Consider the following 115,343-nt stretch of genomic DNA (forward strand, 5'->3'; position numbering starts at 1 on the left):
CTTGGGTAATGAGAACTGATAACGACATATCTAAAGTACCAAACAGAAATGAGTGGCAGTTTTTAGGCCTTAATCGCTGTTTGGGTATTGCCGGACAAATTAAATTACTAAACATAGATCATGAGCCAAATGCAATTGAAACAATTGAGGGTGGTCAATGGGACTATGTGTCAAATATAGTTAACCCTAAAGGCATATTTCTCTCGATAGTTGACCTCGAGAATGATTTAGTTGGTGAGCTAACCGATGAAATTGTCAACGCGTTAAAAAAAGACAATGCTGACGATGCCATAAATTACTTACAGAGGAAGAAAGCCCTTAGAATGTCAGAACTTCTTCAATCAATAAAAAACGACTTAATAAAATTGGACGGGAAAGAACTGGCTAAGCCTTTAATAAAGTTGTTAGAGGTAACTAATGCCTAATTTGATGCTAACAGGAGAGCAGTTATCAGCGGTTAATTATGAGGGAAGCATAGTTATAACAGCATGCCCTGGCAGTGGAAAAACTACAGTTGTAAAGGAAAAAATTAAGCAAGTTACATCTACACTGCCGTCTCACAAAGGAATAATCGCAATAACCTTTACAAAGAAAGCAAGCTCAGAGCTTAAAAAAAGGTGTAACGAGAATGCTCACGATACTAAAAATAGTTTTTTCGGCACAATAGATAGCTTTTGCCTGAACGAGTTGATCATACCATTCTTGGGTCGAATTTGGGGGAACAAGCCTTCAAACTGTAAGGTTGTAAAGAAGCTCGCTGAGCCAGAAAAGTATTTTCTTGCCGAACAATATACGTCTCCTACAACTCAAGACATACAGGTTGACGGAGGTTTCAAGGAGCTATATGGAGAAGGTATTTTATGGATGCAAAGCTTCGCAGCTTTATCTGTTTTGATTTTAGAGCAATCAGAAGCAGCTCGACGATACATAAAAGCACGTTATTCTAATGTTTATATGGATGAATACCAAGATTCTTCCTATGCTCAACATGAACTTTTCAAAAAGCTTTATGATTTAGGGTTAATTGCTACAGCTGTTGGAGATGTAAATCAGTCTATTTATGGGTTCAGAGGAAGCAGACCGGAACTATTATTAGAGCTAGCCAAAGCCGATAACTTTGAACATTTTGAATTAACTGCAAACCACCGTTGTCACCCTTCAATAGTAAACTACGCTTCACGAGTATTAAATCCAAACTTTCAAGCTACCGATTGTGAGGGTGATATTCAAGTTTATCGTAAAGAAATAGACGGAAACTTGAGCAATGCTGCAGAGCTGATATCAAATTGGATTAAGGACTGGGTGGTAAATAGCGATATTAAAGAATGTGAAATAGGAATATTAGCTAAAAAGGATGTTTCTTTAGATGTGTTTTCTTCAGGGTTAAAGCTAGATTATCGGCTGTATAGAGATACTCCACTGAATAAAATAGGTTCTGAATGCGCCGATATATATTCAAGTTTATTGGCGTTAAAATTTGGGGCTATATCAACTGTGCAAGAAATAATAGATATTTATCAATCATTGTTCAAACCAAAGTTAATTTTGGAGCAAAGAGCAATATTAAACGAAGTCCGTAATGCACAAAACTTGCAGAGTTTTTTCGGAAAAGCTGAATGTTTCTTAGAAACGCTGGGGGTTGAATCCACTGAACAAGAGATAAACGCTTTAGAGCTAATTTGGAATAACGAATCATTAATTAAGTTGTTTAAGCCTATAACTGAGAATGAACTACAATTAATGACCCTACATAAAGCTAAAGGTTTAGAGTTCAAAATTGTGTTTCATCTGGATATGGAAGAGTGGTCGTTTCCTCATAGAATACCTGGGCAAAACTTTGATGACATAAATTACCCCAACCTACAGGAAGATAAAAATCTTCACTATGTTGGAATCACTAGGGCAAAATTACGTTGTTATCTAATCCATGTGTCACTTAGATTAAACAGACACAGAGCTTTTGGGAACTCTCGTAGATCTTATTTTTTGCGTCTTCCAGAGCTTGAAGGACTCTATCAATAAAAGATCATTTTAAACATCGTAAGCCGCTAACTGCGGCTCACATCCTCTCCCTAATCTCTCTCTCAATTTCCTCCTTGCTCTTTCTATCTCTCTCAATAAGCGGGAAGACGATTCGAATCTTGGTACCTTTGCGCGACGACTTAAGCTTAAACTTGGTTTTGTATGACTTGGCTACATCGCTCATTTTGTATAGGCCTTCGCCAAAGTGGAGGCGAGAACGTAGCGGTATGCCAATGCCGTCGTCTTCTATGTTTACGTGAATTTTACCTCTAAGCTTGTGCACGAATACGTTAACCTCAGAGCCTTCTGAGTGATGCACAGCGTTATGAAGGCCGTGATAAACAACGGCGTAAATGTCGCGTTCTAGCTGCGGGTCTAGCTTTACGTTGCCAATCACAGTTTCAAAGTTAACTTTAATTTTAGCCTGTAAGCTAGACTGCATTTGAAGTAAGTCTAAGCCAGCAAGTAACCTTTGCTCACCAAGGTAAGGGCCATTATTAACTATGGGCGCTACCAGCTCAGATATTTTATCTAGCTTAACTAAGCCCTCAGTAAACATAGTGTCGTCGCTGGAGCTAATGAGTACTTTAGCTTGCTCATTTAACATGGCTATTCGGCCAACGTTACTGCTTTGGCGTTTGTATTCATTTTGGCGGTAAACTCGTCTGAATGATTGAATCCAAAAGTAGGTATAAAACGCTATCGCTGCCACCACAAACACCGCAATTGCAAAGTAAACACTGATTGCCTTTGGCGAGTTATACCATTCAGAGCGCACTTTAAATTCATATGATGTAGGTTCGCTTACTGTGTTACCCAGTACTTGGCGGAATTGAATTTTATAGCTATTTGGCCTTAAGCCGTTTAAGTGCAGCTCGGCGCTATTAATAGGACGCCATTCACTGCCATTAAATTGATATTCAAACTGTACACCTTCATTATTTGCGTACTGAAGGTTTGAAACCGACACAACCATCCATTCGCTGTTTTCAATTTCGAGCGCATCATCTTTGAAATGAATACCGCTCGGAGTTTGTATAAAGCTCACTACGGGCGGCGCTAATTCGTGAAACTGTGTTTCGGTCAATTCTATAAATGCTTTGTCGCTAATCGCGATAAACTGGTCATCTACAATTCGTAAGCTGCCAACAATAAAGGAGTGGTTTTGCGTTTCTCTAATAAGCCTTGTAGCGTTGTATTCGCTACTAAACACATGTATTCCGTTATTGGTTAATAAGTACAGTTTGTCTCTCGCTTCTACTATTTCTCGAATATGCGAAGGCGAGGGGATCTTTGTCCATTCGTTGTTGTTTCTAACTAACAGCCCATCACCATATGTAGACATATACAATTGGCCGTTTAACTCTGCCGCGTCGGTGACTTTATGGTTGCCCTGGTACATCTGTGACACCGCGTTATTGCCTACGACTTTATCCAGGCCTGCTGCAGTACTTATGTATATATCGCTATCAATCTGTGTAACGTTGAGGATCTCTTTACTGATCAAAACAGAATTTATCGCATTAAAATCTTCATACTCAAGCTTCGCGTTGAGGCCAACAATCGCGTCATCATTAGTCGCCAAATAGAGCTTTTCATCAATCACGGATGAATTTAAAACGTAGCCTGCATATATCTTGTCTACCGTTTTAAGCTCTGGAGATACCGCAAACGAGCCAATACTAGTAGATACAATCAACTTTCCTGCAAAGTAAGAAAACGCAGTAACTTCAAACTCTTTTCCTTGGCCAATCGCATCATTTACCCAAATTACAGGTTCTTCATCTACGTAGATGCCTTTTGTACTGCCAATCCACCAGCTTTTACCCACGCGCTCAATTAGGTTGTAAGCAGAGCCAAGCCTTAATGGAGTGGTACGGCTGCTGCCTTCAACAACCCCAAATTCGTTGATGTTTAAACCCCAAAGTTGCTGGCTCTTATCAGCAAAAAGTGAAAGGTAAGATTTACTCGTTGAGCTAATGTCTGATCTGGTTTTTTCTAACGTAGAAAGCGCTACTTCGTTTACTGTGTCACGGTCTGTGTAGTAAACAAAATAAGGGGGAACGTAAGTTAAATTACTCGCGTTAGAAATATTATCGTTTACTAGGGTAGTGTCTTGAAGGTGTGAATAATACCCTAGGTGATCATTGGCAAAGTAAACAGCACCGTGTGGGGTGGCTTCTAAGTTACCTTTATTTACTTGCTTTGGTACTACGTTTTCAGCGTCTACTCGTTTTATGTGGTACAAGCCATCATTGGCTAATGCATATACACTTTCGTATCCAGTATCAATATCAAGGATATGCTCCTTGCCAGATAACCTAACTGAAAACGTGCCTGTCACTAGGTCGTACTCAGTGATTCGGTTACGTTCTTGCGCAAATAATGAATCTTTGGTGATCTCGATGTTAGTCGCAGTCGTTTCTGCAAACTTTTCAGAGTTAAGCGTTTTAAGATCAATCGACCAAACCTGCCCAGATGTATATAAAACATAGGCTACGTCGGTTTTGCTGATCTCAATGTCATTAGCCAGCCCTTTAGGTAAATCTGAAAATTCACTTAAGTTTAAAATATGCTGACCATCGTATCTCAACAACCCTTTATGAGATGGAAAGTAAATAAAGTTATTGCTGTCTTGAGCTACGCTGCTTAAATGCTCTAAATCCAACGCGCAGGCTAAGCCACTTTGCATTGCTAGCGCTGCAATTATTGTCCTTGCTGGTAACATCGCTAAGAATTCCTTCCTGCTAAGGGGTGAACCTTCACCCCATAAATGCGTTATTGAACCTGTTGAGAATTATGGTTTCTTACACCACAACCAGCCAATACTACAGGTATTTGCGGTTTAGTTTCTGATGCTTGGTCCAAACTATTTGTTTCACTTATACTAACACGTGATAACAAATTGTTAAGTTTATTCGCTTTATTTGGTTTCCAATTGATGTCTTGCTCTCGTGGAGCGAGGATAAATAGGTAAGTTGGTTTGCGTGGGTCCGAGGCATTTTGCTTGGTTTGCCAGGTATCCATAACCGCTTGGCCAGCGGCTTCGCCGTAAAGGTGGGTGTATGCAGCGGCAATTAACTTAGCGCCAGAGTCGCTCATTACCATAACAGCGGTGTTTTGATAGTCGCTACCACAATCAAACGACACATCAACATTGAGTGTGCTGCCATCGGGTAGTAACAAATCGGTATTCATGTGCTGTACACGCGCTCTGTCTGGTAATGGTTCTAGTGCGAGAGAGGGGGCAGACAGCAATCCAAACGCGAGCATTGCTGTGGCAAGTTTTGTTTTAATCATAATCTATCCTTTAAAAGGCCATATAGAGCGCTCCTTCCGCAATGGTTTTAACCATGACTTCGTTAAAGTTATGCTCAAATGTTTTTTCGATTAACATTGGCCTTAACTTTTTACGGATCAGAAGTTCACGCTCTGCATCCAAGTTTTTAGGGTAAAGTAAATCATCTATTATCTGTTCAACAAGCGCGATTGCAGCTAGTGCATCTTCAGCACTATTTCTGCTTACTTCTTCACTCTTTGTTGGTTCTTTTTCTTCCGTAGAGCTACTGCCAGATGCTTGGTCTACTTCAATGCCAAACACCTCATCCAAGGAAATCTTATAGTGAATACAGCCGTTTACTATTGGTCCATAAGGCAAAGTACCTTTCTTTCTGGCCATAGCAACACCACTATGCGACAAACCTAACTTTTCAGAAAGTGCTCGATTACTCTTAACGCCAAGCTCTTTTCTCAAGCGTTCGATCACAAGATCAATCTCTGACTCTGAGATACTATCGATAACCATAGTTTACAGTCAATACCTTTCAATAATAAAAAACAAAATAACTTTCCAGTTGACAGTAAGCATATTTGCCACTAGCTTAATATACGAACACTGACAAACATAGTTACCAACATTAATTTACAACACAGGTAAATCTAACATGACTTACACAACAATGTCATATGAAGACATAAAGAAAGAACTATCAAACAAAGACATACAGATTGAAGATATCGCAAAGGCAAAACAAGTCACCAATTCACACGTTGCTAATGTTGCAAAAGGTGCTGTTCAATCTTTCGTTATCGCTGAAGCTATCTGCTTAGCATTAAACAAGAAACGAACAGAAGTCTTTGGCAACAAATACCTCACCAAGCCAAAACGAGGCCCAAAAGATCGGTCACATAGGCGCTCGCAAATTATAAAAGCTATTCAGGCTGGAAAGCCTGTGCCTGACCCAAGCATGAACCTCTAGAACTACCAAGTCTAGGTTAATTTAAGGAGATTTTTACCATGTCTGAGAACCAACATTCCATGAACATTTTAGAGAGTGAGATCCCACCCGATTGCGAAATACTCCATCACTTTAGTCAATGCGTTAATGCATGTATGCGCAGGTGTGGTTTTACTCGTCAAGGTTTAGCGCGGCGTATGAATGAGGCTTTAAAGGTAGAAGTTGTGGAAATAGACGAAGGCAAGCTTAATAAATGGTTTGCACCAAGCCAACCTACATCAATGCCAATTCAGTACCTACCAGCTTTATGTTGGGCTATTAAAAGTGTTGAACCCGCCAATATTTTACTTATGCCATTAATGTATAGCGCTTCGGACGAACGCGCCAAAAAACTGCAAGAAGCCTCAGAATGTGAGATGCAAATGCGCGAACTGCAAGACAAGCGCGAATCCATTCTCGAATCAGTCAAAATCAAAACCTAATTTCGGAGCTTAAAACCATGCCTATCAAAGACCAAGATCTGCCTGAAATCCGGAGTTTGTTATGAGTTCTGACTTAGTTTGCCCTGAATCAGCAGAAGAGATCGAGTACCAAATAGGTAAGCTTGAATCTGTTTTGTATGTCGAACTACCAGCGACAATTGATGAGTGCATGGACCAAGTCGCGTTTTTAGCGAACAGGCAGTTCACAGATGCCGCAAAAATGGGCGTACTGTTGCTTTGGCTAAAGTCACAAACAGAACATGGGCGTTTTAACTCTTTATTGCACGAAAAAAGCATCCATAGGCGAACTGCTAGCAGGGCTATGGCGATAGCGAAAATGCTAAAAGCTTTGCCCAAAAGCAAAGTGGACAAATTGTCCATTTTGAATTTGAACACACACCAACTTAACGAACTTACTAAAGTGCCAATCGAAACGCTCAAAGAGCTCGACGATGAAGACTATGAAGTACTGGCCGAGACGTCGGGTAACGCCATTAAGCAGCAAGTTGCTGATTTGATGAAAGAGCGAGACGACCTACAAATAGCAGCGGCTCAAGCCATTAATGACTTACAGCACGAAAAGCTACGTAAGGTCCCACAAGTACGTTTTGACATGCATGTTTTTATTAGTGAGATACGTAAAGACGCCATTTGTAATACCGAGCTATTAAATGAAGCGCTCGTAAACACCATTACACAGATCACGCAATTGTGTGACAACCGCCAATTGGACTTAGATTCGCGCGTAAGTGCTGCACAAGTACTGCATCACACGTGGGCTGCAATCTACACCCAAATAGGCACCGCGCTTGAACGTTTAAGTGGCGAGTTTGCTGGGCACATTGAAGGCATAGAGCACCTACCGAAATTTACCAAAGCTGAGTGGCAATACGTGGAAACAGAGCGTAACCGGCTGCTCGAACAGTTTTTACTCAACAAGCAAAGCAAGGAGATTAAGTAATGCATCCTGCTGTGATTAGATTTAACAACTTACCAGCGATTGTGAGCCAAAGTGCATGGTCAGAGGCCAGCGACAAAGCACGCAAAACAGCGCAAAACCGCACTGCACTGGTAAAACATTGGCTCTCTAGTGGCTTAAGTGTTGATAAGGCAAGAACAGCACTTATTGAGTCATTAAATAGTGGGCTGGTAACACCTGCCATACACCAAGCTGTGACCGACCTTGGCAAAGTGCCAACACGTGCAACAGCCTTTAATTGGGTTAATGCCTATAAACTTGAAGGCGTTGAAGGGTTACTACCTAAACACAAAGGCCGCATGCCCGCGCAGCCTAAATGGGCAGCAAAAGCGTTAGAACTTTACCACTGTATAAACTCGCCCAGTTTTGCATTGGTTGCCGAAGATTTAAAAAAGCTCGGTTTTGATGCTACGGCAAGCCAAGTCAGGCGTTTTATTAATAGTATGCCGCACGAACTTGGCCCGCAAAGCCCTTACCGTATGGGCGCAAAGCTTTACCGCGAAAAGCACAAAGACTTTATTATTCGCTCGACTGAGCATATTGCTCCTGGCTTTATTTATAACGGCGACGGCCACCAAGTTGATGTGTATGTGGCACACCCAAAAACAGGCAAGGCATGGCGCTTTGAGTTAACCGCGTTTCAAGATGTTGCGAGCCGCTGCATTGTGGGGTGGGAGATTAGCGAGTCTGAAAATGCCATTGCCACCATGACGGCGTTAACGCGTGCGATTCAAACTCATCAGCACATTCCTAGCATGTTGTATGTCGATAACGGCAGTGGTTATAGGTCAAAAATGATGTCTGATGACTGCTGTGGTGTTTATGCCCAGTTTGATATTGAAGTCATTTTTGCCATACCAGGTAATGCCCGCGCAAAGTGGATAGAACGCTTTTTTAAACATATGGAAGAGCACGTGGGTAAACGCTTTGAAAGTTACTGTGGCCCAGACCACAACGAGCGCGAAAAGCTAAAACTGCTTAACGATGTTAAAAAAGGCAAGCGCGAGCTGCCATCTTTAGACCAATGGATAGCCGAGTTTAAAGCGTTTTTAGACCATTACCACAACAGCCCACACCCTGAAATAAAGGGCAAAACCCGCTTGCAAGTATGGGAAGAAGGGCTTATTCAAGAGCAGCCCGCCATAGCCGACTTTGTGGTCCTGCCAAGAACCAAAGTTAAAGTGGCCCGTGGCCAAATCAAACTACACAAACGCGTTTATACCGCTGACTACTTATTTCAATTTAATGGCAAAGAGCTGGTTGCAGGTTATGACTTGCACGACGACACCTACCTTGTGCTGTATGAGCAAACTGGCGAGTTCATTATGAATTGCCGCATTAAAAATAAGGTCGAGGCATTGCCAACAAGCCGAATTGAAGAAGCCGACCTTAAACGATTGCAAGGCCAAGAAAAGAGAATTCAAAACCAGCTTTCTGAAAAGCGTGCAAGAGCCGATCAAAAACGTGTGATTGACGTAGCCGCCGTTGAAGAACTGGCCGCAGACGTTGACGCCATTCCTGACATTGAACCTGAAGTATTAAACATGGACCTCTCTGACTTTGAGGTTGAACACTTTGAAGCCGCCCAGGCCAATTATCAAATAGATTTAGGAGACCTTCATGAGTAAATTCACGAGCCATTACAGCGACGAGCAACAAATTCAAGTAAAGCTAATAAACCAAGAAATTGAATTTTACGCCCTTGGCCCAGAAGACTATTGCTTGGGCTATGACTTGAACCAAGTCAACGCGGTACTGACTGGCAAATCGCCAATTAATCCTAAAAAGCTATTGGGAGTTTTGTGGGCGCACTTTTTTGGCGACTTTGACCCCAAAGAATTTAGCACTGAGAGCGGCTTTTCGGATTGCTACAACGCCAATGACAAGTTACTTGTCGCGCGTATTAAAAAGCGCATGACCGATGAAGACATCGTAAACCAAGGGGTTAACAGCACTTATATTGCTAAAAAGATTAATAAGTCGGCCTCGACCATTAGCCAGTTGCTCTCTGGTAAGTATGCGGCAAGCCCAACTAAATACTTACATGACATATATGCCATAGTCGCACCTGCTGGCACCGATGCTGCTGACGACCATGATACAGACGAAAGGCAGGTTATCACCATTCGATACGGTGAAGTACCGTTTGTGCCAACAAGCGTTGCTAAGGTGATTGCACTCGCGTGTGAGCATGCCAGAGCTAGAAGGCGCTTTTCTGTGGTCGCAGGCCAAGCTGGTATTGGAAAAAGCAAAGGTTTGGAGCGCTACTGTGAAGAAAACCCGCTGGCAATACTGATTGTTGGCAGTGAACAAACAACCAGTAAACAAGTGATTGAGTCACTGTGTATCTCTTTAGGTTTGCCCAGAAAGCCAAGTGTCGCTAAAAACATCGAGAACATTGTTAGAACTATCGAGAACACAGAGCGCATCATCCTGTTAGACGAGGCCGACAAGTGTAAGCCAAGTGCGTTAGACCCGCTTAGGACCATTTCGGATGCTGCAAAGGTGGGGGTGTGTTTGATTGGAAACATCCAGTTAGTCGATAAGTTACAAACCAATGAGCGTTACGAGTTAATTTCGTCTCGTGTGTGCTTTTGGCCAAAACCCATTGGTGAAGTGCCAATTGAAGATATCAAAAACCTATTTAACGAGTTAACCCAAGGCACAGTGCCGCTTGAGTCTGATGATGAACAATGGTGGCAGTGGTTGCATAAAAGGGTAGAGGGAAACTCAAGGCTCCTAGTCGAAAACCTGCTCCCTCACATCCTGAGTCACAGCCGGAAAAACCCAAACAAAAAGTTAGACAAGCTCTTGGTGAACTCAATCTTCGCCAATGTACTGAATCAACAAGCTGTATAAAACAACGAGCCTAGCTGCAACTGGGCTCATTAATTAAGGAAAACACCATGTTAAGAGTAAAGATATATCACCATACCTTTGGCGGTCATTTTGTATTAAACGACACGCTAACCGACCAACACATGCTAAGTGTTTTAGCCACAGAGGACCCAAGCGGGACCATTTTAGATGGCGTAAACGGCAATGTGCCTGCGGCGTTTTGTATTTTCCTAGGGCAAAGGTTATATCAGTGTAAGCAGATAGCCAAGGTTAATTTAACGGTAAGTTTTACCAAAGAATTTACCAACCGTTTTGGGCACATAGCGACTTTATGCATTGATGACACTAAACCTTGGGACTTTGATATTGAGGAATTTGCGGTATTTCCAGAGCACCATGTAGAGCGCGTGGAGAAAGCAGCATGAACCCGATGATTAAAGCAATAAAAACTGCGCAACGGGCGGCAGGCATTGACCAGGTATGCCATGTAAAAAACGTGAAGCAAATTAGTGGCGGGCTGACCAATAGCTGTACGGGGCTGACTCAAAACCAGCAACGAGCACTACTCAAGCGTTATCAGCAAATGGTCCCTAAGCAAGAAATGCCAAAGCAGCTCAAACTGATTTATAGCCTTTGGGGCCAGTTGGCCCGTGCAGGAAAAGTGAAACAAGACTCAAAACAAGCATGTGATGCCTTTTGTGAGAAGTTTTGTGACGGTAAGCGCCTATATAATGCCGAAGGTCACTGGCAAGCAGTGACTGAGATTTTAAAACAGTGGTTAAATCGTAAGGAGACGAATCATGCCTAAAGGCGAATCAATTGTTATCAACCCAGACAGGCCGCTTTTTGAAGAAGCGCAATACGACAACTTACCGCCGAGTATTCAGCGTATTGATAAGCTTAGGACCAAATGGGATGAAACAAGAGAAATGCAAGCTGCATCAAATGAGTTCAGCATTGAGTGGCTCCTAGAGGAATTAGACGATGGCTGAGCCTGAACTAGATGTGTCTTTGCTACCACATGGGCTTAGATTATTTGTCGTAACTATGGGGCTGGATGATGCAGTAAAAGCCTTAAGTGAAGAGCAGGGCAACTTGTTTTTTATTCCCGATAAGCCAACGCCTAATCACGAATTTTGTAAGCGGTTTAGCGTTGATATGGCAAGGGCGTTATCTAACCATGCAGGTAGTACTTACCAAATACCAAAGTTGGACAAGATTTTAATCCAGCTAAGAAACATCAAGATAAGACAGGAGTTTAAAAAGGGCGTTTCAGTCCAAAATTTAGTAAGACGCTATAAGTTGACCAGACAAATGATCAACTTAATAGTGACCTCCGAAGCCGATGGCGCACCGATTTTAGTTGGCGATGCGCATAAGCAGATGGAGTTGAAGTTGTAGGTGTGTGATCAGCCTTCGTTGTTAGGTGTGGGGGCTGGTTTCTTTGATTCTTGAATATGGCGTATCAGATTTTATTTTCGCTAAGGAAAAAATGTTCCAAAGCAAACTCCCCCTAACTCATTTTTGGACATAAACGCGTTAGAGGTGAAGGGCAGCTGTGTGCCAGAAGCGGTAGTTCTTAACGCCACAAACACTAAAACCAACGCATGGTAAAAATGCCACGTGTTGCGAGTAACTCTTCAACAGTTTGTTATGTAATTCTTTCTAGCGCATTTACGTAATAAAAATATTTAAAGCCTTTGCTAATGTACGTCTTATTACTTAAGTCCTTAACACCAGCGACTATATCGACATTTGTTTTCATTGCATCAGATGTATTACAGTATTTATCGAGTTTACTGAAACTTAATATCTCTAGCAAAGAATCTGTAAAAACAGCTACTTCACATGATTCACCAGGGTTAAGAGGAGACGGTAAACTATCTAACCCTAGCCAATCTATTTTTCCTTGATAAGAAACTGTCTTATTATCCAATGCGGCGAAAAAGAACGATTCCGCTTTAAGAATTACAGAAGAGCCACCAATATTTGTAACCCTAATTTTAATGAGCTCATCATAATCTTCTGAGCATAATTCGTCACGAAATTGACTGGTATCACCGATACAAATTTCAACAACACACTTAGCCCTTCTTTCATATCGAGTTAGAGCAAAAGTCATTACACTTATGATAAAGCCTAAGACACCAGCAATTTTTGCTATCGAATCTAAATCCATAGAAAATCTCTATACTAATGAATTACATAACGCTTGCCTAACCGGCGTGAAATAGCAGGCTGAAATTAGCGACGAAGGAGCGCAAGCCTGCTTTTTTTCGTCCTTTGTGGCCAAAGCGTTTGTTATGTTTCATTTTATTGCGCGGGCTAGATTTCCAATAGCTAAGCCTAACTCTCGTGCTGTAATGAATAACATTTTTGTAAAGGGCGGCATCTCTTCAATAGCATCATCTAAAGTTGGCTCTCTACGACTAGCAGTACTTAATATTTCTTTAAGCTGATTTACGTTAGGGTCGGCATCTATTTCTTCGTTAAGTGCACCTAACTTCTGAGATACTTCTTTCAATTTCTCAATATTTTCGTTTAAGTGAGTGTTCGTGGAGATTTCTTCAATTATTTTCTTTTCATGATGAGAGTACTGCTCTTTCAAGAACAAAGCTAAGCTAGCTTTTTTAACTAGCAATTCCATTTCTTTCTTTTGTACCGCTAAGTCATCAAGCTCTTCTTTTGTTTTTTCTCTGGTTTTTTCTAAATTACTCAGCTCTTCTGTGGTTTTTGCTATAGATCTGAGTGAATCCATCTCAATTTCTTGAAGATCAGTTTTGGTTAAAGCTGGCTTTGTAAATGCAAACAGGCCGACAACAGACGCCAAACCACCAACAATACCTGCATACGAAAAGTAAACCTCTTTATCAAAGACATCAAAATGTACGGCAATCCAGCCGCCCACAAAATATACGATACATAATAGAATTAAAATTGCAGATAATCGTCTCACTCTGGCTCCTTATGAAACATAACAATTTAATATCGACCCAATGGGTTGTTTTTCTGACACTAGTTGGATCATTTAACTGACTGGTCCAGTTTTAACATAAATAATAACATGTTGCTATATATCACCATTTTATGGTCATAGTGATTTCCCAAATATATAAACACGAACCATTTGGTCGTCTCCATAACTGCAGGGCAAGTTGCTAGTTAGGGAGCTGAAAAGCAACGCTCTCAAATAACGAGGGTTGCGGCAGCCAAATTTTTGCTTTAGCCTAATATATCGGCTTTACTTCAAAGCGCCGTAAAACATTTTACACCTAATTTCTCACCTCTAATTTGCCAAACTAGCCATGTGATCAACCACATGTGGAAATGGCATGGAAAAACTAAAACAACAACTCATTGGCCATGAAGGATACGAGCATACTGTTTATGTTTGCCCTGGTGGCTACCAATCGATAGGCGTTGGCAGAAACCTTGAACATAGAGGGCTGACTGACGACGAAATCAACTACCTACTTAACAACGATATTGCCGATTTTACTGCCCAAGTAGAAAAGCACATCGATACCTCAAAATGTAACCCCGCCCGCAAAGCGGTTCTGATAAACATGGCCTTTAATCTTGGCATTCATGGCTTGCTGGCTTTTAAAAAAACCATCGCCGCCGTAGAACACGGTGATTGGGATAAAGCTGCAATTGAAATGTTCGATAGCCGCTGGGCTGTGCAAGTAGGCGAACGCGCTGAACAGTTAACTGAGCAGATGAAGACTGGGGAATGGTATGACGCCTGAACAAGAGAATCAGCTGTTCCAGTCTATCGGCCAGATACAAGCTACTCAAACCTCTATATTGAACGAAGTTAGACAGATTAAAACAGACCTCAATGCCCGCGTAGATAAACTTGAAACACGTGTTGAGAAAATCGAAGACAAGGTAACGCACAACCGAATTAAAATTGCATCGATGGGTGGTGGCGCTGGGTTAGTCGTAGCCATAGCGGCTGAAGCGTTAAAACTCGGTGGGGGCTCTTGATGGCGCACCCAGAAGATAAAAAGAATGCGGTGCGGCACAGCTATGTGAGTGAACTTTTAGCCTTATCGGTTGCTGCGATTAAACACACCGTTGCAGACAGCACAGCGAGGCGCTGGAAAAGTGAGGCCAAAGCAGCGGGTGATGACTGGGACTTAGCCCGTGCAGCTGCACGCAAAGCAACAGGCCCTGCGGGTGAATTTACCCAAGACTTTATTGAAGAGTTTACCATTCAAACTAACGCGACCTTTGAGCTAATCAAACAAGACGAAGGGCTATCTATTGATGGCCGTATTAAAGCCCTTAATCAACTCAGTGATACATACACAAAAATCATGAAGCTCAGCGGCGGTAATAAGTCTATTGAAAAGCGTGCAGTTGCTGCCGATGTACTTAAAAAGCTAGCAAGCTTTGTATCTAAATATCACCCTGATTATGCGCAGCAATTGGTAGAGATTTTGACCGCGTTTGGTCCTCAACTTAGTAGCATGTTGGACGACTAATGGCTGATATTAGCAACAAAGAGTTTTTAGAAGAACTAGAGCAAATTACAGCTGCGCTACGAATTGATATTGAAGCTAAGCAGCGCGATATTGACCCAAGCCCCGAAGCCATTTTAGAGCGAAGACAGCGCGTATTAGGCGGCGATTTTGAGTTCTTCGTTTATACGTATTTTCCCCACCATATGTGGTTGGATGAAGGCCAAACGCCCAGTGAATTCCAACAGTATTTTATGGACTGGTTTCCTGAAGCCATTGCGTTAGAAAACGGTTGGAAAAACTGGTTTGTAGCGCCCAGAGGCGAAGGGAAATCAACACTTGGCGTTAAACTCGCACCTGTTTATGTAGCCGTATTGGCGTTACTTCAAGACGAAACAGTATGCAACGAACTAGGTCTTATAAAGCCTGAGCTCTTTATAGATTACGCCATTTTGTTTGGCGCTGAAGCCAAAATGCCCGCTAAAACACTAGAGGTGGTTAAAACCGAACTGCTAAACAATGGTAACTTAATGCTCGACTTTCCCGAGGTTTGCCAAACATCTCCGGTTTGGAAAATTGGTGAGTTTGTTACTGCACAAGGCGTTCGCTTTGAGAGCCGTGGTGCTGATCAGTCTGTTAGGGGGGCATTCCATGGCGCAAGCCGCCCTAAGTTATTGCTGGCCGATGATATCATCACCGATAAAGAAGCACGCTCAGCAACAGAAAGGGATAGCCGTTGGGCATTTCTTGAAGCCGCTGTACAGTACTTAGGCCCACCAGATGGCTCGGTTAAATTCTTAGGCGTTAACACCGTACTCAATAGCGACGACCCCATCTCTCGTGCTGAGCATGCACCTGGCCATTTAGTTCATAGATTTAAGGCCATTTCACAGTTTCCAGAAAGAATGGATTTATGGGAGCAATGCCGTGAGCTCATGCTTTACAAAGACAAAGAGTTTGAGAAAAAAACAGCAGCCAAAGGTCGAGCTGTTTCTAAGGAAGAAAAGCCCAGCTTTAAGTTTTGGATTAAGAACAAAAGGCAAATGTCTAAAGCCGCAAAAACCAGCTGGCCAAGCGTTCGGTCTTTGTATGACCTTATGGTGATGTGGGCATCCAATAAACGTGAATTTAATCGAGAGATGCAAGGCATTGCCAAGTCGGACGAAGAACAGATCTTTTATCGGTTTGATACTTGGGTAAACCGCTTAAACCTATGGACACCCTATGGTGCATGTGACCCAAGCATGGGCAAAACGGCCAGCGCCGATCCAAGCGCTTTGCTTGTAGGTTTTTGGGCCAAAGGTTTAGGTCAATTACACCTAGAATATGAAAGCCGAAAAGTACGCGGCCCCAGTCGGCTTTTAAAAGATTTGATTAAACTACAAGTTGAATACAACTGTTTAGTATGGGGCTTTGAAAACAATAACGCCTTTGATTTTATGCGCCAAACCTACATCAAAGATGCATTGGACCAAGGCGTTGCACTGCCGCTTAGAGGTATTACGGCCACCGTACCACAAGAAGAACGCATCGAGGGGTTAGAGCCCTTTGTGATCAACGAACCTGCACAGATTCTTTTTCATACTCGGCGCACGCGATTACTTATGGATGAATTAGAAAGCTGGCCCGAGAAACAGAGCAACCACCATTACGATTTAAGCTGTGCACTCACGCTGTTGTGGATGGTAGCCAGTACCGGTGCGGGCGGTATTCCCAAGGTAAGAAGCAAAAAAGTAACCAAATCAATAGGGGGCTATCATGTCTAAACCCCACCTTTCATACAAAGGATATCGCGCACTACAAAAAGCCTTCAGCATGAGCAAAACAGACCCAGCTTTATGGGCCATGATGCGTGAACTACCTAATCCAGATCCTATACTGCGCAAGGCTGGTAAAAGCTCGCTAATATATGACGAGATTGCTCGTGATGCTCATGTAATTGGCGAACTGCGCAGTTTGCGCTCTGGTATGTTCGCATTTAATGCGGAACTTGTGCCAGGCGGTGATGATAGCGCTAGCATGAAAAGCTTTGAGAATGCAAAAAATTTGATGGCCGCAAACCCTGCTAAAAATACACAGTGGATGGACATCGATTGGCACAACTACAGCGCGATTTTACATGGCTTTGCGGTCACGCATTTAGGCAAGTTTGAGAAAAGCGACAATGCCTGGGTACCTAGTACGATTGAGCAATGGCCAACGGGGCGCTTTGCTTTTAATTCAGATCACGAGCTCCTAGTTAAAACCCGCGAAAACCCCGAAGGCGAACCCATAAATGAAGACCGCTGGACATGTGTTAGGCATATGCCAGAGGCCAAAAACCCATATGGTATTGCGCTTTTAAGTAGCTGCTTTTGGCCTTGGATGTTTAAGCACGGTGGCTTTAAGTTTTTTGTACAGTTGTGTGAGCGCTTTGGTGTGCCTTTTCCCGTTGGGAAATATCCCATAGGCACACAAGACGATAAAATTGGTGAGCTGCTGGAAGGCTTAGCGAAGTTAATAACTGAAGGTATTGCCGTCATACCAGATGACGCGAGTTTAGACATTATCGAAAGCAAAATGTCAGGTGAGCCAGTCCAGTTGCAGCTTATCAACCTATGTAACTCGGAAATGAGTAAAGCCCTCACATCACAAACGCTTGCCACAGAGCAAAAAGCCGGTGCGCGCGCAGCCAGTGAGACACACGCTAAACGCGCAGGTGAAAACCAACGCGCTGATAGGGCGCTTGTGTCTGGCTATCGAAATCAACTACTCGAAACCATCCATAAAGTGAATTTTGATGGGGGTGAACCACCTAAATATGTCTGGCGAGACAAGAAAGAGATCAACCTAGAAACGGTTAACGTCATTCGTGAATCAGCCAAAATGGTGCCTGTTTCGGAAGACTACGTTTACAAGACATTGGGCATTCCAAAGCCTCAAAAAGGCGAAGAACTGTTAGAAATAAAAGACGACGGCCAAGGCATTGCTAGCGCACCAAAGCAAGACTTTTCGAGTGACAAACAGGGCGCTGACATCCCTAATTTTGATGAGTTTGACCAGGCAACTGACGCCGAAATAAAGAAGATTTTTGAGTTTGCTAAACAAGCAAACAACCTCGACGAACTAAAACAAAACATCCTCAATGAGTTCCCAAATATATCTAACTCAGCCTTAGCAGAAGTTGCCACAAAGGCCCTTGAATTAGAGGTTTTACAAGGAATGAATGAGGCGAATCAACAGGAGATTTAACCGTATGAATGCAATACCCGAAGGCTTTTTAAAAGATGGTAAAGGCAACTTAGTTGCACTCGTGAACGTGAAGCAAACTGACCTAATAAAGGACGAATTTGTAAAAAAAGCCATAACTCTTGCAGAGAAACAGCAACAAGAGCTCGCCGATTTTAAGCACCAACAAATGGAAGAAGCAGACGATTTTTTAGAGCTGCTAGCACAGGAACATGGCGTGAATTTAGGTGGCAAAAAAGGCAATTTAACACTGCGTTCTTTTGACCATTCGTTGTCGGTGAAAATACAAATTCAGGAGCGAATTGAACTGGGTCCTGAGCTACAAATCGCCAAAGAAATGATAGATAAATGCATCAGTGATTGGACCGAAGGCGGCAATCAAAATATCAAAGCTATCGTCAACAAAGTGTTCTCTACTGACAAGCAAGGCACCATCAATCCGCAGCGTATTTTGGGTTTACGTAAGTTAGAAATTCAAGACGAATCGGGGAAATGGCAAAAAGCGATGGACATCATTGCTGAGTCTGTAACCACCATAGATAGCAGTCGATTTATCCGGTTTTATAAGCGGGATGAGCAGGGCGCTGATCAAGCAATTTCTTTGGATATCGCTAAGTTGTGAGATAAAAATGACTGTAGAATTTATTCCTAAAAATAATGATTGCTTTAACTTTGGAGCGCCTAATCAAACTGTTTTCGCGCTATTTAAAATAAAAGAAATAGCAGAGATACTTAATTACCCCCCTCCAACGAACGACCCCATTTTTGCAACTGCTAAACAAGCTAGAGCTATTGCGGCTTTTATGGAAACTTGCGAGCTTGATTGGAGACCAGAGATCAAGAAAATGTATATCAATTTCATTCTAAAGTGCGAAGGGTTTGAGACGTATTAAAAGCAAGGAAATGTAAATGCCAATTTCAAAAGATTTATGGGAAACCATTAGAAACCATCTGGCCGGGACATATCCGAGCGTGGAGTTTAGATTGGGTGAAGATAAGATAAGCATCACTAGGGAGCCTAAAAGCGAATCCCAGACAATTTTATGTGTCTACATTAATGGGTTAATTAAAGCTAGCTGGATGCAGTTGGAAAGTGACAAGCCAGCGTGTGTCGAGAAAGTTTGGAAAACACGACAGTTCGCTATCTTTAAAGCGAAAGACATTAGGAGAATAGAAAAAACATTTGGCAAAAGAGAAGCTAAAAAGATATACCCAAATCTACATGGGCGAGGGACATATTTTAGCCCTTATTTTACTAAGTCAAGTGTCCTTGTAAGGCAGTTCCAAAAAATAAAAGAACTTGAGTTAGTGTCAATCAATCATGACTCATACGAAGACTTCATGAAATATGCCTAGTCTAGATCCCCAATATGGCCAACTCGTAAAGTTCGACGAGGCCATTTCACATCTTCAATCAAAAGTTCAAATACCCACTGAGTCGTATAAAGATTTACTTGGCCACATACACGCCCGCGGATTTACCGTTGCTGGAGCAACCAAAACAGAATTGTTAAACGACTTATATAGAGCTGTACTTGCTGCGAATGACAATGGCGAGACAATCACTGAGTTTAGAGCGCGCTTTGATAAAGCGGTTTCAAAACATGGTTGGTCTTACAATGGAAAACGCGGTTGGCGTACGCAGGTTATTTATCAAAACAATAAAAACACCGCGCGGGCAGCTGGCCGATGGCAACAGCAGGAACGTGTAAAACATCGTAGACCGTATCTTTTATATTTAACAGCAGGTGACTCGCGAGTAAGACCGCAACATAACGCGTGGAATTACATACTTTTACCAATTGAACATAATTTCTGGCACACGCATTATCCGCCTAACGGTTGGAACTGCAGGTGTAAAGTAGTGAGCTTGAGTGATGCCGACATCAAACGCATGGGGTTAACTGCTACACCAGATTCAGCGCTTAAGAATTATCAAAAACCATTTACTGAAGTTGACCCAGCAACAGGTGAAGAACTGGAGCGCTTGCCAGGTATTGATCTCGGTTGGGATTACAATCCAGGTCTTGCATGGTTAGGCGCAGACAAAGCTACAGGCCAGATGTTAGCTAAACTCGATCACCAAATTAGAGAAGTTGCCACACCGAGTTTTAATAACGCTATTAATGAAGGCCAAAGTTATTTTAAATCTCAAGTCGCGACGATTGCGGCTAAGCAGTCACTTGGCAAACCTGAGTCTGGAACAAAATTGACGCTAGGGCACTTGCATCCAAATTTATTTAAAACCGTTTTGGATATCGCGCCCGAAACTAAAAGCACTTTGGTTGTCATTGATGAAGCCATGATAAAAACGGCAATTCAATTAATTGGCTTTGAACAAACCACACAGTTAATGAAGCTAATCCAAACACACGCCGAATCCACTTTTAACCAAAGTGTTTTGCAGTATGTGGTAAACGGAATTTTGCTCACCATTGAGATAGGCCCAGACATGAATCGAGTTGTTGCGCTTAAACAAGTTGATGTTTAAAGCGTATTTAAAGTCTATTTAAAGGGCGTTTAAACGTTTTTAAAAATGGCGATTATTAGTCTAATTCTAAACGTATTGTGAGCAGGAATGAGCGCAGAATGATATGGAATGAGCGGGTTTTGTCTAAAAACAAATGTATTTTTGGTTTTTGGGATTTTGGCTCGAAAATTTATTAGGTCCAGTACTTATGGGGCTTTCAGAGGAATCGAAAGTTGAATTTCAAAGTTTGGTTAATTCTAGAAATGAACGACCCCTTACAACTGGTAATCACTAAGTCGATTTGATAATAAATGTGAGAACAATAATAAAGAGATAACTACCTATGGATAGGCATCCCAATGACTCACAGTTAAATGGGTGGTAGTGAATACTTAGATGATCGCAACGTGTGTGGCACCACGACGGCAATAATAGGGACTTAAATCTAAGTATAAAACATGCCTTTTTTGATCTTCTTAATAAATAGAGCTCCGAGGTTGCTTAATTATGAAATTAATTAGTTGTTTAATCTTTTTGCTAGCCTTTGCGTCAGGTTGTGTGGCAAACGATACATATCTGCGTACGGCTTCCAATCACGATAAAAATAAGGCAGAAGGCGCAATCTTGGTCAAAGAGGTCGTTTTTGAAAGCCAGGGCGTAAAATTAACAGGAAACGTATATCAGCCGAAAAATGCGCATGCAGCAGTTGTGCTAGTACATGGATCTGATCCCGTGCCACGAATGACAACATTAGCAACGTTGTTAGCCGAGAATGGTTTACTGGTTTTGACGTATGACAAACGCGGGGTAGGAGAGTCTGGTGGTATTTATGTTGGGCCTTCCGTGGGCACCAACAATATCAGTGTTGATAACTTAACGCTTCTGGCAAAAGACGCAAGTGCGGCGATCAACATTATTCATCAATATGATAAGCAATTGCCCATTGGTCTTGTTGGTGCAAGCCAAGCTGGCTGGATTATCCCAATGACCGCGCACAAAAATCCGTTAGTAGACTTTATGGTGCTTTTTAGTAGTCCTACAATCACCACGTTAGAACAACTTAGATTTCAGTTCTACACCAATGGTAGAGAAGATTTTTGGGACAATCATACTGATGAGATGGCACGAGCACATACTGAAAATGATCCTGACAAATACCAATTTACAGCCACAGATCCGAAAGACTCCTTAAATGCCTTATCAATACCTGGCCTTTGGCTGTTTGGAGAAAAAGACATACAGGTTCCAGTCAAAATGTGTATGGAGCAAATTAATACACTAAAAGCTCAGGGCAAACCTTATGAATATGTTTTATTCTCATCGTTAGGACACAATACTAATAAACAGGAACCCATAGACATTGCATTACATTGGATTCAACAACAAACTCATCGCCATTAATCTGCGGCTGCTTAAGTGGGCATCTGCGATTTAAAACTTGAACACTCAGTATCTCTAAAATCTATTGATGGATACAACCTACATTATGTCCGATACTGATTAGTATTGGACATTGCATGGCGTTTAAAGCTGCCTTATGTTGAGGAGATTAGGGTCAACACTTTGATACTTTTGATATATACACAATTTAACATAACGTAAATTATGGGATGTTATTATACATTTGCATGGTATTAAGTATATATACGATAATCTCCTCGATTCTGGCGATAAGGTGTTACAGACATTGCTGTCATGTCCGCACTTAACGATATTGGCTAGCACTCACGCACTAGCCACATATTATTTAGTTAATTTATTCGATACACGTCTAAGTCATCAAAATGGATTTCACTATCAACTTGCCACTTTGTTGAGTACAAGTAGATTTGTACAACATGCCCTGCGGTATTTGGCACTGTAAACTCTAAAGTTATCGGCGCCCAATCTCTGCTGTTAGTCACTACTTGGGCAATCGATTGCTTACTCGTTGCGTCATAAACCATTACGCGGCCATTTGCATCTCCAGAGAATACTCTAGCCATTGACTCTAATCTGTATGTTGCACCCGGTTCATAGTCAAAAACTTTTTGGGCAACTTGCCACCCGTAAGTTGGTTTATTCCTTACCGTTAACCCCTGTGAACCACTAAAAGCACTGTTCGGGCTCAGAAATACGGTATCAGGCGTTGACTGCCAATGTCTCCAGCCTTCGGGTAATGCATTGGCTAACACCACATCAAATGGTTGTTGATACACTTTATAACCTTTTATAAGCTGCGCAATTGCCCCCATATAATATCGTTGGCCGACACCTTGTATTGCCTCATATATAGGCGTTAATTTATCTTCTGAGTCATGATAAATACTGGGTTTAAATTCTGCTAATTGCATCCACCACCTCAAAGACGTTAGAGATTCAGAGGCATAGCACTTATTGACATGCATACTAAAATTGTCACAGTGAGAAATCATAAAATCCGCAGTATTTGCGAAGTAAGTCATTTCCGCTTTATTAAATCCAACGCCTGCTTTATAACTACTCACCGCTGCGGCAACATCCAAATTTCCGTGACTAGTATCTTCTGTACCTGTCCAGTTGAATCCATCGCTAATTGTGTCTTTGTCTGTAAGTATGCTCCAGTAGCTCCATTCATATTTATTTTTTTGCAAACCTGCATTTGTTTGATAGTGCCCCAGTGCTAAACTACTTTTAAACGCGTTTATTAACGCTTGCGCCATATATTTGTGATGCGGATCACTGCCTTCGATTTGAGCGAGTTCTGCATAAGTGCGCTGTAACGCTAGATATTGGTTATGGGGTAAAGACTGTCCGGGCTTACGGCTAGACGAATCGTCTGCAAATAAATAAACTAGGTGGCCACTTAATGTACTGTACAAGTCTTTTTCCCATTTAGGGAAAGTATGATTAATCAAAAAGTCATAGTAGTTATCTGATGCGTGGCTAAATTGCGAACCCAACCGCCCTGTCCTAGCCAGTTTAATGAATTTCGCCATAGGTGCTGTGATCATGCCATCATGTACGAGGTATTCTCTCCATGACTTAACCCGAATATTGTCAAAATGCACAGTACAATTTTTGCGATAATCCGATGCATACAGCCTAACTTGAACATCATTTTTTGGTTTCGACGGCGTAATAAAGTCAGCAATGTAATACTGATAACTCTGGGAATCGATGTACTTATTCAGTAGTACTTTTCTATCTGTAAAATCATAAACTTGAACTAGACCCCGAACACCTGCGTCGCAATTCTCAATCTTCGCATGAAAATTAATTTGGTATTTACTGTTTGGATCGAAATTCGAATCGGGTTTGTATGGGTTGGTTAAAGGTGATTGCAGAACATGCCAGCGATTTGTTTGTGGTGCTGTTTTAACCGTAAAGGCTGCGGTGCTTTTTCCATCTTCTACTTTATCAGCGGTATTCCTATATGCTGTGGCCGAAGTTGACTGCCAGCGTTTCCAATTCGCTGGCAATGTGCTGTCTTGCGAGTCAGCTAATTCTGCACCGAAATTTTGAATTGCATCGATGGAATAGACCCATTCGCCCCATCCATCATATCCATCTTTGCCCATACCAGTATTGTCTTTTGCAAGGGCCAATGTTTTATCGACACGAGAAACAAACACATCTAAGTATTTCTGATTTTTTGTGCCCAAGTACATTTCGATCAGTGCATCTAAGTAGTAGGCTTCTGCCCAAGCTAAATTACTTGAACGACTGAAACTATCTGGGTACTGGGCCTGATATTGTTCACTGATTAAGTCAAATTTATCGGCCCATTCACTTTGGGTGTATTGCGCATTTGCGTTACATGCACCGAGTAGCAAGATCGATAGTGACGCTTTTTTTACTATCTGCTTCATAAAGTATCCTTTTATTAATGGTTATATTTCAACCGATTATATTACCTTAAAGTGAATACTTTAAAAGCGGCACGCCAATTTTGAGCGCATAGCCCAGTTATCGCCTTGGACGCAGCTTGAATTGGAGGTAGCGAATGCCTTGATATTAAGCGTCATCTTCATGTTAACGATCCCATCAACCTGTTTAGCCTACTCCCCATTCCCGCTCTCACTCAAAAATAACTGTGCCTTGGGCGCTTCATAAAAGTCGCTGATAGGCGTGTTAAACAGTCGATTTGCTAAAAATTGATGAAAGTCGACAACAACCTTTTCCATCGTAACCAGTTTTCCGCCTCGGGCCCGAGTTGAAGCCATGCCTCGCTGAACACGCTCGCAAATAGCTTTATCCTCAGCAAAAAATGCATCGACAAAAGCTTTTTCCGCCTTATCTTCAGTACTGACCTTCACATTTGAAATGCCTGCTGATCGAACGATACACCGCTCGCTATCTACCGGCAAAACTTGAATCCATGATAGACTCTCAGAGGTAAGTATCCCTACAAACGATGGAGGAATTGATATTAAAACATAGTTATCAAATACTTTTGGATAACTTCCTCTGAACCACTTGGTGAGCGAGCTTGAGGTGTCTTTCATCTCTCCTCCTGTCAAGGCCCATTCGGCGTAGCCTGCAATGTCAAAAGCTTGTCTGGTTGGGGTGACGGTTTCAAGCGTCGCCTTGTGTACTTTGAATAAGTGATAACTTTCCATGGCATTTTCCATAGCAAGTTTCCAATTTGCATCCCAGTGTTCAAGCTTATCCGAACGATAGCCATGTTCAAATTTAGCTAGTTCGAAGTGGTGTATGTAATCATCAATACCTTCAAGGCGATTTAACAGCGAATTAGTTGGCTCACCAAGGTGAATAAACAGCATGCCGTGCCAACTTTCAAGATGAAATTGCAAGAGGCAATGGGCCTGTTTATCGATATTCACATTGCCCGTAAATGGCGCACCTTTGAAAGTCCCTTCATCTGAGTATGTCCAAGCATGATATGGACAAACGATGTTTTTCTCCACATTACCGAAGCCTTCATCGAGTAACATAGTCCCTCGATGACGACACACGTTTGACAGCGCGCGGACAGCACCATCTTGACCTCGGAGAATCACAATGGGCTCACCGGCTAATGTAAAGGCAAAATAGTCTCCTGTGTGATTTATTTCTTGTTCGCTGACAATGAAGACCCATTCGTTTTTGAATATTTTCTCCATTTCAAGATCATGGATATCTTCATCTTTATACACCGCAAAAGGCAACGAGTAGGCTTCCTCAATCGGAGCCTGAGCCACGTTTGCGTACTCAGCCATGAGTGGCGATGAATGCTTAGTCATATTTTTTACCTGCTGGTCCACTTTATATTTTATAACTCGCTGATTTTTTTTACTTTAAACATTTTACTTAGTACAGTGTTTAAAGGGCATCACCATTTAAAATACCGTCTAAATTATTGTCTAATGCAGCTTGCCACCCCTTACCCGGCAGGGTGCAAGTAAACGTTAAACTATTTCCTTGCTGCGACCCGATAGTCAATAATTGCTCTGCGGTAATACGGTTTTCAAATGCTCTATCGCTTCTGTAGTTTTTTTCAGTATGGTCAAAAAGGTATCCTCGGGTCTGATTGTCCACAACTCCCAACACAATCAGATCACATTCTGTGACCCGCCCTCCCAAGAGCTTTGAGACAAATGGCGTACTTGCTCTTTGTTCAAACAGCAAAATTCTCGGTTTGACTGTGTCTAATGTGTGTTCTGTAAGTGTAATTTGTTGACCTACAATGGGGGCTAAATCATTATCAAATTCCATCATGTAATCGACTAAGCCCTGCCGTGTTCTCTCATCAGGAATGCCTATTTCCCCAACATTAAAATGACAGCCATATCTTTCATCGGCACCCTCTGGACAACCTTGTTCGCCATTGTCGAATACCCCGCCTTTGAGAAAGTTTAGCAGTTGATCCGTTGCGCCATCATGCAAGAAACCAAAGCCACGGATTTGATCTCCTTGATGTGTTTTGGTGTGGGAAGGTAAAAAGCCCTCACGATCGGGTAAACCGAACATACCAACACGTGTATACAAATTTCTTAATTGCGGCACTTTCAAAATTTGAATTTCTCCCCCATGTGCGATTTCCCCACGGCTTCCATAAAACCCTTGCGCATGATCAACACCATGGCAGCCTGCACAATTAACGCCATCCACATTATCGCCATTTAATGAAGTGTCTTGCGCCGCGCCATCAGAGCGCCGCTCACCATGAAAGAACTGTTCACCCACAAGCGCAGAAGATGACAATGAATTGTCTAAATTTCTGATTGGATTCGGTGGTAACGCGACTTTAAGCATAAAATCGGCAAACTTATCCATATCTTGCTCCAATTGCTTAACGTCGACCGACTTTGCTTCCGCCTCTACGGACTTTGGCAATACAATATCAAGACCCATTAACCCTTCGAAGGCAACAATAAAGTTTTTAAAAGATGTGCGTTCATCTAAAGTTTGGGCAATATCATCACCAAAGTATCCAATTGAGCGGTCACCCCGCCAATGCATATGACCATGATGCTGCATGCCTCTTAAAGTTTGTGTCCCCATCGGGCCTTTCATTGATGCAAAGCTACGCTCATCACCATTGCCGTTGATGATTTCCAGAAGCTGGCAACTTTCTTCGTCAGGACCCACTAACAAACACCCTAACTCCGATAAGTTTTGGGTTGGAAACGGTTGCGGGTTTTTTTCATTTTTTGCGTCGGGGTTACCAAGGTTCCAACTTAGGTGGTCTGTATCACCAAAAATATGGCAGCTAGCGCATGAAGACTCGCCATTTGACGAAGAGCGATTGGCATCATAAAGCATATGCCTACCTGCCATAAAGTCTTTTGGTTCAAGTGTCGGCATGGCGATTCGCTGACGTTCATCACCCGTTGTCAAACTTATATTGACAAGGCTATTATCGAATCGTGTAAAAACGTATAAAGAATTTTGATTTTCATTCAGCAAAATACCCGTTGGACCGCCATCGACAGACAAGTACTGCTCACTCGCGATTTTTGGATCAAACTCTTTACCTTCATTGTCCCAATACTGCTCACTAGTTAATTCATTCGTATCCAAGACGGCCACTTTATTAGAGCCTATGACGGCACTGTACAATCGCTTGCCATCAGCACTAACTTCAAGCTGCAACGGTGTGGACAAGCTATGCTGCTTGATTAACTCATTCCCTTTTAAATCTTCGTAATCTATATGCCTATTCAGGTGTCTAGGGAACACAGAGCCAGTTAACGGATTGATAACTGAAATACGGCTTTTTGCGATATTACCTTGCACAGTAGAACCGGTAAATTCTCCTGCCCCCTCAAACCGACTCGCATTATTTGCATCAGTATTGGATACAAACAAATCACCCGTAGTTGGGCTAACTGCAATATTAAACAAGGTCGTCCCTACATGCTTAAAGCTTGTGATAGCCTGATGCGTATTTGCATCAATCGCAAAAACGTCGTGATCCGGTAAGTGAAAACGTATGCCATTGGAAAAGTTACGCCCTTTTGTATCTTGCCACTGTCCAGAGCGACGGTCATACTGCACAATCATACTTGTCCAAGGTTGATATTCACCTTCAGCATTTGTGCCTGGTGCAGTTCGACCGCCTGGAAGGTAGCCATCAGCGAGTCCCTTAGGTGATCTCACTTCATCCAATACTTTACAAGGTACAGCCCCGTACTCATCGTCTTCGAATCCAGGGCACATGACGGCTTCATGCACAGCAGTCGTTTGATTGCCAGAATGAAGTACAGCGGCATACACTGTTTCTTCATCCAAAGAAACCGCTAGACCTCTCAAAGTGTCGCCAAACATCGAGATAACTTCTAGAGGCTTTCCGCCAAGGTTCTGGCCTAACGCTCTAGTATCAAAAACCCAAACATCAGCACGCCCTATTCCAGGTGTATCTAACATAGGATCTCCTGCGCCTTTTACCTTTGCTAAGACTGGGTTTAATCGCTGCTGACCTCGGTGAGCAGTTGAAATGAACGCTTTGTTCTTTGCAAAAACGATGTCTCTTGGCTCATCACCAACCAATAGCGTACGCACAACACGTGCGGGTGAAAATGATAAATCGACAATACTTACTGAGTCAGATAGGTGGTTTACAACCCATGCCTGCTCATTGATAACCGCCACTGAAACAGGCTCTAATCCAACATGCACACTCTGCAAGCGTGTAACAATACCGTTATCTCCAATAGAGAATATCTCTAGCGTATTGTTGGAAGTGTTCGTCATCAACAGTTTTTTGCCGTCTGGCGTTTTTGCTAATGGCCTAACCGGGGCCGACTCAAAACCTACATAGTCCGATTCTCTTGCTGGAGGCTCGACCTTCACTGGTACCTCAGGTACCGACGGCGCCTCTGGCACAATCGGGGCGACGGGTACTATGGGGATAATCGGCGTGTGAGCACCGGCGTTGTCCAACTTACTATTTCCTCCGCAGCTAGCCAAAATCACCATATACAACAGGCCCATGAACTTGTTGTTCTTAACTCTTACCACTTTTACACCTTTATATTTTCACACTGACAATTTACAGACTAGATCAGATGCATGTAAATTGTCAATTTGAAAATCTAAGATATCAACCCGAAAATTTTTGTACCTTTATACTGCTTTCTGCGCAATAATAAACAGAAGGCAACTAAGGTTAGGGTCTAAAAATGCATTCGCAAAGATTGGATAAATCTGGCATGTAAATTTATAAGGAGTGTGACTTATCAATAATACGCCTTATATTGTCACGTTGAAAATATATAGATAAGATAGTACGCTTGGTTACATAAAAATACCTATGCCTATCGTACGACGCTACGGTAGCAGGCGATGTTGTAGTATCCCTATTAAGCTGAAGTAGGCTAGCCATTTAGTCAGTATTGATGGTTTACCTTAAATGAACTGTGCGATCAGGATTGTTTAAATATCGATCACTACATAGCCAGAGTAGATATATAAGCGGATAAAAGATAGATTATAAAAAAGTACAAGTAACTTACATTTGAAAAAGTATTATTGGTTTTTTATCTATTCAGCACAAATAAAAATGACCTTTTTTTGTATACTTTTTAATACAAACCTGAGTTAGTTCCTATTTAAGATCTATTTTTATTCTGAGGGAAACATGTATATTCACACATTTACGTTACGCATTATAGGAACTAATACAGTGCAATACCTAATAAAGGTAAATTAAAAAATGACACAGCATAAAGCCAATATTAGGCCCATTTTAATGACTTATAAGCGCGTAATTTCAGCTTTTATCGACATTTTTAGCCATATACCCGCTATTACTCTTGATTAAGTCTAAATTCGTAAAAAACACCAACATGTAAATTAAATGTAACTTATAAAAAGTCATTATTATCTAATTTGTGTATATACATCAGGCTTGTTATGAGCCACTCTCTCTTACAAAAAAGGAAGTGAGATGACAAACGTCTGCTTTTAGAAGTATGCTACTGGCGAGCATCGTGCGCGTTATGCGTTACAAACAATGAACCAGTGCTTAAGTAGTGTATTAAAATTTTCAACAGTGTGTGTTTTGTATTTACGCAGCGAGTAATCACTGCTTCCTAATGAAAGTTAACCCAAACATAACACCGCATACCGTGGACACGTTGCTTTGGCGCAAAAGTGATAATTCGCATGAGTTGTTAAGAAATGACGTGCATCATCGGTATTATTGCACACGACAGACAGTGAGGGTTACTCAGACCCTAAGAATAGCCTGTGCTGGCATTGGCTACTATAGAATGGAAAAGGGCAGGCTTATGTCGTCGTGTATACATAGCGCTGCTAAGAGTGTGTGTAAGTTAGATTGAAAACGCCTAGCTTGTTTGCAATCTAGGCGTTTTTATTATTTACCCCGTGATGATACGAAGCATTCTCCTCAGTGGCTCGGCAGCCCCCCACAGTAGCTGATCACCCACTGTGAATGCACTAATGTATTTGTCGCCCATAGAAAGCTTTCTAATTCGCCCTATCGGAATATGCAATGAGCCTGTGACATTGACAGGTGAAAGCTCTAGCTCTGTTATTTCACGCTCATTTGGAATAACTTTTACCCATTCGTTATGTTCATCAAGGATCTTTTCAATTTCAGCAACGTCAATATTTTCACGTAGCTTAATCGTCAAAGCTTGTGAATGGCATCGCATTGCACCCACTCTGACACATAATCCATCTACTGGAATAGGCTGCTTAGTCGAGCCTAAAATTTTATTTGCTTCAACTTCTGCTTTCCATTCCTCTTTGCTTTGACCTGATTCAAGTGGGACATCAATCCAAGGAATAAGGCTGCCAGCTAGTGGCACACCAAATTGGTCTTTTGGCAACGAATCTGATTTAAGTTTGTCAGCCACAAGCTTGTCAATTTCTAAAATCGCAGAAGACGGGTTTTCTAATTGGGTTTTTACGCTAGCATGGATCTCGCCCATTTGAGAAATAAGCTCACGCATATTACGCGCACCCGCACCGGAAGCAGCTTGGTAAGTCATTGGACTAACCCATTCGATCAAGTCTTTTTCGAACAATCCGCCTAGCGCTAACAACATTAAAGAAACGGTACAGTTACCGCCAACAAAGGTCTTCACGCCTTGCTCTAGACCTTGTTGAATCACATCTTTATTCACTGGGTCCAAAACAATAATACTGTCTGCAGACATTCGTAAGGCAGACGCTGCGTCGATCCAATAGCCTTCCCAGCCAGCATCACGCAACGGTTGATACACCTCTCTGGTATAATCTCCTCCATGACAAGACACGATGATGTCCATTTTTTGTAAAGATGGAATATCAAAAGCACTACTAAGTGGTTTCGCTTGTCCACCATACGTAGGACCTGGTTGTCCAGCTTGCGATGTTGTAAAGAAATGCGCATTAAGATGAGAGAAATCATTCTCAGCTACCATACGCTCCATAAGAACAGAGCCGACCATGCCGCGCCAACCAATAAATCCAACGTTATTCATTACATTACCCTTATTTTATTTAAAATTCTCATTGCGTGAGGGGTACGTCTAGACGTCTAAAGTAGCAAAATATATCCACCAGCTCTAGTACTTTTTGTAGCAATTTTAAAATCATTTAACTCTGGATGCGGTGGGGTACACGGATACAGAAAAGCTACCCAGTCCGCATCGGCAATCACAACCCCTTGATCTCATTGTGGTAACCCGTCGAGTTTGCCGGTAACGCTTGAATGGCGTCATATTTGACCGCAATCCAGCAACCAAACAAACGAACGACCACAATGTGGAATAAACACAAATAACTGGGCGTGATTAGCCTTGCAACGACTTAATAAGGTATGGGATTTTTGATATTAAAAAACCCCGCAAATAGCGGGGTTTGGATACAACATGTAAAGGTTGCGTCCGAGCCTGATGCTGCGCATCAAACTAGAACTCTGGGCAGAAGAAATGTTTATTTTATGTTAACAAGACTTCTAAAAATGGTCAGGATATGCGATAACCCTTTTGTGGTAGCTATTATGAGTCACTTTAATACTCTTTTCAAGTAAAATTCTTTCAGAAAATTGATCTAGGTTATAAAAAAAATCTAAATTTAATATATGTTTACGCTTACGTAAATGTCATATTTTTCATGTGAAAGTCATTAAATTTATTAAGATTTATTTTACGTCACTTACACTGACGATTGACTCACCATTATATTTAAAAAATATTTAAATAATTATACTAGTGACAGTTGTGAATAATTAATTAATAATACTTTTAAAATAAAAAAGCCGCAATTATGCGGCTTTTTGTTAGCTGATGTATTCAACAATTAGAACTCTATTGCAAAGTCTAAGCTGACTTGCTGTGCTGTTTCTTTTTGACGAATAAGGACATCGTTTTGCTCTACTTCAAAATCTTGGTCTAACAGGTTCTTCACCTTGAACGTCACTGTCGTGCTAAACGTTGGATAATAACTATATACCAAGTCTAATGAGTTAATTGGTTGCTCATACGCATCATCAAAGCCGTTAACACCTGCCGCTAAAATACGGTCGCCAAAAACATTGTAAATGACAGATGCTTGATGATTGCCATCATGCGAGTCATAGTTTAACTGTAAATTGGCAACATACTCTGAATGACCTGTCATACGACGTTTGAGGTTAGTTAAATCACCCCGTGCGCTTTCCAATATCTCTACCTCTGAATCACTCATCGTTAAGTTACCAGACGTAAAGAATGCACCGCCGAGGAAGTCTGAAGAAAGCTCTACAAGCCACTCCGCCTCTATACCGTAAACGTATGCAGAATCGGCGTTTTCAAATTCCAGTGTAAATCGACCATCACGCTCATTTAGCTGCGCTTCAATGGGTTTGTCGATATCTTTATAGAACGCACCAACCGAGAAGTTGTCTCCACTTTCGAAATAGAACTCAACGCGGACATCAAAGTTATCTAGATTACTTGATACAAGCGTTGGGTTACCCAAAGTTCTATAGTCTGTGAGTGGATCTTGATATTGAACAGGTGTCAATTCTCGTAGATCTGGTCTTACGATGGTCTGACCCCAACCTGCACGAATTTGATACGTTGGTTGGCTATAAGTCATTGATAACGAGCCAAACGTGTCATCTTGCATGACTGTCGCTTTTTGGATTGCTTCAGCACTTAGTTTATTTTGCAATAACGCTGGGTCAAAAGCTGAACGAGAATACGCAAGCGCAACCTGTCTGAAGTCTTCATATCTCAAACCACCAGACACTCGCCAATCATTTGCAAAGACGTAATCGAAACTACCGTAATAAGCATCAATTTTCTGAGCAGCGATGTAATCGTCTGCATTAGGCTCTTGGAACTGAATTTCAACCTCAGTACTATCAACGCGAGCATCATCTCTGAAGTAGCTACCAATACCTAGTGCTTCATTTCTGTTCGTGGCAAGGGTCAACTCTTCAGTAGGACCAAAGCGATATTTGAAGAAGTCAGTACGGTACTCACGTGTTTTATCAACAAAATAACCGCCACCTTTTAATTCGATTTCAGATGAATCAAAATAGAATGCTTTGGATAAGTTCCAACCAAAATTTTCCACTTTGTCTTCCATGTCAACAAAGCGATATAAGAATGGATCACCACCCAGCGCACCACTGGTGTAAGTCTCTGTGTAAACACCATCTGTATAGCGATCTCTCGCCGTGATCTCTAATTCACTTGGAATATTTGTTGTCGCGGTGGAATCAGTATAGTGCCAATCAAAACCAACGCCTTTAATGAAGTCGTACTCGATATTATGCGTACCGCGGAACTGAAGCACTTCTAGTTCACGTTCTTCAAATGAAGTTAAGTTTTTACGTTGAATTTCACCACTTGCGATGCTCAATGATTTCGAAGGCTCTTGGTAAAGCGATACGGATGCTTCGTCCTCGGTGTCTTTCAACTTCATATAACTTGCATTCAGGTCATGGCCGTCTAGCTTATAACCAAGGTTAAATGATGTATTGAGCTTTACATTCTTCTTAGTAGACTCTTTGTCATTTCTAGATGAGTAACATGCTAAGTCTGACTTACCACACTCTTCTGTCTTTACTTCTGTTGAAGACAGTACAGCGGTGAAGCCTTTACTGTGACTCCACTCATGATCGTAAGCAGCAGAGATTAAGAACCCTAAAGAACCACCTAAACCAAATACATCATCAAAACGGTCACCGTAGACAAGCTTACCGCCTACGTCTGGGTCTAGGCTTTTTTCTACCATACCAAAATCACGATGTAGTGACTTTGTTAGAGTTTTATTGATTGCTATCGCCTCGTCTTGAGAGATATCGGTGCCGCGCTCTTTAGACTCTACTGAACGAATGTTAAGAACAGAAATGTCGGAAATACCATTGACGTAACGATTGAGCGCATTAGTCATTGCAGTTGGCATTGCTCTTAGCCCGTCATCTTCACCAAGCCAATCATCATCACTGCCGTTATAAACAAAGCCTTTATCATTGGTATTTTTATGTGCAACACCGACTTCAATTTTGATTACGCGATCACTAGGAATGCTCTTAGTTCTGATATTGACATCACCACCACCGAATGCCGCTGGCATGTCGGGCGAATACGCCTTTTGAACTGCAAGAGACTCAATGATACTTGAAGGAAATATATCTAGCGGTATTACATTACGTGTTAAATCTGGGCTTGGGACCTGAGCACCATTTAAACGAACACTTGAGTAACGCTCACCAAGACCACGCACATAAATAAACTTGTCGTTGACCAAACTTAGGCCAGTGACACGACGCAGCGCCGCAGCAGCATCACTATCACCAGTTCTAGAGATTTGCTCAGAACCCATGATATCGGCAACAAACGCTTGGTTTTTACGCTCTTCAATAACCGCACTCGCACTGCCTTTTAGACGGCTGCCGACAGCAACCACTTCTTCAATTTCTTGAGCAGTCTCTTCTGCCATTACACTTGCAGACAAAGGGCTCAAAAGAGAAAGCAAAGAAATGGTTATCAAATTTGTTTTGAACACTTTGATTGGTTTCATTTGTAATTCCTCTAAACCAAATATTTATTCACAAAGGGCGCTTTAAAGCGCCCATTAACTGTTTATTGGATATGGCTTAGATTATTGAGTACGTTTTACTGACTCAGCTACGAATTTAGCCCATTCAGTGTCTGTTTCGTCTTCACCTAATGCACCAATGTAAGCCACGTCAGTGAAGAAAGCGTTATCTTCGCTTAATTTAGAAGACTCTACCGCTACGTTGTTACCATCTTTGTCTTTGATAGTACCGTTAGTAGTTGTCATGTTAGCGCCAAGTACGTTTTCGAAGTTTACGAAACCGATTAGCTGGTTGCCGCCACCTGTGAACCACTGAGCAATGTCAAAGTTTGCTAGGTTGCCTTCAAGTGCTGTGTGAATGTCTTCGAAATCTTTCGCACATGCAAAGATTGAGTTATGGAATTTAATGTCACCTGCTACTGCGTTTGCGTGTACGCCAGCTGAGCTAGATGCATCTTTTTCGTTGTATAGGTCAAAACATGCTGCGCCGTCTTCTGTACCTTTACTTACGAAAAGCATATTGTGAAGCTGTGCTTTACCCCACTCTTTCATTTCCATGCCAGCACCGTGGCCACGAGGACCTTTTATACCGTTGCTTACAACAGTTGCATTAGCAATTGTTGGGTTTGAACCTGAAGTCGCGCGGTCAGAACCTTCTGCAGACGTTGGGTCTTTTTTGCCACCGTCCGTTTCAAAACCGTGGTTACCTTGGTTTAGCGTTTGTACTAGGATGAACTGGCCGTTACCTTTCCAACCTGTATCCCAGTCAATACCGTCATCAGCGGTATCTGTTACAACGATGTGTTTGATATTAACCTGTCCACCAAATAGTTCGATGCCATCATCATACCCTTGGTGAATGTGTACATACTCAACGGTTGTGCCAGAACCAACCGCATTTAGTGTGATTGAGTTAAGCTCATCACCTTCAACACCGTTACCTGCGAACTTAACAACGACGTGCTTTAACGTGCCGCTGTCATCTGTGTCGTCATTACCACCGTAGTATGAAACAACACCTTCAGCTGCAATGTTACACATACCCGTTTCAGCTTCAGTTTTAGAACACTCTACAGTCGTTGCCATGCCGTTGATCTGGATACCACCCCAGTCCTGCATCGCTGGTGTCGTTGAATCATCTTCGTCGATTTCAAAGATTGAAGTAAATGTAATTGGCTTATCTACTTCACCTACTGCGTGAATATTTGAACCACGTGCAACACGTACAAAGCTATCAGCTTTTGTGAACGCAATTGTCGCGCCCGCTTCAATTGTTAATGTAGGCCCATCAAGGTCAATTGAACCGCCTTTTGAAGTATCAACATCTGAACCAATGAACAAAGCGCCTTCGAAAATGTGCGCGCCATTGTCTGGCAGTGCCTTAATAAGGAAAGAAGCGCTAATCTCTTTTTCATCACTTGCAAATGCTTGAGAGTATTTACAGTTTTTACCGTCTTGCTCGCCCGAGAAAACCGTACCATCTACTGTGTAAGTCGCACAATCTAATGTAACAACTTTGTCGTTATCATTATTGTTATCATTACCTGGGTTAGTGATATTTTCTACAGAGTTATCAACTCGGTTATCATTTGTAGTTGGGTTAACGTTAATATCACCGCCACCACAGCCAGCAAGTACAAGAGCAGAAGAAATTAAGCTTACTTTAAATAAACCAGAAAGGTTCATGTTGGTCTCCAAAGAATATAGTTGTTATAACCGTATTTATTTATTGGATCTAGGTTAGATTTAACGTGTTACAGATGGGTTACAGATTTTATAATTTAAAATGACAAAGACAGCTTTAATTAATTTCTTAATAATTATTTAAAAAATAAAAGCCGCCCGAAGGCAGCTTTGGTGTTGCGAATATAAAATTGTTTTTATTATAAAGTTGCTTGCTTTAAACTTTCATCATGCAACTTTTCCTTTTGGACATATTTAATCCACTGGCGCGCGAGTTTTGCTGACTTTTTGTGCTTTTCCGCTTGCTCAAAAGCCAATATTGAAGCATCAAAATTCTTCATATTATATTGCGCCATTCCAAGTGCAACATATGCATTGGACTCGAAACTCAAACTTCCTTTATCAAGTGCTGCCCTGGCAGCATCAGCGGCGTCATCATAATTCTCCATATTGATGTAAACCTCTGCAAGACGTTGCTGGAAGTTACCATGCTCAACCAGTTTGTCGGCTGCTTCGAAGAACTCAATTGACTTCTGGTCGTCCTTAGCTTGGACATATGCTTCTGCTATAAATGATAAGTTCTTGGCCGAGCTGTCTATAATATTAGAATCAATGCCAGATTTTAACGTTTGTGCAGCTTTAAAAGGTAAACCATTGTAAAGATATACTTGAGACAACTGTAATATCTCAGTTTTAGTTTTTATAAAACCTCGTTGTTTTGCAGTTTCTAATATGGCCAGTTGTTTTGATTCTTCGCCAACTTCGCCATACATACCACCTAGCTGAATCCAATACTGGGGCTTATCAAAAAGCTTGACCATTTTTTCAATAGTTTTTATTACATTATTAGGCTGATTCAGAGAGTAATATAACGCCCTTTGCAATACCAACCAGTTTTCTTTTGGTATCTCACCATTTGACTCAGCCAATTCTATTGCGCTATTTATATTCCGCAAAGCCTCTTTATAGTCTTTATTCTGATATAAAGCCTGTGCTTTTAATGTATAAAAATTACTCTTAACTGGTTGAGTATTGAGTTTTTTCCACTCATCTAAATATTCTACTGTTTTTGCATAATCGCCGTTGGCCATTGCCAACTGCGCCAGACTAAAGGTTGTTGAGAGTTTCAATGATTCTGGTATCGCTTCCTCTGCAACTACCTTCTCAAATGATGCGATAGCATTGGAAAGATCATTCTCGTTGTAGTAGATAAAACCATAGAAGTTATGCATCATTGCTACTTCATAAGAATTCATACTCGACGCGCGATCTTTGATTGAATCTAAAACCTCTAGCCCTTCTTGAACATTGCCTTCGTCAGCTAACTTTTGCGCTCTTGCCAATTGGCTGTACACTTTCTCACGAAGCGCGGGGACGCGCTTTGTTTTGGTCTCTGCATAGGCAGTCGATATAGAAACATCAGGTACAAGTGACGTGAGCGTGACAGCAGCATTAACAGCTACGGCACTGACACTCAGCACTAGTAAATTTTTAATCACTTTCATAATTCAAGCTCCTAAATTCCACTAACCGTTGATTTGGAATGAAATTTTATTTTGAACGCCTGCGACCTCTACCGCTTCACCATTCACAACTCGAGGTTTATACTTAAATTTAAGCGCAGCTTCCATTGCAGCCCTGTCGAAGATATTTTCAGGTTCAGCTTGCACAACCTTGGGGTCACGCACGGTGCCCTGTTTAGTTACTACAAACTCAACAATGACAAACCCTTCGATACCTCTGGACAACGCTCTTCTTGGGTAAACGGGTGCCACTTTAACGATAGGCAGGTATTCACCATCACTCGATTCCAGTGCCAAACCACCCGCTAAATCTACATCAGCATCCACGTTGGCTGAAAAATCAAAGCTCGACGCGCCGGCATCCAAATTATTAGCTTGCATTTGAGGCGCATCCATTGGTGGAGGTGGCTCTTTCGGTGTAGGTGGCTTCTCCGGCTTTCGTTCCTTTTTCTGGACTGTTTCTTCTTTCTTCAATCTCACAAAATCGAGCACTTTCCCTTTCACAGGTTCGGTCGCTGTTCCTTCGCCACCAGTGATAAGCGCTTGCATACCCAGAAATAGAAAGAAAGTAACAACGCCAGCAATCAATAACGCAACAATATATCGCATCGTCTTACCTTAAGATTCTTGAGCGGCGATTGACACATCAAACGCACCAGCTGCTCTTGACGCATCCATAACCTTGATTAATATCTCTGTTGTGGCTTTTTTATCTGCCTGAATAACGACGCTACCTTGCGGATTCTCTGCTTTTAAACGTTCAATATTAGCCTGTACGGCTCTTATATCGATTTGACGTTTGTTGATCCAGATTTCACCTTTATCTGAAATTGCGACTAAGATATTTGCTCTTTGCTTTTTAACAGCCGTGGCAGCTTCAGGGCGGTTTACGTCTATACCAGCTTCTTTTACAAACGAAGCAGTTACGATAAAGAAGATGAGCATGATAAATACAACGTCCAGCATGGGCGTCATGTTAATTTCTTCGGTTTCTTCTTCTTGAAAAACTTTTGCTAATGGAGCTCTCATTTTTACCTCAAATTCTTTAGTGATCTAACAGCAGCTTGTCTTCTAATAGCTCAACTTCACGTTTCGCTTTTCTTTGCAAGTAGGTCGACGCAAATACACCCGAAAGTGCTGCGACCATGCCTGCCATTGTGGGAATCGTTGCTTTAGATACGCCAGCAGCCATTGAACGTGCACTGCCAGAGCCTGTTATTGCCATTACATTAAATACTTCAATCATGCCGGTTACGGTACCAAGTAGCCCTAGTAGAGGGCATAGGGCTACCATAACGTTGATAAAAGGTAAGTTGTTATTTAGCTCGATGCCGGCTTTTGAAATCATTGACTGGCGTATCTGCTCCGCATTCCAACTATTTCTTTCACTGCGACCTTGCCAACCTGCAACAATTTGCTTTTTATAACTGCGGTACTTCCCAAAGAAATACATGAAGCGTTCCAAGATAAGTAGCCACATTGCAAATGTAACCGCTCCGATGACCAGGAGAACCTGGCCACCCGTATCGAGGAACTCTTGTAGAGCAGTTATCGCATCTACTAAAAGTACCATTGATTACGCTCCTTTCTCGCTGCGCTCAGCGATGATTCCCGCGCTTTGCTCTTGTAGAATCAGTAGTAGGTTGCGAGAGCGAGTATTTAGGATTGTGTATAGGAACACCGTCGGAATTGCCACAACAAGGCCGAGCACTGTGGTAACAAGCGCTGTTGAGATACCACCAGCCATTAATTTAGGGTCGCCAGTACCAAATAAGGTAATTGCTTGGAAAGTGTTAATCATACCCGTTACGGTACCAAGTAGACCAAGTAGCGGCGCAACAACAGAGATGATCTTAATTAGTGTCAGATTTCGCGTAATTTTTGGCATCTCTCTCAAGATTGCTTCACTTAATTTCAATTCTAACGTGTCATATGCAACATCAGGATACTGGTCTTTCACTTTCATTACGCGACCAAGTGGGTTGTCTTCCTTGGCAACTTTGTCTTTTAATTGACGCTTGATCTTGGCACCCATGATCATCAGAGATACAAAACGTTCTAGCGCAATTAATAATGCCAGTGCACCTACCGCTAAAATCACGTAGCCAACGACACCACCTTGTTCAACTTGCTCTTTGGTATTTGGCGCTTGAACCAAAAGACCTAAAATGGAGCCCCCAGTTGGGTCTAACGCAAAATCAACTTTACCAGCGTTTGCACTTTGTAATTCATCTGCACTGTGCTGGAAACGTGCAACCGGTTGACGAGTCAATTCTGAAATCGTATTTGTTTCCGAGCTATAATTTAGGTACTTGCCATCGGCAATAAGGTTAAATGCACCAACACGTAATACTTCTTTACTTACTTTAGCCCCCCCATTGACAATAACTTCTGACGTATATCGAGAAACTTTACCTTGCTCTGTCATTTCACGTTGCAATTCAAACCAGACTTTTTCGATATCTTCAATGGATGCCAGTTTAGACGTTGACCCCATTTTTTTAGCCATTTCATCCATCACGTCACTGCGATTAGGATACTCTGCAGACACAACCGATGTTCTGAATTTAGAGCTTGCGTCACCTGATGCCTGTTGAAGCACACCAAATAACTCTTTAAGAGAACCCATACGCTTTGACAAAGTATCACTGAGGTTGCCCAATTTTATTTCATTTTCTTCGAATTGAGTTTCCATGCGTTCAGACCGATTCAATTGTGCGTTACGGTCTGCCGTCAATTCATTTAGCATTCTGACTTGCTGACTTTCCTGCGCTCTGAATTGCGCTTCACGGGCTTTATTTTGCTGAGTTTGGGCTGCTTGGCCTGATTCTAACGTTTTAAGAAGTTCGTCCAAATCCATTGCGTTTTGCGCAAAAGCCGAACTGGATAGAGCGAATGCTGAAACGAACAGTGCTTTGCGGCTGAATGATTTTAAAAAGCTCATTAGTAATACCTCTTATTGAGCAGCTTGGATTGGAAGAGTGAGCATATCTGGTGCAAGTTGCTTACGCGCAATGCGAACACCTTTGTTGATTTGGCTAATATTGGTATTTGGCAAAGCTTCAAACTGCTTCGTGTCTTTATTCCAACTACCAGCTTTTGCTGAGTCTTTAGTTACGTATAACAGTTCAAGGCGACCAATACGTAACATATCTACTTCGCGCTCCTGACCTTCAACATCTATTAGGGTCGTATAAGCTTCAATGGTACGGCCGTACTCTACCTCAACCTGGTATGCTTCCAATACACGTCTAAACTTTTCACTTGATGTAATATCAGCACGCTCCATCATTGATTTTAAATTTGCAATGCGATTTGCACGTTCGTCTTGTAAAAAAGGAACATCTAATGCAAAAAATTGCTCTAACCCCGTAATCATACGAAGCATAAGCGGCGTAATTTGACGTTCAATAACCGACACTTGGTCCATTGAAGCATTAATTGCGGCCATTTCCTCAAGCTGGTTTTTGATTTGCTTATCTAATTGGCTGTTATATACAACAAGGCCTTCGATTTCCTTGTTAAGCGTTCTGAATTGCTGCAGACGAGACTGCATGTTATCTGAGATCGCATCGATCTTATTTTGAGAAGTTAGCGCTGATTTATTGATTGCAGAGCTAGAGTCTATTACTTGATTGAGATCGTTTGCTTGCGCACTGCTTGCTACTGCAAACGCGCCCGCTAAAAGCAATTGGTTAACGCACTTCATCTCACACACCTTTTATAATATTTGCTTGTTCCAATTTTGAAGTGTGTGCAGTTTAAATATGAAAAATGACAACCGTGTTGCGCGTTCAATACAGTAATGTGACAGGTGTAATATTATTTTAAAGGTAGGTTTGTTCGGTATTATAAAATATTAAAAAGGGCTGCGTTATTGCAGCCCTTTGTTTATTTATACTTTAAATTTATTCATCATATTTTCAAGTTCATCAAATTGCAATTTTAGCGATTTGCATTCTTGGAGTGTTTGCTGCAGGCTGGCACTGCCTTGCACACACAAATCACTGATACCATGAATGTCACTATCCAGTGATTGAATCACCGTGTTTTGCTCTTGGGTTGCATTGGCAACCGCATCATTCATCCCATCAATTGATTCGATAGCGTGAGAAACCTCTTGCATTTTTGTGCCTGCAGACTGTGCTTTTTCAGCACTGGCACTTGAGTCCTCAATACTCAGCTTCATAACAGACACCGCAGAGGCAGATCCTTGTTGTAATTCCGCGATGGTATTTTCAATTTCTTGTGTGGATTCTTGGGTTCGTTGTGCTAACTGCCTCACTTCGTCCGCAACAACCGCAAAGCCCCTGCCCGCTTCACCGGCTCTAGCAGCTTCGATAGCCGCGTTCAGCGCCAGTAAGTTAGTTTGTTCACTGACCCCTTTTATGACTTCTAAGACCTGACCAATACTCGCAGTCAATCTATCTAAACCATCGACGGTTGACTGCGCCTCTTGCATTTTTGAGCTTAGCGCACCAATTTCTTCTATGTTGGAGTTCAATGCTTGCTGACTTTCATCAGAAAGTGTATTTGCGCCTGTAGCTAGGTCAGATGCATGTTTCGCGTTATTAGAAATCTCAATTGCACTTGAGGACAGCTCATTAATTGCCGTCGCGACATTATCAGTTCGCTTAGTTTGTTCAGTGTAAATATCTAGTGCTTCTTGAGTTTGGCTCTGCAGCCCTTCCATTACCTGCTCAAGGGCAAACGTGGTTTCTTTTACTGTCGCAATACTCTGATGGATCTTCTCAACAAACAAATTGAAATAGTTAGACAACTCGCCAAATTCATCATTATTTTCAACGACCAACCTACGCGTTAAGTCACCTTCACCTTGCGCGATATCTTTTATCGCTTCGTTAAGGTGGTTCATTGGTCTCATTAGGTATTTAAGTAGCAACTGCATCATAACCACAATGACGATAACACCTAATAACATATAGATAAGTGCCATATTTCTGAATGAAGAAATAGACGAATACGCTATCTCTTTATCAATCACAACGCCTAGGTACCATTCAACATTTTTGATCCCGTGCATTTTCACAAAAGACACTAACTTTTCTGTGCCGTCAATTTCCAGTTCAACAAATGTCTCTTGAAGTGCCAGCTTTTGCCCAAACAAGCTTTGCATGTTTTTATCATTAAGTTGTGTGTTTGGGTGACTCAAAATACGGCCTTCGCCATTTAATAAAAAGCCGTATCCAAACCCTAGAAAGTCAATTTCATTGATAATTTCGGTGATGGTGGCCATGTCAATATCGCCACCTGTGGCACCTGAAAGCTGACCATTGTGATAAATTGGGACTACTGCGGTGATGGTCAGCTCATTGGTCGTCGCATCAAGATACGGGGAAGTGAATGCAGTATCACGCTTTTGCATCGCGAGTTGATACCACGGCCGTGTTGTCGCGTCAAAATCGCTGGGTAAATTTATGGTTGGGTCATTGAGAACAAACCGGCCATTAGGCGTTCCAATAAAGGTGTTCTTGAAGTGCCCAGCATTCGCCGCTGTTTGTAGCCTTCTGCGAACTTCTTCTTCGCTGTCTGAGCGTTTGTGTCCTTCGGCGACTGATTGCACGATATCCAACCTATCATTTAGCCAGTTGGCGATATTTTGAGATACAGACTCTGATATTTCTTGTAAAACGAGTGTTAATTGTTCTTGCGTCTGCGAACGCATCAAGACGAAATTATTGACGGTGAACAGGCTCAGTACGATGACCAGAACTACCGAAGCTGCGAGAGTGATTTTGGTGGTAAATTTGAATGCGCTAAACATGCAGATCCTGTTTTATCTTATGTACTACTGACTAGGTTGTATCAAATATTAAAAGCTTTGTCCCACCTTATCGGCAGTTTTTATGTAATTATTATATTTTTATTGAATTATTTTTAATAGGCATTAAAAAAGGCAAGCAAAGCTTACCTTTTGTATAGTAAAAAAGAACTAAAATTAGAGCGTATTTTGATAATTACGCCAAGCAGCATCAAGGTTTAATTTCATAGACGTAGAAAAATGCGCCCAGCTCCACTTTTTGTCATCAAACGGGTCTAATTGGGCATTTAGTTCTACCAACAAATCGGGATGATGGTTAGTTTCTAACCAATGTAAAAAGAATGCCGTCGTCTTGTAGCCACTGTCGTAATTGCCACCTTTTTGACGATTGGACAAGTTAACATAGCCGCCTTTCATTCTAACCACATCTGCGATGCCTTCAATCACTGGGCCAATTTCTTTATAGTTGTGATCATCAAGTTGATAAGCATGTGCAATTTCGTGATAAAGAACACCGACTAATTCATTGTACAAAGCCTGTGATGAATGAGATTGCTGATACTTATTCAAATATTGAGCACTAATGTGGATCTTGGCGCCTGTGAAATCTCCTTCTTTAAAGGCAACCCCTTCCATGTCCTCAAGAATAATTTCCAACTGTGGTAATTGAGGCGCTTTGTGCGCTTCTTTATATAAAAGCCTAGCAACGTTATACGAAATCTGCTTTACCAGCTCAACATCGACATGCTGCCACACACTGACTTGCTCCTTACTGAAATAACGTATTTGCACATTGGGTAATGTGAAATCAAGCCAATCAATGTTTGCTTCAAAGTGAACTGGATTAATCTGGGTATTTATTTGCTCAGAGGCTGACGTGCTGTGAGCAGTGATGCCCACAGCAATGACAACCGCAGTGATTATTGCGTTCATCTTCATCTTATTTGTACTCTGATAATGAAGGTGGGCGCGCACTGTGACTACTTCCCCACGCTTTGTTTGGCTTGTCACCCATCACATATGTCAACTCACCGCCAGCGATGATGTCGGCGTGTGTTAAGTAGTTACGGTTGAGCGGCTTACCATTTAAGTGCACAGATTGAATGTATTTGTGAGTTTTACTTAAACCTTTGGCTGTGGTTGTAAACGTCTTTCCGTTCGCGAGCTTAAGTGTGACCTGAGGTGTTTGCGGTGCGCCAATAGCGTAAGACAAATCACCTGGCGACACAGGGTAGAAACCCATTGCTGAGAAAATGTACCAAGCCGACATTTGGCCTACGTCGTCATTACCTGCAAGTCCATCTGGTTTGTCGGAACTTAACGTATCCATGATTTGACGAATACGCTCTTGAGTACGCCAAGGCTTACCAGCGTAATTATAGAGATAAGCAATATGATGACTTGGCTCATTACCGTGCGCGTAGTTTCCAATCAAACCTGCAATGTCTTCATGTTCTTTAATCATATCAGCAGACAAAGGCGTATCAAATAAGTCATCCAAACGCTGTTCAAATGCATCATCACCGCCCATCAATTCAATTAATCCCGCAACGTCCTGCGGCACGTAGAAGCTATATTGCATGGAGTTACCTTCTGTAAATGCCCCCATATACTTTGCTTCAAAGGCATTAAACTCTTTATTCCAATTGCCTTTTGAATCTCTTCCACGCATAAAACGTGTTTCGGGATCAAATACATTCTTATAACTCATCGCGCGCGCATAATACGTCTGCGCAAGCTTTTTCTTGCCCATCGCTTCAAACATACGTGCAATAGCATAGTCGTTATACGCGTATTCAAGTGTAATAGACACGGACTCTGGTAGTACGTCCATTGGCACATAGCCGTACTTCTTGTACTCTGGGATTGCATCATAGACTGGATTATTTGCAGTGCTTTGAATTGCTTCGACCGCTAGGTCGATGTCATAATCACGAATACCTTTTAGATACGCGTCAGCAATCACAGACACAGCATGATAACCAATCATGGTCCAAGTTTCATGGGCATGGAATGACCAGATAGGCAGCATTTTTTCATAGCTTTGCTGATAATGGACAAGCATGGATTGGATCATACCAGATACACGGTCAGGATCGATGTACGTCAACAAAGGGTGTAACGCGCGGTATGTGTCCCATAGTGAGAATAGCGTGTAATGCTCGAAGTCTTTACCGTCATGAATTTCCCCGTCAACGCCGCGATATTGACCATTGACATCTTGATAAATGCTTGGGGCTTGCAACGCATGATAAAGTGCAGTGTAGAACTGCCTTTTTTCAGAGCGTGTGCCTTCTACATCAACTTTATCAAGATACTTTGCCCAATCTTGCTTTGCTTGAGCCCTTGCTTTGTCAAAATCCCAGTGCGGAATTTCTGCCTGTAAGTTTTCTAATGCATTTGAGCGGCTAACTGCTGATAAACCCACTTTCATGACTACCGGCTTTTGATCAACATTTTTGAAAGACGCGACAAATTTAACCGCTTTGCCTGCCGTCATTTTAACCGCAGTATTTTCAATTGTTGAATGTTTTTGCTTGCTATCGAGACAGTTCATACAACGATAACGCATATTATCTAAATTGATGAACTGATACTCATCAATCGGTTGCGAGAACTGGATCGCAAAATACATTTGCCTGTTTCGTGCCCAACCATTCGTTGCTCTATAAGCAACCAATGTTCTGTCATCGACTTTTCTTATGTCACTCCAAATAACTTTACTTTCAAAATTATAAATCGAACTCGTTAAGTCGAATAAAATATGGCCATCTTTTGCACTGTTGAAAGTGTATTTATGCATACCAACACGTGTAGTGGCCGTTAGCTCAGCGGTAACATCATAGTCTTGTAGTTCAACGCCGTAATACCCAGGCTCTGCCCATTCTTTATCATGTGAAAATCTTGAACGATACCCAGAATCTGGATCTTCGGCTGTACCAGCATCGAGTTTGACGTCCCCGGTAATTGGCATGACAAGTAAATCACCTAGATCTGAGTGACCCGTGCCCGAAAAATGAGTATGTGAAAAACCAACGATGGTTGTATCATCGTAATGATAACCAGCGCATCGTTTATATATTTCTGGTTGTGGTGAAACGCCACGCATGGGGTTATCTGTATCAGGACTAAGTTGTACCATACCAAACGGAACTACAGCACCGGGGAATGTGTGTCCATCTCCACCAGTACCAATAAACGTATCAACCCACTGTGTGTTTGACTCGCGCGCTTCACTTACCGCAGAAAGCCCGGTAAGTGACACCATAGCTGCGGCCCAAATTGAGCGATGCATGTGCCTCTCCTTTATTGTAAATTATACTTGGATCGTTCCAAATGGTTTTAATATACAACGTCTATGAATACGTATTCAATAGTATTGAGATAGAAATTTATAAATTTAAGACAAAAAAGGCAAGCTAACGCTTGCCTGTTTTAAGGTAAGTAGTGTTCTAGGCGACTTTGGCTTGCCATTGCTTTGACAATTTAACCACGTTCAAGCCATACCATGCGATAAATACATAGCACACCAGCGGGACGATAAAGCTTATCTGAATATTAATACTGTCAGCAACAACGCCCTGCAATAAAGGAATGATTGCGCCGCCTACAATTGCGAGGCACAACCAGCCAGACCCTTTGCTTGTCAAAGAACCTAACCCTTCAATCGCGATGGTAAAAATAGTTGGGAACATAATTGAGTTAAATAACCCGATCGCAAGCACGGCAATCATGGCGATGTTGCCCTGTGTAGACATCGTCATAACGAGCAAAGCCATTACACTAATTGCATTGAACACCAATGCCTTAGACGGTGCAATATATTTCAATGCTTGAGAACCGATGAAGCGACCGACCATAGCGCCGCCCCAGTAATAACCTAACAATTTTGCTGCGGTTGGTGCATCTAGCCCACCAATATGCTCTTCTGCGAAGTAGTTTACTATGAAACTGCCAATCGATACTTCAGCACCAACATAACAAAAAATAGCGACGACCCCCATCATAAGGTGCGGCGCTTCTTTTAAGTTATGACCCTTGGCCTTGCAATCCTGTTCCTCAGTATGCTCAGCAATGGTCGGCAGCTTCAAAAATGCAAACACCACAGCAATGATAACCAGTACACCCGCAATTACTAAGTAAGGGACTTTTACAGAATCTGCACTGGCTGCTTCGACAGCCATTGCGCCACCAGCACCAAATAGCAACATGCCGCCAGCAATTGGGCCGAGCGTAGTGCCCAGTGAATTCAGAGCTTGGGCTAAGTTTAAGCGACTAGAAGCAGTTTTAGATTCGCCAAGCGCTGCCACATATGGGTTGGCCGATACTTGCAAAATTACAATCCCAGACGCCATCACAAACAACGCAGCTAGAAAAATCCAATACTGATGCACGACAACAGCAGGGTAAAACAACAGGCAACCAAACGCAGCGACCAATAACCCAGTAATAATGCCCTTTTGATAGCCAAAGCGCTTGACCAAGTTACCCGCTGGTAAAGAGACAACGAAATAGGCAATAAAAAAACAGAATTGAATTAACATTGCCTCGGTGTAATTCAGGTCAAATACGCTTTTCAAGCGCGGTATTAAAACATCATTAAAAACGGTAATGAAGCCCCATAAAAAGAACAGGGTTGTCATTGCTGCTAGCGGAAAAAAGTAGTTTTTTTCGTTGTTCTGTATGCCTGCAACAAAAGTTTGATTCGTGTTAATTTCACTCACTCGGATTACTCCATGTTAAAGGATGTAATGATTCTACACATTGTTACAAGAAAATCACAAATGTTTTATTGGATCGTTCCATTATTTTTTTTAAGATGCTAGAGTAACCAGATAAATGAGAAAATACAGGTTGCTAAACTTTTCCATTTACGCTGTTGGTAAATCCAAAAGGCGCATTAATTGGAAAACCTCAACCGTTGTGCGATTAAAAAGTGGAGCATGATTAATGTCGCTTGATTTCAGAAATACAGACTTTTTGCAGCAACATATTGATAAAACAATGGGTTTTTATCACCCTAGGTGTATCGACAATGCGGGTGGTTTTTATCAATTTTTTAAGGACAACGGCGAAGTCTATGACGACTCAACCCGTCACCTAGTCTCGAGCACGCGATTCGTATTCAATTATGCGATGGCATACTTAAACACTACAAACCCAGCGTATTTAGAACTAGTTGAGCATGGAATTGACTATCTGGAACAGGTTCATAAGCAACCAAATGGTGGCTATGCTTGGTTGATTGAAGATGGCCAGCCTAGTGATTTAACTAACCATTGTTATGGCCTTGCATTTGTTTTACTGGCAAATGCCATGGCCTATAAGGCAGGGATCAAGTCGGTCCTCCCAACGATTGAACAAGTATGGACTTTACTAGAAAATAAGTATTATCAACCCACATTTTCTTTGTACCTAGATGAATATGATGCACAATTTGAACATGCGGATAAATATCGCGGTCAAAATGCCAATATGCATATGTGTGAAGCGATGTTAATGTGCTTTGAAGCAACCAACGATCACAAGTTTTTGAACCGCGCTTACACCCTTGCCCATACCATGACAGTTAAGCAAGCTGACCTCGCCCATGGGCTGGTATGGGAACACTATGACAGCAATTGGAAGATTGATTGGGACTACAATAAAGACAACCCTAAACACCTATTCAGGCCCTGGGGATTTCAACCAGGACACCAAACTGAGTGGACGAAGTTGCTCTTGATCCTCCACAGACATAAGCCAGAAGCTTGGATGGTAGAAAAGGCTCAATTTTTATTCGACGAAGCATTAAAGTCGGCTTGGGATGAGCAATATGGCGGCATATGCTATGGGTTTGCGCCTGATAGATCCATATGCGATGGTGATAAGTACTTTTGGGTCCAAGCAGAAAGTTTTGCGGCAGCCGCCTTACTCGCGATTGCCACAGGAGAAGACAAGTATTGGCAATGGTATGACAAAATTTGGCAATATAGCTGGCAACATATGGTCGACCATGAATATGGTGCATGGTACCGCATACTTACGCAAGATAACCGCGCTTATAGCGACGAGAAAAGCCCCGCAGGTAAGACTGACTATCATACGATGGGCGCATGCTATGAAGTACTTCGAGCATTTAAATTGCAAGAGGAAAATAAATGAGCGTAGTTTGTTTTGGTGAAGCCCTAATTGATTTTTTATCAGATGGGAAACAACCCGAGTCATTCACTAAATTTGCAGGTGGTGCTCCTGCAAATGTAGCCGTGGCGATTGCCAAACAAGGCGTCGACAGTACATTTTGTGGCATGCTTGGTAATGATATGTTCGGTCACTTTATAAACGAAGAATTGCAACAGCACAAAGTAAACACGCAGTTTGTGAAATTTACGTCACAAGCCAAAACAGCCCTTGCCTTTGTTTCTTTGGATGACGAGGGTGAACGTAGTTTTAGCTTTTACCGCCCACCAGCTGCGGACCTATTATTCAGAGCAGAAGATTTTGACCCACACATGTTCGCATTAAACAAAGTATTGCACGTGTGCTCTAACAGCTTAACCGAAAAAAATATTTATCTAACCACTGTCACGGCCATGCAGCATGCTAAATCCAATGGTTTAGTGCGAAGTTTCGATATGAATTTGCGCGAAAATCTATGGCCTTCAATGAATCATTGCTTAGAACGTATTTGGCACATTTTATCGCAATCTGAACTAGTGAAACTATCGTCTGAAGAACTGGCGTTTTTAAATAAACATGCGCACCCTGAACAAGACCAACAGAAAACCATTGACGCTATTTTGCAAACGCAAGTTAAGCTCTTGTTGATCACGGATGGGCCGAACGATATTCGATATTTTACAGACTCACTTACGGGTTACATCGCTCCCCCTAGAGTCACCGCAGTAGATACGACAGCAGGTGGAGATGCTTTTGTTGGCGGCTTGTTGTCTGAAGTGGTCCGGAGGTTATCTGAGCGTAGATTTTCAGAAATCTGTGAAAATGAAAAAGAAATCATCGACATTTTAAACTTTTCAGCAAAGTGTGGGGCCTACGCTGTAACACGTTATGGGGCATTTTCTTCTTTACCAACACAACACGACATCGCTTGACAACATCTCTTAAACTGGCTTTCTAAAGTGTGAGACAGGCTCAAGGAGGAGCCTATTTACGACCAAGTAGGCTTATAAGTATGCTAAAAATGTCTGATAAAACCAATACACCACGGGGCCACACACGACCCAACCAATTAGAAACGGTTTAAAAAACCCCATCCTTTGTGCATCTAATTCTTCAACAATAGACATGGTATCGATAGCCTTAATAGGAAACACTTTTCGATACACTTTAAATATTGTCAAGCCAATCAAAAAAGGTACTATGATGAGCGAAAAGAACAACAAGACTGCATACCAAGTCTCACCAGAAACACGTTCCATAATTACTCACAGTTAATTTGTAAAGGTTCAGAATAGAGTTTGGTTACTATAAATTCAACAAAAACATTGAAGTTACATTTATGAAGAAATTGATCCCTTGTTCCTTAATACTATTCTTAGCCAGTTGCGCAGCACCGAATAATGTGAAAAAGCTCAAAGCTGATCTAGACGTGAAATATAAGAAAACCGAGGGTTATACACATCAATTTGCCAACGTCTATAAAAGGCCTGACAGTTACCCCGTTACTTGCGAGCAAGATTGCTATCCACAAACGCAAGATATTCAATGTACATCGAATATGGAACAATGTGAATTTGTTGGCCAAAACCCGGTCGTGATAACGAACGATTCAAGCCGCTTTACTCTTCGTTGGATAGGTCACGCAAGCTTTGTGATCACGACCCCTACCAAAGAGACGATTCTGATTGATCCGGTCACCAAACAATTTGACTGGCCGGTAGATTGGGCGTTTACAAATTTAGGTGGGGGATTTTACCGTAACACGCCCGCACACATTACAGAAAATGAAATCGCAGCAGCTCAAGGCGTCGTATATTCTCACATTCATTATGATCACTTTAACAAAGCTGACATAGAAACCATTGGCACCAAAACCAAATATCTAACGCCCCTGAACTTTGCAGATTATTTCCCTGATGGTGGGTATGACATTGTTGAAATGCCTTGGTACGCTCAATACAGCCTTGGCAAAACCCAAATACATTTCGTGCCTGCGCACCACTTTAGTAACAGAATTGTCGTGCCATTTATTACCAATGATGACGACGAAACACTTTGGGGCGGCTGGCTATTCGAAAATAGCGGTAAAAAAGTATTTTTTGCGGGGGATACAGGTTATTCAAACCACTTTAAAGACATCCATAAAAAATATGGCGATATAGATATTTGTCTCATGCCTATCGCATCTTATCATCACGAAAAATATGGCAAATGGTATAGAAATGTACATTTAACACCGGAAGACGCAATCACAGCAGCTCAAGACATGCATTGTGGCGTTGTAATTCCTTGGGGTTATGGCAACGCAAGTTGGAAGATGGGTGATCATACATCTCATTCTGCACTCTTTAGATTGCTTCATATGCAAAAAGAAATGAATAGCCACATACCTTTATATATTTTAAACGAAGGCGAGCAGGTCAGCTTATAGAAAAATCACGCTAGCGACGCGTTATTACGTCGCTAGCAAGAGCAAAAAATATGCTTATTCGACTTCCCACGCTGTTAGCGCATCGCCCAACAATTCTTTTCTCCATCCTTGAAATAAGTCAGGTTTGATCATTCTCTTTCGTTGTTCTGAAGAGAGTTTCCAATTCCAACTGATAATTTGATTAATCTGCTTTTTAGACGCAATCACATCCACCGGAATACCGTGTTTTTGTGCTTCGATGGAAATCAAACCTTTGATATCTTTTGCAGCTTTTTTATATCCAGCAAAGTCGATTAAGCGCTTCACTTTTACAGGCAGTAAATCTTCTGAAATTGCTTTACCTGCTTCTATACATGCCATAATTTCTTTACCAGAACGGTTTACTTCCATAGCTTCCACTTCAGGGATATTGCGCATACTCGCCAAAGAAGACGGGCGTCGCTTAGCTATTTCAACCATATTCAGTTCTTTCAAAATGAAGTTAACCGAAATGTTTTTCTTTTCTGCTTTGTTTAATCTCCACGCCGCGAGCTCTCTGAGGACGGCCAAATCTCTGCCGCGCAGCTGCCAGACGTTTTTGATATTTAAATATAAATATTCATCTGGAGTACGAAAAGCGCGTTTTTTTGATATTAACTCGCTCTCCGAAATGACAATATCAACAAGCCCTTTCTCCTGTACTTCAGCCAAAATACGTTCAAAGCAAGGGAGCAGATAAAACACATCCGCCGCTGCGTATTCTAATTGTTTTGCCGACAGTGGTCTCTTAAGCCAGTCGGTACGAGACATGCTTTTGTCTATCTCAATATCGAGCAAATTGTTAACCATATTGGCAAACCCAACACAATTCCCCTCTCCTAACAGCTGCAACGCAAATTGAGTGTCAAATAATGGGGCTGGACAAATACCGGCAAAGTTTTGAAAAACTTCAATATCTTCCGATGGAGAGTGAATCACTTTCATTACATCAGGCGCGGTAAAAAGCGCCCAAAGCGCAGTAAAGTCGAGTTGGATTAACGGGTCTATTAAGGCCAAATGTTCGCCATCATAAACCTGAAAAAGCGCACTCTCAGGGTATAGAGTCCTACGACGCATAAACTCAGTGTCAATTGCTAATACGCTAGCACCCGAAATTAGGCCAATAAATTCATCTAATTCAGCTTGATTCTGAATAAACCGATACTGCACATTTTCTCCTTCGCTCTAGCGAAAAAAAACCGGCTTTCGCCGGTTTCTCTTATTTTAACGCCCTACGTAGTATTTTTCCGACATTCGTTTTTGGTAATTCATCTCTGAATTCAACCATTTTAGGAACTTTGTAGTTTGTTAGATTTTCACGACAATGCGCTATTATATCTTTTTCTGACAAAGATTGGTCTTTTCTAACGACAAAAACTTTTACCTGTTCGCCACTTACTTCATGGGGCACGCCAATTGCTGCAACTTCAAGTACACCATCGTGGCTCGCAATCACTTCTTCAATCTCGTTCGGGAAGACATTAAAGCCAGAAACAAGGATCATGTCTTTCTTTCTATCAACGATATAAAAGAAACCTTCATCGTCATATGTGGCAATATCCCCTGTCGCAAACCAACCATCTTGCAAACACTCAGCGGTCGCGTCAGGTCGATTATAATAACCAGCCATTACCTGAGGGCCTTTAACAAGTAACTCGCCCGGCTCACCTTTTGGTGCTTCTTCGCCATTCTCAAGTACAACTTTTAATTCAGTACTTGGGGCAGGTAAACCTATTGAACCATTATAGCCGTCAAGATCCAGTGGGCTAATCGTAACCAGTGGCGCGCACTCTGTTAAACCATAACCTTCAAGCAACCGAGATTTAGTGACCGCCTGCCAACGCTCTGCAACTGGACGCTGTACAGCCATGCCTCCACCAAGGGAAACTTTAAGATTTGAAAAATCTAAATTTGCGAAACCATCCGTGTTGAGCAGGCCATTAAATAGCGTGTTCACACCCGTAATAACCGTAAACGGGTACTTTGCTAGATCTTTAACAAATCCTGCCATATCTCGTGGGTTCGTGATCAGAATATTGTGACCACCGTACTTCATAAACGTTAGGCAATTCGCTGTCAGTGCAAAGATATGGTAAAGCGGTAGTGCTGTAATAACCACTTCTTTACCTTTGTCCAATACTTTATCTAAACAACCAGACACTTGCTCTAAATTTGCCACCATATTGCCATGTGTTAGCATTGCGCCCTTCGATACACCCGTAGTACCACCAGTGTATTGTAAAAATGCTAAATCATCTTGCGTCACTTCTGGCTTTTTGTAACTGTTTAGATCCGCAGTCATAACTTGCGCAAAAGGAATGGCATTGGGCAAGCTGTAATCTGGCACCATTTTTTTGATTTTCTTCACAACAAAGTTAACTAGGTGCTTTTTAAAGCCGCCCAACAAATCACCAATTTGTGTCAATACAATGTGTTTCACATTGGTTGATGGTAGAGCCTTTTCTAACGTACTTGCAAAATTCGCTAAAATAAAAATAGCCTTAGCTTCCGAGTCATTTAATTGATGCTCAAGCTCCCTTACCGTATACAAAGGATTGACATTAACAACCGTACACCCCGCTCTTAATACACCCAGAATCGTGATAGGTGTTTGTAGTAAATTCGGCATCATAACAGCAATTTTGTCGCCTTTACCCAATTTAAGCGTATTCTGTATGTAGCTGGCTACCGCTTTAGTAGCGTTGTCAATCTCTTGATATGTAAGCGTTTTACCCATATTAGAATATGCCGGTAACTGGGCATAATTAGTAAAACACTCATCTATTAATTCTAGCAGCGAGTTGTAGTGCTCTGGGTCAATCGTTGCCGGCATGCCTTCTGGATAGCGCTTTAACCAGATTTTTTCCACTCTTAGCTCCTGTATTCTCGTTCTTTTTTTATATTTACCTTAAAGCAAATAAGGCACTTAAACAATTGAGTAAATACTCTAAACGTTGGATATTCCCATATTTCTAGCAAAGTTACAATCAACAAGCAGCTTGCTTTTCAATATGAAACACCACCTCACGCAGTATTTGTTTTGGGTTTTCCATGTGGCAATGATGTCCACCTGCCACATCAATTACCTTAACTCTCTCAAAACACGAAAGAAATTTTCTCATATTGTCACGCATCTGAGGATACCCATGTTCGGGTAAGATAAGCATAGTGTCTACTGAAATTTTATCTAATAAACTATGCGCTTGTTCCTGATTGAAGCGCATAGTTGATGATAACTTTACCTTTGGATCAGACGTTAATGCATACCGACCCTTTTCACATTTTATGCTGCGTGACATTAAAACTTCTGCAAGGTTTTCATTAAAACCAGATACACTGGCTCGCGCTCTAATAATGCTGTTTCTATCGTCAAACCACCTTGTAGTTTGATCAGATGCCCTATCTCGATCACCAAACGCTTTTAACAAATTTTGTTTTGCACTTGCAGCGCTTTGATGTATTAAACCAATACCATCAATTAAACATAAGCTGAGTACCTTATCAGGATACAAGCTAGTTAACAAATTTGCGATCAACGCCCCCATTGAATGACCTATAAAATGCGCTTCACAGATATTTGCAATTTTCATAAACTGGAGTACATCATAAACATATTCAACAAAGTAGTAAGCCGCATCTTGTGATTTCCAGCGAGATTGCCCATGCCCTGGTAAATCAAGCAGAAACCAAGAGTAGTTTTCAATTTCGGCGTCCGTCAACTCATCCGTTAGCGGCTTAAAGCTATTCCCATTGTCTAGCCAACCATGTAGACAAATAACCGCAGTACTGCCTTTGCCAATCTGCTGCCAAGCGAAGCCTGCATCAAAATAGTCTTTCATCTCATTTTTTTTATTAATCAACATTTAAAGATATTCAACACATTCACATTTAGTTATGATCATACGCGATAAAATCAGAGCGTCTAAACAAAAAATAAAATTTGTCGTCTCACTTCAATAGTGAGATGTGTTAGGCGCCAAAATGTGCTTTTGAGCATTATCAACGCTTACAATCAAACACGGGAAATCGAAGGAAATACTATGTCACGCAAATTAACGGCTATTGCAGCAGCAATCTCCTTTTTTAGTAGTGGTCAATTGCTTGCTGCGCCAAAGAACATCATCTATATGATCGGTGATGGAATGGGTCCAGCTTACACAACTGCGTATCGATATTACAAAGACGATAAAAATACAAAAACGGTCGAGCCCACGGTGTTTGACTCAATGTTAGTTGGTATGGCTCACACGTATCCTGATGACAATACAGTCGTGACAGATAGTGCAGCAGGCGCTACGGCACTGAGCACAGCAATAAAGAGTTATAATGGCGCAATCGCGGTAGATACCCATAAAAAGCCTTTAAAAACTATGCTACAAATGGCAAAAGAGCAAGGCAAAACCACAGCACTAGTGGCGACCTCCCAAATAAATCACGCCACACCTGCAAGCTTTGCTGCTCATAATGAGTCTCGACGTAATTATGATGAGATAGCAGATGACTATATTGATGTTAAAGTTAACGACAAATTACCTGTCGATCTCTTACTCGGTGGAGGCACGCAGTACTTTATACGCGATGATAGAAATCTCGTATCTGAGTTTAAGCAATCTGGTTACCAATACATAGACCATTTAAGTGCTTTAGATTCAATCAAAGCCATTCCCGCAATCGGTTTGTTTGCCGAGAGAGGAATGCCATACGCGATTGACCAAGACCCTCACCGGTTGACACAAATGACAGAGAAAGCACTTGCTCTGCTTGATAAAGATGATAACCAGAAAGGCTTTTTCGTCATGATTGAAGGCAGTCAAATAGATTGGTGTGGACACGCCAATGATATTGCATGTGCGATGACTGAAATGGACGATTTCGCTCACTCTATCTCATTAGCGAAAGCATATGTAGATCAAAACCCGGATACGCTATTGGTTATTACCGCAGATCATTCAACAGGTGGATTAACACTCGGTGCAGATGGCGACTACCGCTGGGAAAGAGATGTTGTTGCAAATGTTAAAGCATCGGTTAAACAAATAACCAAGGTCATTAAAGACAGCAAAAACATCAAAAAAGACTGGGAGTCGCTCACTGGTTTAACGTTTAGCACTGATGTTCAAAAAGCCCTCAACGTTGCGAAAACTGAGGGAGACAAAGCCCTATACGCAGTAATAAACACATTTATCAATGAGGCAAGCTTCACAGGTTGGACAACCGGAGGACATACTGCCATCGACGTTCAAGTGTTTGCGCATGGTACAGGCAGAGAACACTTCATTGGATCTCAAAACAACACTCAGATAGCAGAAAAACTAATCTCATTTATTGAATAGTACATGATTAAGGGCCCAATTCAGTGGGCCCTTTTCAATGAATGAACTACACCTTACTGAAGTTTACTTCCAATACTCAATGATCTTTGAAACCTGTTCGCCTTTAAATTCAAACACGGTGAGGTGGCGTTCTTGCTTACCATCATGTATTTGTTGCCGCTCTACCGAAACTGCATTATGACCCGCAATCATTGAGATAATTTTATACCTATCTTGTGTGTAGGTGTAATCACCCGCTTTCAAGAATCTGACATAATTATTGTACAAATGTGTTTTTTCGTAGGTACCGCCATACGCTTCGTGAACATACTTAAAGTCACTAGTAAAATTATTGAACAGGTTATCTACATCAGAGACTTTAGAATCTTTCATCAAAATTTTATTCTGCAGGCTATTTATTTGGATCACTCTCGCTTTCAATTGTTCTGAAGGCAAGGCTTCCTGTGGCTTTGCATCAATGCAGGGGGTACACAGTAGTGTAAATATAAAAATCAATGTCGTTTTCATCAGCTTTCCATTTTTATTGTTATGGTTTGTTTCCACGTTCGGAATATACAAAGTCTCAAATACCATTTAATCACACCAACCTATCAGCTAAGTTAGTGTTCCTCAATATCTTTGGCTTTAAATTGAGTGATGATTCAATAAGTCGTATTTGTCGTAGTGCCGTTAGTTGTGAAAGATACGACGTGGGTAACCGGGCAAAACGATAACTCGAACCTAAAAACACATTCTGTGCCAAATATGCCGTCGGCAAAGTAATTATTTGCAGCTGCACAAATACAGAAGGGGACCTAGTTCAACTTTCAGTATTTTGATAAAAAACACATCATTTTATGTAATAAATGGTTAGATGAAAGGGGGTAATTAAACTATCTATTTCACCAGTACCTTTATACAAGGCCAATAACACTTACCTCTGTCGGATTTATTTTGGCCAATGCCATGGTTTTGTTCAATGCTGAATATAGTGGGCGGAATTAAATTAATTTTAATAACATTTACCAAGGGCATTAAGCTTCTGCATTATTCTCTTTTGTAATCTCCTCGCCTCCTTTTGTCATAAAAATATAAATAGCCTCTTCAACAGGCATTGCTTTAAAATATAAAAAACCTTGTACACAATCAATATGTGATTGTTTAACCAGCTTTTCTTCGTCCGCAGTTTCCACGCCTTCAGCAACAAGTTTAAAGCCCAATTTTGATATCATTTCCGAAAGGTTCGTATACAAAGAAATAGATTTAGTATTCAACTGTTCCGGTAACAAACTTCTATCTAATTTTATCGTAGAGATATTTAACTTAGATAATACTGAGAGACAAGAATACCCTGTACCAAAGTCATCCATCGCACAATCTATTTTGTTTTTCTTTAATGAATCAACAACAGACACTGTTTTATTAAAGTCTTCAATATAACTAGATTCTAAAAGTTCAACTTCCACTTGCTCAGGGAACTTTGCAAACGCTTTAATTATTCGCCTGTAACCACCACTTAAAAGATTTTTAGGCGAAATATTAAAACTGACTTTAGGGTGTAGACCCAATTTAGCAAACTGTTCTAGGTCTATCTCGAGTTGATCTATCACATAATTGTCAATGATATGCAATAAATTGTGCTGCTCTAGTGTTTCTAAGAACCACGGTCCTGAAATACTGCCATCCTTGTTCGTCAACCTAAGTAAGGCTTCAAAGCCCACCACTTTTTTACTGTAAGGGTTTATTTTTGGTTGATAAAACAATGTCAAAGCGCCCTGATTTAACGCTTCTGTGACCTCTTTTAAGCTGTGCGCATTTATTTGCTCTTTGCGCTGAGTCGCACTGTAAGAACCTTCAGCCCCCTCTTCAATCATTCTACCCGCGGTATATCGTTTCATAAGTACATCAAGCGCCTTACCTGACAAATTGTTATCACGATTTGCCTTTAAAAATGGGAAGTAAATCATCGCATTTAACAGCACAAGAAAAACTTGTAGGAATATTCCTTTTACACTTTCAGTGAGTAGCCAGCCGTTTATGAAAATGGGCGTAAACCATGGTATCTCTTCAATATACTGTATAGTCACAAAACCTGAATAAAATGCAAAATAAGCAATACTCGCATTTATCAGGGGACATAATAAAAATGGTAGTAAAATATAAGGGTTAAAAACGATAGGAAGTGCATAAATCATGACTTCGCTAATATTAAAAAGCGCCAGTGGCGATGAAATTATTGCAATACGTTTTTCATGTTGACCTTTTTTCAAAAACAACGCTGCAACAATGAGCCCCCAAATACAACCTGTCCCACCTAAAATAACAAAACCTGTAAAGAAATTATAACTAATTAAATCTGGTAATACATAATAACTGGTCAGCTCGCTTGAGACTAAAATATGATAAGTATTGTCGCCATGAACGCCAATAAACCAGAGCAAATGGGCAATTAACAGCTGCATTGACAGCTTTTCAAAAACGTTCCAATGAGGGTTTAAAGATCTTAATGTCTCTAGCGAAGATTCAGCCACTAAGTCGATATAGGGAAACAACAGCAATACTAAACTGGTTACAATAAGATAAGGTAGTATTAAATTAAGGTGCTTTCTCAAAAACAGACTTATCGAGCTGACACCAACCAAGCGGAAGACTTTAAGTCGTTCAAGATAGGAAAGAAAATAACAGCAAACCACAGGCATTAACAATGAATATAGCGCGCCCATTCGATGATTGATTGCCAATTCATTGCCTGAAATCGTGATATAGCCTGTTGTCGCAGTGAAACAAGTGAAAACCAAAATAGGGCTAGCTATTGTGTGGACTTTTAAATTCTTAGACAAATAATAACTGAATGACATCAAAGTCAAAACAGGAAATATGCCCCAGACCAAGGTGTTGAAATCTTCCAAAAACTGGTGTTCCACCCCTTTCATGGAAATATTCAACCATTGATTAATCAGTGTGATAACAGACGCAACAATGAAAAAAGGAATTAATGCAATATACCCTTCCCGCAGTGAAAGTATTACGGTATTTGAAGATATTTTAAAGGCATATTCATTAAATTTACTTAGCAACGCTTTTGTCACAATTCAGTTTTTCTTTTTACATTACCCCAATAAATCTAGAATACAATCGCTTCTTGGATTTTTTTACTGAAAATTATTCACGCAGGTTATGCGTATATGTCAACACCGATCAGTGATTGAACTTCTGCGCGTCTGACCTGATTCTGAACGGAAGAGTATGCCTGAAGTGCTTTGTTTGAATTGAAGTCTGGCTGGTCGTATATGACATCACGTTTGCTTTGCTGAAATTGCTGTGCAAGCTTGATGCCTTCGGGGGAAAATTTAATTTCGTTGGTAAGCTTTGATTCATCAGGGCGTGACTCATCCCGACTCGCAACACGTTTTGAGTCCAGCTGGTATGTATGTTGATTTTGAACTAATTGATTAATTCTCATCAGTCACGCCATAATTTGTGCCTAATTTAAGGATAGAGTCTTATTCTCTTCCTGGCAACTTTTTCCAAGTTACTGTATCTCTCACATAATGCGGTTGTGCATCTTGCGGGGCCACAGTTTCTCCCCTAGCGAATGCCTCATCGCCTAATGCCAACATAAACTCAGCGCTGGGGAGTGTAATACTTTCAATGACATTCACGGCCAACCTTTGGGCCGTGTCAGTGTAACTCTGCCACCCTGTACCTACAGCAGCAATGCCCGTGAAGTCTGCTTCAATAAGCTCAGGTTTAATGACGATTTCATCTCTTGTCGCTACGGCATAGCCCTGACTGTCTTTCGTAAAATGGCCTAAGTAAACTTCTCCCATTCTCGCATCTATCGCACTGATCACCTCACTAAAATTGTGCGTAGTAATGGCCTGTTGGGCCATTGCATGCAAGGTTGAAATACCACACAGTGCCAGATTTGCAGAATACGCAAGTCCTTGTGCGACGGAAACCCCGATACGTACACCAGTGAAGCTACCTGGACCACGGCCATAGACGATGCCGTCGAGTTCCTTCAACGTACAGTTTGCTTGATTAAGTAGCGACTCGACAAGCGGGAGGATCTTCTGGCTGTGCTGCTGTGGGCATTCTTCAAAATGCGTAAAAGTATTGCCACTAAAGTGAAGCGCAAGGCTCAATGCTTCAGTTGACGCGTCAATGGCTAGCAAATTATGTTTCATGTTTATCGATATTCTCTAAAAAGTTTAAGGCCTTATCTAAGTCTCTTGTGCGAGTCATGTCTGGTAGGCTCTTAATAAACGTTTCCCCGTATTTTCTCGTAACTAAGCGATTATCGCAAATGATCAATACACCTTTATCACTTCTATCACGAATTAATCGCCCAACGCCCTGCTTCAAGGCAATAACCGCTTGTGGTAATTGAATGTCTTCAAACGGCGCTTTGCCGCTAATTTCGGCATCTTTCATTTTTGCTTGCAGTAGCGGATCGTCCGGAGAGGCAAAGGGTAACTTGTCTATCACAACGCAGCTTAACGCATCGCCTCTTACATCCACACCTTCCCAAAAAGATGCTGTACCGAGCAAAACGGCATTCCCGTGTCTGACAAACTGTTCAAGAATGATGCGCTTTGAAGACTGGCCCTGCATAAATACGGGGTATTCTGTCGCAGTACTGATCCCTTCATAGACCAAGTGCATCACACGATAACTTGTAAAGAGTAAAAATGTCCTACCCTGCGCGGCTTTAATTACAGATTTAGCCACTTTGACCAAAGCGTGAGGCATTAACTCATCTTTAGTCTCTGGCAGGTATCTAGGCAAGCAGAGTAAAGCCTGTTTTTTATAGTCAAACGGACTATCTACAATTTTGTGATAGTCAGGCTTAAGTCCCAAACTTGAGTTGAAGTGTGTCAGGCTATTGTCCACCGACAATGTTGCAGAGGTAAATACAAAGCCCGCTTCCGTTTTTGTCACTAACTCTTGAAATCGCTTCGAGACATCTAGTGGTGTGATATGAATGGTCACAAATCGTCTTGTCGTTTCGAACCAGTAACTGTATCCCGTTTGTGTGACATCAAACGCCCTTTCCATTTGACCTTTAAAGGCCAATACGCGTTCAAACGGATGCTCAATTTTTTCACTTCTATCCAAACAAAGCTTAAGCACTTTGTATAGAAAATCAAGATTACTGATAACCCTATGCAGTGCTTCGCAAATTACTTTGTCTTGAAGCGCTTCTCGCCAATCTCCGCGCGCGCCGTCACCACCAAATACTAACCTCAGATCTGCGATACTTGTAGTCAGTTTATTGAGTGTTTTCCCCAACTGAAGCATATCTGGAATATCACTGAGATAGATAACGCGTATATCGTTTACTAAATCTTGCAATTGCTTGGTGCTGATTGTTTCACCGAAGTAGTCGCTTGCGATTTCATTGACCTGATGTGCTTCATCGAAAATATAGGTGTCTGCAGTTGGCATAAGTTCCGCGAAACCCGAATCTTTTACGGCCATATCCGCAAAAAATAAGTGATGGTTAATAACCACTAAATCCGCTTCCATCGCTTTCAAACGCGCTTTTCTTATATAACACTCAGAAAAATCGGGGCACTCTTTACCTAAGCAATTATCTGCGGTTGAACTGACGTAAGGGAGTACCTTGGCATCTTCTTCAATGCCAACACAATCAGCTAAGTCACCACTTTGGGTTTCAGTCGCAAATTTTGCAACCATTGCCAGCTGATGCATAACATCAGGGTCGTCAGTTGGGACATGCGCAACATGTTGACTGAGACGGTAGGTACATAGGTAATTCGCACGTCCTTTGAGCAACGCCGTCTTCCGACCTTTCTTTAGTGCTTTTACTAAACTAGGTAAGTCACGATGGTACAGTTGCTCTTGAAGCGCTTTAGAGCCTGTAGAGATAATGACTTTGTTATTATTGATTAGGGCTGGTACTAGATATGCGAATGTTTTTCCGGTGCCGGTGCCAGCTTCGACAACACATTGGCCGCCGTTTTTAACGATACCGTCAATCGCGACCGACATTTCGATCTGCGGCTGTCTTGGTTGGTACCCCTTAAAGTGTTGAGCAAGGGGGCCTGTAGATGAAAAGTACTGTTCTATTGACAATGAAAACGCGAGCTCAGCTTAAATAAGTCGAGCAATTTTAATTTTAAAACACCAAATGAGCAAGCAGCCGGCACGACTGGACTAGTAATAATCATATGCATAATACGGTATGGTAGTTTTTTGCGCTTGGCTTATTAAACGACATGATCCTATCGTTTCAAGCCCAAGTATCTAAATGGTCTTGCTCATTTACATCTGCCTCTGCATTTTGACCACTCTCTTCTGATAAATTGCGCGCTGATTTTTCTTTCAATTCACTATCGATTTGATTGGCCAATGACTTTCCTTTGATCTTTTCAGCTTTGTTGTCTAACACGCCAACAATTTTAAATGGGCCGTTATGCGCAACTTTTAATCTAACTATGGGCGCCATATATGGCTTAAAAACGTCCATCTTGATTACCTCCGGATTCAGAAGCTATTGACCTATATACTTATTATCGACTGATATAATTTATACTTTAATTTAAATTAAAAAGTACTTGCACGGGCTGTCACTTTCATGATTATCTATAAAAAGTTAATTGAATGACACAAAATTTTACATAACAGGTAATCACATGTTTTTAAATCTGACAGCTGTACATCATCACCATCATACATCGGGATAGCCTGTCAGGTATTTCGCTGGTGGGTTATTCCTTAAAGGAACCTCCGGCGAACCAAGTAACAAATTCAAATTTATTTTCGCCCTGAGGTTCCCTCGGGGTTTTTAGTTTTTAATATTAGGAAAATAAATTATGAATACTTCTACGCGCTTACGTATCGCAATTCAAAAATCTGGACGTTTATCCAAAGACTGTCAGTCACTTCTGAAGCAATTGGGTATCAAGCTCAATTTACGAGAGCAACGCTTAATCGCACACTCAACTAACATGCCAATCGACGTCCTTCGCGTCAGAGATGACGACATCCCAGGCCTGGTGATGGACGGAGTATGTGACCTAGGTATTGTCGGTGAGAACGTTTTAGTTGAAACGCAAGCTGAGCGTGAACGCGTTGGTCAACCTAATGCTGTAAAACAACTTTCTAAGCTTGATTTTGGTTATTGTCGACTTGCGCTCGCTTGGCCTCAAGAGTTAGGCCAGCAATCCAAAGATTGGTTTAATGGCAAACGTATCGCAACGACTTACCCTGAAATTCTCAAGCAATATCTTGCATCTGAAAATATTGATGCCAGTGTTGTTATGCTTACGGGCTCCGTTGAAGTCGCCCCTCGCGCTGGTCTCGCAGATGCCATCTGTGACCTAGTCTCAACGGGTGCGACCTTAGAAGCTAATGGATTAATGCAAGGTGAAACAATATTAGAATCAAATGCTTGCCTAATCCAAAATGCAAACTTGAATGATGATGCCAAGCTATCTCTCATTAACAAGTTACTCCCGCGCTTAAAAGGGGTTAAACAAGCCAAAGAAAGTAAGTACATCATGCTGCACGCACCAAAAGCGAAATTAGATGAAGTCTGCGAATTACTGCCCGGTACTGGTCAGCCAACTTTACTAGCCCTTGCAGGAAGCGAAGACTATGTCGCTTTGCACATGGTTAGCAGTGAAACTCTATTTTGGGAAACGATGGAAGAGCTTAAAAGCCTCGGGGCGAATTCTATCCTGGTAATGCCAATCGAGAAAATGATGGAGTAAATCATGCTGGTTTGGAATGAGTTAGATAGCCAAGCACGACAAACAGCGCTGACCCGACCTGCGGTAAGTGCAGGTGTAGAGATACAGGCCGCTGTTGAGCGCATTATTGCACAGGTAGAGGCGCGTGGTGATGAAGCGCTACTCGCACTGGCAAGTCAATTTGATGGCAGAGTATCACCTCGCCTACGAGTGCCTAGTATTGAGATTGAGCAAAGTGAGCAAAGCCTTAGCAGTGAATTGAAAAGTGCCATTGATCTAGCATATGACAACATAAAGAAATTTCATGAATTGCAGCTGCCTCAGCCAAAACAACTAGAGACTCAACCAGGCGTATCGTGTGAATTACGATTCCAACCAATTGATGCAGTTGGGATTTATGTACCAGGAGGGAGTGCCCCCCTACCATCTTCAGTTTTGATGCAAGGAGTCTGCGCTCAATTAAGTGGCGCAGGTACTGTTGTTCTAGCGACCCCTGTCAAAGGACGAGAAACAATTCACCCTGCGATTCTGTATGCAGCAAAAAAGTGTGGAATTAACACTATCATCGAAAGCGGCGGTGCAGGCGTCATTGCGGCGATGGCTTTGGGAACAGAGTCGGTACCCAAAGTGAGTAAAGTATTTGGCCCGGGCAACGCTTATGTCACGATGGCGAAACAATGTCTTTCACAATCAGTGCCCGGTTTTGCCATTGATATGCCGGCAGGCCCTTCTGAAGTGTTAGTCATCGCAGATAAAACAGCAAACCCAGCCTTTTCGGCCGCTGACTTATTGTCACAGGCCGAGCATGGTGTTGATTCACAGGTTATCCTTCTGAGCGATGACAAGAGGTTTATCAAAGAAGTCTACGCAGAAATTGACCGCCAACTCCGTATGCTTAGTCGCGCTGATATCGCCAAAAAGGCGATGAAAAATAGTTCACTCATTTTAGTTGACTCTATTGACCAAGCGTTTGAATTATCTTCTGAATATGGTCCGGAACACCTTATTTTACAGTGCAAAGATGCATACTCTAAACTGGACAAAGTCAAAAATGCAGGCTCCGTGTTTGTTGGTGACTATACGCCAGAGTCCGCTGGTGACTATGCCTCTGGCACAAATCACGTACTGCCTACATATGGATATAGCAAAACGTACTCGAGCTTAAATTTAATGGACTTTTTTAGAACCTACACAGTACAAGCAATCACAAAAGCGGGTTTAACGTCATTAAGTAAGGCTATTTTGCCTCTCGCGGAAGCCGAAGGGTTAGATGCGCACGCCAATGCCGTTGCAATCAGATTAGAAGGTGGAAGAAATTGATGTCAGAATCATTGTTACCAAAGAATATTGCAGAGCTAAAAGCATATAGTTCAGCAAAGAGTGAGAAGCTGACTGGAACGACATGGCTTAATGCAAATGAGAGCCCCTATGCTAAAGAGTTTCAACTGAATCTTAACAACCTTAATCGATACCCCGAGCCACAACCTGAAAATGTGATTAAGGCCTATTGTAATTATTCACAACTGAATCCAGAACAAGTGCTGATGACACGTGGCGCCGATGAAGGAATAGAACTTCTTATGCGCACGTATTGCGAATCGGGTAAAGACAGCATCGCCATTTTCACGCCGACTTACGGCATGTATAAGGTTTCGGCTGATACCCAAAATATCGCAATCAATGAACTTGACCAATCACTGCTACTAGATGGTGAAGTTTGTGAAATAACTCAATCTGTCGGCAATGCTAAACTCGTATTTGTTTGCAACCCGAATAACCCAACCGGTAGCCTAACCCCAGTCAGCAAAATTGCAGCGCTGGCGAAGTCACTTGAAGGCAAAGCGATCGTCGTTGTAGATGAAGCGTATATCGAATTTTGCCCCGAGCAAAGCGCAGTGTCTCTGCTTCAAGACTTTGACAATATCGCTGTGCTAAGAACGCTTTCAAAAGCGTTTGCCTTAGCCGGCTTGAGAACGGGTTTTCTATTGGCCAACGCAGACCTTTTGGTTGCGGTAAGAAAAGTCATCGCGCCCTACCCGGTTTCCACAGCTGTTGCACTTATTGCAGAACAGGCACTGAGCTCAGACTCAGTGACTCAAATGCGCCGTCAAGTCGCTATATTAAATGGCAATAAAACGAGACTCAAAACGCTGCTGAGCGAGTCTTCAAAAGTGACGCAAGTACTATCTGGTGAAGGTAACTTTGTGACGTTGCAGTTGCGCAATAAATGTGACATTGACGTAGCTATGCGAACAGGGACCATCATGCGCCCCTTCACTTTATTTGGTGAAGATAATTGGCTGCGTATATCCATCGGTAACGAACAAGAATTAGAGCAAGTCAAACTCTGGCTTGAGCAACCAGAGTAAGTAAGGAAGTAAAATGAGTACGCCGTATCTATTTATAGACCGAGATGGCACCTTAATTGAGGAGCCAGTAACCGATAAACAAGTAGACAGTTTGGAAAAATTAGCGCTACTACCTGATGTAATTCCAGCCATGCTTGCACTGCAAAATGCGGGGTACAAACTTGTCATGGTGTCAAACCAAGATGGGTTAGGCACCGCAAGTTTTCCAGAAGAGGATTTCGCGGCACCACACAATATGATGATGAGCATATTTACCTCGCAAGGCATTAAGTTTGATGAAGTTCTGATCTGTCCACACTTTGATGAGGACAACTGCGATTGTCGAAAACCGAAAACAGGTTTGTTAACAAGCATCATGCGATCTGGAAAAGTAGACTTATCACGCTCTTTTGTTATTGGCGATCGCCAAACTGATCTTGAGCTAGCCAAAAACCTATGTATCGAAGGTATCTTGTACGAACAAAATTGGCCACAAATTGTGACTCAACTCACAACTCAAAACCGTGAAGCCAAGATAGTCAGGAACACGAAAGAAACGCAAATTTCTGTCGCGGCTAATTTGGACCAAAATGCGCTAGGTGAAATAAGTACGGGGCTAGGCTTTTTTGACCACATGTTAGACCAAATCAGAACACACGCGAATATTGGGCTGAATATTGCAGCAAGGGGCGACTTACACATAGATGAGCACCACCTAGTCGAGGATGTTGGGATTGCACTTGGCCAAGTACTTAAGCAAGCATTAGGCACAAAGTCACAAATAGCACGATATGGATTCTCTCTACCGATGGATGAGTGTAAAGCGGAATGTCAGCTAGATTTATCAGGCCGCGCGTCATTTGTCCTCAACGCTGACTTTAGCCGCGACATGGTGGGTGACTTAGATGTACAAATGGTAGAGCACTTTTTTAAATCACTTGCTGATAATGCTCAAATTAGTTTGATTTTGAGTGTGTCAGAGGGTAATTGTCACCACCAAGTAGAAGGGTTATTTAAAGCATTTTCTCGTGCACTTAGAATGGCAATAGCGAAGGATGCAACGCAACAAACGGCGAGCTCTAAGGGGTGTTTATGATAGCAATAATCAATACGGGTTGCGCCAATATAAATTCAGTTAGATTTGCTTTTGAACGACTTGGAGTAACACCGGAGATCATTTCAAACCCTGAACAGCTAAAAGGGTTTGATCGCGCAATACTACCAGGTGTCGGGCACGCCAACGTTGCTATGAAGCGCTTAGTTGATCAAGGCTGGAAAGAGGCGATTGCCCAGTATGAGAAACCTTTGATGGGGATCTGCCTAGGGATGCAATTACTGTGTGACTACAGTGAAGAAGGCCAAATCAATGGCCTTGGAATGATAAATGGACCAGTTACACAGTTGCGTACAGGTGACCTGACGAGCCCTCATATGGGCTGGAATACAATACAAATCGTTGGCCAACACCCTTTAACAAGAAACATAGATCTAAATGACCAAGTGTATTTTGTGCATAGCTTTGCACACGCGGTGAATGAGACAACGCTCGCTCAATGTATTTATGGGCAACCCTTTTCAGCCATTGTTGCGAAGGACAACTATGCAGGAATGCAGTTTCACCCTGAAAAGAGCGCCAAAGTGGGTGCAAAGCTCTTAAATAACTTCATGCAATGGCAAGTTTAAAAAGGACAAAATAATGATTATTCCAGCTTTAGATGTGTTAGATAGCCAAATCGTCCGTTTATATCAAGGCAAATATGATACGGCTCAGTTTTACCCTTTTGACTTGCAAAAGAGATTACATGAATACCAAGATTGTGGAGCGATTAAACTCCACTTAGTCGACCTCGAAGGCGCGCGCGATCCCAGTAAAAAACAGTGGCAGCAAATTCAAAAAGCCACCAGCCAACTCGATACGCCCTACCAGATCGGCGGCGGAATTCGCTCCTACGACGACATTAAACAATGGTTAAAAGCCGGTGCAGGCCAAGTGGTTATCGGTTCATTAGCTGTCGACCAAAAAGAGCAGCTAGCTCAGTGGATAGAAGAGTTTGGTGCAGAACGTTTTGTCATTGCATTGGATGTCAACAAGACAGCCAATGGCTGGTCTGTCGCCACTCACGGCTGGTTGAGTGACTCTAGCGTTTCTTTATTCGAGTTAATCGACTTTTATCTCGCGGTTGGTGTGTATGACTTTTTATGCACAGATATTAGTAAAGATGGCACCATGACAGGCCCCTCCTTTGAATTATACGAGCAAATAGTAGGCCACAACCCAGCCGCTAAAGTACAAGCATCTGGTGGCGTAAGTTCATTAGAAGACATTAAAAAGCTCGTAAAGATTGGCGTCAGCGGCATTATATTGGGCAAGTCATTACTAGATAACGCATTCACAGTTGAGGAGGCCATTGCATGTTATCGAAGCGAATAATCCCCTGTCTGGATGTAAAAGATGGTCAGGTTGTAAAAGGTGTTAAGTTCAAACAGCACGAAGTTGTTGGAGACATCATTGAGCTCGCCAAACTATACAGTGAACACGGCGCGGATGAGTTAGTGTTTTACGAGATTAGCGCCAGTGTAGAAAAACGCCTGCTTGATTTAAATTGGGTGCGGGACATAGCTCGTAATATCGACATTCCCTTTTGTGTGGCCGGAGGCATCAAGTCAGTTGAAGATGCGGCAAAAGTACTGGAACAAGGTGCGGATAAAATTTCAATCAACAGCCCTGCTATTGCGAGGCCAGAATTGATAAAAGAATTACATGACGAATTCGGAAAGCAATGTGTAGTCGTTGGTGTTGATAGCTTTTATGACGAACAAACTGGCGAATACCTTGTCTATCAATTCACTGGCGACCCCAATGCTGCGAGCCAGACACGCTATAAGACTCAAGAGTGGATATCTAAAGTTCAAGCGTTGGGTGCTGGTGAAATCGTCCTCAATTGTATGAATCAAGATGGTGTTCGAAAAGGGTATGATATTAAACAACTAAAAGAAATGCGCGCACTCTGCGATATCCCATTGATCGCATCAGGGGGCGCAGGGAAAGTCGAAGACTTTTCTGAAGTTTTCACTGACGCGAATGTGGATGGCGCGCTTGCTGCGAGTGTATTTCACAAGCAAGTGATACAAATACCAACACTGAAACAATATTTAGCGAACAATAAGGTGGCAACAAGATTATGCAGCTAACTCCATCAAATTTAGACGCCGTTGATTTTGAAAAGGCGCCACTAATCCCTGCGATTGTACAAGATTACGCGACAGGCGTAATTTTAATGCAAGGATTTATGAATAAAGCAGCTTTGGAAACGACGTTTGAAAAAGGCTTAGTGACTTTTTACTCTCGCTCGAAGTCGCGCTTGTGGACCAAAGGAGAGTCATCAAATAACGTGTTGACTCTTGTTGAAGCTCACACAGATTGTGACTACGACAGTATTCTTTTACTTGCTACACCGGCGGGCCCTACTTGCCACTTAGGTACACAAAGTTGTTTTGCCGGCGCTCAACCAGAACTTGCTTTTTTAGGTACACTTGAAAAAGTGATTACTGAGAAAAAGCATGCTGACCCGAGTGAAAGCTACACCGCCTCACTTTTTGCAAAAGATTTAAGCCGAAGCTGTCAAAAAGTGGGGGAAGAAGGTGTTGAGGTCGCACTGGCTGCAATGAAGCACGATAAAGAAGAATTACTTAACGAGTCTGCCGATTTAATTTACCACCTGTTAGTACTTTTACAACGAAGTGGGCTCAGTTTATCGCAAGTTGTCGATACATTGTCCAAAAGGCACCAATAGCCTACCTCATAAGAATTGACCATGGTATGCTTAGGAAAAATTCGATAAGGAAGCTGCCATGGTTTTTCGCCATCTCGTTTGCTCGCTTGGTTTTGTTGCACTGACTGCCTGCAATTCACTCCCAAGTGATGTTCAGAAAAAAGTAGAAAATATGACTGATTGTGAAAAAGTCAATGCACTTATCACTGGTGCAGATGATGGTTTTGCAATTCTCAAAGGGAGTGAGATCAACGGTAAATTAATGAAAAGTTGGCGACCTAAAGCCCACTTGCTTAAAAACAGCTGCCAAATCAACTTATATACTAGCGGGAATACAGCCTACGAATGTAACAAGGCATTTGCAGGTAAAACAGAAGCGTTGGTGAGGTTTGAACAAGTCAATGAACAGCTGAAGAGTTGTTTAAGTGCAGACTGGACAGAAAAACAACACTATGGTGATGACACAAGCCGATCCACATTTACCAGCGAGCACTCTCAAACCAAAGTTGCCGTCAATTTCGGTAGTACATTAGATAAGGGCAAGCCTTGGGCTGTCAGCTTGGAAATTGTTAAGTAGTATGCAAAATCAACCTCCTATATTTTTGATTAATTTGGACCAAAGTACAGATCGCCTAGAAAAAAGTGCAACACGGTTAGCTGAACAAGGCATCACGTTCGAACGAATTTCTGGTGTATATGGGAAAGCTTTGTCAAACGAAGAAATTTCCAAGCATTACAACCACCAAATTAATCAGCAACACTTTTATCGTGCACTCGGTAAAGGTGAAATTGGTTGCTATTTTAGCCACAGGAAAGCATGGCAAACGATAGTAGACAGAAAGCTTAAGTATGCCATTGTGTTAGAAGATGACTTTAGAGTTGTTGGCAATCTAGATAACGTTTTCAAAACGATTGAGTCACTTACACTTGATTGGAAATTAATTAAGCTCGCAGCATACGAGAACCGAGAACGGCCAATTGAATTTACACATGCTCTCAATACCGAATTTGACTTGGTCGTGCATAAAAAAGCGATGACGGGATGTTGTGCACAAGCCATCACATATGAAGGTGCGAAAGCACTTCTGAAAGCTACCGATCAATTTGGCAGGCCAGTAGACACTGATATTCAGCATATTTGGGAAACCAAAGTACCCGTATATTCCATGATGCCATATTATATTGAGCAAGATTTAGAATTTGATAGCGATATTGCAGCAGCCACAGGTAAGACCAAAGTTAAAAAAAGATTTTGGCAAAGGAAAAAGCTGCAATTGTGCGAAAAACTCCTAAATAAGCGACACACACAACAAGTTGTCGAAAACCTAAAAAAAGCACTCGGATAACAGAGTGCTTTTTTGTTGCTCTTAACCGTGCAATATCTCATCACAGAATGACCAAAAACAATTTATTACGCTACTCGTTTTTACAATATGCTCACTAAAGGATAGAAGTGCGTAAGCTGCCGTTAAACCCTACCTGCCCGATACTGCGACTCACACTCTATAATTCGATGATTATCATGAACTTTCTTAATTAGTTGTTTATATGGAAATTTATACTAGAATTCTTGTACGCCTGAGTGCAATTCAACCAATTTTTGACTTTTTTTCAATTATTGTAACTTTATACTTAATTTAGTGTAGTTTTAATGGCATAGTGGCGTCACTAAAGTAGGTATATTACCTTCTATTTTAACAACCTACTGGATATAAAAAGAAACAAGTGCATAAGGGAGAACATAATGTCCATCCAAGTAAACTTTGAATTAACCGATATCGATTTAGAACACTTCCGCTCAATGATGCAAACAGCGATTGAGCGTAGCAGTCACTTGAGCAATGAGGAAATCATTAACAAGGCACGCGAATTGGTTGATCAAATGGAAGGAACAAATGTTCCTGAGTTCGTACGTACTCGAATGATGTCGCTTTCAGCACTTATTGATGCCGTTCAAGACGACGAGTGGCAAATGCCGGAAGATGAGAAAAAAGAAATTATGCTTTCTTTAGCATATTTTGGCGAACCAGAGGATATTGTTCCTGATAATGTGCCGGTACTAGGTTACATTGATGACGCGATTATGATTGAATTAGTGCTACAAGATCTTTCGCTTGATTTAAAAGCTTATAGAGAGTTTTGTGGATTTAGAGCGACTGAAGAAGCAAGGCGTGGCGAGCATGCTAAAGTCAATAGAGAAAGTTGGTTGGCAAGCACGCGAGCGCAAATACGCTCCTCAATGCGTCGCAACCGTTCAAGCTCTAAGGGTTCAAGATTTTTCTCACGTATTATGTAAGAAATGAATGAGCGGCAAATAGCCGCGGAAAAATAGGGGCGCGATCAGCGCCCTTTTTAGTTTTTCGCGTTTGGGTGTGCCACACCAGTCCACGCTTTGTATAGTTTTGCCTGACGCGCCGACGGTGCCCTTACAGCCCTGATCACTTTACTGTTGTTAAAGCCTTTCGCTAAAGTTAGTTCTAAAGACACCAATTTGTGACGGCGAATAAAGTCAATGGTGACGACATCTCCTGGTTCAAATATAGATAAAGTCGTTGCAAGATCTTTTCTAACTTGATGTTTATTAACAGCAACAAGTTTATCCCCCGCGGTTAATCCAGCCTGCCATGCATTTCCACCACGGGCAACATGGGTAAGCTCGAGCAACGCTCCCGCCTGTTTCGCTGACCCTTCAATTTTAGCAACGGGTTTCGTGCCAAGCGGGTAATCATATTCAAGGCCAACTTTTTCAAACAATTTGTCAAAGTTTAAAATTGCAGGTCCATCCACATACGTCGCCCACCAACCAGAATAATCTCTGCCACTGATTTGCTGAAGAATACGCTTCACATCATTAGTATCAAAAGACTTTGGTAGTTTATGCTGTTTGTAGAGTTCTGAATGTACATCGCGATAACTTATTTTTCCGTCACTTTTATCAATTAAGTCAATATCTAAAGCCATTGACACTAATGCACCCTCTAAATAAATGTTAGTACTATAGTTTCTCCCATGATCACCACCTTGATTAATCCACTTGTCAAAACTGGTATGGGCTACTGACTGCACCTCACGCCCTGGGGTCTGCATATGGCGATTCACCGTTCTAGTTAGACCTTGATAAAACTCCTGATTTGTCGTTATGCCTGCACTGAGCAATAAATAATCTTCGAGGTAACTGGTTGACCCTTCAACTAACCACAACAGCTCTGAATAATTAATCGCAACGTAGTCGTATGGTACTAGCCCAGTTGGTCGGTAATTTTTCACATTCCAAGTATGGATAAACTCATGTGCAGCTGTTGAAATAAACCCTAAATAATCATTTCGCGAGGCAAAACGGTCTCGATGCCTTTGAATAATCGTTGAATTCAAATGCTCAGTCGCACCACGGGCACCACTCGTTGCATGCACCATGAAAACGTATCTATCATATGGGTAATTGTGCCAAATAAGGCTGCCTGTCTTTACGAGTTTCTTGAGATCTTTGAGCATTAAGTCAACGTCATAATTACCCTCCCCCCAAATCACAAGTTCGTATGCTCTGCCATCAACCTTAAATTTGTGAAGTTGATTAATACCCGTTTCAATAGGTGAGTCCAATAAGATGTCATAGTTGTCAGCCTTGAAACTATGTTTAGAATCAGCGAACTGCATACCAGATACAGAGCGCCATTGCTCTGGTACGTCTAGTGCTACAGTAACGGGTTCTTGTCGAAAGGAATCGCTATACATGAAAAAACCAGACGCATCAATAAACGCATGTGAATCGTCAATGTGTCTTGAACGCATCGCTAATTCGTTCGCGTACACTTGATAAGATACCTTCACTTGTGTTGGTTTATCAAAATGAATACGCCAGGTATTTTTGTCAACTTTATGCCACTTCAGTGCGTTTCCAACACTGTCATTCGCCTCAAAAAAGCGTACGCCGTTTGCCATATCTAGAATTTCGTACCGCCCTGTCCTCCAATCAGCCAATTGGACGTCTAAGTGCGCTTGCGCTGACTTGGGAAAAGTAATGTCAACATTGCCCAAATGATGTTCAGGCTCGGTAATAGAAAGACGATATTGTACATCCGCCATAGAAAAATGACTGATCATGGCCAATGTTAAAAGTGAGAGTTTTGTTTTCATCGTTATCAAAAATTCATGAGTTTTCTTAAAATTAGCAAAATCAGCGCGGTCGCGACTACAAAAAACGTTGAACCGACACAATAAAAAGCCAGAGTGAAAAATAATTTCTTCCACATTTTTCAGTAATTTGATGTAAACTTGCTAGTGATATAGTTAAAAAAAGATGTTGGACTTTTGTGACTGATAAAACTGCCCTATTGGAAAAAAAACTGTCTCAAGCTATTTCAGCGAGAAAAGCCTTAGAAGAAGCGAAGAAAACCCAAGTTTCTATGCTTTGTGATTTTGCAAGCAAATTGACTTTTGGTTGCAGAGGACAAGACGTAGCCTTGGACAACCAACTCGCGAAATTTAGAAGTGCTTTGTCAAAAGGTGCTGAGCTAGAACAATTAACGCCTGTTATAGAGACTGCAATAGCTCAATTAAAACAACAAGAAAGCATATTTGAATCAAACGAACGGGCGCTGAAAAGCCATATTCAAGGCGCGGGTAAACAATTACAAAAACTCAAAGGGCTACCAGACGATACTAGGCGAAAGCTGCGCTATTTGTTGGACCATGAATTAGGCAACATCAAAGCTAATGTAGATTATGTGCCTTTGTTAGATAAGCTACTGCAGTTTTACATGCAGACCTTACAGGCAAAAGCCGCACCTGAATTTTCGAACACAATGAATAACCCTGAATTGGCCATTGAATTGTTGGCGTTGACCAATGAGCTGGTTTTTGAAGAAGATGTCTCTGAGCAGATTAAACAAATTAAGCATAATTTGTCATCCGATGATTCTGTTGATTCATTGTTGTTAAATTCTGTCAACATCATTCGTATTTTCGCCAAATCAATCGCTCGAGAAAGACAATCAGCGCAAGGCTTTTTAGTTTCTTTAAACCAGACCTTAGAAGAGCTTCATAAATCAATCGTTGAGACGACAAACCAGTCTAAGTCTGTAAACCAAGAGGTTTCAGCACTTAATAAACGCATTGAAGAGAAGATCACTAAGCTAAATGTACAAACGCAAAAAGCAACGTCAATTTCGGAATTAAAACAATTGGTCGACAATGAGCTCAAAGAGTTAAGTAGAGACCTGATCGAGCGCGAAAATATCGAACGCAAAGACAAAGAAACGCTGCTTCAAAGCTTTGACAAAATCAACGACCGTATCAATGTATTAGAATCCAAAGTAACAAATTACAAAAAACGCCTCAATGAGCAAAAATTCAAGAGTCTATTAGACGGCCTGACAAAATTGCCTAATCGCGCAGCATTTGATGATAGATACAACCAAGAATTCCATCTATTTGAAGTCCACAACTCAGATGTAACACTGGTTGTCATTGATGTAGATCATTTCAAATCAATCAACGATAAATACGGCCACAGTGCGGGTGATAAAACACTACAGGTCATCGCTAGGGCGTTAAAGAAATCAATAAGAAAGGCCGATTTCATTGCACGTTACGGCGGTGAAGAATTTGTCTTGTTAATGCCAGGTATGCCGTTGAGCGCAGCCAAAGCGCCGTTAGAGAAAATACGGGCGACAGTGAAGTCTATACCGTTTAAATTTAAAGAAAAAGAAGTGCAAATTACGATTTCCCTTGGAGCCACCCAGTTGAAAGCTGGTGATACAACTTTGACCGCATTTGATCGCGCTGATAACGCCCTTTATGATGCAAAAAACTCTGGTCGAGACAGGCTCTGCTTACGAGAATAAAAAGGAGAAGTGCCTATGCATGTACAGCTAAATCCAACAGGAGTTCTTAATCTTTTATCGCAACTTGAAGTAGATTTGTTGCAACAATCTTCCACTTTTGAACGATATAAATTATTTAGAAATTGCGTTTTGGCAGTACTGAACGTAGGCAGCCATACAGACTCTAGCTATGAAATATACAAAAAGTTTGAAAACTTTGACGTCAAACTTGTAGCCCGAGAAAGAGGCATCAAAATTGAGCTCAGTAACCCGCCTGAATCTGCATTTGTCGACGGCACCATTATAAGTGGTATTCATGAACATATATTCTCTGTGATCAGAGATATTCTCTTTATTTGCCAAAGGCATCAAGAAGAACTAACAGACAATAAAAACATCACCCATATGGTTTTTGACATGCTGAGAAATGCGGGTGCATTGGAAGTTAATACAGACCCAAATATGGTTGTATGTTGGGGCGGCCACTCAATTAATGAGGCTGAATACAAATACACCAAGGAAGTTGGCTACCAGTTAGGTCTCAGAGGCTTAAATATTTGTACAGGATGCGGACCTGGTGCAATGAAAGGTCCTATGAAAGGGGCGACCATTGGTCATGCAAAACAACGGATAACAAGCAATCGCTATCTTGGTTTGACCGAACCAAGTATCATTGCCGCTGAACCACCAAACCCGATTGTTAACGAACTTGTTATTTTACCAGATATAGAAAAACGACTTGAAGCCTTTGTTAGAACAGCGCACGCCATAATCATCTTTCCTGGCGGTGCTGGTACATCTGAAGAGTTGTTATACTTACTGGGTATTTTATTGCACCCAGAAAATGAAAAACAGGTGTTGCCAGTTATTCTTACCGGTCCAGCTTCGAGCGCCGACTATTTTGAAGAAATAGCGAAGTTTGTAGAGAAAACGCTCGGTAAAGAGGCTTTGAACAAATTTGAGATCATTGTTGATGATCCAGAACGCGTTGCAAAAACAATCAAAAATGCAATGCCTGAAGTCAGAGAATATAGGAAATCTGAGGGTGATGCTTACTATTTTAATTGGACACTGAAAATTGAGCCGCCATTTCAACTGCCGTTTGACCCGACCCATGAGAATATGGCTTCACTTGACCTTCATCTTGATCAACCTAAAGAAATTTTGGCAGCAAACTTACGGCGTGCTTTTTCCGGTATCGTAGCTGGCAATGTCAAAGATGTTGGTGTAAAAGCGATTAAAGAAAATGGCCCCTATACATTAAGCGGTGATAAGTCACTTATGAAAGACATGGATAAATTACTGCGCGCATTTGTGTCACAAGGCCGAATGAAACTACCTGGCAGTAAATATACACCGTGTTATAAGATTGAGTCTTGATACTAAGGACTAACGCGACTTTTTATAAAATAAATACAAAGCACTGGCGGGGCGATGCAGTATCTTCGCCCCTCTGGTATACTTGCCCCACTTTATTTTTACCTCCTTATAGTATATGGCACATTTACTTTTGATTGACGCACTTAACTTGATCCGACGCATTTATGCGGTTGACTGTGAGCAATCAGGATTAACAGATGAGCAGATCCTAAAAAGCTGCCAACAGCGTGTGAAAAATGCGACCCGAAAATTGCTTAAGATCACTGAAGCTACCCATGCCATTGCCGTTTTTGACGGGGATAAAAGCTGGCGATATCACCTTTACGCTGACTACAAAGCCAATAGAAAGCCGATGCCAACGGCATTGAAAGACAACCTTGAAAATGTGTCTCGAGGTTTTACAGACAATGGGATTAAATCCTATTTTCCGCAGCAAGACGAAGCGGATGACGTCATTGCGACCTTGGCCTACAAATCTGCTCAGCATAATGTAAAAACAACGATCGTTTCTACAGATAAGGGGTTTCTGCCTTTACTTCAAGAACACATAAAAGTGTATGATTACTTCAAACAACAGCATTTAAGTGAAGAGGATATCACGACAAAGTTCTCTATTTCAAAAGATAAATTACACGACTTTTGGGGATTAATGGGAGATAAAACCAATGATATCCCTGGCGTGAAGGGCATTGGTAAAAAGACCGCTTTGGAAATTTTGGGACAATATGGTTCCGTTGAAAACGCAATTCAAAGCACGGAGCTAAAAGACAATATAAGGAAAAAAATAGAAACCGATATAGACAACTTCGTATTAAGTAAAGCACTCGTTGCACTAAGAACAGATATTGAAATGGGCTTTAAACTCAGTCAGCTACGCTTAGTATAATTACGTTAAACGCAAATAACTTGTTCTAGGAAAGGGCTTGGGCTAGGCTATTTGAGCTGTTCTCAGGTGACGTACATGATTAAAAAAGTTTTACAATATATTTTTCTCGGCTTAGCGGTTTATGCAGGCATCGTCTTTCTTGTCATCAACTTTTATAAAGACGACCCAAGAGCAATGGTTTGGAAAGATAGAGAAGCATTTAACAAGCGCTTTATTAGTAAGCTTAAGCCAAATGCGAAGATGGAGCTTGATACGGTATTAGACAATTTAGGTAGTCCAGACTTAACGTATGTTAAATCTGACAAAGAAGATATTTACCAAATTGTTTTTTATCGAACACAATTAATGAAACCAGATGGGATAACGACGCAAGACGAGTGCACCGGAATGTTATTTAAAAACGGCCAACTTATTTTATGGGGAGCCGGTGCCATTGTCGCGTATGAGAAAGCACTTAATAATGTCACAGACTAATCAAGAGATATCCAAAAAACTATTTGAACTTATTCAAAAAACAGAAATAGTACTCAGGCTATATTACAACAAAAACAAGTGGCCGAGTATTTTTCCAACACTGGCCCAGCTGGCGGAGTTATACCGCGATACATATCAGGTTGCCCCAAACGCACTTCACAGCTATTTATCCTTTTATTTTGATGAGTTTTCCCCCACGACTAACCTAGTCGTAAAAAAGTGTATCCTTGTGTGTATCATGGTGGAAGGCCATGGCTATTCGGCAAAGATCCAACAAGAGCTATTGGTAGCTTGTATCGCAAGCTTTATATGTGCCAAAAATGAAAATGACAAATTGCAAAAAGGGATCGCTCTGACCGAGCAAGGTAAAAAACTGTGGAAGGTCCGGTATCAACTCGCTGTTAAAGTACTCGAGCATGGCGGTTCGGTTAATAAGCAGGCTACACGTATGCTAGCCAGGCTCCAACCGTACTGTGATACTTTGCGAAGTAAAAATGCAACACCTTTATATGATAACACGACGCTCATTGTTGCCATTGCTCAGATTATTGCCTTTGCCATTGCAAAAAGAGGGTGTAAACCGAATACCCTAGGCCTATGTATCAAAAGAATTTATCTCACGAATACTGACGAGTTTGTGCGAGTGTCACTCAATAAATTAATTGAGCAATTTGGTCTTTTACCCGTTGGCGCCTCGACCAATTACGATGGCAACACCGCCGTAATTTTGCTTAAAGGCGAACAGCACGTTTTATGTACATTAGAAGATAACAAGCTCACGCGGTTAATCAAAACTCAAAAGCCTTACCGTTATGAATTTAAGCAAATAATCACTTCTGATAAGCAGTTGCTTTACAAAGTATGGGGTCATATCGAACTGCCTTCAATTCAACCGAACAAGTCAAACTTCGATGATACTTTCGCAGTTATAGATAAGCTAAATAAAGGCAGTTTTGGCAGCTTTAGAGCAATTGAAAAGACCATTGCCCCCTTCCCTTACATTGAAGAAGCGTTAACTCAAGCCGCTAAGCTTTATAATCGAGAAGCGCAAAAAGGCGCGAATATTCGCCATAGCCTTACAATGGTTGGCTTGGACACGGCCAGCTTACTGTGTCAGCGGGTATTAATTGAACAAGTTATCTCGCAACTACGCCACCCATTTGCACAGGATGTTTGGCACAAGTATCAGCTAATTTCATTAATTTTAGCGACACTAATAAAAAAAGCATATGGCGAGGAGTTTGAAAGTATTCTATCACCAATCAGTGCCGTCGTTGCATTCATGCTAAAGCATCATGATATTGATATTAAACGATTTACATATACCGATGAGCAATTAGATGACGCCAAGCCATATTCTTTGTCACGACTATTTGGATTTCAATCATTCAATGAACACAAATTACACACGTATTTTGATGCGCATTTCGGTGACAGCCCAGCACATCAAGCTTTTCAAAATTCTGAACAAGAAAAGCATAACCATTTGAGCGAAGATGCGAACACCTTTGTCGCAGTCAAAGTACTCTCTATGTTATGGAGTAGCGCGACATTCGAGCCTACAGCATGGCAAAAAAGCGTATTAGAAAATCAAGCCATCAAATTTGGCTGGAAAAATATCGATGAACTACATAGCGCACTCTTAGCACTGTCTCTACACAATATGATTGAATAATATTTATTCTATAAATAGAGGATATAACAAACATAAGTTGTATTTATGCCGTTTTATCATTCCTTACTGGAATAAGTATGAATAAATTGCTATAAAACGCGCTTAATTTTTCAAGCGACAACACACTTTTTATTTCATTGACTACAATAAAGTGGTCCCACCATTAAGTGTGTACAATTTATTTTGATAAAGGAAAACTAAATGGCTAAGCAAACAGTTACTGTTATTCGAGGCGACGGTATTGGTCCAAGCATTATTGATTCAGCAATTGAAATCTTAAATGCGGCTGGTTGTGACTTTGAATACGAATACGTAGATGCAGGTCTTGCAGCCTTAGAAAAAACAGGTGAGCTACTTCCACCAGCGACCCTTGAAGCAATTGAGCGCAACAAGCTTACGCTTAAAGGTCCTTTGACTACGCCTGTTGGTGAAGGTTTTACTTCAATCAACGTAACGCTTAGAAAGCAGTTTGGTCTATACGCAAACGTACGCCCTGTAAAGTCTTTCGAAGGGACGCAGGCACGCTACGATGACATTGATATCATCACTGTTCGAGAAAATACACAGGGTATGTACTCTGGTCTTGGTCAGGTTACTTCTGAAGACGGTACAGAAGCTGAAGCAATGTCAAAGATTACACGCGAAGGTGCTGAAAAAATCGTTACTTTTGCATATGAACTTGCACAACGTGAAGGTCGTAAAAAAGTAACTGCCGTACACAAAGCGAATATCCTTAAGTCAACGTCAGGCTTATTCCTGAAAGTGGCGCGCGAAGTGGGCGAGCGTTTCCCAGATATTGAATCTGCAGAAATGATTGTAGATGCAACATGTATGAAGCTAGTTATGAACCCTGACGAGTTTGATGTAGTTGTTACAACAAACTTATTCGGCGACATCATCTCTGACCTTTGTGCAGGCCTAGTGGGTGGTTTAGGTATGGCACCAGGTGCAAATATTGGTGAAAACGCCGCAATCTTTGAAGCAGTACATGGTAGTGCGCCTGATATTGCTGGAAAAAACCTAGCAAACCCAACTTCTGTTATTCTAGCGTCAATCCAAATGCTTGAGTATCTAGATATGGGTGAAACTGCTGAGCGTATCCGCAGTGCAGTTGCTGATGTTATTAAGTCTGGCGACCGCACAACGCGTGACCTTGGTGGTAACCACGGTACAACAGACTTCACTCAAGCTGTCATTGAACGCCTTTAATTAGTGCTTAGCGAATAGCCCTTTTAGCTATTCGCTCCTCTCCCACTCACTACACCCTCTACACCCTCTACACTCACTACACCCTCTACACTCATACACTCATACACTCAACCCACCTTTTTCGAACCTCTCTGTTTATATAAAATTTAAAGACTTAGTCCTTTTTAATTGCAAAAATCACACCTTTTACGGAGGTGCGTTTATGCAGCTCTGCTTATTTTTAAAAAATGAAATACTACATTTCAAATTTATCAACGGAAATAATAGATATATTATGCAGATCCACCTCCAGAATCCTTGACAGAAAGCCCAATTGGCCTTTAAATGAACTGGTGTTTAGATTATTTAAGTAGATATAGAAATGACGTTTAACAAACTCGTACAGTTAGTCCTCGTGGTGGTCTTGGTTAAAAGTCCATAGGGGCCTGTGTGAGTGAACGCTTTCATCGACCCCGCCATTTGCGGGGTTTTTTTATGCCAAGAATTTATTTGACTGAGGAATGAGGTAATGAATGAGCAATATAATGGCTCCGAACTAGTTGTAAAGGCGCTAAAAAATTTGGATGTACAATTCATATTCGGTTACCCCGGAGGTTCAGTACTCGACCTTTATGATGCGCTATTTGAACAATCCGATATTGAACATGTACTGGTTCGACACGAGCAAGCTGCAACGCATATGGCCGATGGCTACGCACGGGCAACTGGTAAGACAGGCGTAGTGTTAGCTACATCGGGGCCTGGTGCAACAAACTGTATTACGGGTATAGCGACGGCTTACATGGACTCAATCCCCATGGTTGTATTGTCGGGCCAAGTTCCTTCAAACCTAATAGGTGATGACGCATTCCAAGAAACTGACATTGTGGGTTGTTCTAGGCCTATTGTGAAGCATAGTTTTAATTGCAGAAACGCTGAAGAAATTCCTACAATATTAGCCAAGGCGTTTTATTTGGCGGCATCAGGACGCCCAGGTCCAGTCGTGGTTGAATTACCAAAAGATGTATTAAACCCTCAACTCAAGTTTAAATATGATATGCCCAAACAACTTGAGATGCGGACTTACAATCCAAACACCAAAGGCCATTCAAAGCAGATTAAAAAGGCGGTGGAAGCCATTCTTCGCGCCAAAAAACTCGTCATTTATTCAGGTGGTGGGGTTATCCTTTCGAACACCTCTCAAAAGCTAACGGAACTCGTAGAGAAACTTAATGCCCCCATCACAAACACCCTGATGGGTCTAGGTGGTATCAGCGGTAACCACCCTAACTTTATCGGTATGCTTGGTATGCATGGTTCTCTAGAAGCAAACAAAGCAATGGCGAATGCAGACGTAATATTGGCACTAGGTGCGAGATTTGATGATCGTGTTACCAATAATGTCAGCAAGTTTTGCCCTAACGCAAAAATTGTGCATGTTGACGTTGATCCAACCTCTATATCCAAAACTATACAAGCGCATATACCTGTTGTTGGATGCTTAGACACCGTAATTGATCAAATATTAGAAAGTATTAACAACAGCAGTATAGGCATAGACCGAGGTGCTCAAGAAGCGTGGTGGAATAACATTACATCTTGGAGAGCGCAAAATTGCCTGAACTTCGACACAGAAACAGACAAATTGAAGCCACAAACCGTTATTCAAAGGCTCTACGATATAACGAATGGTGACGCCTACGTAACTTCTGATGTCGGGCAGCATCAAATGTTTGCCGCACAGTATTATCCGTTTAAAAAGCCAAGACAATGGATAAACTCGGGAGGACTCGGCACGATGGGATTTGGCCTCCCAGCAGCCATGGGAGTCAAAGTTGCGTTCCCTGATAATGAGGTTGTTTGCGTTACTGGCGACGGCTCAATTCAAATGAATATTCAAGAACTTTCTACGTGTCTTCAATATGGATTAAATGTAAAAGTCGTTTCTTTAAACAATCGCTCTTTAGGCATGGTTAGGCAATGGCAAGACATGCTTTACGATGGACGACACTCAAGTTCTTATATGGAATCCCTACCTGATTTTGTTGCCTTAGCAGAAAGCTATGGTCATGTTGGGATCCGTGTAGACCACCCTGATGAGTTAGATAAAGCTTTAGAACACGCTTTTTCTATCAACGATCGATTGGTCTTTCTAGATATTAGAGTAGATGAAAAAGAACATGTATATCCAATGCAAATCAAACATGGTGCTATCGATGAAATGTGGTTGAAGAAGGGAGTAAAAGCATAATGAAACGTATCTTAGCAATCTTGTTAGAAAATGAACCGGGCTCATTGTCGAGAATTGTAGGGTTATTTTCACAACGTGCATATAACATCGACAGCTTAACTGTAGGTACTACAGATGACAAGACACTCTCACGTATCACGATTACGACTCATGGAGATGATCGCGTTGTGGAACAAATTACTAAACAAGTGAATAAACTTGTAGATGTATTAAAAGTTCTAGACCTCACGGAAGTGAGTCATGTAGAACGTGAACTTTTAATGGTGAAAGTCTATGCTCGCAATGAAACCACGAGAGCTGCAATCACCCGCGTAAGTGACGTATTTGGTGGCACCATCATAGATATGGGGAAACAAAGCTACACCATTCAAATGAGCAGTAGCAGTGATAAAATTGAAAATTTCTTAAAGATGCTGTGTCACGAAAGTGATCTTATTGAAGTCGTTCGTTCTGGTTCAGTTGGTATTGGGCGTGGAGATAAAGCGCTCAGAAACTAAAAACAAAAAAGAGAGGTATTAGCTCTCTTTTATTTTCATACCTTTAGCGCCACACTCACATGTGGCGTTATAGTATTACCTAATTATAGGTTTACCTGATCTTTAAGGCCTTTACCAGCTTTAAACGTTGGGATATTCGCTGCTGGAATTTGGATCTCATCACCTGTTTGAGGGTTACGACCTGTGCGTGCAGCACGCTCTTTTACAGAGAAAGTACCAAAACCAACTAGTGCTACTGAGTCACCATCTTTTAGAGCTTCAGTTACAGCACTAGTTAAAGCATCTAATGCACGGCCAGCTGCCGTTTTAGAGATATCAGCGTCGTTCGCTATCTTTTCAACTAGTTGAGCTTTGTTCATTATAAAATTCCTATATTTTTATTTTCTGCCGGAGCGAATTCTATGTTTATCCATTTTTGCCCTTAGTGCAAGTGCAAATTCGCTTATAAGCTAATTATTTCGCACTGTTTGCCCTTATATTGCGCGCATTTAGCTTTATTAGGTACGCACAAACTCAGATGTACCTATTTCGCGCTTGATTTTGGGGTGCTTGTCAAGCATCCTCAAAACTTCAAACCCACAAAACCAAAGCAACCCATACGCACTCCAGAACAACCATAAAGGCTCAATAGTCTCGAGTAAACCAGCTTGCTGTCCTGCGTAATAACTGCCCGGTGCTCCTATCCATACTAAAATGGAGCGTATAGGCAAGGAAAGACTAAACAGCTTAGCGAGTGACACTCTAAAACTAAATAAGAGTGCTGCCCACAAGAACACCAACCAAGTTGGTATCCAATCGCCGCTGTATCGAATTAGCCCTAACCCACTTGCTAACGATTCTACCGTGAGCCCAACCACAAGCCCGAACAACACAAACGTACAATCACGCTTTTTATCTAGACTCATAAAAACCATACAACCGATCGAAAGAGCCACCACTGGTATTGCGTTTTCATGCAAAAAGAATACGGCGAACCACGCTGTTTGGAACAAAATAAAGTTAATAATTACAGAATGTTTTCTCATCATCACTTATATACCTTGGCTTTCTGGCGACAAGGTGGACCGCACTTGTGGCTCTTTGTTTGAATCCACCTTCACAGTAGCACAGATAAAATTCCCATAGACGGTAGAAGCGCTGATCAAACTTTTGGTTGTTTATTGAAGGCCATGCCTCATTAAAACGTTCCCGCCAATCAAATAACGTTTTTGCGTAATGCAACCCGATATCTTTAATCGAATGCACCACCATGTCTGTATTGCTGCATATTTGCTTACTCATTTCGGTGATAGAAGGTAAGCATCCACCAGGAAAGATATACTGCTGGATAAAATCAGAATTCTTCAAATAATGTTGATATCGTTGACATGCAATGGTGATTGCTTGGATTAACATGACACCGTCAGGCTTAAGCAAGGTACTACATTTTTCAAAAAAACCACTCAAGTAATCATGACCTACAGCCTCAATCATTTCGATTGATACGAGTTTATCGAAACGACCACTCAGTTCTCTGTAATCGTCTTTCAGCAACGTGATTTGGTCTTCAAGGCCTAATTCAGTTACCTTCTCTTTTACGTAAGCATGCTGCTCTTCTGAAATCGTCGTAGTAGTGACATGACAGCCATAATTCTGAGCGGCATAAATTGCAAAAGCGCCCCAGCCAGTGCCGATCTCTATGACATGGTCAGTTTCTTTGAGGTCAACTTGCTCGCATATCTCTTTTAGTTTGTGACTCTGTGCTTCTTCTAATGTCGCATCGTTAGTTGGATATACTGCACTCGAATACAGCATTTCTTCGCTTAAAAATGCACTGTATAAATCGTTACCTAAGTCATAGTGCGCAACAATATTTTTTTTGGAGCCAGCTTTTGTATTACGATTTTTAAAATGTGTTAGTTTGTTCGCAAACCCAGACAACAGAGCGAATTTCTTCTCGAACTCGTCAAGAACATTTTGATTGACAACGAAGATCTCGATTAATTTTGTCAGATCAGAACACTCCCAGTACCCAAGAATGTATGATTCGCCTGCCCCTACACTGCCGCCTAATGCAAATTTTGAATACATCTGTTGCGATAATACATTGATAGTGACTGCGTGCTCTGTATTTTGTGTGCCGAAATCGTAGTGTTGGTCCCCATCGATCAATGTGATGTGGCCCCAACTAATTTGTTCAAGCGCAGCCATCACAAGTTTCTTACACACCTTGCTCGTCCAACTTTCGCTTATCTCACTGTACTGTTGCGTCGTTTTTTCCATCTTACAAACTTCCGGGATGACTAATAAAGGGAACCTTTTTGATAAACAGCTTTAACGCCTGCCAATAAATACCTTTGAGTATCGTAAACGTCATCGCCGGAAACCGCCTTAACAGTTTTGACACAGCATGATGCTCTAACGCTACTCTGTGCAACCTCAAAGTTGCATCAAAAAGAAGTTCTCGTTGTTTCTTATTTTCGATATGGACAAACGCATGTTGCCCTGGCGCTTTTATATGCCAATGATATTCCATATCTAAATTCATAAAAGGTGATACGTGGAAGGTCTTTTGAAAGTTCACTTTCTTCCCTAATGGAACGAGATAATAATGTCTCTCATTCCACGGTGTGTTACTCACCTCTGCAATCATATGTGTGTAATTACCATCACCTTCGGAAAAAAAGTAAAAGTTAACTGGACTAAAATAATAGCCCAAACATCTGCACTGCCCCATCAACAAAACGTGACTGCCTTGTGCATCTCTGCCAAGCTCTTTACTCTTGTCAAGCGCCCTTTGCTTTAGACAGCGCCCCTCACCTTGCAAGTAATCGTCTTCACAAAACTTCAGAAACTTTCGACCTTTTGTACCAAACATCGGATGAATGCCGTCTAAATCGTCGAGTTCATCGAGGTCAATACACATCATATACATAGGATATTTAAAATGATGAGAGGAAACAGAGAAGCGTCTGTGTCTTACATCCCCCACATATATGGCACTTCTCAAAATTCTACTCCCAACTTTTTAGCGACATCCACTGCGCTTCTCACGCCATCTTCGTGAAATCCGTTAAACCAGTAGGCGCCGCAAAAGTAGGTTCTATTTACACCATCGACCTCGTTTTTACGCTTTTGAGCTTGGATACTTTGCGTGTTAAAAACAGGGTGAAAATACTCAAACTTTTGAATAATCTTACTAGCAGAAATTTGTTCATCGTTATTTAATGTGACGCAAAACTGCTGGCTGGATTGCAGTTTCTGCAAAATATTCATTTGGTAGGTAACTGTCGCGGGTCTTGATTGTGCTTCATCAAGCAAGTAATTCCAACTTGCCCAAGCAGTTCTTCTTTTTGGCAACACGCTGGTATCCGTATGCAGTACCACACTGTTTGGCGTGTACTCAATTGCACCTAGTACCGCCTTCTCGGTCTGCGTTGCGTCTCCGAGAAGCGCCAAAGCTTGATCTGAGTGACAAGCGAACACCACTTCGTCAAAACGCTCAACCGAACCATTTTCGAACACGATCTCTGCACACTCATTATCACGATTCACATTTTTAATTTTGGCGTTCAGCTTAATTTTGTCATGATAAGACTGTGTCAAAGGGGTAATATATTGCTTGGAGCCACCAGGTATAACGTACCACTGTGGTCTACCCGCAACGTCCAACAACCCATGGTTGTAGAAGAAACGGATGAAGAACTGTATTTCGAAATCAAGCATTCCTTTCAAACTCGTCGACCAGATCGCAGCTCCCATGGGTAAGATATAGTGGCGCTTAAAAAAATCATCAAACCCGTGAGCATCTAAAAAGTCACCAAGGTTTTTATGCGCCGAATAATCACCACTGTGATACAACGCTTTGGCGATACGATTGAACCTAACAATATTGTATAGAAAGCGCCAAAACTTCAGAGAAAAGATATTACGTTTCTGTGCAAATAATGATGCAAATGTATGGCCGTTATATTCAAAGTCTCGAGCAGCCGTTTTGACACTGAAACTCATTTGAGTCGGGTTTCGACCAACCCCTATTTCGTCGAGCAACTTCTCAAAAAGCGGGTATGTCCTATCATTGAAAACAATGAACCCCGTATCGACAGCAATGCGCCCCTCTGGTGCATCAACATCAATTGTCGCAGTGTGACCACCGAGCCTGTCATCCTTTTCAAAAAGCGTAATATCATGTTTTTTGTTAAGTAAATAAGCAGCCGTCATACCAGAAATGCCAGAGCCAATTATCGCTATTTTTTTCAACGTTTTATCCTTTTTGCTAGCGGCTGCCATAAACTAAATGGTAGTAATGCAAACAGCTTGAGTAATAGAGTGAAGCGTTTCGGAAAGTGTATTTCTCGTTTTCGGTTTTCAACACCTATGAATATTGCTTCGCATGCGTTTTCCACCGAAACTAAAAACGGCATTGGAAAATCATTTTTATCTGTCAGTGGGGTTTCTACAAACCCAGGATGGACAAGCGTCACATCTATATGTTCCAGCTCAACTTGCATTACGCGCGTTAAATAGCTTAATGCCGCCTTAGATGCCCCGTAAGCTTGCGCCCGAGGCAGCGGCAAAAAGCTCGCGCTAGAACTGACAATAACGAGCTGACCGCCCGGTTTAATTTTTGGTATCAATGCTTCTAGGCAATAGCCGGTAGCAATCACATTTGCGTGTATGATGCGCTCAAACAGCGAAGCATCGAAATTGGTTGCGTCGTCGATGTACTCACAGACGCCTGCATTTAGAATCACAATATCTACACTGTCCAAATCTTCAAAGGCATCAAAAACGTGTTGCTTTTCAGTCATGTCAAAGCGCAGAGTCTCCACATTTTTTGATTCGAGATCGACGAGCTTCTCTTGGTTACGCCCACAGGCAATGACTTTGTGACAAGTCGAATACCGTTTAACTAATCCCTCACCAATGCCAGATGTAGCCCCAGTGATAATGACTTTCTTAAGACCATCGCTACTCATGATGTTGCTCGCTTTTCAATGGTTTTTATTACATTGCCAAGAAGCGGAATATTTCGATAGAGCAAGGCTCCAACATCAAAATAATCTCTGTGATTTACGACCTTCGAGCCTTTAAAAGTCAACTTGCTATGTCCTGCGACCGTGATAATTTTTTTTCCATTTAATCGACTGTGGGAAAATTTCATGTCCCAATAAAGAAACCCCATATTGTCGATGACGAACTGCTCTTTTATCTCGAACGAAATTGAGTTCACATTCGCATACATGTTTTCAAAATATTTTGTTAACTCATCTAACCCCTCAACTTCATGGAGCGGGTCAATGAAAACAATATTCTCGTCATATATATTTTTCAGTAAACTTAGGTTTCTATCCGATAATTTATTATATATATCAACAAAGTTTATAAGGTGCTGTTCCATATTTTATACCTTAAATGCAGCAAGCGCTCTTTCCCTCGCTGCCTTATGTTCGACGATAGGTGCTGAATAACCACTTTCACCAAACGCACTAAGATATTCGTGGGGAAAATGAATATACTTTGCGGGCACTGATTCAAGTTCATGTATATACTTACGAATAAAAGTACCTTCAGGATCAAACTTCTCGCTTTGTGTAATTGGGTTAAATATGCGAAAGTATGGCTGTGCGTCACAACCCGTACTCGCTGCCCATTGCCAACCACCATTATTTGACGCTAAATCACCGTCGATTAGCTTACTCATAAAATAAGCCTCTCCCCAACGCCAATCAATCAAAAGGTGTTTAGTTAAGAAGCTAGCAACTATCATTCTCAGTCTATTATGCATCCAACCTGTTTGGTTAAGTTGGCGCATTGCCGCATCAACAATTGGGTAACCAGTTCTTCCTTCGCACCAAGCTTGAAACTGGTTTTCTTGATTCAACCATTCAATATTGTTGTATTTTTCGTTGAAGTTATGTCCTTTGCACAATTTGGGGTAAACAAACATTAAATGCCTGTAAAACTCTCTCCATATTAATTCATTTACAAAGGAGAATGTCTCTGATTTAGTGCGAATAAGTACATCAGGTGTCTCGGATTGGACACGGCCTATTAGCTCAGAAACTGAAACAATCCCCAAAGCTAAGTAAGGACTTAAGCCAGATGTACCTTTTATACTGGGTATGTCACGTTGTTGGCTGTATTTATGCACTTTCTCGTAAATAAATTGTGCGATGACTTGTTCAATAACGTGATCATCTACTGGCCACTTATTCGATTCTCCACAGGACCTCAACAAGTTAGGGGTTTCCCACGATAACGCGGGCCCAATTGCTTGCAGCCTAGCGCCTACTGAAAAAATGCGGTTGCTATTAATTGATAACCAAGCTTTTTTGAAAGGAGTAAATACTTTGAACATTTCCCCCCCTTTGGTCACAATGCTTCCGGGCGGTGACAAAACATCACCATCATACAAATGAAGCGCGTACCCCATTGCACTGCACGCTTTATCTCTGTTGAGTTCGTTTACCTCATACTCTCTATTTGCATAGATCTCTGAGATGTGATTGTTTTTTAGAAACAGTGCAAGAGAAGCGGGTAACGAATCAAAGTTTTCGGTTTCAATGACATTGAGCTTAACCCCCAACTTAGCAAGCTCTCCCCCCAAATAGTTAACACGTCTTTTCAATAAATCTATTTGTATGTTGCTGGTGTTATGTGTCTGCCACTGTTTTTCACACACAAAAAACAGCGCCTCTTTGGCGCCGTTGTTAATCGCTTCAATAAGCGCTTCGTTACCATGAAGCCGTAAATCGCGCCTGAACCAGAAAATTGGATTTCTCAAATTGCGAACCTTAATTTTAAATCACTTGGATAAGGGTTAAAGTACACTTGCTGTTGTAAGTATGCCTTGGGGTGTACGCGTAAATGATGTTTAAGCAAGGTAAGCGGCACATTAAGCGGCACTAGGCCCTTTCTATATTCGTTTATGGCCTCAACCATTTCAGCCTTTTCGACCTGCGAAATGTCATTTTTAAAATAACCTTGTAGATGCGCTAACGTGTTAGCCTGCCCCTTTCGACTCGCCGGCTTCTTAAGAGCTTGCATCAAACCTGATATATAATCTTGTGCGAGCGCCTCACACTCATTAGCATCCCCTTCAGCAAGTAACCTTCCGAGTGTCCTGTATGCGCCATAGTTGTGACTCATTAAAAGATATTTGTGTTGCGCATGAAAATCAGTCAACACTTTCTTACTCACTGATTTACGAATTAGTTCCTGCCAAGACTTGTAAACGTATACACGCATCACAAAGTTCTCACGCAAATGCATGTCATTCAGACGTCCATTTTCTTCGCAAGGTAATAAAGGGTTATGCTTCATGATCTGCTCGGCGAACGCGCCGATGCCTTCTGCAGACGCGCCAGTGCCTGTGTCGTTATAGACTTTTACACGCTCCATGCCGCAACTTGGACTTTTGGCGCAAAAAACAAATCCCGAAAGCTCCTTGGCTTTTGTTTTCGCTATTCTCTCGCCATACTCGGTTAACTTAGGACCCACATCACCGCTACCATCAGGACGACATACCCTGATCACATCACCGTATCGTACTTGGCGAATGGTGTTACGTGGTATTGGCATGCCAATGGCTACTTCTGGACAAAACTTAACGTACTCTACATGGTTAACAAACTCGTCCATGCAAAAATTTGAGCGTTTATGGCCTTTATCAAAACGTACGCGATCCCCACCTAGACATGCACTAAGTCCAATTTGAATCGCAGTTTCAAAATGCTTTTCTGTGTAAGTCATTAGTAAATCAACTTTCCAATAGGGTTAAGTAATTTGCTTAAGCCTTTGTTAAAGTGTAAAGCGTTATCCACTAGGGTAAAGCATAAGCAACCGTCTTCAGTTTTCGGCGTATGATTATGACGCCCGTCCAACATAATAAAATCACCAGGTACATATTTACCGCTCTCATCTTCAAATGTACCGTCTAATAATAATGTTAGCTCAAAACCAGTATGTGTGTGTTCTGGAATTTCTCCACCTGGTTTAATATGTAAAAGGCTACTTCTTAATGGACCTTCTTCCAGTTCAAACCTTGCTCTTGACACTTTACCAGCGTTGATAAAACTGCCTAGCTTCAACGCAGCGATGGCACGTGGCAACTGCACTTGTTTACCTTGATATTCAAAATAATCCGCGCTGTGGGGAATTAACTCGTCGTACATAGCTAACGACGTTATACTTTCCATCATGTGCTCAAATTCATCATCATCTGCGCCATTCGACTCTGTTTCAAACACAGCTAAAGCCTGCTTTGCTTCTAGTAGATCGAACTCTCTACTGCATTCATCACACATTTCAATGTGTGCTGAAATCGCGACACTCAACCCAGCAGGTAATTCTCCTGCGATGTGTTTTTGCATTAGCTGTTTTGATGGGTGATATTTAATCATGATGCTCTCCCAACTCTACTTTTAACTTTTTCAACGCCAAGCGTAGGCGTGACTTCACTGTCCCGACTGGGATATCTAAATGTTGCGCGAGTTGTTCTTGCGTCATGTCTTCAAAGTACACACCCACCACCACATCTCTTTGAGGTGCTGGTAGGTTTTTGATCTTCTCTTTCAGTTGATTGGTCTGCAAGTGATCTTTAAAGCTCTTTTCACATACTTGCTCGTCATGGAACAAGGGCCAAATGTCTTCACTTAAATTGTCTTCTCGATTGCTCTTTATTTTTCTCAACGCGTCAAATGATGCGTTTCTCATGATTGTGTATACCCACGTAGTTGCCGCGCCTTTGTCGTGGTGATACAACTTAGCCTTGCGCCAAACTGACGTCATGGTGTCTTGCACGAGCTCCATTGCCATCGCTTCAGATCCGAATTGTTTGATGCCAAATCGTTTTATTTTTGGGGCGAAATAGGAAAACAAATAGGCATAAGCCTTTTTGTCTGCGTGTGTGGCGACTCTTATTAATGCTTGAGTTAACTGCTCTGAAGGGGTTTCTTGCATCCCTACGCTTTTACCTTTTTGAATACGGCAATCTTGAGACTGCTCCAAACTAACCATAATTTTAACGCTCTCAGTCAGTAACATAGTAGACTATACGCGCTGATAAAACATTGAGATCACTCCTGCTCTGCAAAAATTTCTGCAAGCACATTTGTTACTCCGATGTAGCTTTTGCAGCTTTGTATTTTTTTCTTTTGATCTAGTGTTAAAGGTAGCAATTCCAACCACCTAGCTGCAACCCAGATTGGGTTTGCGTAATTCTTTTGTTTATAAAGTGTATTAAGCTGAGGATTAATAACAAACAAGTCTCTCAATAAGTCTGCAAGCTTCTCATGAATCACCAACTCTTCGTTGTGTCCGAGCGTCCATAATGGTTCGGAAATTACATCACATTCGCCATGTCTTAAATTCATGTCATCTACAGTCACTCGATTAACGGTAACTAAGTGCTTTGCGTGCACATCTATCAGTAGCTGCCCCCCCTTGTCTTGGGAGAAATCAACAATCTCAACGTAAACACCTTGTTCCGATACTCCATGCTCATTCGATTTGTCCGAGTGACATAAAATAAACCCATGCCCTTCTTTCATGGCGACCTTTACCATGTGTAGGTACCTAGGTTCAAAAATCCTTAGCCTGGTGTACCCTTGGGGCAGTAAAAAGATAGGTAAGGGAAAAAGTGCTCGTTTCATATTGATTTAGTAAAATTTAAGATAAGCTTATGTACGCCAGCCTAAACAAAACCGATCAATTAAATTGAATAATTACGACACCTTTTTGATGTATTCAAGTCCTAATAGTCAACGCGTTACTGCCATTGAAAAGTCCTTAAAGACACTTTACCTGAACACATTTTTACCCCTTCCGCCAACAACCTTTCCTGTTGCTCGACAAATTTTTCAGAGTCTTCAGGAAAAGAAATTTTTCCTTGTCCATTAATCACTCGATACCAGGGTAATGTACTTTCTTTCGGCAAGTTTTTTAGCAAAAAACCCACTGCCCTGGCATGACGAGGAGCACCAGCTAACTTTGCTATCTGGCCATAGGTTGCAACATGTCCAGCCGGTATCGCGCCGATCAGTGTATAAACTCGACGCTTAAACTCTTCTTCCATTGTATTCTTCTCCTAACTTTTTGAACCCTTCCCATAAGTAATTCGCAACCGAACCGTAGTGTGGTAATTGACGTCTAAAGGCATGAATGTCTATATTGAATTGATCCTGCCTGTCCACCACATTTATTTGCTCTAAAATGCCTTCATTCAATTCTTTTTCACAATGGTTTAATGTCACCATGGCGAATCCAAGTCCTTGCATGACGAACATTTTGATCGTGGAGATGTCGTCTAGCTTCATAACGCTCATGCTTTTAGAGTACTCTAATCGGTCGCTGTCAAACTCGAATCCGCTTTCCTTCATTGCCAAGCAAGGATACTGATTAAGTTCTTCAAATGTTACCTTTTTTGGCATTAACCCTTTTTTTGCCACAATACCGAGTTTTACCTCACCGATTGCGATGGACTCTAAATCACCTGTTGCGTGGAACAAATTAAACCAAGGCCCTATGCCAATATCAGAAAGCCCCTGATTGACCCTTTCTAAAGCCACAAACCGTTTCCCGCTGGTTATTTCGAATGCCGTCGATGGGTATTCTTGGAATGCACGCTTTATCAGCTCGTTACAGCCATAATCATAACTCATTGCCTCATAGCAAATATTGTACTTCGGCTCATTGCCTTGTGCTAAATCCGATGCCATCGCTTTCAAATTTTCATGATGTTCGATTAACTTAATGGCCTCTTTATAAAACCGCTGGCCTTCCTCTGTAAGCTTGATTCGATAGGCTTCTCTCGTAACAAGTGCAAACCCGAGCTCATTACTGAGCCTTTTAATTGCTTGTGTAATAGCAGGTTGTGTTTTAAATAAGCGTTTCGCAGCATCATTTAAACTGGCTGATTGCGCTACAACATGCAGCACTTCTAGATCTGACAACTTCATAATTTTTATTTATGGTTTTTCTAATTTTTTATAATTTTTATTTTAGTACTAATTTATATATCCTGCACTACATTAGTTTAGGAGTCATACATTTCGGAGTAACCTTAGTGTTTAAACGCGCATTCGTATTATCTACAGCCCTGTTACTAGGAGCCTGCCAAGATGAAGTCATTACCCAAACAGAACAAGAACTCGTTCGCCCTGTAAAACTTCATACCGTAAATGACCCAGCCGCAGCAACTTTGCGCCACTTTCCTGCGGAGGTTGTTGCTAATCAGGGGTCTTACCTTGCATTTCGAGTAAATGGAGAGTTGATAGACTTTCCTATTTTGGCGGGTCAAGAGGTAAAAAAAGGGCAATTATTAGCAAAATTAGACCCCGAAGATTTTGAACTACAATTTCAACAGCGTAAAGCACAGTATGAACTGACAGCGCTCCAACTGAACCGAATCGAATCCCTATTTAACAAATCTACAGCTTCTAAAGCCGAATATGATCAGGCGCTGGCTAACAAGCAAGTTGCCGAGTCCGCATATCGTATCGCTCAAACAAACTTAGAAAATAGTGAGCTTCGTGCACCTTTTGATGGCACAGTGGCCAAAGTGTTTGTGAAAAACTTTGAAAACATCGTCGCAAAACAGAATATTCTCCGTCTTGAGACACGAGATCGAATGGATGTGGTTATTCAAGTACCAGAAAAGCTCGTGGCAAGAGTGAATAAAGACTTAGATTATCACCCAAGCGTGGTTTTCGATGGTTTTCCAGATAAATCTTACTCGTTGACGATTAAAGAGTGGGATACACAAGCAGATCCCGTCACGTTGACATATAAAGTGGTCTTTTCATTGCCAATACCTGAGGACTTTAACCTACTTGCAGGTATGACCGGGCACGTATATATCGACCCAAGTAAAGTCACTAACCTTGCCAAAAAAACACTTATCGTACCTACTGAAGCCGTATTTTCATCACCAAATGAACAGCTTGAAGGCAACCAGTATGTTTGGGTATTTGATACCGACACTGGTATCGTTTCAATGCGTCAAATTCAAATTGGACAGATGAGACAGTCTGGCATTGAAGTTAAAAGTGGCCTGCAAGCTGGTGAGATCATTGTTTCTGCTGGCGTTCACCACTTAAAGGAAGGTCTAAAAGTACGACCATGGACCAAAGAGCGAGGCTTATAATATGAGCTTGGCACAATGGTCAATTGAGAACAAAGTTATTAGCGCGATGTTTGCTGTCCTGTTGCTAGCAGCGGGCACCGTTTCTTACTTTGGGCTTGGACAACTGGAAGATCCTGAGTTCACGCTTAAAAAAGCAATGGTAATTACCACCTACCCCGGTGCGTCGCCACAGCAGGTAGAAGAAGAAGTTACATACCCTATTGAAAATGCTATTCAAAGCCTGCCATATGTTGATTACGTCACGTCTATCTCGTCGCCTGGAAAGTCTCAGATTTCAGTTGAAATGAAGAGTACTTACAGAAAAGAAGACCTGAAACAAATTTGGGATGAACTCAGAAGGAAGATCAATGACCTTTCACCTCAACTACCACCTGGCGTAAACCCTCCCAGTATTATCGATGATTTCGCAGATGTCTACGGCATGCTTTACGGGGTAACGGGCGATGGCTATTCATATGATGAGCTAAAAGATTATGTCGATTTTTTACGTAGAGAGCTTGTCCTCGTAAATGGAGTAAGTAAGGTCACTGTCGCGGGCGAACAGCAGCCACAGGTCATTGTAGAAATCTCAACACAGAAATTATCTCACTTAGGTATTTCTCCAAATCATATTTTCTCATTGCTTCAGACGCAAAATACAGTGTCAAACGCTGGTAAAATTCGTGTCGGGAACGAGTCTATTCGACTTCATCCTACCGGCGAATTTACAGATGTTTCTGAATTAGAAGGCTTGTTGATTTCTCAGCCTGGCGCTAAAGAGCTCATCTACCTTGGTGATGTAGCAAGCGTGTCGAGAGAGTACCAAGAGGTACCAAACCACATCACACGCTTTAATCAAGCGCGAGCTCTATTACTCGGGATCTCATTTACGTCAGGCGTCAATGTTGTAGATGTTGGCTATGCAATTCAAGATAGGTTGTCCGAACTTGAATATCAAAGGCCGTATGGCGTTGAAGTCAGCGCTGTTTACAATCAACCGGCTGAGGTTCAAAAGTCAGTTGATGGATTTATCATTAGCCTGATAGAAGCGGTTGCTATTGTCATTGTCGTCTTGTTGATTTTTATGGGGGTTAAAAGCGGAATCCTCATCGGTGGCATTCTTTTATTAACGGTTTTAGGTACCTTCATTTTCATGAAGTTGTTTGCAATCGATCTTCAGCGTATTTCTTTAGGCGCGCTGATTATTGCATTGGGCATGTTAGTAGACAATGCCATTGTTATCACTGAGGGAATCTTAATTAACCTTAAACGCGGACAGAGTAAGATAAAGGCCGCTGTCAATATTGTAGAGCAAACTAAATGGCCATTGCTGGGCGCCACAGTTATCGGCATTACAGCTTTTGCACCAATTGGACTCAGCTCAGACGCAAGTGGAGAATTTGCTGGCTCGTTATTTTGGGTACTTTTCATTTCCTTATTACTGAGCTGGGTAACCGCCATCACGCTCACACCGTTTTTTGCCAACATGTTGTTTAAAGAACAGATCCAGTCAGCGCAACACGCGGAACAAGTCGACCCATATCAAGGCGCGATTTTCACTGCTTATAAGTCACTGCTTAAGTTCTGTTTAAAAAACCGATGGACGACAGTGGTATCAATGGTACTACTGCTCGTGGGTGCAATGATGGGCTTTAAATCTGTTAAGCAGTCTTTCTTTCCAGCCTCAAATACCCCAATGTTCTACGTAGACTACTGGCATTACCAAGGCGCCGATATCAGAAGTACTGCTGACAATGTTGCGAAACTCGAAGCATTTTTAAAGCAACACGATACAGTCAAAGAAGTTACAACGACAATTGGTCAAGGTGCGCCTAGATTTATGCTGACCTATGGGCCAGAAAAGCAATATGATGCCTATGGACAAATGATTATTCGCGTTGAAACCCGAGAGGATGTCATTGAGATGATATCCAAGGTCAGGGAGTTTGCCGCGCAAAATGAATTGGATGGTCAATTAAAAATTAAGAGGATGGAGATTGGCCCGTCTACAGACGCTAAGATTGAAGCAAGGTTTTCTGGGCCCGATCCCGTTGTGTTAAGGCAATTAGCACATAAAGCGAAAGTGATACTTGCTGAAGATGACGGTGCACATAGCATTCGTGATGATTGGCGTGAAAGAAGTAAGGTACTTCAACCTGTATTCAATGAGCAAAAAGCTCGCCGTTTGGGGATCAGTAAAACAGATCTTGACCAATTGCTATTGACGAGTCTGTCTGGTGCTCAGGTTGGGCTGTATCGTGATGGTACAAAATTGCTACCTATCGTGGCGCGCTCTCCAGAAACGGAAAGATACAGTGTCGAAAACTTACAGGATTTACAGGTCTTTAGTCCAGTACTAAATGTCTATGTCTCTGCAAGTCAAATAGTCGATAGCTTTGAAGTTGTTTGGGAAGACAGCTTAATTATGCGCCGCGACAGAAAACGTACCATCACCGTTATGGCGGACCATGATGTCATTGGTAATGAAACACCTGCGAAACTGTTTGCAAGAGTAAAAGCGGATATCGAGGCAATTGAATTACCACAAGGCTACACAATGGAATGGGGCGGCGAATATGAGTCTTCAACAGATGCTCAAAAAGCAATATTTGGCTCACTACCTATTGGCTATTTGAGTATGTTTATGATTACTGTATTACTTTTCAACTCAATACGTAAGCCGCTTGTAATCTGGAGTACGGTGCCACTTGCCATTATTGGTGTTACTGCTGGCTTGGTCATTTTCCAAGCACCATTTAGCTTTATGGCGTTGCTTGGATTGCTGAGTTTATCGGGCATGTTAATCAAAAATGGAATTGTACTCATGGATCAGATAAATCTAGAAATGAGCAGCGGCAAAGATCCCTATCAAGCAGTCTTTGACTCAGGCGTTAGCCGTGTACGTCCGGTTTCAATGGCAGCCATAACCACAATTTTAGGTATGATACCGTTATTGTTTGACGTATTCTTTAAATCAATGGCCGTTACCATTATGTTTGGTTTGGGATTCGCTACAATCTTAACGCTGATTGTTATCCCCGTGGTTTACTGCCTGGCATTTAAAATCAAAGCACCACAACATGTATAAAAATTGATAAAAATGGCCGCTTAGCGGCCATTTTTATTATTCAATGATAAGGTACCTTTAACCCGTTGCGTTGACTTTGTGGTTTTTTTAGCCTGAATAGGCTTAGTTCGTTCCCTGCTTCTTTTAGGCTTAGTGTCATCATACTGCTTAGGTGCTTTACTTTTGGGTTTAGCTCGTTTTTTTCCATCGATAGATGCCTCTTCAGTTTTAGAAGAACCTTCAATAGATGCATTGATTTCAGCCATTTCTTTGTCGCTCAAGTGGCGCCACTCTCCAGCTCGAAGACCGTTCAGGTTGACATTCATGATACGAACACGTTTGAGTGTTTGTACTTCGTAGCCAAAGTGCTCACACATTCTTCTGATTTGTCTATTGAGGCCCTGAGTCAGTACAATGGTGAATTTTTTAGGGCCATTCTTTTTAACAAAACACGGCTTAGTAACCGTGCCTAGGATCGGCACTCCTGAGCGCATACCATTTATAAATCGGTCATCGATTACTTTATCAACCGTCACCACATACTCTTTTTCGTGATTATTCCCGGCACGAAGAATCTTATTAACAATATCTCCCTCGTTAGTAAGGAAGATCAGACCTTCAGATGGCCTATCAAGCCGACCAATGGGGAAAATACGTTCTGGATAATTTATCGCATTAACAATATTGCTTTTAATTTTACGCTCAGTGGTGCAGGTCACCCCAACAGGCTTGTTGTAAGCGATGTAGACTTGCTTGGGTTTAGCTTTAAGTGGTTTACTATCAATTAGTATTTCGTCCTGATCTGTCACTTTAAGGCCCATCTCGGCTATTTGACCATTCACTGAAACTCGACCTTCACCAATAATGGTGTCAGCTTCCCTTCTGCTACAAAAGCCAGTTTCGCTTATGTACTTATTTAATCGCTTAGGTGTATCCACGCCAATCTCAATATCGTAAAAAGCGTAATTGTATATCTAAATCAGATTAAAATGAATCGATTAAACCGTCTGGCTATATGTGCATTTAATGTTTGCTAACCGGTTGCTGGGTACTTTGCTTAAGGTACTCGGGTGAAAAGTCATAGCGCGTCTGCTTTTTATCTAAAATACTGAATTGTTTATAGTCTATTCTTGACCAGTCAGGATTATTAGATATCCAGATATACTCGCTTATATTGTCACGCGTGATTGCCGATAGTTCGAACGTTATTTGGCTGTTCTTGTGCCAATATTTATTACCATGATGAAAGTCAAAAATTGATATTAATGCCCATCCCCCCATCATAAAATGGCCACCAACCGTTGCGCTTAGCTGGCCTTTCTGGATCAAGGACAAACTATCCGATAACCAATCAAAACCACCAATTGCAACTTTGACATCCCCTTTTTGAAGCTGCCTGATTGCAGTTTGCGCACCCATTGCCATCAGATCTGACGCACTCCAGATGAGTTGTGTATCAGGATAGCGCTTAAATAAACGACGAGTTTTAGTGTAAGCTTGCTCTTTTGACCAACTGGCATGAACGGTTTGTTGAAGCTTTATGCCTGCACTTTTAAAGTAATCCGCAGCGCCCTGATTGCGTTTGTCTGATTCGCTACCATAGTGGCCATTGATGGCTAAACCATTGACGTCGCCTTTGTGACCACTGGCAATGACACTGTCATGTAGTGACTTGGCTAAGTCAAATCCGGCTTGGTAATTGTCAAAATAAATTTCACCCAGCCAATGCTCAAAACGTTGCTTGGGGTAACCAATTTCTTCTTTTTCCATCCCTGTGATGGTCTGCTCTAACGTAATAAATTTGATCCCATAGTTGTCGAGCATGGTTAAAGTCTGCTCCGCACCACCAGGGTACAGCATTAAAATCACGTAGTCTGGACTGGCTCTGTAATCAAGATATTTTTTGAGTTCGGCCAATTGAATATGACGATTGCCATCACCATAGATCACATCAATATTAACGCCCAGCTGCTTACTGGCTTCCTCGGTAATTTTTTGCACTTTCCCCCAAAAAGGTTCTCCGGCAAGCGAAGGATTAACAAATAAGACTGAAAAACTAGGTTTTGCGATGCTCACAGGTGTACATACAAAAAAGACAAAAATTAGCACAGCTCTCAACAATGTCATTTAATTACCCTCTTTTGAATAACAGCCTGTAACTTTATTAACAGCATTTCTGCCGGCCCGGTGACATTCATTCGAGAAAACCACCAGACTAGACTTAATTGTAGAACAGTCAACAAAACAAATATCGCAACAAAATGGATTTGCCGCAATTCTAGTTGCAAATTTTGCAAGACGATTTGAAATGCCATAACCCCAAGCACCGATTGCAACAAATAAAGCGACAAGGAATAACGTCCAGCCAGAGCCAGAAGATGGCCCTTTTTTACGATCCAGTTGGGTACTTGCGCAGCTAAACTGATAAGTGCTAAACAAAATGGAATGGCAAACAGCCAATTAATCACCTCAAACACGATTCTGTGCTCGTCAAAAAACAACCACCTCGCGATGATAGCCCCCACAAGTGCTAATGGCATCAAAATAAAGACGCAATACATGGGTGAAACCCCACCACAGTGGAGCCATCCAGATCGATAAATAAGTACCCCAATAAGCATTAACCCAAAGGTGTACCAAAGCGTAAGAAAAGGCAGAAGCGCGAGCATTTCCGCAAAATTAGTAAGATTACGATAAAGAAACGCCAGCACACCATCTATTTGAGGTGTCATAACAACAGTTTTCTGTTCATTAAAAATGAGGGCTAAATATGCGAGTAAAACAATGGGAGCAACGATGGTCAATACAGACATTTTAAATAAGGTCTTACTGTCTAGGTGAATGACATAGATTAAAAGTAGCCCAGACACTGCATAATTGACCAGAATATCCCCTGGCCAAAGAAGGACCCCATGAACACACCCTATAAGACACAGTGCATATAGCCTTGCTTGTGCTTTTTGATAGAACAGCGTGTGCCCATACTTTTCTATGTACAGACACATAGACACACCAAATAAGATGCAAAAAATAGTTCTAAAACGTCCTTGAACGAATACATCGATAATGAACGTCAAAAAAACATCGACGTCGTTCTCTTTGTCTACAATATATCCATTACTGAAGTCAGCCATGTAAGCAAGGTTGGTGAGAGGAAGCCCTAATAGCGCAAACCCTCTTAACACATCGACCAATACAACCCTATTCATTAATAGACATGTTCTCGATACATATCGGCCCAATTAACAGCCTGAGCATGAAAGTCCGGCAAACTCTCATCAGACATATTTAACATCGTACACGCTTCTTGCATAGCCCACCAACTTCCGCTTTCGTAAGCCCGAACAATGTTTAAAATATAAAACAAAGTATTTGATTCACCGAGTAATGCGTCATGCAACATCTCAGGAAAAGGTAGCCGCTCAACAACCACTTCCATCGGTTTGTCTAAAATCGCATCCAGTAGAGAAAATAACCCTGTTAAAAAACTCATGCTGGCCATAGAGGGGGCGACCTGTTTGCTGATTAACTCGCAAAACCTTGAACGAACGATACATAATCGAGTGAGTTCCGTTGGCTTTTGCTCTGCGACATGCGCTGTCATAATCAGGTTTACAAATTTTATAATGCGTTCATGGCCTAAATATACAAGCGCCTGCTTAAGTGACTCAATGCGATTTTTAATTGGGAAAACACCCGAATTTATAAGCCTAAGTAACTTGTAGGCCAGTGCGGTATCTTGTGCGAAAAGCTCTGCAATACGAGGAATATTCATATTCGGTTTCAAAGCTTCGGAATAAATCAACATGACAATGGCGTAATTAATTTCAATGTCATTTTGTGCGATCATCGTCGGTTTAGCGAAGAAGTATCCCTGAAAAAAATTAAACCCCATTTCCTTGGCTTGTAAAAACTCTTCTTCTGTTTCTACTTTTTCGGCTAACAGTTGCAGGTTTTTACGCTTTCTAAGCTCTTCCACAAGCGGGGCAATTTCGTCGAGTGGACTCTGGATTAAATCAAACTTTACCAATCTGGCCAACTTTAAGAATGGCTCCCACTCCTTAGAATAATTGAAATCATCCAGCGCTAGACGAAAGTTATTGTGGAATAACTGCCTGACTTTTTCGTAGTTTTCTGTTGTGGGTGGAATTGTTTCCAGTAGTTCAAGGATCACGTCGTCAGTAGGCAAAAACTGCGCTAACTCTTGATGTAATGACTCTTCACCGATGTTGATTAGTGCCTTCTTTCCCGAGGTTAAATACCTAGTCCCTAAATTAAGCTGATTGTCCATGATCAGCCTAGCAGTAGCAGCGTTTTCAGCGATATTGGGAAAGCTGTTTTTCGTTCCATCACGAAATAACAGCTCATAAGCTACCACGTGCTTTTTGCGATTAAAAATGGCCTGGCGAGCCACAAACACTTTCAAATCATCGCTCCTAGCTTACTGTTTAATAACAGTACTTTTGTTCTATACCTTTTAATTATATTTAATAATTTTAACCCGAATTTCTGATAAATAAAATCAAACTAAAACATTAAAGTACTAATTTTGTATTGCTAGGTTGAGCTAGCCCTAACTACTCATATAACTTTTCCCTGTACAGTATAGCGCTTTGTTCCCAAGTGAACCTTTTTTCTGCCGCATTTTCACAAATTTTATGATAACGTTCTGAATCGCCATTAAACATGTCAATACACTGCCCAAATCGCGCCACTAAACCTTGCGATTGTTCGGATATGTTGTCTCCTGAAAACACGAACCCTGTTACATTGTCTTCAACCGTATCGGCCAACCCACCGACATCATTGACCAGGCAAGGCTGACCAGCTCTCATCGCAAGCATTTGGCTAATACCGCATGGTTCAAAGGAGCTAGGCATTAAAAACAGATCACCTATTTGATACAATATGTCGCCGATCCCTTCACCATAACCTTTCAGGTAAAGTACATTCTCATTTCGCGCCATTACCTGAGAAAATAGATATTCTAACCCTGCATCGCCTGAACCAAGAATAACCAATCTCCCGTCTACGGTTGCCAGTTTATTGGCCAGCGCATCTAATACCATCACATCATTATATGGCTGCTTCAGCAACAACGCTTTTTGGTCTGTGAGTCGGCCAACACTGGTAACGATTGGCCCCTGACATGGTGAACTCGCCCATTTATTTACTTTTTGATGGGCAATATAGTGCGAACTTTGTAATTCGTTGTGCTTTGCCATCCATATGAACAAGTTTGACTCGGCGCTTTCAAGTAATGAGCTCCAACTGGACTCTGGTATTTGATAGTCGTAATTACACCCATTTAGGATACCAACCAGTTTCCCTGATTTTGCGGCCAATAGCATATCGTGCTCAAGGCCCTCACCGCCAAAAAATCCAGCTTGATGGTCACTGCCTTGTTGTACTTCGTTGCAATAGTTAGGAGACACTAGATGTACCTTGTCTGCTAAATTTATCGCAGCCCTCATTGGGTTAAAACAATGTGGATAATGATGGTCGCAGATTTGCTGCCCATCATAGCTCAGCGTCGGGTACCAAGCCTCTAAACTCGATTCATCTCCATTGAAGGGCCTAATGCCCTGCAACGCCAGATTGTGGACCGTGAAGACGGTTTTTAAGTGTTTAATCCTCTCGAAGCGTGGGCTAAAACGTCTCAATACAGCAACACACGCAGCATGCCAATCGTGTAAATGCAGGACATCAACGTCTGAAATTAATTCATGCTCTATTACTTCACAAACCGCGGCACTAAAAAATGCAAACTTGTTCGCATCGGTGTAAAACGGACGCCCATCATCGTTGCAATATACTGCGCCACCGTGCTCTGAGAACAAAGAGTGTGAAATAACATATTGGGTTACCCCATGCTGTTCGTCTACACGCCACAATACAGCCGTCTCAAGATGTTGTTTAAACGGAACCGCAATGTCTGCAACAAATTGGCGTTGCATTTGACGTTGGCCATAATCTGGCACGATAACCGATGTCTTAATATTTTTTTCTGTCAAAGCGTATGGGATGTCACGGATCACATCCGCGACACCACCGACTTTGCAATTCGGCAGCCTGTCATTTTCGGCTGCCACCATAACTACATGCATATACTAACCCTAGGCACTTTCTAAACTGGACTCTTTTGGCTTTTGGCTTTGTTGCAACGCAGCAAGCATATCCCGAGTCACCAAAACAATACCTTTATTTGACACTCTAAAGCCATTACTGCGGTCTTCCTCAGGGTCATAACCAATTCTCATTCCTGTAGGTATTTCACAACTGCGGTCGATTATTGCATTTTTAATTCTACAATGGCGATTGATTTTAACCCCTGGCAACACGACAGCGCCCTCAATTTCACAGTATGAATGCACATGCACATTCGAGAACAACAGCGATTTTCTCACAACGGCACCAGAGATAATGCACCCGCCAGAAACTGTAGAATCTACCGCCATACCACGTCGATTTTCGTCATCAAAAATAAACTTAGCTGGTGGTAATTGCTCTTGATATGTCCATATAGGCCATGAAGGATCGTATAGATCCAATTGAGGCTCTACAGAGACCAGTTCCATATTCGCTTCCCAAAAAGAATCAATGGTACCAACATCTCGCCAATATGGTTGTCCCGGGTGACTGGGATCTCTAAACGGAAATGCAAAAACATTATGCTCTTCAATAATCGATGGAATAATGTCATGCCCAAAATCTCTGCCAGATCCCTCGCGCTGAGCATCTCTTTTCAGTTGTTCAAACAAAAACTCTGTATTGAATACGTAGTTACCCATGGAAGCCAAGCATATACCTGGTTTGCCAGGTATGGATGATGGCTGTGCTGGTTTTTCATCAAACCTGCGAACACGCTTGTCTTGATCAACCGTCATCACGCCAAATGTATTTGCAGCTTCTTCACACTCTACTTCTATACAGCACACAGTCATATCTGCGCCAGTCTCGACGTGTTTCGCAATAAGCGCACCATAATCCATTCTATAAACATGATCCCCTGATAGAATCATGACATATTTCGGCAACTCATGACGAATAATGTCCATATTCTGAAAAACAGCATCCGCTGTACCGCAATACCACTCATCTCCATAACGTTGTGATGCTGGTAGAATTTCAACAGATTCACCGAGCTCTTTCTTGAAATGACCCCATGCTCGGTTCACGTGACGTATCAACGAATGTGATTTGTATTGCGTTGCAATACCCACTCGTCGAATGCCCGAGTTTATGCAATTTGATAATGGGAAATCGATGATTCTGTGCTTACCACCAAAGTAGACCGCTGGCTTAGCTCGCCAGTCGGTTAATTCGTGCAACCGACTGCCACGCCCACCTGCAAGGATCAATGCATACGTGTCTCTTGTCAGGTTACTGATATAACGGTTTGCATAACTCGGCATTTCTTATCTCCATATTTATGTTCAAGGCGGTTACTGCATGGGTTTCAATCGCCAAATATCTTCACTGTATTGTGAAATCGTTCGATCACTAGAAAACATGCCACTAGCTGCTGTATTTAAAATACTCATGCGATTCCACAATGTTTTGTTTGTGTAGCTCTGCGCGGCGCGTTGCTGCGCATCAAAATAACTTTCGAAATCTTGCGCAACTAGCCATGGATCATGAGGGCTTTGGATCGACGCAATAATGTCATCAAAAATGTTGGGTTCAAATAAATTAAAATGACCGCTTGCTAGTAACTTAATCGTATTTTTCAGCGGCTCGAAGGACTCAATGATCGCACTTGGATTATAGTTTTGTCTTACCTGATTCGCCTGCTCAGCGGTGACCCCAAACAAGAAGAAGTTGTCATCTCCGACTTGTTCACGAATTTCAATGTTCGCACCATCGAGTGTGCCAATGGTTATTGCGCCATTCATCATAAACTTCATATTACCCGTACCACTGGCTTCTTTGCCTGCGGTAGACACCTGCTGAGAAAGATCTGTCGCTGCACAAATTGTTTCCATTGCAGTGACATTGTAGTTAGGTAAAAATGCAACGCGTAAATAGGGTTTAGCCGCGTTGTCTTTGTTCACCACGTTTGCGACATTATTTATCAGCTTAATAATGAGTTTTGCCATGTAATAACCAGGTGCAGCTTTACCACCAAATAAAACACACCTAGGCACCATGTTTTCAACTTCACCACGACGAATTTGATCATATAAAGCAATCACATGCAGTATATTCAGTAATTGGCGTTTATACTCATGAATGCGCTTTACCTGAACATCAAACATCATATCTGTATCAAAATGCACGTTGCAGCGGCTTTCGACCAACTGAGCAAGCTTTTGTTTATTGTTTATTTTTACTTGCTGCCATTCTTTGTGGAACGACGGTTTATCATAGAAGCGCCTGATCCCTTGTATCTCAGCGAAATCTGCTTGCCAACCATCACCGATTTTATCCGTAATTAGTTGAGCCAAATCGGGGTTACAATGTGCCAGCCACCGTCTTGGTGTAACACCATTGGTTTTATTATTAAATTTGTTCGGCCATAAATTATAAAAACTATTAAACAAACCAGATTTAAGTAACTCGGTATGTAAAGCAGCAACACCATTGACGGAGAAACTGCCTACAATAGCTAAATAAGCCATCCTGATTTGTGGTTCTGGCCCCTCTTCGATCAAGGATAGCTCCCTTTGTTTTGCGACATCACCAGGCCACTTCAATGCCACTTCCGCCAAAAATCGCGCATTAATTTCGTAAATGATTTCAATGACTCGAGGAAGTAAACGACTGAATAGCGACACAGACCATTTTTCAAGGGCTTCAGGCAATAGCGTATGATTGGTATAAGCCATCGTCGTCGTTGTGATCTGCCAAGCCGTATCCCACTCAAGTTCGTATTCATCCAACAACAAACGCATTAGCTCAGCCACCGCAACACTGGGGTGGGTATCATTTAATTGAAATACGTGATACTCCGAAAAGTCGCTAAAATCAGTGCCATGCTGATCAGTCCATTGCTGCAGGATATCTTGTAAACTGGCACTGGAGAGGAAGTACTGTTGACGAAGCCGCAGTTCCTTGCCATTTTCGCTGGTATCGTTTGGATACAATACCATCGTGATCTGTTCTGCAAGGTTCTTCTTCGCAACCGCTTCTGAATAACTTCCCTCATTAAACTCTTTCAGATTAAATTCATCTGTCGCTTCAGACTTCCAAAGTCTTAGCGTGTTAACTACGCCATTTCTGTAACCAGGGATGGGCACATCAAAAGGAACTGCCAGTACATCCTGAGTATTCACCCAGTAATGATGGACTCGCCCTTGTTTATCTGTGTGCGTTTCCACATTACCAAAAAATTTAACAACTTTGGCCTGCTCTGGTGCACTCAATTCCCATGGGTGCCCTTCTCTAAGCCACTTATCTGGGTGTTCAATCTGAGAACCATGCTCGATAGATTGATTAAACATGCCATATTCATAACGAATACCATAACCAATCACTGGAAGCGCCAGAGAAGCACAGCTATCAAGAAAGCACGCCGCCAACCGCCCCAAACCACCATTACCTAACCCTGCGTCGTGCTCAGCAGACTCAAGTTCTTCTAAATTTGTACCGTATTCACTGAGCGCTGACTTTATTTGCTCTTCTAGATCAAGATTTAAAATTGCATTACCTAGCGCCCTTCCCATTAAAAATTCCAGTGACAGATAGGCCGCTTTTTTTGTTTTTTGCTGATCAAGATGCTGCTTAGTTGCTCGACATCGGGCGACTAATCGATCCCGTATAGTCAGTGCTAAAGCTTGAAATAGGTAGTGTTTTGATTCCCCGACTTTGTCGCGTCCAAGTGTGTAGTAAAAGTGTCGATTTAAGTCATCTGCTAAATCGCTCTCATTGAGCTTGGGCGCATCCTGCCAGTGTTTAACGACACACACATTAGACTTTTTCTGAGCCATTCGCGGTTTCCTCATGATTGGACAAGAGTACATAAGCACTTTGCCCTGTTAGGCAAAAAGAGTTTGGGATCTGGCCTACTTCAAAATCTGTTTTTGAAGAAAGTACAGCTTCCCAGCTAGTTGAAAACGGAGGTTCTGGTAACTGGATTTCAGCGTCAGAGGTGTCAGCATGCAGAACAACTAATACCGCACTACACTCAACATTGTCCGCCAAAATGTATACTAGGGTTTTGTTTAGTTCATCGTGCCAATCGGACTCACTCATAATTTGCCCGGCTCTGTTGTACCAGAGCACTGCAAACCGTTCATCATCCGCATGAACAAAAAAAGGATGTTGAAACACACTTAATTTATTGCGAATTTTAATCAGCGATGTAATTGGTGCTTTAAGTATCTGTGATTCTCGTAACCCCACCCAATTTAGCCAACTACTCTCATTGTCCTGACAATACGCGTTGTTATTACCTTTCTGAGTGTGGTTTAGTTCTGTGCCAGCACAAATCATTGGGACACCTTTGGACATAAACAAAGTAATCAAGGCACTGATTTGCAGTTTATTTCGTTTGCTGACGATTTCTAGATCCGTTGTTTCGCCCTCTACGCCGCAATTAAACGAGTAGTTTTCACTGTGTCCATCACGATTCTGCTCTCCATTGGCTTCATTGTGCTTATCCCCGTAACTCACCCAATCAGCAAGGCTAAACCCATCATGACTGGTTAAAAAGTTTATGGAATTCAACGGGCCTCGTAAATTATGTTCAAATAAATCATTTGAACCGTGTATTCGCTTCGCCAATTCTGGCAACGTGCCGCTATCCCCACGCCAAAACCTTCTAACTATGTCACGATATTTATCATTCCATTCCCGCCAAGGCGGAGGGAAAGCCCCAAGCTGATACCCACCTGGCCCTACATCCCATGGCTCTGCAATTAGCTTTACTTGAGACAATACAGGGTCTTGTGCGATTGCTTGAAAAAAAGCATGTTGACCGTGAAAGCCTTCATGGGTGCGACCAAGAATGGTCGCAAGGTCAAACCGGAAACCGTCAACACCCATATATTCGACCCAGTAACGTAAGCTGTCTAGAATGAGTCTTAACGTAATTGGGTCATCAATATTAATTGTATTTCCGCACCCTGTGTCATTAATATAAACCGATTCGGGACTGTGCAACATGCGATAATAACCATGATTGTGTAAACCCTTCATAGACAGCATTGGACCATCGATACCACTTTCTGCGGTATGGTTGTATACCACATCAATAATAACTTCGATGTTGTGTTTATGTAGCGTGGAAACCATTTCTTGAAATTCAATGATATTGCCAGTTGCGCTGTAAGCTTTGTGTGGCACGAAAAAGCTTAAGGTGTTGTAACCCCAATAATTCTGAAGGCCTTTTGTCGTCAAAAATTGTTCACTGATAAACGCATGAACGGGTAATAACTCAATGGCAGTCACCCCAATACTTTTGAGGTGTTCAATAAAACTGCTATCACAAATTCCTAAAAAAGTGCCTTGCTTTTGTTGCTTCACAGAACCAAGCATTTGCGTGGCGCCTTTGACATGACACTCATAAATAAAAGTCTTGCACCAAGGTATGTTGGGTTTCTTACCATTATATGGGCTAGGAGAGCACACCCGACTTTTTGGCATATCAATCGCATTATCGTGAGAGTTAAATTCTCCCACTGGTAAATGGCAATAGTGACGCTCACTCCAAGTAAAGTCGCCATAAAAATCTTTACAATAAGGATCGAGCAAAAGCTTGTTTTTGTTAAAAAGAAAACCTTCTTTTGATTCGTATGGCCCATCCGCTCTGTAACCGTACAACGCGCCTTCTTCGAGTGACTCTACAAATAGAGTCCATAGACCCCCTTCACGTTTATGCATATGCAAACGGGCAAGTTCAATGTAGGCATGTGTCTCAAACAAGCACAAAGAAACTTGCGTCGCGTTTGGCGCGTACACAGCAAAGTTAACACCGTTTTCCAAAACAGTGCTACCTAATGGGTGGGTACATCCAAGCTGAGTATTCAACATGCTATGCCGAAATATACTTCAAATACACAGTAGACAAAGGTGGTACTGTTATTTCGATACTTTGTTCAAAACCGTGACTGGATACTGATTTGGACTCCACTAATTGTTGTCTGTGCGCAACCACTTTCACCCCACTACCGTACAAGTTCTTATCATCAGAATTAAATACCACTTGATAAACGCCTGCTTTTGGTACGCCTAATTTAAAGTGGTGAAAAACTTGCGGCGTAAAATGGCTCACAACAACGGTCAATTCCGAATGGTGTTTACCAAAACGCACAAAGCTCAATATTGATTGGTCACTGTTGTTACAGTCAATCCAGCGAAATCCTGCAGGTGACGAATCAACCTCGTAAAACGCAGGCATGTGCTGATAAAGCTTGTTTAAGGTTTTAACGGTGTGATAGATACCGTAATGAGCTTCACTTTCTAACAATGACCAATCTAAACCCTGATTGTGATCCCATTCAGTTCTTGGCGCCAACTCGCTGCCCATAAAGAGTAGTTTTTTCCCCGGGTGTGCAAACATAAAGCCATAGTATGCCCTTAAATTAGCAAACTGTTGCCAATCATCCCCGGGCATTTTACTGAGCAAAGCGCCTTTTCCATGAACAACTTCATCATGACTAAGAGGCAAGATGTAGTTCTCAGAGAATGCATACGCCATTGAGAAGGTCATTTCATGGTGATGAAATTTTCTGTGGATAGGATCTCGTTGCATAAACCCAAGGCTGTCATTCATCCACCCCATATTCCATTTGAACCCAAAGCCAAGCCCCCCATGTTCTACGCTTTGTGTGACTCCAGGCCAAGCAGTGGACTCTTCTGCAACCATCATAATGTGCGGGTTATTCTTGTAGCAAACCGCATTGCTAAATTGTAGGCAATCAATAGCGCCTAAATTTTCCCTGCCACCATATTGATTAGCAACCCACTCTCCTTCGTTTCTCGAATAATCCAGATAAAGCATAGATGCAACCGCATCGACTCTTAGACCATCCAATTTAAATTCACTTAACCAGTAGTTGGCGTTGGAGAGTAAATAACTTTTTATTTCTGGCCGGTCGTAATTAAACACACAGGTGTTCCAATCTGGGTGGAACCCTTGACGTTTGTCTGCATGCTCATAAAGATGAGTGCCGTCAAACTTATGTAGCCCATGCGGATCAGTTGGAAAGTGACCAGGCACCCAATCTAAGAGCAAACCAATTCCTCGGTCATCGCATTTCTGGCTAAAATATTTAAAGTCTTCAACAGAGCCAAATCGACTCGTGGGGGAATATAATCCAACTGGCTGATAACCCCATGAGCCGTCAAAGGGGTACTCACTGATTGGCATCAGTTGGATATGAGAGAAACCAAGGTCTTTGACGTAATCAACCAAGTCGTCTGCAAGCTCTCGATAGGTTAAATATCGGTTACCTTCTTCTTGCCGCCTTTTCCAAGACCCTAAATGTACTTCGTAGATAGAGATTGGAGCGTCGATACTATTTCTTTTACGACGTGCATCAACTTGCTCAGAGGTCATGTCAATCTTCGCTGTATTACTCTGTAATACACTTGCGGTACCTGGAGCTTGCTGCATTTTTTGTGCGAATGGATCTGATTTTTCCACGACACTGCCATCCAGTGTCGTTATTGCGAATTTGTAGCACTGATCTGGCGTTAACCCTGGCACAAATAAGTCCCATACGCCACTGGCCGGGTGCAACCGCATGAAGTGTTGGTTGGCTTGCCAGAAATTAAAATCCCCTATCACTGATACACTTTTGGCATTCGGTGCCCAAACACTAAACTGAACCCCTTGAACACTCTGGTGCTCTATAAAGCGCGCACCAAAATGTTTGTATCCGTGCTCTAAAGTTCCCTCATTGAAATAATACATCGCTTGTTCGTCAAGGGCACTTGCAAAACGATATACGTCGTCAAAGATAACTGTTGAACGGTCAAAACATACCTTTAAGCGGTAGTTTTGGGTATTAAAAGATTCATCAAACTGCGCAATGAATAAACTCGAATCAAGATACCTAGCCATTTGCGTTTCATTACCATCGACCAATACATAAATGGTGATAGCACTAGGTATAAATACCCTTAATACAA

Annotated in this window: 101 protein-coding genes (2 of these 101 running past the window's edge); 46 read left to right on the forward strand and 55 right to left on the reverse strand. The window is 41.8% G+C overall.

The annotated features are described in order from the left end of the window. Together L1286_RS00460 and L1286_RS00465 are read left to right on the forward strand one after the other, a co-directional pair. Window positions 1–425, forward strand: partial view of an ATP-dependent nuclease gene (locus tag L1286_RS00460; RefSeq protein ID WP_235404925.1) — the final stretch only. It extends 1,273 nt beyond the left edge of the window; 425 of the gene's 1,698 nt are visible here — the last part of the coding sequence; its start codon lies beyond the left edge, outside the window; it ends in the stop codon at window positions 423–425. Next, the gene (locus tag L1286_RS00465; protein ID WP_235404926.1) at window positions 418–2,022 is read left to right on the forward strand and encodes a UvrD-helicase domain-containing protein; all 1,605 of its coding nucleotides are present in this window, start codon (window positions 418–420) and stop codon (window positions 2,020–2,022) included. The genes L1286_RS00460 and L1286_RS00465 overlap by 8 nt, the downstream gene beginning before the upstream one ends. A gap of 37 nt (window positions 2,023–2,059) precedes the next feature. Here the strand turns inward: L1286_RS00465 and L1286_RS00470 are convergent, their stop codons facing one another. Genes L1286_RS00470 through L1286_RS00480 form a run of 3 tightly spaced genes read right to left on the reverse strand, consistent with a single transcriptional unit; the run spans window position 2,060 to window position 5,827 of the window. Beyond that, window positions 2,060–4,750 (reverse strand): sensor histidine kinase, encoded by a 2,691-nt coding sequence (locus tag L1286_RS00470; RefSeq protein ID WP_235404927.1) that lies wholly within the window; start codon window positions 4,748–4,750, stop codon window positions 2,060–2,062. Window positions 4,751–4,800: 50 nt separating this feature from the next. Next, window positions 4,801–5,322 carry a hypothetical protein gene (locus L1286_RS00475; protein ID WP_235404928.1) on the reverse strand — a complete coding sequence of 174 codons (522 nt, stop codon included), beginning with the start codon at window positions 5,320–5,322 and terminating at the stop codon, window positions 4,801–4,803. 10 nt (window positions 5,323–5,332) lie between these two features. Continuing rightward, complete coding sequence (locus L1286_RS00480) at window positions 5,333–5,827, reverse strand: hypothetical protein (RefSeq protein ID WP_063380128.1); 495 nt, start codon at window positions 5,825–5,827, stop codon at window positions 5,333–5,335. Between the two features lie 139 nt (window positions 5,828–5,966). Here L1286_RS00480 and L1286_RS00485 point away from each other — a divergent pair, with 139 nt between their 5' ends. From L1286_RS00485 to L1286_RS00525, 9 genes are all read left to right on the forward strand, one after another. Further along, entirely contained in the window at window positions 5,967–6,281 is a 315-nt protein-coding gene (locus L1286_RS00485; RefSeq protein ID WP_235404929.1) for a hypothetical protein, read from the forward strand. A gap of 38 nt (window positions 6,282–6,319) precedes the next feature. Next, window positions 6,320–6,742 (forward strand): hypothetical protein, encoded by a 423-nt coding sequence (locus L1286_RS00490; protein ID WP_235404930.1) that lies wholly within the window; start codon window positions 6,320–6,322, stop codon window positions 6,740–6,742. A 61-nt stretch (window positions 6,743–6,803) separates the two neighbouring features. Then, window positions 6,804–7,703: a hypothetical protein gene (locus tag L1286_RS00495; protein ID WP_235404931.1), complete on the forward strand. Its 900-nt coding sequence runs from the start codon at window positions 6,804–6,806 to the stop codon at window positions 7,701–7,703. Next, on the forward strand, window positions 7,703–9,349 hold the full coding sequence (locus L1286_RS00500; RefSeq protein WP_235404932.1) for a Mu transposase C-terminal domain-containing protein: 1,647 nt from the start codon (window positions 7,703–7,705) through the stop codon (window positions 9,347–9,349). The genes L1286_RS00495 and L1286_RS00500 overlap by 1 nt, the downstream gene beginning before the upstream one ends. Then, window positions 9,342–10,580, forward strand: a complete 1,239-nt coding sequence (locus tag L1286_RS00505) for an AAA family ATPase (RefSeq protein WP_235404933.1) — start codon at window positions 9,342–9,344, stop codon at window positions 10,578–10,580. Before L1286_RS00500 ends, L1286_RS00505 begins: the two co-directional genes overlap by 8 nt. Before the next feature lie 47 nt (window positions 10,581–10,627). Then, complete coding sequence (locus L1286_RS00510) at window positions 10,628–10,984, forward strand: hypothetical protein (protein WP_235404934.1); 357 nt, start codon at window positions 10,628–10,630, stop codon at window positions 10,982–10,984. Next, window positions 10,981–11,367, forward strand: coding sequence for a phage protein GemA/Gp16 family protein (locus tag L1286_RS00515; protein ID WP_235404935.1), 387 nt, complete (start codon window positions 10,981–10,983; stop codon window positions 11,365–11,367). The genes L1286_RS00510 and L1286_RS00515 overlap by 4 nt, the downstream gene beginning before the upstream one ends. Beyond that, the gene (locus L1286_RS00520) at window positions 11,360–11,551 is read left to right on the forward strand and encodes a hypothetical protein (protein ID WP_235404936.1); all 192 of its coding nucleotides are present in this window, start codon (window positions 11,360–11,362) and stop codon (window positions 11,549–11,551) included. The genes L1286_RS00515 and L1286_RS00520 overlap by 8 nt, the downstream gene beginning before the upstream one ends. Then, on the forward strand, window positions 11,544–11,960 hold the full coding sequence (locus tag L1286_RS00525) for a Mor transcription activator family protein (RefSeq protein WP_235404937.1): 417 nt from the start codon (window positions 11,544–11,546) through the stop codon (window positions 11,958–11,960). The genes L1286_RS00520 and L1286_RS00525 overlap by 8 nt, the downstream gene beginning before the upstream one ends. 250 nt (window positions 11,961–12,210) lie before the next feature. Here the strand turns inward: L1286_RS00525 and L1286_RS00530 are convergent, their stop codons facing one another. Next, window positions 12,211–12,738: a hypothetical protein gene (locus L1286_RS00530; RefSeq protein WP_235404938.1), complete on the reverse strand. Its 528-nt coding sequence runs from the start codon at window positions 12,736–12,738 to the stop codon at window positions 12,211–12,213. Window positions 12,739–12,867: 129 nt separating this feature from the next. Continuing rightward, window positions 12,868–13,515 carry a hypothetical protein gene (locus L1286_RS00535; protein WP_235404939.1) on the reverse strand — a complete coding sequence of 216 codons (648 nt, stop codon included), beginning with the start codon at window positions 13,513–13,515 and terminating at the stop codon, window positions 12,868–12,870. 376 nt (window positions 13,516–13,891) lie between these two features. Between L1286_RS00535 and L1286_RS00540 the strand changes: the two genes are divergently transcribed. The 10 genes from L1286_RS00540 (at window position 13,892) to L1286_RS00585 (ending at window position 22,124) form a co-directional block, all read left to right on the forward strand. Further along, complete coding sequence (locus tag L1286_RS00540; RefSeq protein ID WP_235404940.1) at window positions 13,892–14,308, forward strand: glycoside hydrolase family protein; 417 nt, start codon at window positions 13,892–13,894, stop codon at window positions 14,306–14,308. After that, on the forward strand, window positions 14,298–14,549 hold the full coding sequence (locus tag L1286_RS00545) for a hypothetical protein (protein WP_063365117.1): 252 nt from the start codon (window positions 14,298–14,300) through the stop codon (window positions 14,547–14,549). The genes L1286_RS00540 and L1286_RS00545 overlap by 11 nt, the downstream gene beginning before the upstream one ends. Further along, window positions 14,549–15,049 carry a DUF1804 family protein gene (locus L1286_RS00550; RefSeq protein ID WP_063373737.1) on the forward strand — a complete coding sequence of 167 codons (501 nt, stop codon included), beginning with the start codon at window positions 14,549–14,551 and terminating at the stop codon, window positions 15,047–15,049. Before L1286_RS00545 ends, L1286_RS00550 begins: the two co-directional genes overlap by 1 nt. After that, entirely contained in the window at window positions 15,049–16,791 is a 1,743-nt protein-coding gene (locus L1286_RS00555) for a hypothetical protein (RefSeq protein ID WP_235404941.1), read from the forward strand. Before L1286_RS00550 ends, L1286_RS00555 begins: the two co-directional genes overlap by 1 nt. Beyond that, a complete protein-coding gene (locus L1286_RS00560) occupies window positions 16,784–18,256 on the forward strand; it encodes a phage portal protein family protein (protein ID WP_235404942.1) in 1,473 nt (490 codons plus the stop codon). Before L1286_RS00555 ends, L1286_RS00560 begins: the two co-directional genes overlap by 8 nt. A gap of 4 nt (window positions 18,257–18,260) precedes the next feature. Then, window positions 18,261–18,875, forward strand: coding sequence for a DUF3164 family protein (locus L1286_RS00565; RefSeq protein ID WP_235404943.1), 615 nt, complete (start codon window positions 18,261–18,263; stop codon window positions 18,873–18,875). Window positions 18,876–18,882: 7 nt separating this feature from the next. Beyond that, complete coding sequence (locus tag L1286_RS00570; protein WP_235404944.1) at window positions 18,883–19,146, forward strand: hypothetical protein; 264 nt, start codon at window positions 18,883–18,885, stop codon at window positions 19,144–19,146. A gap of 16 nt (window positions 19,147–19,162) precedes the next feature. Next, entirely contained in the window at window positions 19,163–19,609 is a 447-nt protein-coding gene (locus L1286_RS00575; protein WP_235404945.1) for a hypothetical protein, read from the forward strand. Further along, on the forward strand, window positions 19,602–20,744 hold the full coding sequence (locus tag L1286_RS00580; protein ID WP_235404946.1) for a phage head morphogenesis protein: 1,143 nt from the start codon (window positions 19,602–19,604) through the stop codon (window positions 20,742–20,744). The genes L1286_RS00575 and L1286_RS00580 overlap by 8 nt, the downstream gene beginning before the upstream one ends. A gap of 486 nt (window positions 20,745–21,230) precedes the next feature. Then, complete coding sequence (locus tag L1286_RS00585; protein ID WP_235404947.1) at window positions 21,231–22,124, forward strand: alpha/beta hydrolase family protein; 894 nt, start codon at window positions 21,231–21,233, stop codon at window positions 22,122–22,124. Between the two features lie 350 nt (window positions 22,125–22,474). On the opposite strand, the gene L1286_RS00590 is transcribed toward L1286_RS00585, so the two are convergent. The 16 genes from L1286_RS00590 to L1286_RS00665 form a co-directional block, all read right to left on the reverse strand. Further along, on the reverse strand, window positions 22,475–24,553 hold the full coding sequence (locus L1286_RS00590) for a hypothetical protein (protein ID WP_235404948.1): 2,079 nt from the start codon (window positions 24,551–24,553) through the stop codon (window positions 22,475–22,477). 189 nt (window positions 24,554–24,742) lie between these two features. Beyond that, a complete protein-coding gene (locus L1286_RS00595; RefSeq protein ID WP_235404949.1) occupies window positions 24,743–25,927 on the reverse strand; it encodes an aromatic ring-hydroxylating oxygenase subunit alpha in 1,185 nt (394 codons plus the stop codon). Window positions 25,928–26,006: 79 nt separating this feature from the next. Beyond that, a complete protein-coding gene (locus tag L1286_RS00600) occupies window positions 26,007–29,147 on the reverse strand; it encodes a hypothetical protein (protein WP_235404950.1) in 3,141 nt (1,046 codons plus the stop codon). Between the two features lie 1,361 nt (window positions 29,148–30,508). Beyond that, window positions 30,509–31,618 carry an aspartate-semialdehyde dehydrogenase gene (gene asd / locus L1286_RS00605; RefSeq protein ID WP_235404951.1) on the reverse strand — a complete coding sequence of 370 codons (1,110 nt, stop codon included), beginning with the start codon at window positions 31,616–31,618 and terminating at the stop codon, window positions 30,509–30,511. Window positions 31,619–32,438: 820 nt separating this feature from the next. Continuing rightward, complete coding sequence (locus L1286_RS00610) at window positions 32,439–35,153, reverse strand: TonB-dependent receptor plug domain-containing protein (protein WP_235404952.1); 2,715 nt, start codon at window positions 35,151–35,153, stop codon at window positions 32,439–32,441. 81 nt (window positions 35,154–35,234) lie between these two features. Then, entirely contained in the window at window positions 35,235–36,857 is a 1,623-nt protein-coding gene (locus tag L1286_RS00615; RefSeq protein ID WP_235404953.1) for a hypothetical protein, read from the reverse strand. Window positions 36,858–37,054: 197 nt separating this feature from the next. Next, window positions 37,055–38,359 carry a tetratricopeptide repeat protein gene (locus L1286_RS00620; RefSeq protein ID WP_235404954.1) on the reverse strand — a complete coding sequence of 435 codons (1,305 nt, stop codon included), beginning with the start codon at window positions 38,357–38,359 and terminating at the stop codon, window positions 37,055–37,057. 21 nt (window positions 38,360–38,380) lie between these two features. After that, window positions 38,381–38,986: an energy transducer TonB gene (locus tag L1286_RS00625; protein WP_235404955.1), complete on the reverse strand. Its 606-nt coding sequence runs from the start codon at window positions 38,984–38,986 to the stop codon at window positions 38,381–38,383. A 9-nt stretch (window positions 38,987–38,995) separates the two neighbouring features. Beyond that, window positions 38,996–39,406, reverse strand: coding sequence for an ExbD/TolR family protein (locus tag L1286_RS00630; protein ID WP_039610430.1), 411 nt, complete (start codon window positions 39,404–39,406; stop codon window positions 38,996–38,998). Window positions 39,407–39,422: 16 nt separating this feature from the next. Next, window positions 39,423–39,950 carry a MotA/TolQ/ExbB proton channel family protein gene (locus tag L1286_RS00635; protein WP_235404956.1) on the reverse strand — a complete coding sequence of 176 codons (528 nt, stop codon included), beginning with the start codon at window positions 39,948–39,950 and terminating at the stop codon, window positions 39,423–39,425. A gap of 3 nt (window positions 39,951–39,953) precedes the next feature. Then, window positions 39,954–41,321 carry a MotA/TolQ/ExbB proton channel family protein gene (locus tag L1286_RS00640; RefSeq protein WP_235404957.1) on the reverse strand — a complete coding sequence of 456 codons (1,368 nt, stop codon included), beginning with the start codon at window positions 41,319–41,321 and terminating at the stop codon, window positions 39,954–39,956. A gap of 12 nt (window positions 41,322–41,333) precedes the next feature. Next, window positions 41,334–42,086: a DUF3450 domain-containing protein gene (locus tag L1286_RS00645; protein ID WP_235404958.1), complete on the reverse strand. Its 753-nt coding sequence runs from the start codon at window positions 42,084–42,086 to the stop codon at window positions 41,334–41,336. Between the two features lie 186 nt (window positions 42,087–42,272). After that, complete coding sequence (locus L1286_RS00650; RefSeq protein WP_235404959.1) at window positions 42,273–44,162, reverse strand: methyl-accepting chemotaxis protein; 1,890 nt, start codon at window positions 44,160–44,162, stop codon at window positions 42,273–42,275. Between the two features lie 174 nt (window positions 44,163–44,336). Further along, on the reverse strand, window positions 44,337–45,092 hold the full coding sequence (locus tag L1286_RS00655) for a basic secretory family protein (RefSeq protein ID WP_235404960.1): 756 nt from the start codon (window positions 45,090–45,092) through the stop codon (window positions 44,337–44,339). Window positions 45,093–45,099: 7 nt separating this feature from the next. Next, on the reverse strand, window positions 45,100–47,454 hold the full coding sequence (locus tag L1286_RS00660) for a GH92 family glycosyl hydrolase (protein ID WP_442961647.1): 2,355 nt from the start codon (window positions 47,452–47,454) through the stop codon (window positions 45,100–45,102). A gap of 157 nt (window positions 47,455–47,611) precedes the next feature. Continuing rightward, the gene (locus L1286_RS00665; RefSeq protein WP_235404961.1) at window positions 47,612–48,883 is read right to left on the reverse strand and encodes a sugar MFS transporter; all 1,272 of its coding nucleotides are present in this window, start codon (window positions 48,881–48,883) and stop codon (window positions 47,612–47,614) included. A gap of 226 nt (window positions 48,884–49,109) precedes the next feature. Between L1286_RS00665 and L1286_RS00670 the strand changes: the two genes are divergently transcribed. Both L1286_RS00670 and L1286_RS00675 read left to right on the forward strand, forming a co-directional pair. Beyond that, a complete protein-coding gene (locus L1286_RS00670; RefSeq protein ID WP_235404962.1) occupies window positions 49,110–50,303 on the forward strand; it encodes an AGE family epimerase/isomerase in 1,194 nt (397 codons plus the stop codon). Continuing rightward, window positions 50,300–51,250, forward strand: coding sequence for a carbohydrate kinase family protein (locus tag L1286_RS00675; RefSeq protein WP_235404963.1), 951 nt, complete (start codon window positions 50,300–50,302; stop codon window positions 51,248–51,250). Before L1286_RS00670 ends, L1286_RS00675 begins: the two co-directional genes overlap by 4 nt. Window positions 51,251–51,322: 72 nt before the next feature. On the opposite strand, the gene L1286_RS00680 is transcribed toward L1286_RS00675, so the two are convergent. After that, on the reverse strand, window positions 51,323–51,577 hold the full coding sequence (locus L1286_RS00680) for a hypothetical protein (protein WP_235404964.1): 255 nt from the start codon (window positions 51,575–51,577) through the stop codon (window positions 51,323–51,325). Window positions 51,578–51,657: 80 nt separating this feature from the next. On the opposite strand from L1286_RS00680, the gene L1286_RS00685 reads away from it, so the two are divergent. Then, window positions 51,658–52,749: an MBL fold metallo-hydrolase gene (locus L1286_RS00685; protein ID WP_235404965.1), complete on the forward strand. Its 1,092-nt coding sequence runs from the start codon at window positions 51,658–51,660 to the stop codon at window positions 52,747–52,749. Between the two features lie 54 nt (window positions 52,750–52,803). Here L1286_RS00685 and rnd read toward each other — a convergent pair whose 3' ends face one another. The 3 genes from rnd to L1286_RS00700 all read right to left on the reverse strand — a co-directional run bounded on the left by rnd (window position 52,804) and on the right by L1286_RS00700 (window position 56,630). After that, a complete protein-coding gene (gene rnd, locus L1286_RS00690) occupies window positions 52,804–53,937 on the reverse strand; it encodes a ribonuclease D (protein ID WP_235404966.1) in 1,134 nt (377 codons plus the stop codon). Window positions 53,938–53,986: 49 nt separating this feature from the next. Beyond that, window positions 53,987–55,636, reverse strand: a complete 1,650-nt coding sequence (gene fadD / locus L1286_RS00695) for a long-chain-fatty-acid--CoA ligase FadD (RefSeq protein ID WP_235404967.1) — start codon at window positions 55,634–55,636, stop codon at window positions 53,987–53,989. A gap of 118 nt (window positions 55,637–55,754) precedes the next feature. Continuing rightward, the gene (locus L1286_RS00700) at window positions 55,755–56,630 is read right to left on the reverse strand and encodes an alpha/beta fold hydrolase (RefSeq protein ID WP_235404968.1); all 876 of its coding nucleotides are present in this window, start codon (window positions 56,628–56,630) and stop codon (window positions 55,755–55,757) included. A 177-nt stretch (window positions 56,631–56,807) separates the two neighbouring features. Between L1286_RS00700 and L1286_RS00705 the strand changes: the two genes are divergently transcribed. Further along, window positions 56,808–58,100: an alkaline phosphatase gene (locus L1286_RS00705; protein ID WP_235404969.1), complete on the forward strand. Its 1,293-nt coding sequence runs from the start codon at window positions 56,808–56,810 to the stop codon at window positions 58,098–58,100. 63 nt (window positions 58,101–58,163) lie between these two features. Here the strand turns inward: L1286_RS00705 and L1286_RS00710 are convergent, their stop codons facing one another. The 6 genes from L1286_RS00710 to L1286_RS00735 all read right to left on the reverse strand — a co-directional run bounded on the left by L1286_RS00710 (window position 58,164) and on the right by L1286_RS00735 (window position 64,575). Continuing rightward, on the reverse strand, window positions 58,164–58,607 hold the full coding sequence (locus tag L1286_RS00710) for a hypothetical protein (protein WP_235404970.1): 444 nt from the start codon (window positions 58,605–58,607) through the stop codon (window positions 58,164–58,166). Window positions 58,608–59,113: 506 nt separating this feature from the next. Beyond that, a complete protein-coding gene (locus L1286_RS00715; protein WP_235404971.1) occupies window positions 59,114–61,168 on the reverse strand; it encodes an EAL domain-containing protein in 2,055 nt (684 codons plus the stop codon). A gap of 86 nt (window positions 61,169–61,254) precedes the next feature. Next, window positions 61,255–61,542 carry a hypothetical protein gene (locus tag L1286_RS00720; RefSeq protein ID WP_235404972.1) on the reverse strand — a complete coding sequence of 96 codons (288 nt, stop codon included), beginning with the start codon at window positions 61,540–61,542 and terminating at the stop codon, window positions 61,255–61,257. A gap of 40 nt (window positions 61,543–61,582) precedes the next feature. Further along, the gene (gene tsaB / locus L1286_RS00725) at window positions 61,583–62,269 is read right to left on the reverse strand and encodes a tRNA (adenosine(37)-N6)-threonylcarbamoyltransferase complex dimerization subunit type 1 TsaB (protein ID WP_235404973.1); all 687 of its coding nucleotides are present in this window, start codon (window positions 62,267–62,269) and stop codon (window positions 61,583–61,585) included. Beyond that, window positions 62,259–64,097: an ATP-dependent DNA helicase gene (locus L1286_RS00730; RefSeq protein ID WP_235404974.1), complete on the reverse strand. Its 1,839-nt coding sequence runs from the start codon at window positions 64,095–64,097 to the stop codon at window positions 62,259–62,261. The genes tsaB and L1286_RS00730 overlap by 11 nt, the downstream gene beginning before the upstream one ends. A gap of 241 nt (window positions 64,098–64,338) precedes the next feature. Next, the gene (locus tag L1286_RS00735) at window positions 64,339–64,575 is read right to left on the reverse strand and encodes a hypothetical protein (protein WP_235404975.1); all 237 of its coding nucleotides are present in this window, start codon (window positions 64,573–64,575) and stop codon (window positions 64,339–64,341) included. Between the two features lie 346 nt (window positions 64,576–64,921). On the opposite strand from L1286_RS00735, the gene hisG reads away from it, so the two are divergent. The 11 genes from hisG (at window position 64,922) to L1286_RS00790 (ending at window position 74,217) form a co-directional block, all read left to right on the forward strand. After that, window positions 64,922–65,821, forward strand: a complete 900-nt coding sequence (hisG, locus tag L1286_RS00740) for an ATP phosphoribosyltransferase (RefSeq protein ID WP_235404976.1) — start codon at window positions 64,922–64,924, stop codon at window positions 65,819–65,821. 3 nt (window positions 65,822–65,824) lie between these two features. Then, complete coding sequence (gene hisD / locus L1286_RS00745) at window positions 65,825–67,120, forward strand: histidinol dehydrogenase (protein ID WP_235404977.1); 1,296 nt, start codon at window positions 65,825–65,827, stop codon at window positions 67,118–67,120. Further along, a complete protein-coding gene (gene hisC / locus L1286_RS00750; RefSeq protein ID WP_235404978.1) occupies window positions 67,120–68,169 on the forward strand; it encodes a histidinol-phosphate transaminase in 1,050 nt (349 codons plus the stop codon). Before hisD ends, hisC begins: the two co-directional genes overlap by 1 nt. 13 nt (window positions 68,170–68,182) lie before the next feature. After that, window positions 68,183–69,244, forward strand: a complete 1,062-nt coding sequence (hisB, locus tag L1286_RS00755; RefSeq protein ID WP_235404979.1) for a bifunctional histidinol-phosphatase/imidazoleglycerol-phosphate dehydratase HisB — start codon at window positions 68,183–68,185, stop codon at window positions 69,242–69,244. Further along, window positions 69,241–69,831, forward strand: a complete 591-nt coding sequence (gene hisH, locus L1286_RS00760; RefSeq protein ID WP_235404980.1) for an imidazole glycerol phosphate synthase subunit HisH — start codon at window positions 69,241–69,243, stop codon at window positions 69,829–69,831. The genes hisB and hisH overlap by 4 nt, the downstream gene beginning before the upstream one ends. 13 nt (window positions 69,832–69,844) lie before the next feature. Further along, complete coding sequence (gene hisA, locus L1286_RS00765; protein ID WP_235404981.1) at window positions 69,845–70,579, forward strand: 1-(5-phosphoribosyl)-5-[(5-phosphoribosylamino)methylideneamino]imidazole-4-carboxamide isomerase; 735 nt, start codon at window positions 69,845–69,847, stop codon at window positions 70,577–70,579. Then, window positions 70,561–71,340 carry an imidazole glycerol phosphate synthase subunit HisF gene (hisF, locus tag L1286_RS00770; RefSeq protein WP_235404982.1) on the forward strand — a complete coding sequence of 260 codons (780 nt, stop codon included), beginning with the start codon at window positions 70,561–70,563 and terminating at the stop codon, window positions 71,338–71,340. The genes hisA and hisF overlap by 19 nt, the downstream gene beginning before the upstream one ends. After that, a complete protein-coding gene (gene hisIE, locus L1286_RS00775) occupies window positions 71,331–71,942 on the forward strand; it encodes a bifunctional phosphoribosyl-AMP cyclohydrolase/phosphoribosyl-ATP diphosphatase HisIE (RefSeq protein WP_235404983.1) in 612 nt (203 codons plus the stop codon). Before hisF ends, hisIE begins: the two co-directional genes overlap by 10 nt. A 58-nt stretch (window positions 71,943–72,000) precedes the next feature. After that, a complete protein-coding gene (locus L1286_RS00780) occupies window positions 72,001–72,498 on the forward strand; it encodes a hypothetical protein (RefSeq protein WP_235404984.1) in 498 nt (165 codons plus the stop codon). Window position 72,499: 1 nt separating this feature from the next. Beyond that, the gene (locus L1286_RS00785; RefSeq protein WP_235404985.1) at window positions 72,500–73,267 is read left to right on the forward strand and encodes a glycosyltransferase family 25 protein; all 768 of its coding nucleotides are present in this window, start codon (window positions 72,500–72,502) and stop codon (window positions 73,265–73,267) included. Between the two features lie 398 nt (window positions 73,268–73,665). After that, complete coding sequence (locus tag L1286_RS00790) at window positions 73,666–74,217, forward strand: YkvA family protein (RefSeq protein WP_235404986.1); 552 nt, start codon at window positions 73,666–73,668, stop codon at window positions 74,215–74,217. A gap of 56 nt (window positions 74,218–74,273) precedes the next feature. Here L1286_RS00790 and L1286_RS00795 read toward each other — a convergent pair whose 3' ends face one another. Then, window positions 74,274–76,055 (reverse strand): M61 family metallopeptidase, encoded by a 1,782-nt coding sequence (locus L1286_RS00795; protein WP_235404987.1) that lies wholly within the window; start codon window positions 76,053–76,055, stop codon window positions 74,274–74,276. Between the two features lie 176 nt (window positions 76,056–76,231). Between L1286_RS00795 and L1286_RS00800 the strand changes: the two genes are divergently transcribed. From L1286_RS00800 to ilvN, 8 genes are all read left to right on the forward strand, one after another. Next, window positions 76,232–77,764 (forward strand): diguanylate cyclase, encoded by a 1,533-nt coding sequence (locus tag L1286_RS00800; protein WP_235404988.1) that lies wholly within the window; start codon window positions 76,232–76,234, stop codon window positions 77,762–77,764. A 15-nt stretch (window positions 77,765–77,779) separates the two neighbouring features. After that, window positions 77,780–79,123 carry a nucleotide 5'-monophosphate nucleosidase PpnN gene (ppnN, locus tag L1286_RS00805; RefSeq protein ID WP_235404989.1) on the forward strand — a complete coding sequence of 448 codons (1,344 nt, stop codon included), beginning with the start codon at window positions 77,780–77,782 and terminating at the stop codon, window positions 79,121–79,123. 115 nt (window positions 79,124–79,238) lie between these two features. Then, window positions 79,239–80,009 (forward strand): flap endonuclease Xni, encoded by a 771-nt coding sequence (xni, locus tag L1286_RS00810; RefSeq protein WP_235404990.1) that lies wholly within the window; start codon window positions 79,239–79,241, stop codon window positions 80,007–80,009. Between the two features lie 75 nt (window positions 80,010–80,084). Beyond that, on the forward strand, window positions 80,085–80,483 hold the full coding sequence (locus L1286_RS00815; protein WP_235404991.1) for a DUF3192 domain-containing protein: 399 nt from the start codon (window positions 80,085–80,087) through the stop codon (window positions 80,481–80,483). Beyond that, window positions 80,470–82,158 (forward strand): hypothetical protein, encoded by a 1,689-nt coding sequence (locus L1286_RS00820; RefSeq protein ID WP_235404992.1) that lies wholly within the window; start codon window positions 80,470–80,472, stop codon window positions 82,156–82,158. Before L1286_RS00815 ends, L1286_RS00820 begins: the two co-directional genes overlap by 14 nt. A 201-nt stretch (window positions 82,159–82,359) precedes the next feature. Next, the gene (locus L1286_RS00825; RefSeq protein WP_065790213.1) at window positions 82,360–83,367 is read left to right on the forward strand and encodes an isocitrate dehydrogenase; all 1,008 of its coding nucleotides are present in this window, start codon (window positions 82,360–82,362) and stop codon (window positions 83,365–83,367) included. A gap of 508 nt (window positions 83,368–83,875) precedes the next feature. Continuing rightward, window positions 83,876–85,597, forward strand: a complete 1,722-nt coding sequence (locus L1286_RS00830; protein ID WP_235404993.1) for an acetolactate synthase 3 large subunit — start codon at window positions 83,876–83,878, stop codon at window positions 85,595–85,597. Next, window positions 85,597–86,094, forward strand: a complete 498-nt coding sequence (ilvN, locus tag L1286_RS00835) for an acetolactate synthase small subunit (RefSeq protein WP_235404994.1) — start codon at window positions 85,597–85,599, stop codon at window positions 86,092–86,094. Before L1286_RS00830 ends, ilvN begins: the two co-directional genes overlap by 1 nt. 83 nt (window positions 86,095–86,177) lie before the next feature. Here the strand turns inward: ilvN and hupB are convergent, their stop codons facing one another. The 14 genes from hupB to L1286_RS00905 all read right to left on the reverse strand — a co-directional run bounded on the left by hupB (window position 86,178) and on the right by L1286_RS00905 (window position 97,034). Continuing rightward, window positions 86,178–86,453 (reverse strand): nucleoid-associated protein HU-beta, encoded by a 276-nt coding sequence (gene hupB / locus L1286_RS00840; RefSeq protein ID WP_065790216.1) that lies wholly within the window; start codon window positions 86,451–86,453, stop codon window positions 86,178–86,180. A 138-nt stretch (window positions 86,454–86,591) separates the two neighbouring features. Beyond that, complete coding sequence (locus L1286_RS00845; RefSeq protein ID WP_235404995.1) at window positions 86,592–87,122, reverse strand: DUF2878 domain-containing protein; 531 nt, start codon at window positions 87,120–87,122, stop codon at window positions 86,592–86,594. Next, window positions 87,094–88,356 (reverse strand): SAM-dependent methyltransferase, encoded by a 1,263-nt coding sequence (locus L1286_RS00850; protein WP_235404996.1) that lies wholly within the window; start codon window positions 88,354–88,356, stop codon window positions 87,094–87,096. Before L1286_RS00850 ends, L1286_RS00845 begins: the two co-directional genes overlap by 29 nt. Window position 88,357: 1 nt before the next feature. Continuing rightward, window positions 88,358–89,083, reverse strand: coding sequence for a DUF1365 domain-containing protein (locus L1286_RS00855; protein WP_235404997.1), 726 nt, complete (start codon window positions 89,081–89,083; stop codon window positions 88,358–88,360). Continuing rightward, entirely contained in the window at window positions 89,080–90,333 is a 1,254-nt protein-coding gene (locus L1286_RS00860) for an NAD(P)/FAD-dependent oxidoreductase (protein ID WP_235404998.1), read from the reverse strand. The genes L1286_RS00855 and L1286_RS00860 overlap by 4 nt, the downstream gene beginning before the upstream one ends. After that, entirely contained in the window at window positions 90,330–91,052 is a 723-nt protein-coding gene (locus L1286_RS00865; protein ID WP_235404999.1) for an SDR family NAD(P)-dependent oxidoreductase, read from the reverse strand. The genes L1286_RS00860 and L1286_RS00865 overlap by 4 nt, the downstream gene beginning before the upstream one ends. Then, complete coding sequence (locus L1286_RS00870) at window positions 91,049–91,474, reverse strand: nuclear transport factor 2 family protein (protein WP_235405000.1); 426 nt, start codon at window positions 91,472–91,474, stop codon at window positions 91,049–91,051. Before L1286_RS00870 ends, L1286_RS00865 begins: the two co-directional genes overlap by 4 nt. A 3-nt stretch (window positions 91,475–91,477) precedes the next feature. Continuing rightward, the gene (phrB, locus tag L1286_RS00875; protein WP_235405001.1) at window positions 91,478–92,860 is read right to left on the reverse strand and encodes a deoxyribodipyrimidine photo-lyase; all 1,383 of its coding nucleotides are present in this window, start codon (window positions 92,858–92,860) and stop codon (window positions 91,478–91,480) included. Then, window positions 92,857–93,828, reverse strand: a complete 972-nt coding sequence (locus tag L1286_RS00880; protein ID WP_235405002.1) for a YbgA family protein — start codon at window positions 93,826–93,828, stop codon at window positions 92,857–92,859. Before L1286_RS00880 ends, phrB begins: the two co-directional genes overlap by 4 nt. Further along, a complete protein-coding gene (locus L1286_RS00885) occupies window positions 93,828–94,478 on the reverse strand; it encodes a ChrR family anti-sigma-E factor (protein WP_235405003.1) in 651 nt (216 codons plus the stop codon). The genes L1286_RS00880 and L1286_RS00885 overlap by 1 nt, the downstream gene beginning before the upstream one ends. Further along, window positions 94,471–95,094 (reverse strand): sigma-70 family RNA polymerase sigma factor, encoded by a 624-nt coding sequence (locus tag L1286_RS00890; RefSeq protein WP_235405004.1) that lies wholly within the window; start codon window positions 95,092–95,094, stop codon window positions 94,471–94,473. Before L1286_RS00890 ends, L1286_RS00885 begins: the two co-directional genes overlap by 8 nt. 59 nt (window positions 95,095–95,153) lie before the next feature. Next, on the reverse strand, window positions 95,154–95,729 hold the full coding sequence (locus L1286_RS00895; protein ID WP_328284181.1) for an LON peptidase substrate-binding domain-containing protein: 576 nt from the start codon (window positions 95,727–95,729) through the stop codon (window positions 95,154–95,156). Window positions 95,730–95,845: 116 nt separating this feature from the next. Then, on the reverse strand, window positions 95,846–96,151 hold the full coding sequence (locus tag L1286_RS00900; RefSeq protein WP_235405006.1) for an MGMT family protein: 306 nt from the start codon (window positions 96,149–96,151) through the stop codon (window positions 95,846–95,848). After that, window positions 96,135–97,034: a LysR family transcriptional regulator gene (locus L1286_RS00905; RefSeq protein WP_235405007.1), complete on the reverse strand. Its 900-nt coding sequence runs from the start codon at window positions 97,032–97,034 to the stop codon at window positions 96,135–96,137. Before L1286_RS00905 ends, L1286_RS00900 begins: the two co-directional genes overlap by 17 nt. Before the next feature lie 107 nt (window positions 97,035–97,141). On the opposite strand from L1286_RS00905, the gene L1286_RS00910 reads away from it, so the two are divergent. Together L1286_RS00910 and L1286_RS00915 are read left to right on the forward strand one after the other, a co-directional pair. Then, window positions 97,142–98,221, forward strand: coding sequence for an efflux RND transporter periplasmic adaptor subunit (locus L1286_RS00910; RefSeq protein ID WP_235405008.1), 1,080 nt, complete (start codon window positions 97,142–97,144; stop codon window positions 98,219–98,221). A gap of 1 nt (window position 98,222) precedes the next feature. Then, entirely contained in the window at window positions 98,223–101,288 is a 3,066-nt protein-coding gene (locus L1286_RS00915) for an efflux RND transporter permease subunit (protein WP_235405009.1), read from the forward strand. Between the two features lie 20 nt (window positions 101,289–101,308). On the opposite strand, the gene rluF is transcribed toward L1286_RS00915, so the two are convergent. From rluF to glgB, 9 genes are all read right to left on the reverse strand, one after another. Then, window positions 101,309–102,205, reverse strand: coding sequence for a 23S rRNA pseudouridine(2604) synthase RluF (gene rluF, locus L1286_RS00920; RefSeq protein ID WP_235405010.1), 897 nt, complete (start codon window positions 102,203–102,205; stop codon window positions 101,309–101,311). An 85-nt stretch (window positions 102,206–102,290) separates the two neighbouring features. After that, window positions 102,291–103,394, reverse strand: a complete 1,104-nt coding sequence (locus L1286_RS00925; RefSeq protein WP_235405011.1) for an ABC transporter substrate-binding protein — start codon at window positions 103,392–103,394, stop codon at window positions 102,291–102,293. Further along, complete coding sequence (locus tag L1286_RS00930; protein ID WP_235405013.1) at window positions 103,391–104,476, reverse strand: DUF418 domain-containing protein; 1,086 nt, start codon at window positions 104,474–104,476, stop codon at window positions 103,391–103,393. The genes L1286_RS00925 and L1286_RS00930 overlap by 4 nt, the downstream gene beginning before the upstream one ends. After that, window positions 104,476–105,693, reverse strand: coding sequence for an EAL and HDOD domain-containing protein (locus L1286_RS00935; RefSeq protein WP_235405014.1), 1,218 nt, complete (start codon window positions 105,691–105,693; stop codon window positions 104,476–104,478). Before L1286_RS00935 ends, L1286_RS00930 begins: the two co-directional genes overlap by 1 nt. A 151-nt stretch (window positions 105,694–105,844) precedes the next feature. Then, window positions 105,845–107,374: a glycogen synthase gene (locus tag L1286_RS00940; RefSeq protein ID WP_235405015.1), complete on the reverse strand. Its 1,530-nt coding sequence runs from the start codon at window positions 107,372–107,374 to the stop codon at window positions 105,845–105,847. Window positions 107,375–107,383: 9 nt separating this feature from the next. Continuing rightward, entirely contained in the window at window positions 107,384–108,682 is a 1,299-nt protein-coding gene (glgC, locus tag L1286_RS00945; RefSeq protein WP_235405016.1) for a glucose-1-phosphate adenylyltransferase, read from the reverse strand. A 30-nt stretch (window positions 108,683–108,712) separates the two neighbouring features. Next, window positions 108,713–111,196, reverse strand: a complete 2,484-nt coding sequence (locus L1286_RS00950) for a glycogen/starch/alpha-glucan phosphorylase (protein ID WP_235405017.1) — start codon at window positions 111,194–111,196, stop codon at window positions 108,713–108,715. Next, window positions 111,177–113,240 (reverse strand): glycogen debranching protein GlgX, encoded by a 2,064-nt coding sequence (gene glgX / locus L1286_RS00955; protein ID WP_235405019.1) that lies wholly within the window; start codon window positions 113,238–113,240, stop codon window positions 111,177–111,179. Before glgX ends, L1286_RS00950 begins: the two co-directional genes overlap by 20 nt. 1 nt (window position 113,241) lies before the next feature. Next, on the reverse strand, window positions 113,242–115,343 hold the 3' portion of the coding sequence (glgB, locus tag L1286_RS00960) for a 1,4-alpha-glucan branching protein GlgB (RefSeq protein WP_235405021.1). It continues 136 nt past the right edge of the window; the window shows 2,102 of its 2,238 coding nt (coding positions 137–2,238); its start codon lies beyond the right edge, outside the window — the gene reads right to left on this strand; its stop codon occupies window positions 113,242–113,244.

Source organism: Pseudoalteromonas sp. SMS1, assembly GCF_021530565.1.
GTDB lineage: Bacteria > Pseudomonadota > Gammaproteobacteria > Enterobacterales > Alteromonadaceae > Pseudoalteromonas.

Excerpts from the sequence above, each read along its gene's own strand:
- L1286_RS00465 (WP_235404926.1), top strand. The coding sequence starts at position 418 with ATGCCTAATTTGATGCTAACAGGAGAGCAGTTATCAGCGGTTAATTAT.
- L1286_RS00470 (WP_235404927.1), bottom strand. The coding sequence starts at position 4,750 with ATGTTACCAGCAAGGACAATAATTGCAGCGCTAGCAATGCAAAGTGGC.
- L1286_RS00475 (WP_235404928.1), bottom strand. The coding sequence starts at position 5,322 with ATGATTAAAACAAAACTTGCCACAGCAATGCTCGCGTTTGGATTGCTG.
- L1286_RS00480 (WP_063380128.1), bottom strand. The coding sequence starts at position 5,827 with ATGGTTATCGATAGTATCTCAGAGTCAGAGATTGATCTTGTGATCGAA.
- L1286_RS00485 (WP_235404929.1), top strand. The coding sequence starts at position 5,967 with ATGACTTACACAACAATGTCATATGAAGACATAAAGAAAGAACTATCA.
- L1286_RS00490 (WP_235404930.1), top strand. The coding sequence starts at position 6,320 with ATGTCTGAGAACCAACATTCCATGAACATTTTAGAGAGTGAGATCCCA.
- L1286_RS00495 (WP_235404931.1), top strand. The coding sequence starts at position 6,804 with ATGAGTTCTGACTTAGTTTGCCCTGAATCAGCAGAAGAGATCGAGTAC.
- L1286_RS00500 (WP_235404932.1), top strand. The coding sequence starts at position 7,703 with ATGCATCCTGCTGTGATTAGATTTAACAACTTACCAGCGATTGTGAGC.
- L1286_RS00505 (WP_235404933.1), top strand. The coding sequence starts at position 9,342 with ATGAGTAAATTCACGAGCCATTACAGCGACGAGCAACAAATTCAAGTA.
- L1286_RS00510 (WP_235404934.1), top strand. The coding sequence starts at position 10,628 with ATGTTAAGAGTAAAGATATATCACCATACCTTTGGCGGTCATTTTGTA.
- L1286_RS00515 (WP_235404935.1), top strand. The coding sequence starts at position 10,981 with ATGAACCCGATGATTAAAGCAATAAAAACTGCGCAACGGGCGGCAGGC.
- L1286_RS00520 (WP_235404936.1), top strand. The coding sequence starts at position 11,360 with ATGCCTAAAGGCGAATCAATTGTTATCAACCCAGACAGGCCGCTTTTT.
- L1286_RS00525 (WP_235404937.1), top strand. The coding sequence starts at position 11,544 with ATGGCTGAGCCTGAACTAGATGTGTCTTTGCTACCACATGGGCTTAGA.
- L1286_RS00530 (WP_235404938.1), bottom strand. The coding sequence starts at position 12,738 with ATGGATTTAGATTCGATAGCAAAAATTGCTGGTGTCTTAGGCTTTATC.
- L1286_RS00540 (WP_235404940.1), top strand. The coding sequence starts at position 13,892 with ATGGAAAAACTAAAACAACAACTCATTGGCCATGAAGGATACGAGCAT.
- L1286_RS00545 (WP_063365117.1), top strand. The coding sequence starts at position 14,298 with ATGACGCCTGAACAAGAGAATCAGCTGTTCCAGTCTATCGGCCAGATA.
- L1286_RS00550 (WP_063373737.1), top strand. The coding sequence starts at position 14,549 with ATGGCGCACCCAGAAGATAAAAAGAATGCGGTGCGGCACAGCTATGTG.
- L1286_RS00555 (WP_235404941.1), top strand. The coding sequence starts at position 15,049 with ATGGCTGATATTAGCAACAAAGAGTTTTTAGAAGAACTAGAGCAAATT.
- L1286_RS00560 (WP_235404942.1), top strand. The coding sequence starts at position 16,784 with ATGTCTAAACCCCACCTTTCATACAAAGGATATCGCGCACTACAAAAA.
- L1286_RS00565 (WP_235404943.1), top strand. The coding sequence starts at position 18,261 with ATGAATGCAATACCCGAAGGCTTTTTAAAAGATGGTAAAGGCAACTTA.
- L1286_RS00570 (WP_235404944.1), top strand. The coding sequence starts at position 18,883 with ATGACTGTAGAATTTATTCCTAAAAATAATGATTGCTTTAACTTTGGA.
- L1286_RS00575 (WP_235404945.1), top strand. The coding sequence starts at position 19,163 with ATGCCAATTTCAAAAGATTTATGGGAAACCATTAGAAACCATCTGGCC.
- L1286_RS00580 (WP_235404946.1), top strand. The coding sequence starts at position 19,602 with ATGCCTAGTCTAGATCCCCAATATGGCCAACTCGTAAAGTTCGACGAG.
- L1286_RS00585 (WP_235404947.1), top strand. The coding sequence starts at position 21,231 with ATGAAATTAATTAGTTGTTTAATCTTTTTGCTAGCCTTTGCGTCAGGT.
- L1286_RS00590 (WP_235404948.1), bottom strand. The coding sequence starts at position 24,553 with ATGAAGCAGATAGTAAAAAAAGCGTCACTATCGATCTTGCTACTCGGT.
- L1286_RS00595 (WP_235404949.1), bottom strand. The coding sequence starts at position 25,927 with ATGACTAAGCATTCATCGCCACTCATGGCTGAGTACGCAAACGTGGCT.
- asd (WP_235404951.1), bottom strand. The coding sequence starts at position 31,618 with ATGAATAACGTTGGATTTATTGGTTGGCGCGGCATGGTCGGCTCTGTT.
- L1286_RS00610 (WP_235404952.1), bottom strand. The coding sequence starts at position 35,153 with ATGAAACCAATCAAAGTGTTCAAAACAAATTTGATAACCATTTCTTTG.
- L1286_RS00615 (WP_235404953.1), bottom strand. The coding sequence starts at position 36,857 with ATGAACCTTTCTGGTTTATTTAAAGTAAGCTTAATTTCTTCTGCTCTT.
- L1286_RS00620 (WP_235404954.1), bottom strand. The coding sequence starts at position 38,359 with ATGAAAGTGATTAAAAATTTACTAGTGCTGAGTGTCAGTGCCGTAGCT.
- L1286_RS00625 (WP_235404955.1), bottom strand. The coding sequence starts at position 38,986 with ATGCGATATATTGTTGCGTTATTGATTGCTGGCGTTGTTACTTTCTTT.
- L1286_RS00630 (WP_039610430.1), bottom strand. The coding sequence starts at position 39,406 with ATGAGAGCTCCATTAGCAAAAGTTTTTCAAGAAGAAGAAACCGAAGAA.
- L1286_RS00635 (WP_235404956.1), bottom strand. The coding sequence starts at position 39,950 with ATGGTACTTTTAGTAGATGCGATAACTGCTCTACAAGAGTTCCTCGAT.
- L1286_RS00640 (WP_235404957.1), bottom strand. The coding sequence starts at position 41,321 with ATGAGCTTTTTAAAATCATTCAGCCGCAAAGCACTGTTCGTTTCAGCA.
- L1286_RS00645 (WP_235404958.1), bottom strand. The coding sequence starts at position 42,086 with ATGAAGTGCGTTAACCAATTGCTTTTAGCGGGCGCGTTTGCAGTAGCA.
- L1286_RS00650 (WP_235404959.1), bottom strand. The coding sequence starts at position 44,162 with ATGTTTAGCGCATTCAAATTTACCACCAAAATCACTCTCGCAGCTTCG.
- L1286_RS00655 (WP_235404960.1), bottom strand. The coding sequence starts at position 45,092 with ATGAACGCAATAATCACTGCGGTTGTCATTGCTGTGGGCATCACTGCT.
- L1286_RS00660 (WP_442961647.1), bottom strand. The coding sequence starts at position 47,454 with ATGCATCGCTCAATTTGGGCCGCAGCTATGGTGTCACTTACCGGGCTT.
- L1286_RS00670 (WP_235404962.1), top strand. The coding sequence starts at position 49,110 with ATGTCGCTTGATTTCAGAAATACAGACTTTTTGCAGCAACATATTGAT.
- L1286_RS00675 (WP_235404963.1), top strand. The coding sequence starts at position 50,300 with ATGAGCGTAGTTTGTTTTGGTGAAGCCCTAATTGATTTTTTATCAGAT.
- L1286_RS00680 (WP_235404964.1), bottom strand. The coding sequence starts at position 51,577 with ATGGAACGTGTTTCTGGTGAGACTTGGTATGCAGTCTTGTTGTTCTTT.
- L1286_RS00685 (WP_235404965.1), top strand. The coding sequence starts at position 51,658 with ATGAAGAAATTGATCCCTTGTTCCTTAATACTATTCTTAGCCAGTTGC.
- L1286_RS00700 (WP_235404968.1), bottom strand. The coding sequence starts at position 56,630 with ATGTTGATTAATAAAAAAAATGAGATGAAAGACTATTTTGATGCAGGC.
- L1286_RS00705 (WP_235404969.1), top strand. The coding sequence starts at position 56,808 with ATGTCACGCAAATTAACGGCTATTGCAGCAGCAATCTCCTTTTTTAGT.
- L1286_RS00710 (WP_235404970.1), bottom strand. The coding sequence starts at position 58,607 with ATGAAAACGACATTGATTTTTATATTTACACTACTGTGTACCCCCTGC.
- L1286_RS00720 (WP_235404972.1), bottom strand. The coding sequence starts at position 61,542 with ATGAGAATTAATCAATTAGTTCAAAATCAACATACATACCAGCTGGAC.
- tsaB (WP_235404973.1), bottom strand. The coding sequence starts at position 62,269 with ATGAAACATAATTTGCTAGCCATTGACGCGTCAACTGAAGCATTGAGC.
- L1286_RS00730 (WP_235404974.1), bottom strand. The coding sequence starts at position 64,097 with ATGTCGGTCGCGATTGACGGTATCGTTAAAAACGGCGGCCAATGTGTT.
- L1286_RS00735 (WP_235404975.1), bottom strand. The coding sequence starts at position 64,575 with ATGGACGTTTTTAAGCCATATATGGCGCCCATAGTTAGATTAAAAGTT.
- hisG (WP_235404976.1), top strand. The coding sequence starts at position 64,922 with ATGAATACTTCTACGCGCTTACGTATCGCAATTCAAAAATCTGGACGT.
- hisD (WP_235404977.1), top strand. The coding sequence starts at position 65,825 with ATGCTGGTTTGGAATGAGTTAGATAGCCAAGCACGACAAACAGCGCTG.
- hisC (WP_235404978.1), top strand. The coding sequence starts at position 67,120 with ATGTCAGAATCATTGTTACCAAAGAATATTGCAGAGCTAAAAGCATAT.
- hisB (WP_235404979.1), top strand. The coding sequence starts at position 68,183 with ATGAGTACGCCGTATCTATTTATAGACCGAGATGGCACCTTAATTGAG.
- hisH (WP_235404980.1), top strand. The coding sequence starts at position 69,241 with ATGATAGCAATAATCAATACGGGTTGCGCCAATATAAATTCAGTTAGA.
- hisA (WP_235404981.1), top strand. The coding sequence starts at position 69,845 with ATGATTATTCCAGCTTTAGATGTGTTAGATAGCCAAATCGTCCGTTTA.
- hisF (WP_235404982.1), top strand. The coding sequence starts at position 70,561 with ATGTTATCGAAGCGAATAATCCCCTGTCTGGATGTAAAAGATGGTCAG.
- hisIE (WP_235404983.1), top strand. The coding sequence starts at position 71,331 with ATGCAGCTAACTCCATCAAATTTAGACGCCGTTGATTTTGAAAAGGCG.
- L1286_RS00780 (WP_235404984.1), top strand. The coding sequence starts at position 72,001 with ATGGTTTTTCGCCATCTCGTTTGCTCGCTTGGTTTTGTTGCACTGACT.
- L1286_RS00785 (WP_235404985.1), top strand. The coding sequence starts at position 72,500 with ATGCAAAATCAACCTCCTATATTTTTGATTAATTTGGACCAAAGTACA.
- L1286_RS00790 (WP_235404986.1), top strand. The coding sequence starts at position 73,666 with ATGTCCATCCAAGTAAACTTTGAATTAACCGATATCGATTTAGAACAC.
- L1286_RS00795 (WP_235404987.1), bottom strand. The coding sequence starts at position 76,055 with ATGAAAACAAAACTCTCACTTTTAACATTGGCCATGATCAGTCATTTT.
- ppnN (WP_235404989.1), top strand. The coding sequence starts at position 77,780 with ATGCATGTACAGCTAAATCCAACAGGAGTTCTTAATCTTTTATCGCAA.
- xni (WP_235404990.1), top strand. The coding sequence starts at position 79,239 with ATGGCACATTTACTTTTGATTGACGCACTTAACTTGATCCGACGCATT.
- L1286_RS00815 (WP_235404991.1), top strand. The coding sequence starts at position 80,085 with ATGATTAAAAAAGTTTTACAATATATTTTTCTCGGCTTAGCGGTTTAT.
- L1286_RS00820 (WP_235404992.1), top strand. The coding sequence starts at position 80,470 with ATGTCACAGACTAATCAAGAGATATCCAAAAAACTATTTGAACTTATT.
- L1286_RS00825 (WP_065790213.1), top strand. The coding sequence starts at position 82,360 with ATGGCTAAGCAAACAGTTACTGTTATTCGAGGCGACGGTATTGGTCCA.
- L1286_RS00830 (WP_235404993.1), top strand. The coding sequence starts at position 83,876 with ATGAATGAGCAATATAATGGCTCCGAACTAGTTGTAAAGGCGCTAAAA.
- ilvN (WP_235404994.1), top strand. The coding sequence starts at position 85,597 with ATGAAACGTATCTTAGCAATCTTGTTAGAAAATGAACCGGGCTCATTG.
- hupB (WP_065790216.1), bottom strand. The coding sequence starts at position 86,453 with ATGAACAAAGCTCAACTAGTTGAAAAGATAGCGAACGACGCTGATATC.
- L1286_RS00845 (WP_235404995.1), bottom strand. The coding sequence starts at position 87,122 with ATGATGAGAAAACATTCTGTAATTATTAACTTTATTTTGTTCCAAACA.
- L1286_RS00850 (WP_235404996.1), bottom strand. The coding sequence starts at position 88,356 with ATGGAAAAAACGACGCAACAGTACAGTGAGATAAGCGAAAGTTGGACG.
- L1286_RS00865 (WP_235404999.1), bottom strand. The coding sequence starts at position 91,052 with ATGAGTAGCGATGGTCTTAAGAAAGTCATTATCACTGGGGCTACATCT.
- L1286_RS00870 (WP_235405000.1), bottom strand. The coding sequence starts at position 91,474 with ATGGAACAGCACCTTATAAACTTTGTTGATATATATAATAAATTATCG.
- L1286_RS00880 (WP_235405002.1), bottom strand. The coding sequence starts at position 93,828 with ATGACTTACACAGAAAAGCATTTTGAAACTGCGATTCAAATTGGACTT.
- L1286_RS00885 (WP_235405003.1), bottom strand. The coding sequence starts at position 94,478 with ATGATTAAATATCACCCATCAAAACAGCTAATGCAAAAACACATCGCA.
- L1286_RS00890 (WP_235405004.1), bottom strand. The coding sequence starts at position 95,094 with ATGGTTAGTTTGGAGCAGTCTCAAGATTGCCGTATTCAAAAAGGTAAA.
- L1286_RS00895 (WP_328284181.1), bottom strand. The coding sequence starts at position 95,729 with ATGAAACGAGCACTTTTTCCCTTACCTATCTTTTTACTGCCCCAAGGG.
- L1286_RS00900 (WP_235405006.1), bottom strand. The coding sequence starts at position 96,151 with ATGGAAGAAGAGTTTAAGCGTCGAGTTTATACACTGATCGGCGCGATA.
- L1286_RS00905 (WP_235405007.1), bottom strand. The coding sequence starts at position 97,034 with ATGAAGTTGTCAGATCTAGAAGTGCTGCATGTTGTAGCGCAATCAGCC.
- L1286_RS00915 (WP_235405009.1), top strand. The coding sequence starts at position 98,223 with ATGAGCTTGGCACAATGGTCAATTGAGAACAAAGTTATTAGCGCGATG.
- L1286_RS00925 (WP_235405011.1), bottom strand. The coding sequence starts at position 103,394 with ATGACATTGTTGAGAGCTGTGCTAATTTTTGTCTTTTTTGTATGTACA.
- L1286_RS00930 (WP_235405013.1), bottom strand. The coding sequence starts at position 104,476 with ATGAATAGGGTTGTATTGGTCGATGTGTTAAGAGGGTTTGCGCTATTA.
- L1286_RS00940 (WP_235405015.1), bottom strand. The coding sequence starts at position 107,374 with ATGCATGTAGTTATGGTGGCAGCCGAAAATGACAGGCTGCCGAATTGC.
- glgC (WP_235405016.1), bottom strand. The coding sequence starts at position 108,682 with ATGCCGAGTTATGCAAACCGTTATATCAGTAACCTGACAAGAGACACG.
- L1286_RS00950 (WP_235405017.1), bottom strand. The coding sequence starts at position 111,196 with ATGGCTCAGAAAAAGTCTAATGTGTGTGTCGTTAAACACTGGCAGGAT.
- glgX (WP_235405019.1), bottom strand. The coding sequence starts at position 113,240 with ATGTTGAATACTCAGCTTGGATGTACCCACCCATTAGGTAGCACTGTT.